The following is a 94,572-nucleotide window of genomic DNA, read 5'->3' on the forward strand; positions in this document are numbered from 1 at the left end:
ATCATTTTCATCGCGCTGGCTTTGATCCGGCGAATAAGGCGGCACGAGATTCCGGTTTTATGTCGGACGCGCTGGGTGCCTATGATAGTGATGGCGTTTCGCCAGATTATGCCCCGCGCGGGCGTGATGCCGACGAAGCCGATGCCATGATCGCGGCGGCGGCATTACGGTTTTTCGCGCCGCATGCCGCTTATTGGCAGAGGGTGGAACACGCCAAGCGCGAAGGCTGGATTTTTGGGGTGCCGGCAAAGTCTGGCTAGTGGGGGTGGCTGGCCTCATCTGGCACTAAAAATCTGCCCTCGGCCATCCTTACCGCCGCACCAGCTATGCTGACCTCGATTAGGGTTTCATTCTCAACGATTGTGGTGAGCATGATCTGGCTGGGGCGTCCCATCTTCATGCCCTGATGAATCAAAATTCTTTTCTGTCCATTCGGCAATAGCCCCTTTGCGTGAAGCAAACCCGATAATGCAACGGCGGCCGAACCTGTCGCGGGGTCTTCTGCAATGCCCTCGGATGGTGAGAAAGAGCGCACGTGGATAATGTTATCGTCATACGCGGCAAGACAAAATACGATCAGTGCCGCATCAATCATCTGGCCGCTGCCGATAGGCGTAAAACACGATGAATTAATGTCAATGGCATGAAGCGTATCAGTTGTTTTGACTTCGGCAAAAGCAAAGCGTGGTCCCGATGACCATAGATTATTAATGGGTGGGTTGACAAAATCCTGATCTGTCAGACCAGTTGCCTTTGCTATTTCGGCACGTGCAGGGGCGGTGCCAACAGCATAAGGCAAAACAGGTGCGATGGCTTTGGCGATTCTGGTATCGTTATCAAAACTACATATAATCGTGCCAGCTTCGCAGGTGAGATGAAAATCACGGCCATCATCAGGAACAAGGCCGCTATCAGCTAGCGCGGCAATGCTGCCGATTGTTGGATGACCTGCAAAGGGGAGTTCGCCATTGGGCATAAATATCCGCAGATGCGCTGTTGCATGATCGGATGTTGGTGCAAACAGAAACACGGTTTCCGACAGATTCATTTCGCGGGCGATTGCCTGCATATGGTGCGACGCTATATCTTCGCCATGCGTAAAAATAGCCAATGGATTGCCACCAAACGGCGTGTCGGTGAAAACGTCATAGATCAGATAAGCTGTTGTGTTTGGCATAGGCGATTTTGCACCTAATTAACAAAAATTGAAAATATATTCGGTCGTGTATCCTATCTGCCTCTAATGCCGCTATCTCAAAACTGTGTCAGATGAAAACCATTCACCACTGTCTTCAAACCGCATTGATATCTGCATGAATGTCTTTCTGTTGTCATGAATGCGGTCAAGTTCCGAGTCCAGAACCATTATGTATTTTATGCCTTTATATGTAGTGGCTTCAATTTTGTCCGGCTTGCCGTAGTTAAAATGCTTGTACCCTGTCAGATCAAATACATTTTCATTAGCCCAATAAATTGCATATCTGAGGTTGGCTTTGGGTAAGCGTGCAAGTTTGGCATGAACAGCTTCAAACCATGGATTCGTCGATGTAAACAGGATGGCATCATGTTTTTTATGATACTTTAGTACCGAGCCGCCACTTCCCCGAATTGTGCGCCAGTCATTCATGTTGATGGGCAAAAACGGCTTATCTATTTTGTCTCTTTTTTTATCACGTGTCTTTGTCGTCTTGTCTTTGGTTTGTGATAGAGTCTTGCCATTGACGATTTCATCGCATGTGCCCCAGACATATCCGATATGCGTATAACCTGTTCCAAATTCCATACGGCTGGCGATTTTGTTGGTGGTGAAGAAATAGCTGTAGATACGTTTGGCATCATAGGATTTGCCGTGCTTGTCTTTGGGGCGTTCCAGATATGTCCATTCGATGCGTTCATCATTGCGCTTGGTGATTTTGCCTTTGAGCTTTGCATAATAGCTCTGAAAGAAAATCTGGTCGCCGACAATGCGGTGTTTTTGCCATGGGGGAATCCAGCCTTTGGCAAATTTGGCAGAATAATTGGTGTTATTATTATATTTGTCAAAAGTGCAATCGAGTAGAAAATCCCTGTCGCCAACCTGTCCGGCGGTGGCGCTGGTGCTGGCAAGGGGCAGGACAATCAGGGGCAGGGCGATCAAAAGCGCCGTAATCGCGCGCCAGACTGTCAGATGCGTAATATGCGTGGGCATGACGCTTTGCAGGGCGGTTGTAAAATGAGTGCGCATGATACCTGTCCTCCACCTATCTTTAAGGATGAGAATAACAAGAAACATTTAAAGAAACGTTAATGTGGGCAAAGGCTGTTATTTGTTTGCCGATAGATGCGTCCTAGGGTTAACTTTGTTTTCCCCTTATTCTTTATGACGGAGACCCATCATGCCAGCCTTATTGCCCGATATTGATCCCGATGGATTGCTTGAATATTCAGTCGTGTTCACTGACCGTTCGTTAAATTCAATGTCTAGTAAATTTCAGGCTGTGATGCGGGATATTTCCGGTGCACTCAAGCGGGCCTATAACGCGCATTCGGTGATCGCCATTCCGGGTGGTGGCACCTATGGTATGGAAGCGATCGCGCGGCAATTTGCCGATGACCAGCATGTGATGATTATCCGCAATGGCTGGTTCAGTTTCCGCTGGAGTGAGATTCTGGAGAAAGGCAAAATTGCCAAAAGCAGCACGGTGCTGGTGGCGGCGCGGCAACAGGATGGCGATGGTGATAACCGCCAGACGCCCTTTGCGCCACATGCTATTGATGATGTCTGTGCACAGATCGCGCGTGAAAAACCGGCGGTGGTGTTTGCCCCGCATGTGGAAACATCTGCCGGCATGATCTTGCCGGATGATTATATCCGCGCCGTGTCCGATGCGGTACATGCGGTTGGTGGGTTATTCGTGCTTGATTGTGTGGCGTCAGGTGCCTTGTGGGTTGATATGCAAGCCTGTGGGGTCGATGTTTTGTTGAGCGCCCCGCAAAAGGGCTGGAGCGCATCACCTTGTAGCGGACTGGTCATGCTGTCGCAAACGGCACGCGAAAAAATCGAAGATACCAATGCTGCCAGCTATGTCTGCGATCTGAAGAAATGGCTAGGCATAATGGAAACCTATGAAAATGGTGGCCATGCCTATCATGCGACTATGCCAACCGACGCGCTGGCCACATTCCGCGATGCCTTGCTGGAAACCGAAGCCTATGGTTTTGAAAAAACCCGACAAGAGCAGATTGATCTTGGTGCGGCGATCCGCAGCCTGCTGGAAAGCCGGGGCTTTCGTTCGGTGGCTGCATCCGGATTTCAGGCGCCATCGGTTGTTGTCAGTTTCACCGATGATGACAATCTGAAAAATGGTAGCAAATTTGCCGCTTGTGGGGTGCAAATTGCCGCCGGTGTGCCATTGGAATGTGGCGAGGGGCCGGATTATAAAAGCTTCCGTATTGGGCTGTTCGGCCTCGATAAGCTACATAATTGCGAGCGCACAGTTGCCAATTTTGCCGCGGCACTCGATAAAATCGTCAGCTAGCCAGTTGTGCCATATAGGTCTTGCTGTACCAGTCAAACATCAAAATACAGGCGATGATGACGGTGGCAAAACCAGCATAATGCAGAATCCGTTTGGCGCGCTCTGACAAGTTGCTTTTGCTGACGAAAACCGAGGCAAGATAAAGTGCGCCCACAAGAAGCAGGAAGCCAATGCCGCCAACAAGAACGATATCAATTTTCATGTAACCCTCTGACTAAATTTGTCTGATTATGTCTAGCAAGGCTGAAGATGGGGCGCACGTGAAATCGGCCTGCTTGATTGATGTTTCACCCTTTATAGCCAGCGCATAAAGCCAGTTTGACATCACGCGACAGGGCTTTGATGGCATATTCACGCTGGCTGGCATGGCTTCGGTCTTGACAGGTTTCATGATAGACTAGCACAAAGGGGCCGCGTCCCTTGGTATATTTTGCCCCAAGTCCGGCACTATGTGCGGTAATGCGGGCATCCAGATCATTGGTGATGCCGGTATAGAGGCTATTATCGGCACATTTAAGAATATAGACGACCCATTGCATCGAAGGCTTCACCCGGTTGCGTGTTTAGGTATGATAGCTTTACGCGAAAAAGACCGATTAGGGTATGAATTTTCAAGGTATAAACTAATGCGTTTTTCTTATGATGTGGTGATTATCGGGGCTGGAGCCGCCGGATTGATGTGTGCGATTGCGGCAGGCAAGCGCGGCCGTCAGGTCGTTGTGCTGGACCACGCGCGCAAGATTGCCGAGAAAATCCGTATTTCGGGTGGTGGGCGGTGTAATTTCACCAATCGATATACCAGTCCAGATGCGTTTCTGTCGCATAACCCGCATTTCATGAAATCGGCGTTGCAGCAATATTCGCAACATGATTTTGTGGCGCTTGTCGAAAAGCATGGCATTGCCTATCACGAAAAGAAACTAGGTCAGCTATTCTGTGATGAATCGGCGCAGGATATTATCACTATGCTACTCGATGAATGTGCTGATGCAGGTGTTACGGTCACCAGCGAAACGCATATTGAGGCGGTTGCCAAGACACCGCAAGGCAGATACGAGATCGTGTCGGATCGGGGCACCTATGACGCAGAATCACTGGTGATTGCCAGCGGCGGCCTGTCGATTCCGAAAATTGGTGCCACCGGCTTTGGTTATGATATTGCGCGCCAGTTCGGGCTTGGGATCCGCCAGACAAGCGCGGGGCTGGTGCCTTTGACATTCGCCGCCGAGCTGTTAGCACGATGCAAGGACATATCAGGCTTATCGGTTGAGGCCGAAGTGCAATGTGGCAAGACACAATTTGCCGAAGGGCTGTTATTCACACATCGCGGCCTGAGTGGGCCATCGATTTTACAGATTTCATCCTATTGGGACGTCGGCCAGACGCTTTCGGTCAATCTGGCACCAGCTCATGATATGCGCAATGTGATGACTGACAAAAAGCGTAGCCATCCAAAACAGGATGCCCAGACGATCCTGTCCGAATTCATGCCCAAACGGCTGGCGAGCCTGTTTTGCGCGCTTCATGACAGTGCGGGAAGGCTGGCCGATATACCGGATAAAAAGCTGACAATATTGGGTATGGCTGTGAATGATTGGCAGGTTCTGCCAAATGGCACCGAAGGTTATCGGACTGCCGAGGTGACGCTGGGCGGTGTTGATACCGATGATCTGTCATCAAAAACCATGCAAGCGCGCCAGATTGACGGGCTGTATTTCATCGGCGAGGTTGTTGATGTGACAGGCCATCTTGGCGGCTATAATTTCCAATGGGCATGGTCATCAGGCTATGTGGCAGGACAATATGCCTAGCGACAATCAGGTGACCTGTTCGAAGTCACCATTTTTTTCATTATAAAAATACAGATCGCCTTCACCAATATCATTCCAAAGGCCATGCAGTGACAGCGTATCATTCTCGACAGCATGTTTGACAAAGGGAAAGCTCATAAGATTTTCCAGTGACACCAAAACACCTTCGCGTTCCAGTGCGGCAATTTGTTGCTCTTCGGTTTCCAGATGCTTAACGCGCTCAAAGCCAGGACGCAGGATATCCATCCAGCGCCCAACAAAGCTGGTGCTTTCTTCGAGTTGGGGTGCCTTGCCCGAACACATCTGGTGACAGCCATTGACGCCGCCGCATCCCGAATGACCCAGAACAATGATATGCGCAACCCCCAGGCTTGTGACCGCATATTCAACCGCCGCCGAGGTGCCATGATAATCGCCTGTTGGTGAATAGGGTGGCACCAGATTGGCAACATTGCGGTGAATGAAGAATTCGCCCGTATCAGAACCGAACATGGCAGTCACATGAACGCGGCTATCACAACATGAAATAACCATCGCGCGCGGATGCTGGCCTTCTTCAGCAAGATGTTTGTACCAAACCTTGTTTTCGACAAATTTGGTTGCTTTCCATCCCTGAAAACGCTGGATCAAATAGGCAGGTAGGGGGGCTGCATTCGTCATTTATCTATCCTGATCGTGTCTGAATTTAGTTCAAAACAATGCCACAATTTAGCGACTATACGCCTAAAAATCTAGATGGCTATATGGCTATCTATAAGTTAAATATCGATAGGTGATACTTGTAATGGTGCTTATTGATTAAAATCATCCGGATAGCGCTGGCCAAGCTCGTGAATGATGTTGTCGAGGAATTTCGCCGCTGCGACAGGCAGAACACGGCCTTTTAACTGGCCAATATGTAATATGCCAGCTGGCACATCGTCAATATCAAAGGGGCGCGCCACAATATCAGATTCCAGCTTTGTTTCATTCGAAGTGATGCCGGGCTCTAGGCTGATCGGAATCTGGAATGAAATGGCATGTTCATGCACAAGATAATTCTGCATAAATTCAAAACTATCGGATTCGATGATTGTATTCATCTTGATGTTGCGTTTCATCTGCCCGACATCAAGCAGTTGCCGCACGCCGCTTTTGGCCGTTGGCAAGATGGCAGGCACATCAATGCAATCGCGCAGACGAATAACGTCCTTTTTGGCAAGCGGATGTGATGCTGACATCAAACAATGCACGGTCTGACGGGCGGTGGCGATGACCTGAAAATCAGTGGTGCGCACGGGGGCAAAAACAAAAGCAAGGTCAGCATCAAGCGATAGCAGTGACGCCTCGGCAGCATCGCCATATTGGCGCAATAATTCAAAGGTAACAGCATTATGCTGGCCTCGATAATGCGCCACCAATTCAGGCAGGAAAAATCGCAGCACATCGGCACCGCCAGCAATCTTGACATGACCACGGCGGACGCCAGTTAAATCCGATATCTGGGATTGAACACGGGCTAGGTCGGCGATCTGGTTACGGACATGCTGGACAAATAATTCACCTGCCGTGTTCAGACGCACCCCGCTGGGCAGTCTTTCGAAAAGAGGTTGCCCAAGCTCATCTTCTACCTGCAGGATCCGGCGATTCAAGGCCGTTGAGGTGATGGCTAGTTTTTCAGCCGCTTTACGGATCGATTTTTCACGCGCGACAGCGTCTATAAAGCGCAAATTGGTCATATGCCGCATCGGGTTGGTCTCCTGCCTGCCTGTATCGTCAACTGATCGTGTATTAGACCCCGCTAAATAACATGGTGATGCAAAAAACGCATCACCATAATGCAAAATGAGCAGAATTTTTTTTCAGCATAGTTGGTTAGTAACTCACTTGCGTCTGTATGAAGGCGCTTATCGTGGGTGCATTCAAAACCGAATGTTCCAAGATGATTTACAGGAGGGGGCGTCGCGCCCAAGCAAAGCGACCGGCCCAAGGAAGGATTGAGTATGAAATATATTGTGGCAATTATTCAACCAAGTCGGCTCACGGCGGTGCATGAAGCATTGGTAGCTGTTGGTGTAGAAGGGCTGACGTCCAGTGAAGTTCAGGGATATGGACGGCAGAAAGGCAAAAGCGAAATTTATCGCGGTGCTGAATATACAGTTCATTTCCTGCCCAAGGTAAAGATCGAGCTCGCTGTCTCTGCTGAAATGGCAGACAAGGCGGTTGAAGCGATCAAGAGTGTCAGCGCTACAGGCAAGATCGGCGACGGCAAAATTTTCATTTTGAATCTTGAAGATGCAATGCGCATTCGCACCGGTGAAACCGGTGTTGATGCTCTGTAAGAAAAGGGAGTTTCTAATGCGTAATTACAATAAAATTCTAGGCGTAGCGGTTGCCACTGTTGCAGCTGTTGCCTTGCCGACGATGGCGTTTGCTCAGGAGTTACCTGAACATGGTGTCTATATCTTGAATTCGGTTCTGTTCTTGATGGCCGGTTTTCTGGTCATGTTCATGGCTTGTGGTTTTTGTATGTTGGAGGCAGGCCTTGTGCGTGCCAAAAACACAACAATGCAGTTGACTAAAAATATGGCGTTATTCTCGATTGCCGCCGTTGGATATTATTTGATGGGTTACAATTTGATGTATCCATTAGGTGACTGGTCAGTTGAAGGCTATTTCTCGGGTTTGTTCCCGGCTGTAGCGGTTATGGAAGCTGTTGGTATTACGGCTGAAGGCGCTGATGACATTAGCTATGCAACAACAGGTTCGGACTACTTCTTCCAGCTTATGTTCTGTGCGGCAACAGCCTCGATCGTTTCAGGTACAGTTGCTGAACGTGTCAAGCTGTGGCCTTTCCTTGTCTTTACGCTGATCCTGACTGCCTTTATCTATCCGCTACAGGCAAGCTGGAAATGGGGCGGTGGTTTCCTTGACGAAATGGGTTTCCTCGATTTTGCTGGCTCAACCGTCGTGCATTCAGTTGGTGGCTGGGCGGCGCTTGCCGGTGCCTTGGTAATCGGTGCGCGTACGGGTAAATATAAAGATGGCCGGGTGATCCCGATGCCAGGTGCAAATCTGCCGCTTGCGACATTGGGTACCTTTATCCTGTGGCTTGGCTGGTTTGGCTTTAATGGTGGATCGCAGCTGGCGATGGGTACTATTGGTGATGTTGCCGATGTATCGCGTATCTTTGCCAATACAAATGCGGCGGCTGCCGGTGGTTCGATTGCGGCTTTGATCCTGACCCAGGTTTTTTATAAGAAAGTTGATCTGACAATGGTTCTGAACGGTGCTTTGGCGGGTCTGGTTTCGATCACGGCTGAACCTTTGACACCAACTCTTGGTGTGGCGACGATGATCGGTGCTTTCGGTGGTGTGATCGTGGTCTTTGCGGTGCCATTCCTAGACAAGCTGAAGATTGACGATGTTGTCGGTGCGATCCCCGTGCATTTGATCGCTGGTATCTGGGGTACGCTTGCTGTGCCGCTGACAAATAGTGATGCCAACTTCGGAACGCAGATCACCAGTATCATCATTGTTGGTGTGTTCACATTCGTCGTGTCATATGTCGTGTGGATGGCACTAAAGATGGTGATGGGTGTTCGGGTTAGCGAAGAAGATGAAATCGCTGGTCTGGATAATGCCGAATTGGGTATGGAATCTTATCCTGAATTCACTCGATAGCCGATCTTGAATCGCTAAAAATGAATAATGCCGGCTTCATCAATGATGAGGCCGGTTTATTGTTTTGAACAGGATAATTGCTTGGATATATCCTTTACTTTTCACCTCTGATGACATTAGGTTTATGCACTGTTTGTCATTTTTCTGCGAAAATCAAACGCACCTTTAATGGGGTTGAGTCACCTTGAATATAACGACCGAAACGGACATGGGTTCAGTGTTGCTTGAAGCTGAAAAGGTGACCAAGAGATTTGGTGATTTTACAGCGAACGACCATGTTGATTTTACCATTCGTGCTGGTGAGATTCATGCCTTGCTGGGCGAAAATGGTGCTGGCAAATCTACCTTTGTGAAAATGATTTACGGGCTGATGCAGCCTGATGCCGGCCGTATCACATGGCGTGGCCAGCCGGTCACGATTAATGGCCCGCAACATGCCCGTGATATGGGTATTGGCATGGTGTTCCAGCATTTTTCGCTATTTGCCGCGCTGACCGTTGTCGAAAATATCCAGTTGGCCTTGCCTGCGGGTGAGCATAGTGATGATCTGGCCAACCGTGTGCGCCAGATTTCCCAAGAATATGGCATTAGCGTTGATCCCTATGCCCGAATCCATAATTTATCCGTTGGTGAGCAGCAACGTGTTGAAATTATGCGCTGTCTTTTACAAGATCCGTCCCTGCTGATTATGGATGAGCCAACATCGGTGCTGACGCCGCAAGAAACTGACCAGCTATTTACCGTGTTGCGGCGGTTTCGTGATAATGGCATGGCGGTTCTGTTCATTTCGCACAAGCTTGACGAGATCAAAGCATTGACATCGCGCGCAACGGTATTGCGGCGTGGGCAAAATGTTGGTTCGGTTGACACTAAGTCAAAATCCAGCCGCCAGCTTGCTGAAATGATGGTGGGTGCTAAAGTTCAGAATGTGACCCGCCAAAAAGCCAACCCAAAGGGGAAGGTCATTTTCACTGTCGAGGGGCTAAACCGTCCCAAACATAGCCCGTTTGCCACCACGCTTCGTGATGTTTCGATTGCTGCCAGAAGTGGAGAAATTCTGGGTATTGCGGGCATTGCCGGAAATGGACAGGATGAATTGATGGCGAGCTTGATGGGGGAATGGTGCCCGCGTGAACGCAATATCATCAAAATTGACGGCAAGGATGTCTCGCAGCTTGGCCCCGCCCAGCGTCGGCTTGCCGGTCTGGGCTTTGTACCCGAAGAACGTAATGGACATGCGGCGGTTACGGGTATGACATTATCGGAAAACACCTTGCTGACCGCGCATTCGCTGGATGGTGCCATTGACCGCAACATGATCGATTTCAGCTTTTTGCAACGTCGTGCCGCCCAGATCATCGGTTCTTTTGACGTGCGCACCCCAGAAGATGATCCAATGGCGTCATCGCTATCGGGTGGTAATTTGCAGAAATTTGTTGTTGGCCGTGAAATTATCAAGGCACCACAGGTTCTGATTGTGTCGCAACCGACCTGGGGCGTTGATGTTGGGGCGGCGATATTCATTCGCAAAGCGATGCTTGATCTGGCTGCCGCCGGTTCGGCGGTGATTATGCTATCGCAGGACCTGGAAGAAATTTTTGCCATTTCACACAAAATCAGCGTGCTTCATGACGGTATGCTATCGGCCGCCGTGGATGCAGGTGATATGACAGCCGAAGGCGTTGGTTTGCTGATGGGTGGTATGCAGGACACGGTCACAGACACGTCAAAGTCGAAATCGGTGTCAAAACGAGCCTCCCCGAAATTAGGACACCCGAAATCAAGCAAAAGGAGCGCGTCATGATTACGCTGACGCCTCGTAAGTCAATCTCTCTGGCTATGACATTGGGGATACCGGTGCTTGCGATTGCCATGACGCTGGTCATTGGTGCGGTTATTTTTGCGCTTCTGGGTTACAACCCGGGTGCAGCTTTATATCAATTTTTTGTCGCCCCCGTCTCGCGGCCTGATCAGATAGCCGATTTGTTTGTCAAAGCCTGCCCGCTGATTGTGATCGCATGTGGTCTGGTATTCTGTTACCGCGCCAATGTCTGGAATATCGGTGCCGAGGGGCAATTGATATTAGGGGCGGTGTTTTCCGGCTGGGTGGCGCTGACATATCCTGATTTACCAACCTATCTGATGATGCCTGCGATGGTTATAGCCGCCATGATTGGTGGGCTGTTATGGGCGATGATTCCGGCCTTGCTGAAGGTGCGCTTTAACACCAATGAAATTCTGGTGTCTTTGATGCTGACCTATGTCGGGGCGTTATTCATTGATTGGCTGGTGCGGGGGCCGTGGCGTGACCCGATGTCATTCGGATTTCCACTGACCAAAATGTATGAAGATGCGGCGCTGATTAGCCTTGTGAAGATTCCGGGTGTCGGCACACTTGGCCAGCTTCATTGGGGCGTGTTCGGGGCGTTGTTATTATCGGTGGCAGCATGGGTTGTGCTGTCGCGCACATTGGCCGGGTTTCAGGTCAAGGTTATGGGCGATGCCCCGCGTGCAGGCGTGTTTGCCGGTTTTAGTCCGGCGATGACAACCATTGCCGTGCTGGGGGTTTCGGGGGCAACAGCCGGACTGGCTGGTATGATTGAAGTGTCGGCAAATATAGGTCAGCTACAGCCGAATATTTCATTCGGTTACGGCTTTACCGCGATCATTGTGGCGTTTCTGGCGCGGCTTAATCCCTTAGCAGTTATTATTGCCGGACTAGTTGTGGCGCTTGCCGAACTTGGCGGCGATTCGGCACAGATAGCACTTGGCATGCCGAAAGTCGTGACTGGCGTGTTCAAGGGTATTCTGCTGTTCATGCTACTAGCTGGCGAGACGTTCAACCGGTTCCATGTGGCGGTAAGATGGCCAGCCCTATTAGGTGGGCAGGCTGATACGGCGAATAAGGAGGCATAATGGAACAGTTGATTCTGACTATATTGCTGACGTCGGTACCGCTTGTTTTTGCGGCTTCAGGCGAGTTGATTGCCGAACGAAGCGGGGTGCTAAATCTGGGTGTTGAAGGCATGATGCTGATGGGCGCGGTGTCGGCCTTTGCCGCAGTGATGGTTACGGGCAATGCCTATATGGGTATCATCGCTGGTGGTCTGGCTGGCGCGCTGACAGCTTTCATTTTTGCAATTTTTGTGCTTGGTCTGGCGACGAATCAGGTGGCAACAGGGCTGGCCTTAACGATTTTTGGCACTGGCCTGTCAGGTCTTGTCGGGGCGCCATTGGTCGGCAAGGCGATCGATGGTCTGCCGCAATTGCCGATTCCCGTTCTGGCCGATATTCCGGTGCTTGGCGTGTTATTGTTCCAGCATGATATCATGGCCTATTCTGCGGTGGTTATGGTTGCGCTGATTGCATGGTTTTTAAAGCATACGCGGGCAGGGCTGGTTTTGCGTGCTGTTGGTGATAATCATGACAGTGCACATGCGCTTGGTTATCCGGTATTATTTGTACGATTGATTGCCGTGCTGTTTGGCGGCATGATGGCAGGGTTAGGCGGCGCCTATCTACCGCTGGTGCTGACACCGCATTGGGCCGAAGGCATGACCGCGGGGCGTGGCTGGATTGCTCTGGCTCTGGTCGTGTTTGCATCCTGGTTGCCGTGGCGCGTCTTTTTAGGGGCGCTGATCTTTGGCGGTATCACCATTATGCAGTTAGCAGGACAGGCGCGTGGATGGACAACGCCGTCACAGATTTTGGCCATGTTGCCATATATCTCGACGATCGTTGTTCTGGTTTTGATTTCGCGGAATCGTGAATTTGCGCTGGCCAATTCGCCAGCATGTTTGGGGCGGATTTTCCACGTTGGAAAATAGGTATGGTTTACCCCCACTAAAGAGGAGAAAAAAATGAGAAAATTTTTAATGATATTGATGGCGGGTCTTGCCACCGCCGTAATGGGGAGCGCAGGTGCGTTTGCCGAGCCGGTAAAGGTTGGTTTTGTCTATCTGACCAATCCGGGTGACCATGGCTGGACCTATGCGCATGAAGTCGCGCGTCAGGAAGTCGAAGCGCATTTTGGTGACAAGGTCGAGACATCCTATGTCGAGAATGTGCCAGAAGGCCCCGATGCAACGCGCGTTGTTCGCGAATTAGCACGCCAGGGTAATAAGATCATTTTCACAACATCCTTTGGCTATATGGACCCCACGCTAAAGGTCGCCAAGGAATTTCCAGATGTGAAATTTGAGCATATTACCGGCTATAAGCGCAGTACGAATATGGCAACAGGGAATATCCGTTTCTATGAAGGCCGCTATGTTCAGGGTGTCGTGGCTGGCATGATGACGAAATCAAACCGTATTGGTTATATTGCATCATTCCCGATTCCCGAAGTTATTCAGGGTATCAACGCCTTTGCGGCGGGTCTGCGCGAAGTGAATCCGAATGCTGAAATGTCAATCATCTGGGTCAGCAGCTGGTACGATCCGGTTAAGGAAGCCGATGCCGCCAAGGTTCATATTGCCGAGGGTGCCGATATTCTGGCACAGCATACAGATAGCCCAGCCATGTTGCAGACAGCCGAAAAAGCCGGTGTATTCGGCTTTGGCCAGTCAAGCGATATGAAAGCCTTTGCGCCAAAAGCCCAGCTATTCAGCTCGGTTAATAACTGGACACCTTACTATATTAGTAAAATCGAACAGCTCATGGATGGTTCATGGTCAACTGGCGAAGGCCCTGATCACTGGGCAGGTAACACCTGGAAAGGTATGGCTGATGATTATCTGGTGCTGACACCGTTTGAAAATATGCCTGCCGATGTTGCTGCCAAAGCCCAAGGAGCAGCGGATAAGATCAAAGGTGGCATGAACATCTTTACTGGCCCATTGAAGGATAATGAAGGTAATACGGTCATTGGCGCGGGGGAAGCGCTTGATGATGGTGGCCTATGGGGCATGAACTATTATCTCGAAGGTGTGCTTGGTAAAATTCCAGGCTGATCATCTGATTCGCAAGTTAATAAGAAAGGCGTCATCGCTAGATGGCGCCTTTTTCAGTGAATATTGGAGTTTTTACAACTCTAAGACGCCATATTTAATGCGATTTCCACTCCTGCGTTAGCGATCTGCGAGGGAATGGTTAACGGCCTTATATATCGATTTTCTAATTCAGGAAGCGCGGCTTTCTGATGTAACGAATATCTTTATAGGAGTCGATATGACTAAAATTTTTATGGCTATTTTGGGCGTCGCTGTTTCTTTATCGGCTGGCGCACAAGCCCTGACGTTCAAATCAGGTGAGGTTCTGGGCCCTGATGGGAATATGTATGTCGGGGCAAGTCCCGAAAATCTGGAAAATATCATTGCCAATGCCAAAGATGACGACAAGCCAGCAGGCGTTGTTGGTAATAACGTCTTTGTTATCGTCGATGACACGGTCACCTTTGTGCCTACCAAGGATCTTGCGCCTTTGGGTAATGACGAGCGTCTTGAGCATATCGGGGATAAAGTTGTCGAGAATCTTTCCGGCGTCGAAGGTTTGACGATGGAAAGCGTGCAAGCGGTTAAAGAGCTTGGTGAGGAATCTGATGTTGACCTTGCGAAAGTCATTTCTGATGGTGGACTAGCCTCACTTGATCAAGCCACTCTGGACGATCTCAAGCAAGTCGCCAGTGAAACAGGCATCGATCTGGCGAATATTCAGGCGATCAGTGATAGCCTTGGCGGGCTGGATACACAGCAGCTTGCCGATATGAACGCCTATCTGGAAGAATCGCTGGAAGGTGAATTGCTTGACGATATCAATGCCGAGATTGCCGCGATTAGTGACATTGAAGGCGGCATGGACGCATTGATGAGGTTTAGCAGTTACGCAGATTGTGTAAATGGTGGCGGCGGAAGCGTCTGTGATCAAGTTCAAGCCAGACTCAATGAACTTGAGGGCGATGATCAAGACCCAGCTCCCCCAGCAGATGGAGTATCCGAAATAGGCGAAGAAGGCTAAGAAACCCAAGATTGTAATCATTATACAGGCCGATAGGCAGAGTCATAAAGCGCGGTGTCAGTGATGCCGCGCTTTTACTATATCCAACTTATTCACGCGCTGGATTACGTTTAAGACGCTATCTTTTGTTTAGAGTCCAAGCTCGTAAAAAACTTTGAATATGGCCATGCAATATCGCATAGTAACCTATGAGCGATATTACAAAACCAACGATTTTCGTGACACGACGCTGGCCGGCAGATGCCGAGGCGGCCTTGTCTAAATATTTCACCCCAACATTCAACAGTGAAGATGTGCCGCTGACGACACAGCAAATCGCTGATGGTTTTGCCAGCCATGACGCGCTGGCGCCAACCGTATCCGATACCATCACTGCCGAGATCATAGAGGCAGGCGCGGCAGGCAAAGGCAAATTTGTCGCCAATTATGGTGTTGGTGTTAATCATATTGATATCGAAGCGTGTAAGGCGGCATCGATTCCGGTCAGCAACACGCCAGGCGTGTTGACGGATGCTACTGCCGATATCACGATGACATTGATGTTAATGTTGGCGCGTCGTGCTGGTGAAGGCGAACGCGAATTGCGTGGTGGTAACTGGGCTGGCTGGCGTCCAACGCATCTGATGGGGCGGCAATTAAGTGGTAAAACGCTGGGTATTATTGGAATGGGACGTATCGGCAAGGCCGTAGCGCGTCGTTGTGCGCTGGGCTTTGGCATGAAAGTGGTATTTTATAACCGTTCAAAGGTCGATGATTGTGCTGATATCAATGCTGTGCAAATGGCGTCGGTTGTTGATGTGTGTGCGGCGGCTGATATTGTCAGCCTGCATTGCGCCGCCAGTCCTGATACGTTCGAAATCATGAATGCGGCCGCGTTTGATGCGATGCCATCTGATGCGGTTATTATCAATACGGCGCGTGGTGATGTGATCGATGAAAGTGCCCTTGTAAAGGCGTTGAATGCGGGATCTATCGGCGGTGCTGGCCTTGATGTGTTTCAGGGCGAGCCAAATATCAACCCTGATATTTTGACAGCGCCACATACAGTGTTACTGCCGCATCTGGGCTCGGCAACTTTGGAAACACGAACCGCTATGGGGCTGAAGGTCGTTGATAATCTACGCGCCTTCTTTGCATCAGAGCCGTTGGTTGATCCTGTCTGCTAAGATGTCTGCTAGTGGGACTGTTCATGGGCATGGGGCAGGGCATTTTCGTGATCTGCTGATTGCGGCGTTTCATGCCGGTATTGATGCGGGGCGCCCCGAACCTGTCACGCGTGATGCGGTTGCCAGGGTTTTGCAACAAGCGGGTGCGGGGGCACCAGCGCCTACGGCGATTATTGCGATTGGCAAAGCGGCCTGTGCTATGGCTGATGCCGCGCGTCAGGCTGGCTGTCTGGCGCCGGGTATTATTGTAACCAATGATGAAAATTATCAGGAGATAGAGGGGTTTGACGTGCATGTCAGTGCGCATCCGGTACCTGATATACGTGGGCTTCGTGCCAGCGATGCGGTCGAACAGCTGGCTGATTCACTGACCGCCGATGATCATTTGCTGTTGCTGATAAGCGGCGGGGGTTCGGCTTTGCTACCCGCACCAGCCCCAGGTATTTCGCTGGCTGATAAAATGGCGCTGAATGAAGCCTTGCTGGCAAGCGGCCTTGATATCCATGACATGAATGTAATCCGGCGGTTATTTTCACGCTTGAAAGGTGGTCGGCTGGCAGCAGTGGCGATGCCTGCCCGTATAAGCCAGTTTTTATTGTCGGATGTACCTGGTGACCGACTTGAGTCAATTGCCAGCGGTGTTGCCGCGCCCGAACCAACGTCGCTTGATGCGGCGATCGGACTGGTGCACGCGCATGGGCTAGATCGGTTGGCGTTTGTCCCCGCACATCTGGATGCGCTTCGCAGCGGCAAGGTTCAAGCACCGCTAGGGGCGGACAATCCGGTTTTTGACAATGTACAGACCGAAATTCTGGCCAGTAATACAATATGCCGTTTAGCTAGCCGTCGCTTGCTTGAAAAGGCAGGTGACATAGAGATTATCGATGCCCCCGACCTTGATGGCGATGCCAGCATTATGGGTGAACGGCTTGCCGCCTGTGTGAAGTCTGTCAGTAAACCCGGTCACTATGGAATCATTGTGGGCGGCGAAACAACGGTCACATTGACTGCTTCATCAGGTGTTGGGGGGCGAGCACAAGAAGTTGCCCTTACCACGGCTATCGCCCTTGCCGCAGAAAGGGCAGCCGCGCCATCAGAATGGGCGGTGCTTGTTGGCGGTACCGATGGCCGAGATGGCCCATGTGATGCGGCAGGTGCGCTTTTGACAAGCGATGACGCGCTGGACATTGCTAAAGCCAAAGCTGCCTTGGCAGCGCATGATTGCTATCCATTTCTGCAAGCATCGGGTCAGCTTGTAATGACTGGCGGCACCGGCACCAATCTAGGTGATCTGGCGATCATTCGCTTTACACGATAACTATTGCGCCCGATAAAGGGAGGCCGGATAGGAAAGCAAAAACCTATCCGGCCTCAGGCTTCAGGACGGTAATGGTATGACCCGCACTCCCCCAAGCGCAGGCCAGATACCGTGCCTGAGGGAAGCTATTCGGCAGCCTTTTCCTGGTCGCCTGAAAATTGGGCCTCTTCGGTCGAGTCATTAAGCGCAGTGGTTGCAGACTGGCCACCTTTAACAGCCACTGAAATCGCGTCAAACCAGCCAGCACCAACTTCGCGCTGATGGCGGGTGGCGGTATAGCCATTCACCTCGGCGTCGAATTCGGCATTCTGTAATTCACTATAGGCGGCCATGCCCCGGTCACGATAATCGCGTGCAAGTTCATACATGGCAAAATTCATGGAATGGAAACCAGCCAATGTGATGAACTGATATTTATAACCCATCGCGCCAATTTCACGCTGGAAGCGGGCAATGTCTTCAGGCGAAAGGTTTGCCGACCAGTTAAAGCTTGGCGAACAATTATAGGCCAGCATCTTGTTCGGGAATTTGGCATGGATGGCATCAGCAAAGCGGCGTGCCTGCTCGATGTTAGGTGTTGATGTTTCCATCCAAATCAGATCGGCATATTCGGCAAAGGCAAGGCCGCGCACCACACAACGCTCAAAAGCATCTTTCGGATCAAGACAGAAAAAGCCTTCTTCGGTGCGTTCGCCTGTCAGGAACTGATGATCGCGTTCATCAATATCCGAGGTGATCAGCTTGGCGCTTTCGGCGTCAGTCCGGGCGACAATCAAGGTTGGCACCCCTGCCGTATCAGCGGCCAGACGTGCCGCATTCAGATTGGCGATGTGCTGTTGTACGGGGATTAGAACCTTGCCGCCCATGTGACCGCATTTCTTTTCAGATGCGAGTTGATCCTCAAAATGCACGCCGGCCGCACCAGCTTCGATATAGCTTCGGGTCAGTTCAAACGCATTGAGCGCGCCACCGAAGCCGGCTTCGGCATCGGCAATGATCGGGGCAAACCAGTCAATATTGTCATCGTTATTTTCCAGCGTCTGAATTTGGTCAGCCCGCTGTAATGTGCGGTTGATCTTGCGCGCTAGCTCAGGGCCTGAATTGGCGGGATAGAGCGACTGGTCAGGATACATGGCACCAGCCGTATTCGAGTCAGCCGCGACCTGCCATCCGGACAGATAAATCGCTTTCAACCCAGCACGCACCATCTGCATCGCTTGGTTGCCGGATAGCGCGCCCAGTGAATGCACATAATCTTCACTATGTAGCAAATTCCATAGCTTGTTCGCGCCATTGCGTGCCAGCGTATGTTCAGGTTGCACCGAACCCGACAGTTTTTTCACATCCGCCAGACTGTAATCACGCTTGATGCCGTCAAAGCGGCCAGCGTCAGTTTTGGTATGCGTTTCAAATTCGGTGCGCGCGCTCATAATATATTCCTTTGACCTTTGTGCCACTTAACAAGCGGTCACTATATGTGGTTACGTGATCTTTATTGCTTAGCCTGTAGCCATATGATTTGCGAGGAAAAAAGTGCAAAATTGAAAAGTGTAAAATATTTACAATTTCAATTTACAAATTAACTTGTTACAATATTATCTTGGTCGATAGCGTATGGTAATGTGAGGGCAAAATATGCAGGAAAAAATTCTGGTTGGGCATAAGTTACGCCGCTTCCGGCAGTCCATTGGTTTGTCGCAAACTGCAATGTCCGAGGCGCTTGATATCAGCCCGTCATATCTTAACTTGCTGGAACATAACCAGCGGCCTTTGACGGTTACCTTGCTGCTCAAGCTTGGCAATAGTTTTGATATTGATCTGAAATCCTTTGCCGAGGATGACAGCCAGTCACTGATTGCCGATATGAGCGAAATATTTACCGATCCATTATTCACCGGTGAAGCGGTATCACGCCGTGAATTACAGGATCTGATTTCGGCAGCTCCGGGGGCGGCACGTTCGGTCATAAAGTTGTTTCATGCCTATCGCAAAGTACGGGACGAATTGCAATCTTCGGATCATGTTGCTGGGCGTGAAGCCAGATTAAGCAGTCCGATCGAATTGGTGCGCGATGTTCTGCAAAGCGAAAACAATTATTTTGCTAGCGTCGAGCAAGCCGCGACCGAAATGCTGGACACAGCAGGTTTGGGTGAATGGGCAAAAGGCAAACCATCACCCAATGCCATGTCATCGCATACAGACAGAATTTATGCCCAGCTTGTCGATTATGTTGAAAAAACCATGAAGCTTCGTGTCCGGATCATGCCCGCCGAAATTATGGGATCACAGTTGCGCCGCTATGATTTGCATCGCCGTGAAATCATGCTCAGCGAAGCCTTGCGTCGTCCTCAGCGCCAGTTCCATCTGCTGGTACAAATTGCGCTGCTGACCCAGCAGGATCTTTTTCAACAGATGTGTGATCAATATGAATTGCCGGAACCACAAAGCCAGTCTTTATTCCGGGTCACACTGGCTGGTTATTTTGCCGCCGCGGTGATGATGCCCTATAACCCGTTTCTGGAGTCAGCCAAATCACTACGTTATGACATCGACCTGCTAGGGCGACGCTTTGGATGTAGCTTTGAACAGGTATGCCATCGCCTGACCAGTCTGAACGCACCGGCGGCACGCGGGGTTCCCTTTTTCTTCATCCGCGTCGATGATGCAGGTAATATATCCAAGCGTCTTGCCGCTGGCGGTATGCAATTCGCCAAATTTGGCGGCACCTGTCCAAAATGGGCGGTGCATAAGGCCTTTCGTACACCCGAGCGGATGCTGTTTCAGCCTGTGGAATTGCCACAAGGGCAGAAATTTTTCACGATCGCGCGAACGGTGCCTAGCCTGTGGACACCACCACATGAATCAGCACCCGAATTTGCCATTGCGCTGGGATGCGAAATGCACCATGCGCGTGATCTTGTCTATGCTGATCATCTTGAAAGTGGAAAAAATCTGCGTCCTGAACCGATTGGCGTTGGTTGTGCAGTTTGTGAACGCATGGAATGCGGCCAACGTGCGCACCCTCCGATTGGCCATGATTTACAATTTGATGGGCATATGCGGCGTGTCGGCCTGTATGATATCGGCGTGAAATAAAATTACCTAGATCAGATTTTTCTGATTTTGTAATAATGTTACTGATGACGTTTTGCCTTGTTATGACGCAGGTGAAATGGTCTCGGTGGTTTTCAAATATCGTCAGGTCTGGTATCACAGTACTAAGATTTCATTTAAAGATGCAGGCCAAGGCATAGCCTGTATGATCATCTTGATTTGAAACAATAAAGCGAACATAGGCAGGTAATATGGTCAATAATCAGGACATGAGTGAACGCAAGGACGATGCTGTTGGTCGCATCGCGTCACTTTATGGCCTGACACCAAAGGTTGAGACGGCGATCAATCAGGCGGTTATGGATGATGAGAAGCGCCGTGCACGGACATTGATGGCACCTTTGCACCCGGCAGATCAGGCCGATCTGATCGAAAGATTGCCTTTGGAGGTGGCTGGCAAGCTGGTACGCATGCTGGGTGATGATCTGGATGCCGAAACGCTGGCGCATCTTGATGAGCAAACCCGCGACGAAATTGTCGATGTGATGGGGATGGCGGCACTGGCGCGCCAACTGCCCGATCTGCCCACAGATGATGCGCTGAATATTGTCGAAGAGCTTGAGCAGGACGAACGTGACGATGTGCTGGCGGCTTTACCTGCTGAAGACCGCATTCTGGTCGAAGAGGGGCTGTCATTCCCCGAAGATTCGGCAGGCCGCCTCATGCAACGTGAAGTGGTAACGGTGCCATCATTCTGGACGGTGGGGCAGACCATCGATTTTCTGCGTAATGAAGAACATGATGTGGGGGATTTCTATCTTATCTTTGTCATTGATCCAACCCGTCATGTATTGGGTGAGGTGCGGTTAAGCACATTATTATGTACCCAGCGTCCGCGCCGCATGTCGGAAATCATGGATGCTGATTTTCGGCTTATTCCGGTCACTATGGATCAGGAAGAAGTGGCGTCGTTATTCCGCCATTATGGCATGGTCAGCGCTGGCGTGGTTGATGAAGATAACCGTCTTGTCGGCATGGTCACGATTGATGATGTGATTGATGTGATTGACGAAGAAGCCGAAGAAGATTTGATGGCGCTGGCGGGTGTTGGCGAGGCCAGTCTGCGCTCTAGTTTGCGTGAAACCATGCAGGGGCGGACAGGCTGGCTGGCGATTAATCTGATCACTGCGGTCATTGCGTCGATGGTCATTGGCTTGTTTGATGCGACCATTGAACAGCTTGTTGCGCTTGCCGTATTAATGCCGATCGTGGCATCGATGGGGGGCAATGCAGGCACCCAAACTGTTACCGTTGCTGTGCGTGCGATTGCGCTTCGCCAGCTTGATAATCTGGCGGCATGGTCTTTTGTGCGGCGCGAACTACTGGTTTCGTTTCTTAATGGTATTATTTTTGCCAGTCTGGCGTCGGGCTTGTCCTATGTATGGTTTGGTAATGTGGATATTGCCATGGTCATGGCGGTAGCGATGTTTGCCAATTTGATTGTCGCTGGCTTAAGTGGCACGATTGTGCCGCTGGGCTTGTTGCGTTTGGGTGTTGATCCGGCAGTGGCCTCAAGTGTTTTTATAACCACAATCACGGATGTTGTTGGGTTTTTTGTTTTCCTTGGGCTTGCCGCGCTCTATCTTATTTAAGGCGCTATGCCGCTGGCTCGTTTGTGTGAGAAAGTACGTCCGTAATGCCTGTGCATTTGAAAAAATTATCGGTTGGTTCTGAATCATTCGAGGCGTTGCAGGAATGGCAGAATAGCCGGATAGCGGCGCAGATGCCGCTTATGCATGTAACCCGAAACCGGCCCCGCCGCGCTGACGAAATTCTGGACGGTGGCTCTATCTACTGGATCATCAAGGGTGTGATGTGCGCGCGCCAATCAATCATCGAACTGCGTGAGGTAACGCGCGCTGATGGCCGTCCGGCATGTGGCATTGTCCTTGCCCCCGGTCTGGTCAAGGTTGCGCCAACGCGGATGCGTATTTTTCAGGGCTGGCGCTATCTCGAGGCCAAGGACGCGCCACATGATGTGCTGGTGAGCGAGGAGGATGGCGAAGAAATGCCAACATCCATGGTCGCCGAACTACGCGAGCTTGGCTTGCTATAGGGCGCGAACTTGATTTGCAATAGGGATAGGCTAGAGCGCAGTGGCGCCCATCGTCAGTCTTCTTTTGAAAAGGTCACCGCAAACATCGGTTGACCATCAAATAGAAGCTCACGTTCGGCACCACGCATCAATTCAAAGCGCTGGGTTGAAATAGGCCCCGCCATACGAAACCCTTGAGATGCCAGTTTGCGCCGATGAAATTCAAGCGCTGCAGCTTCAAAAGTTTCGGCGATGATGGTGATACGTTCATCGTCTGACATGATATTACCCTATTCGTTTAAAAGTTGTTCGCAGTTGTGAATGTGCACAATGACCCGAATTTAACATGCTGGTCAAGGCCGCAAAAGATAGATCATGCAGATCGGCCAGATGTTTCAGGCTTATCAGTTTGCCTTGCGCCAATCTTCGGGCATATCGAATGTGCCTGCCCACATGCCGCGGCCAGCATCGCGTGCTTGTGCCTGAACCGCGATATAATCCTTGGCATAACGTTCATAGGCGACAGCCATGCCTTCTTCGACAAGCGTTCGGCCAAGGTCTTTCTGATTGGCAAAACATTGCATGACCAGCCGCCCATAACGATCGGTGTCGCGGAGTCTGCATTGCAGATGCGCGGCGGTTTTTACCAATGCGCGCAAGCGGTCACGCGCGGTTTCGCCGCAGGGCCATTTTATGCCGGAATCGTGATAGCAGATTTGTTTGATTTCGGGGGCATCAATGCCAAATATACGAATGCGTAACGCACCACTGCGCAAAGAGTCACCATCGCTGACACGCGTCACAATTACCGTGCCACTAATGTCAAAGGGGTCATCGGCAGCCATGCTGCTATCTGTGACTGATAATCCGGCACCGCAGAACAAAAGTACATATACACAAAGGCCGGATAATCTGCTTAGCATGGTAAATCTGTTCATTACGCTAAGCTAATGTCATTTACCATTATGCGCCAATGATTTTGAGGCATATGATACTTTATGCTATTTATGCAGGGTTAGCCCAGTACTCGTATTAAGTCTGATAAAGAGTAACATCATAGTCAGATGTGAACACCGCCTTGCTCGCAGCTTAATTGATGTAGAGCCTTGTTATATAGATTCTAATTAATATAAGGATTATCTTTCATGGGGTCGTCATCGGTAAATCCGTCTTCGTCAGTTGTTATCCATTCGGCTTCCGGATTCAGGCTGGTGGCAACGCCGCTTGATGAGTCAGGTATGGCCACATAAGGCCCCTGTGCGGCGGCGGGAACCGATGACCGGCTCCGCATACGTACCAGAACGAACAGTGCCAGCAGGAATTGTGACGCGGCAATCGCTGGCATAAAGCTGATGGTGCCTAGATATTCAATAAACATGGCGGCAATAGGCGCCCCAATAACCGCACCAGCGCCATTAATCATAATCAGGCCAGACGCCATCGCCACCATTTGTCGCGGGGTCAGATAGTCATTGGCATGCGCAATACAAAGCGAATAAAGCGGGAAATTCGTGCCACCAAAAATCAACATACATATCAATAACAGAGCCAGATCATTAGCATCAAGCAAGGTGGCAATCAACACACTCAGACCTGATACTATAGCCACGCCAAGAATGACAATACGACGGTCAAAACGATCCGAAAGCCGGCCAACCGGATATTGCAAAACCAAAGTCCCCAATGTGACCGCTGCCATGAAATAGCCAACTTCGGTGTTGGTCATGCCGATGCTACGGCCATAGATAGGCCCCATACCAAAGATCATGGCAGTGGCGGCACCGGTTAATGCCATGCCAACCACCGCCAATGGTGAAATCTGATATAGGCGGCGAAAGCCCAGCCGTTCGGGCGTATCAAATTCGGGCGCCTTGCCAACCGTAATCAAGATAGGCACAACCGCCATCGAGACCATGACCGACGCCAGCAAAAACAAACCGTAGCCGCCATCCTTGCCAAATGAAATCATCACCTGGCCAAGGCTCATGCCGCCCATATTGATGATCATATAGATCGATAATAGCTGGCCGCGAGTTTCATTCGTCGCTTTGTCATTGAGCCAGCTTTCGCAGACAATATACATACCGGCAAAGCTGAAACCGGTAAGGACGCGCATAACCGCCCATAAAACCGGATCAACAAAAGCGGCATGAATCAGAATCGCCGATGACGCAATGGCTGACATGGCACCAAACACGCGCACATGACCCACATTACCCAGTATCCGCGGCACCAGAATTGAGCCGATAAAGATACCGACATAATAGCCCGCCATGACAAAGCCGGTGGCAATATTGCTGAACGCCGCCTCGCTTGCCCGCGTTCCCAACAGCACGACCTGAAGCCCGTTACCTGCCATAATCAGAAGCAGGCCGAAAAACAAAGTCCATGACGCGGCGATAGATCGGAACATGGCAGATCTTTCACTTGGGTTGCGACGGTACCACTTTAGATTTCACCTAAATTGACGCACGTCAAATACAAATTATTACGAAGAAAACCAATCCCGCAAGCGAGGCAGATTTAGCCTTTCTCTTACGTCCGTAAAATGCCTTAAGTCTGTTCTGATTTCGTTGTTCATATGTCGATTTAGAGACAAAAATACAAAAACAAAAAATAGTTTCAACAAATTGCACATTATAGCCATGTTTGGGTGCACGCAGGCGTTAAAGACGTGTCATGATCGCGCGCACCGATGCCCGCATCTCGTCAAGTTTGATCATCAGCTGATTGATATCAGGGGTATCTAACCAGCTTGACAGAAATTGCCCCAAAGCAGGGGGAAGGTCGTCATTCACCGTCTGGGCGGATTGTATCGACAGCCGTAGCGCATGTTGCGCATTGCCCATCACCATATGCGCATCAGCCAGCGTATGGGCATCATTATTATCGATCTGGCCTGTGGTCACCAGACTGGCCAGAATATCAGCAGGTGCTTGCCCACTATCGGTAAAATGGTTGCCATAGATCAGCCGCAGACCTTGGATCAGCAAATCGAGATCACCAAGACCGCCAGCCTGCAAACGCAACTGCCATTTTGAGGCGTCTTTCCGGCTAGCTTCCATGCGCTTTTGCATATCGGCAATGCTGGACATGACAGCATCATGATCATGTGCCTGATTGATTGCATCGCAGATAATCTTCATGGCGGGAGCCGATAGCGCCTTGTCGCCAGCCACAAACCGCGCCTTGGTCAATGCCAGCTTTTCCCAAAGCCATATATCGGTGTCGATATAATGTGACAAACGGACAAGCGGGGTTGCGATGGCACCTGCCGAGCCTTCTGGGCGCAGCCGTAAATCAATTTCATATAGTGCCCCTTCGGCACTTTGTGTTGTCATCCAGCTTACAAAGGTCTGGGTCAGGCGAATATAATAGCTGGCGGCGTCAAGGCTACGACTGCCATCGGATTTGGCCGCAATTGGCGCGTCATAGACGAATAAAATATCTAGATCCGATGTCGCTGTAAGCTGGCTGATACCCAAACGGCCAAGGGCAATGATTCCGCATAGGCCCGGAATTTTGCCATGCCGACGTTCCATATCAGCGCGCGCAAGTTCCAGCACAATCTGGATGGTTGCTTCGGCAATCGCGCTAAGCGACCGTTCGAGTGCTGATCGGTCACTGCTCAGGCTGATGGCTTGCAATTCGGCACGAAAGCGCAATTCACGCGTATGACGTTTTATGTTATCAAGCGCGTCTTCGACATCCTGTCCGGTAATGATCGTACGCATATGATCGGCAATGCTATGAGCATCGGGCAGGGGATCAAAAAATTCTTTATATAACAGCAACTCAAACAGCATTGGATTGCGTTTCAAAATCTGTGTCAGGCGCGGCGATAGCACAATAATATCGCATAACAGCCGCGCCAGATGCCGGTTGTAATCCAGAAGCGAGAAAATCTGTACGCTGGATGGTAGGCCTTCGATAAAATAGGCAAGCGCGGCAAAGGCGCTGTCAGGCTGTGTGCCTTTAGCCAGCTGGCGCAATAATTCGGGCATCAGACGGCCAAGCAGCATCCGCGACCGTTCACCACGTGTTGCCGGAATGCGCCCAGCAATCCAGCCGGATAAGGCGGCGGCGACATCGTTGGGACGTTGAAAACCGATCGAACCAAGCCAGTTAATCAGCTGGTCCTGATCTTCCAGAAAGATATCAATCGTTTTGGTGTCATCACTATCGGCATCCTCCTTGGTATTTTCAGTGGGGTTGGATGTGTCATTCAGACCTGCGTTGAGAATGTCATCAAGTAGATCATGTGCGGTCATATCGCTGACCTCGGCTAGAATGGCCGTCAGCCCGTCGCATAGGCTGTTTGTATCTTCATGCCCCAGAAAGCGGGCAAAATTGCTCAGGCTTTCATCATCACGCGGCAAGCTATGCGTTTGCTGATCGGCGATCATCTGCAACCTGTGTTCGGTACGGCGAAGCAAGCCATATAAGACCACCAAGCTGTCTGCCTGCGCCGCTGTGATCCAGTCTTTTTTGGCCAGCATCTGCAAAGCATCGGCAGTTCGATGTTGCCGGATTTCGGGATCGCGGCCACCAAAGACGAGTTGCAGGACATGGGTAAAGAACTCTATCGTGCGAATGCCGCCATGACCTGTTTTCAGATTAAAGCCTGTCCATGTGGCACTGTCTGCGGGCCGGCGCAACATCGTGCGCATATCATCCATGACTGTATAATCCAGCGAACGGCGCCATATGAACGGCTGGATTTCGCCCAGAAAATTCTGTCCTGCCACCATATCACCAGCGATAGGGCGGGCACGGATAAAGGCGGCGCGTTCCCAGGTGCGCGCGATTGATTCATAATAACCAAGCGCCGCGGCGATCTGGATGCTGACGGCGGTTGCCCCCGGATCAGGGCGCAAGCGTAAATCAACACGCCAGCCAATACCATCGACAGTGGCGGCCGATAGTAATTTTACCAGTGCCCGGGTTTGGGCAACATAAAATGACTGTGCCTTGCTGGGATCTTCTAATGGATTTTGATCCGGATCATGCAGGATAATCAGATCAATATCGGATGAATAATTGAGTTCTTCAGCCCCCAGCTTGCCAACTGCAAAAATGATCCATCCACATCCTGCAAGATTGTCTTGCGGCGGCTTTGCCAGCCCGCGCTCAGCTGCCTGACGCATTAGAAAATGCGCTGTTTCCCTGACAGCACATATGGCGGCATTGCTAAGCCATGCAAATTGCGCATCCATTGGTGTCTGCCCAACAATGTCACCCAGCGCGGCGGCGAATGAGACGCGGCCACGAAACTGGCGGATAGCCTGCATGGCTTTGGCATCATCTTTGATATTCCGCATGTCGCGCTGGAATCGATCATGTGCGATGTCGATAATTTCTGCTGAGTCCCCTCGCAGGATAGCGCCAATATCATCCGCAAAGCGGCGCGCCAGTAACAGAAGATGCGGCGCATGGGTGAATATACTGGCCAGCGCAGATGCCGAAACAGCCGCATGGCTGTCTGCATCACCAGCATCAGCAACATGGGCAAGATAGGGCGCAAATTCGGCAGCCACTGACGATATAAGTTCTGCCTTGTCGGGATTGGCAATCGGGATGCCCCGACATATACGGTCAAAATGTCTATGTGCGTCTGTCATAAAAGCATGATAAGCGCAAAAGCATTCAGACCCAACGGATTACCGCATCAAAAAGTGAAGAATTTACTGGCTTAAAATAGCACCGCCTCGGGTGATCCGCCGAGTTGCCACATAGAGGCGATAGGTCAAAGCCACCGATGCCACCATAAGCCCGATCAGCAAACATCCCCATATAGCAACCGGATCAAAATCAAACGCATAGGCGCCAACAGCACCAATGCCGACACCAATAAACCAGAAACAGGCAATCGCGATATAGGCAGGTACTCTGGTATCGTTAAGCCCGCGAAGCGCCGATATGGTGATCGCCTGTGTGCCATCCCCGCATTGGAATAATGCGGTGATAATCATCATCGGAATGGCAAAAGTGGCAACCGCCGCCGTCATGGGGTCATCATCGGCCAGAAATAGATCAATCAGGAATTCGGACTGCGCAAACAGATAGATCATGATCAGGCTTGTCAGCCCCAGCCCGACCCACACAGCAGACCAGCTTGCACGGCTGATATTATGGCGGTCATTGGCACCGGCAAAATGTCCGACACGGATTGTGCTGGCCTGGCCAATGGCAAGTGGCACCATAAAGGCAACCGCCGCAATCTGGTTGGCAATAGCCGAAGCTGCCAGCGGCACCGGCCCGTACAGCCCGATGATAAAGACCACGGCGATAAACATGCCGGTTTCGGCAACGATTGTGCAGCCAATCGGAATGCCAATAACAAAGATGCGGCGGGTGATGTCCCAATCCATAATCCACAGGCGTTGAAATGGCTTTGACGATTTATAGGGTTCGGTCATGCCGATATAGATCAGCAGGCCGATACAGATCAGCAAATAGACAATCGTTGTCGAAAGCGCGATGCCGCCAAGCCCCATTGGCGGAATAGGCCCATAACCATGAACGCAGATATGATTGCCCAGAATATTCGCCAGCAAGCCGCCGATTGTGGCGATTACCTGTGGCATTGGCTTTTTATGCGAGCTCACAAATTGTCGAAGCACAAAAAACAGAAACATGAAGGGCAGGCCGATTGCTGACCAGAATAGAAAATCTTTGGCATGTGCCGAGATCACAGGATCCTGTCCTAGCCAGACCAGAACAACATCGCCAACCATGACAAAGGGCATCGCGATCAAGGCCAGCATGACCGCTATGACCATGCCTTGGCGAAAGGCACGTCGTACAAGCCGTGGATCATTCCCGCCCAGCCCCTGTGCCACGATCGGGCCAGTGGCTAGGGTGATGCCTAGCCCCATGAAATAGAAAGGTTGGTAAAAGCGCGCTGCCAATGATCCCGAGGCCAGATCATGACTGCTGATTTGTCCCATTGCGATGACATCGGCGGTGGCAATGCCGATAGAGGCAAGCTGACCAATCACCAAAGGCAATGACAGCGCGATGGTTTGCCAATAATGGGCGCGCCAGCTCAATTGCTTTGGAGATGAAGATGATGACATTCAGGAACCTTGGCTATATATATGCCGGATAATTCAGTGCCCGGAATATGGGTCAATCGGGATCGATTGCCACAAACTGAAATATAGCTGAAAATCATGGCAAATAATATGCTAATGTTATGTTATGCGTTGGGCAGGCTATATTCTGCCTCTAAATTGAGAAGATAGATGAGTATGAAATCTGGAAGTGATAATTCCGGCAAAAAGGGGCCTTCGGGCCGAAGCTACCGCAATGCAACTGGCCTGACCCGCCAGCCTAAAAAAATGCGTGGCCGTAAAGTGTCATCGCAAAGATGGCTGACACGCCAGCTGAACGATCCCTATGTTGCCGAAGCCAAGTCGCGTGGCTACCGGTCGCGTGCCGCGATCAAGCTGGAACAGATTGACGACCGCTATCAGCTGCTCAAGCCTGGCATGGCGATCATTGACCTTGGCTGTGCACCCGGGGGCTGGCTTCAGGTGGCCTCAATCCGTACGAAACTGGGTATCAGCAAGGCCAAGCTTGTTGGTGTTGATCTGCTGGATACCGAACATATCGTTGATGCCGATATATTTGTGGGTGATATGACCGATGATGCGATGATGACGCAGATGCAGGAAGCCGTTGGCGGGGCAGCTGACGGGGTGATGAGCGATATGGCTGCCGATACCACTGGCCATCGGGCAACTGACCATCTGCGCACTACGGCTTTGCTGGAAACGGCATTGGATTTTGCACTGGATGTTCTGCGAAAGGACGGTTTTTTTCTGGCCAAATGTTTTCGCGGTGGTGCCGAACGGTCGGTGCTTGACCTGATGCGGCAGAATTTCAAAACCGTGCGCCATGTCAAACCCACCGCCAGCCGTTCGGAGTCGGTTGAGAGCTATGTGCTGGCGACAGGCTTTCATGGCAACGGGCTGGCAGACATATTAGATAAAGAAACAGAAAGCGTGCCAGATAACGTGCCAGATAACGTGCCAGACAACCTATCGTAATAAATGATGCAAAATCTGGACATTCAGGTTTCCCAATAAGACATTTTAAAATCTGCATATCCAGTTTCTGCTGTTTTTAGGGCTATCAATTCATGGTGTGTTTGGCTATAGTGCGTCGCCACCGGATAGACGGAAGGCACCTCATGAAAATTCGCGAAGCTCTCACTTTTGACGACGTTCTTTTACAACCAGCACATTCGGCTGTGTTGCCTGCTGAGGTTGGGCTTGTTACCCGCCTGACCAAGCAGATCACCCTCAATATTCCGCTGATTTCGGCGGCTATGGATACAGTGACCGAACATCGCTTGGCGATCGCCATGGCGCAGGCAGGCGGGCTTGGTGTTGTGCATAAGAACTTCACCATCGAAGAACAGGCGGCCGAAATCGCCAAGGTCAAGAAGTTCGAAGCAGGCATGGTTGTCAATCCGCTGACGATTACACCCGAGCAGACATTAGGCGATGCGCTGGACATGATGCGCACGCATAGTATCAGCGGTATTCCGGTTGTGGAAAAAACCGGCACTACGCCGCAAAAGCTGGTTGGCATCCTGACCAACCGTGATGTGCGCTTTGCCTCTGATCTTGAGCAGAAGGTGGCAGATCTGATGACGCGCGAAGTGGTGACTGTGCGTGATGGGGCAGCGCCAGATGAAGCGCGCCGACTGTTGCATGAACATCGTATCGAAAAGCTTCTTGTCGTTAACAGTGACGGTGCCTGTATCGGCCTTATCACGGTCAAGGATATGGAAAAGGCGCAAAACCACCCGTTGGCCTCAAAGGATCAAAGCGGGCGTTTGCTGGTTGCCGGTGCCACTGGCGCGGGTGTAGATGGCATAGCGCGCGCCGAAGCGTTGATGGATGCGGGCGCCGATGTGATTATCGTTGATACGGCGCATGGTCATTCCCAGGGCGTTCTGGAAACCGTGACCAAGGTGCGCAAACTGGCCAATCATGTTCAGGTTATCGGCGGCAATGTGGCCACTGCAGATGGTGCCAAGGCACTAATGGATGCAGGTGCTGATGCGGTTAAGATTGGCATTGGCCCCGGGTCGATATGTACAACGCGGATGGTCGCAGGTGTCGGTGTGCCGCAACTGACAGCGATCATGGAAGCATCCGAGGCCTGTCACGCGAATGATGTGCCAGTGATTGCCGATGGCGGTATTAAATATTCAGGTGATCTGGCCAAGGCGATTGCAGCGGGCGGCGATGTCGCGATGATCGGTTCGCTTCTGGCAGGTACTGATGAAACCCCGGGCGAAGTCTATCTGCATCAGGGGCGGTCGTATAAATCCTATCGCGGCATGGGCTCAACTGGCGCGATGGCGCGCGGATCGGCAGATCGCTATTTTCAGGCCGAAATAACCCAGCCTTTGAAGCTGGTGCCAGAAGGTATCGAGGGGCAGGTACCCTATAAAGGCGCGGTTGAAAATGTGCTGCACCAATTGTTGGGTGGATTACGCGCGGCGATGGGTTATACAGGCAATGCAAACATTGCTGATTTACAGGCGAATGCAAACTTTCTGCGGATCACCGGAGCCGGACTGGCAGAGTCGCATGTCCATGATGTGACCATCACCCGTGAAGCGCCAAATTACCGGCCGGGTATGTAACGCATCAGACGTGGTTCACCATTTTCGGCTTTGTTTATGTGACGTTCGCCTATTTGAGATTTTAAGAGGATTACCATGACGCCAGCCGCGCGTATTGCCGCCGTTATTGAAATATTACAGGACATGCCCGATGGTCAGCTTGCCGGACAGGGCTTGCGTGCGGGCATGCAACGTCGGCGCTATGCTGGCTCGGGGGATCGCGCCGCCATTTCTACATTATTCTGGCAGGTCCAGCGCGCCAGAGCACGTATTGACTGGCATCTGGATGCTATTGCCGCTGACATATCGCCGCGTAATCAGGTGATTGCGGCATTGGTCATGATTGATCAACAGCATGAAAATCTTGCACATCTTTTCACTGATACGATCACGCATGCCCCGCCAGCCTTGAATGATAATGAACAGGCCATGGCCGCCAATTTGGCAGAGCGGACACTTGATGATGCCAAAATGCCCGTTGATGTGGCACTTGAATGGCCAGAATTTCTGCTGGAAGATGCCCGCACAGCTATCAGCCGGGTCATCGATGATAAACAAAGCGTCGAGGCCGAGCTTGCCGCATTGCTTGACGAGGCACCAACCGATTTACGGATCAATCCGATCAAGCTGGATGATCGCCGTTTACTGCGTGACCGTTTGGCAGGGCGTGGCATCAAATGCTATGCGACCAGCCTGTCACCTTGGGGAGTCAGACTGGCCAAACGCACCCGTACCGACGAATTGCAGGAATGGAAAAAAGGCCAGTTCGATATTCAGGATGAAGGCTCGCAAATTGCCGCCTTGCTGTGCGATGCCCGGCCAGGAATGCAGGTGGCTGATGTCTGCGCTGGTGCTGGTGGTAAATCGCTGGTCATGGCCGCGCGTATGCAGAATAAGGGGCGGGTTCTGGCCATTGATAGCAGTGCCGAACGGCTGGAACGAAGCGGCGAACGTTTGCGGCGTGCAGGCATCCATAATGTTGAACGTAAAGCGGTTGATGATAAATGGGGTACGCGAAAATGGCGTGCCAAATTTGATCGCGTGGTGATCGATGCACCTTGTTCTGGATCTGGCACTTGGCGACGGCAGGTTGATGCCAGATGGCGGCTGACCCCCGACATTCTGGCGCGTTATCAGGCAACCCAGCAAGGCTTGCTGGAAAAAGCACGCGCGATGGTGTTGCCGGGTGGGCGTATTATCTATATCACCTGTTCATTGCTGGCTAGCGAATGCGAAGCGCAGATTGCGGCGTTTATGGCTGATGCGCCCGAGCTTGAAATGGCTGATATTGGCGATATCTGGGATGATACGATTGGGCGTTTGAACGGGGGCGCCTGTCCGCAGACCGCCACATTGAATGCCAGTGGCATGTTGCGGCTTTTGCCGCGCCGCGATAATACAGACGGATTTTTTATCGCAATCATTCAGGCGCGGCTAAGATGATTGGGAGCCGCGATAATACAGACGGTTTCTTTATCGCAATCATTCAGGCGCGGCTAAGATGATTGGGAGCCGCGATAATACAGACGGTTTCTTTATCGCAATCATTCAGGCGCGGTTGCGGTGATCAAACGCACCAACTAGGCAGCACTAAGCAAGATATAAAGGGCATAGCATGGCAGATACAATCCTGATTATCGATTTCGGATCGCAGGTAACACAACTTATCGCACGGCGGCTTCGTGAGGCTGGTGTCTATACTGAAATTCTGCCATGCACGACGGATCCTGAAAATATCAAAAACGCCGCACCGAATGGAATTATTCTGTCAGGTGGCCCCAATTCGGTGGCCATGGCCGATACGCCGCGCGCGCCGCAGATTGTCTTTGATATGCAGATCCCCGTGCTGGGCATCTGTTATGGTCAGCAGACAATGTGTCAACAGCTGGGCGGGCGTGTCGAACCCGGCACCAGCCGTGAATTTGGCCGCGCCGAGCTTGACGTGACCGAAGAGTGCGCCCTGTTTGACGGGCTTTGGGCACAAGGCACCGCGCATACGGTCTGGATGAGTCATGGCGATCATGTCGCTGCCTTGCCAGACGGGTTTCGCGTGGTGGGTAAATCCGATGGTGCGCCTTTTGCCGCGGTGGCTGATGAAAGCCGACATTATTACGGCGTCCAGTTTCATCCCGAAGTTGTGCATACCAAGGATGGTGACAAGCTGCTGAGCCGTTTTGCGCTGGATATCTGTGGTTGTTCGGGAAGCTGGTCGATGGCGGCCTATCGGGCGCGTGCGATCGATGCGATCCGCAAGCAAGTTGGTGACGCCAAGGTGATTTGCGGCCTGTCAGGCGGGGTTGATTCCTCGGTTACGGCGGTGCTGATCCATGAGGCGATTGGCGATCAGCTGACCTGTGTATTTGTCGATCATGGCTTGTTGCGCAAAGGCGAGGCCGAAGAAGTGGTGCGCCTGTTTGGCGGGCATTATAATATTCCCTTGATCCACCGTGATGTGTCGGAGATGTTTCTGGAGCGCTTATCAGGCGTGTCCGACCCTGAGCAAAAGCGCAAGATCATCGGCGGTAGCTTTATCGAAGTGTTTGACGAAGAAGCCCAGAAGATCGACGGTGCCCGTTTTCTGGCACAAGGCACATTATATCCCGATGTGATCGAGAGCATATCGGCCGCAGGTGGCTCGGATGTGACAATCAAGTCGCATCATAATGTTGGCGGTCTGCCCGATGATATGAAGCTGGATCTGGTTGAGCCATTGCGCGAATTGTTCAAGGATGAGGTGCGCAATCTGGGGCGCGAGCTGGGCTTGCCCGAAGTGCTGGTATCACGGCATCCATTTCCGGGGCCGGGGCTGGCCATTCGTATTCCGGGCGATATCACGCCGGAAAAGCTGGCTATTCTGCGCGAGGCCGATGCGGTCTATCTTGATGAAATCCGCAAGGCTGGCCTGTATGACGACATCTGGCAGGCCTTTGCCGTTCTGCTGCCGGTCAAAACCGTTGGCGTGATGGGCGATGCGCGGTCGTATGAATATGTCTGTGCGTTGCGGGCGGTGACCTCTAGCGATGGCATGACCGCCGAAAGCTATGGGTTCAGCCACGAATTTCTGGCGCGTACCGCCACCCGCATCATCAATGCGGTCAAAGGCGTCAACCGCGTTGTCTATGACGTGACATCCAAACCACCTGGAACTATTGAGTGGGAATGACGCACGATATAAAAACAGTTTATTTTCAATAACTTATTAATAAACTGGATTTTCCAAGTTGCTTCCAATTATAATAAAAACAACAAGTTAGAGTGGTGGGTTTCCAAGAAAGTTTCCAACTAACGGAACAATTGAATACAACTGTCTTTTGAGACGGAAATCCTTGTTCCTATTGGGTTTGAAGTCCTTTCTTTTGTTACTAACTACTTGGAAACTGGTTGGAAACTATGGAACGGAAAAAACACGCAAAACCACGCAAGGGATTCAAGACAGAGGATTCTTCTGCGTATCTAGACCAACACCCAATCTTGGGTGACAAGGGGATGATTTACATCACACCCTATTCAAATGGTAAGTGGTATTTCCGAACATGGATTTCAGAGGAAGGTAAGTATCTTCGCAAGAGTCTACGCACTACCGACAAACGCGATGCAATCCGTCTTGCAGAACAAGAATATCTCAATGTTTATGCGACCATCCAAAAAGGTCATAAAGTATTTGGTTTGAAGTGGAGTGAACTTTGTGAAGAGTTCATCAATCACAAACAACAAGATGTAGAGGTAGGACGCATCAAAGAGTCTCGTCTTAACACCATCAAGACGCAGATTAACCGGTGGATTATTCCCTACCTAACTCCAACAAAGAAGATTTCTGAACTGGATGTGGAGTCATTCCGTGACTATTACTACTACAGGAAACAGAAGACCAATAACCAAGTGTTAGATGTGACACTTCGCAACGAACATACGACAATCAATGCAATCTCTAGGTTTGGTTATCGTAAGGGTTATATCCCTTTTCCAGATTTCAACTTTGACCCAATCAAGATAATTGAACCCCCAAGAAGAGACACCTTCACCGTTGAAGAGTATCAAATCTTTTACAAAAAGATGCGTGATTGGGTAGATAACGCACAGGACAAACAAGAAGAATATATGCGTCCTTTGATAAGAGACTTCATTCTTCTCAAGTCAAATACCTGTATGCGTTTTGGTGAGATAAACCAACTTAAATGGAAGATGGTGAAGACCAAGAGAATAAACGGTCAAAACCTTGTTTGGATAGAGTTACCAGCAGATATTTGTAAAAACAAAAAATCACGAGAGTTCTGGAGTCGTGGTGGTCAATACATTGACCGTTTGAAGAAGTATGCATCACATCAAGACAAAGACTCATATGTCTTTTCACACCCCAAGTTTGATAGACCACTTGCAAGGGCAACCTATTACAAATACTGGAAGAATCTTCTTGAGTTCAGTGGTTTTAACAAACTAGAAAAAGAACTCACTTACTATTCCCTTAGACACTTTGGTATCACTGCAAGACTTCTTGCAAAAGTTCCTATCTACGATGTTGCAAAAATGGCAGGAACGAATGTGCAGTTCATTGAACAGCACTACGAACACCTTGAGATGGATAAGTTGGTTCAGAACGCATTGAAGGGTTTCAAGGTGGATGAGAATGGATTTGTTCTTGGTGAATAACCACCTAATATTGGTTGCAAATTAGAACACTCATTGGGGTTTCAGATGACTAAATAGTTTCAGATAACTATGGAGTCATTAAATGAAAAATCTAAAAAAATCACAGTTACACAATCAAAAGATGTTTCCTGTCTTTTGTGAGAATATCCTTACTAACGGATGCGGCACCTTTGAAGACCTTGCAAAGGCACTGGATAAAGCAGGGATAAAAAACTATTACGGCAAACCTTACACCGTAAACAATCTCTATCAGTTGAAACATCAGTGGAATAAAGTTTCTAAGGATGAAGATTTTCGGCAGGAATACATTGAAGAATTTCTTCCAGATAAACCGTCCATCTATTCTAATGATTCAGAACCAGATGATGTTTTATCAGAAGTTCGGACGGATGCAGAACAGTTCAAATTCATAGAAGAACATCGCAAGGGTGAGAACTTCTCTGAAAAGAAGAAAAGAGAGACCCAAGACAAGTTTCTAGAAAAGTTATCCAAACGAGAAGAATTTGAACCTATTGTTAGAGTGTTCCTAAGAAATTCCTAAAATCGTGTCTAAGTAACTATGTCGGATATGAAAAAGGGGAAAAAGAAATGACTAATAAAACCTCTTTATTATGGAATTTCTTGAGACCATTGATACTAGATGGAACATTAAAACCTTTATGGTTACCAGATGACTTTTACACTTCGGAAGGTGAGTCACCGTGAGGTGACGAACTTGAACCGTAGGTTCAACCTAATAACTTTTTGCAGATGATGACTGACGATTGATTTCTCCATTTGTAATGACTTTAGAGACAGGGATAGGGAAACCTATCCCTTTTTCTTTCACACCCCCTCAGAACCCCTAGAAACTCGTCTGAGTGCGTATTTGGAACGCATAAATACTTCTACCAACACCAGTAGGAGTAAATGATGAAGAAATATGAATACCAACGCAGTATTAGATTTACCGAACCTGTCAGAGAGTCTCTGGAAGAGATTTGTGACGCATATCGTATCAATGAATCTGATTACATCCGTATCTCAGTTCAGAGATGCCTGATGAATGATTTAGAAAACATAGGACTATCACCAAAGTTCCCTATTTTGGGGTTTTGATATGTCAAACTTAGTAGAACAAACCAGACAGTATCTAAACGAGACACCAGACGATTTAGAGACAGAATTCCTTAATGAAGTGGTTTCGTTAAGAACTGGTGCAATCGTTGTAGGGTTAGGGAAGGTCAAACAGTATGCAAACAAGATTGACCAAGAGGTTGCAAAACTAAAACGAGATGCATCTGACCTTAGAAAGAGTTCACCAGAAGATGCACCGTCACACATCGCAGATGCATTAGATGCGATGGGTAAGTTGTTTTATCTGCAAAGGAAGATGCAGATGTATTCTGCACTGACTGCTGCTGCAACAGGTTTAGGGGTAGATAAGTCAAATAAGATACTAAAGAAACTGGAGAGGAAACGATGAAACACCCAATGACAGGTGGTCTTGCATCAATCCTCTACAACGATGAACAAAAAAGGTTAGAAAAACAGAGACGCAGAGAAACCTTAGACCGTCAAAATGATGAAGTTATGAAACGCACTGCGACACGATACGACCCTATTCCAGATATGAAGGATGCATATGCCAGAGTAAGGGAGAGGGGAAATGCTTAAGATTATCCAGACGAATACAAGGACTTTATCCGTAGAACTAGTGGAAGATGTGTCTAGGTGCGTAACATTTACGCATGGTGCGTATAAATATATGCGAGATAACTCCTGTCTTGCGACAAGTTATGTGATTTCTTGGTCATGGATAGGGGGAAGTGACGGAAGATTTCACCAACGACTCCATTGAAATCGTCATTTCCCCAATTTGCGTAAAAAACTTCAAAAGATGTTTTTTAATATGATTGTGTTGGGTTCAAAACCAGTTATCTATCGTCTTGTCAATGCAATCTAATCTATCCTACAGTAATAGGATTGTTGTTTTTTTTTATACACATCAATTTGAGATTAGAGATTTTTTTACCCAAATCATTAACGGTCTAGTGAATACCTCTGCTGTCGTGACTTCTGAGTTCCAAACCAATTTAATGCTTGAAACTTTTGAGATATTTTTTCTAGTTAAATATTTGAAATACATCGATGAAGAAATTGTTTCGGTCGTTTCAGTTCCATTAACTAGAAATTTATATGTAACGGTGTCTGTGTTTCTAATAGGAATGGAAATATTCTCGATATCTATTGGGTTGGTAAAGTTAATCAAAAAAATCTGATTTTCAGAGAGAGTCTGACTGTGTGTCAGTTTCGCAAATAGATTGTTTGAGAAAAGAAATGGACTTTTAGTTTCTATCTTTTTGAAATAATTATCGAAACCAGCACGGGCAATGTTTTGATATTTAGAATTTTTAAACCTTAACCCGATTTCATAGTGACTTCCAGAAGAGGTGAAAACTGAGAGAATCTGAGGTGGTTTATTAATAGAAATTGTCTTGCTTGAACAAAATGAACCACCAGAAAATTTTTCTTTTTGAACATTTGAGTGCATTCCAGTAATCCATAGTGGGGCAAAATGTCCTGACTTAGAATTTGCAAATAAATCCACATGCTCATTCGATTCACCATGGGAACTAGTGCCTGCAGTGAGACAATGGTTATAAATTAAGAGTTCAGTATCCTCGGGTAATAATGTCTCCAAATCCAATGCAGAACTTTCATTGAATTCAAGTTGATAAGAGTTGTCATCTAAAGCAATTTCATTAGATGCCCACACACTTGAGTTGAATAAAACTATAAGGATAATAAATGTCTGCAAAAATCTCATAAATTACATTGTTTCTTATTAAAGAGTTTTGGTCAACGATAACGGTAGACAGACGCAACACCTATACCCAACTTCTTTGCAATCTCACTAGGTTTCATACCTTGATTGGTCAACTCAACAATCTCTGCTGAATGATTCTTTGCAGTAGGAACACGACCCTTGAACTTACCTTCTGCCTTTGCCTTTGCAATACCTACCTTCTGTCTTTCAAGAAGGATTTCTCTTTCAAATTGGTAAATAGAACCGAGTAGGTTGTGGATACAGTCCAACAAACGCATCTACTTTTATTGGTATTCGTTCCTTCAACTTGCAGAACAAGACCCAACCAGAAAAGTTAACTGGAAACTTTACGAAGGATGGGGTGGTGCAGATGTTGTTCTGAATACCAAGTTTGATACATGGTGGAACACGCACTGGAAGGACTTGTTTGGTATCCCTAAAGAGGGAGATAAACCTAAGTTCCCTCTATCTACAAAAAAACCAAAGGAACAAGGACTCCGACTTGCACTCTTAATTTATGAGAGACGAGGGTTGGGGGATATGTGGACTATTGCGAAGAATATCGCACGATATGAGAGAAGGACACGCAAGAGAGGTCTGACTGTAATTCCATTTGGTGATGCGTTTTATAGTGAGTGGAAACGCAAAGACCCAATCACTAGAAGTGTCATCAAACGAAATGCACAATCCAGAACTGCGAGATATATGCATCGTGCAGAAGAATTATTGGATGGTGTTTGTGAAGGAGTTTTTCCATGAACCCCCCCCCCTGAGACTGACAACAATTTTCTAATCTATAAATGTAAAAGAGACACCTCAAGAAATGTAAGATGTCCTGTATGATAGACAGAACTAAAATTGGTAAGTATGTAAGAGTATGAAACTATTAGATTTTTACCTGTTTGTTTCCAAATAGTTTCCAAGTAATTAAGATATCAAATAAAATCAATGACATACAAACATAAAACAATAGAGTGGGAATGAGTGAATGTATGTCTCGGTGACTGGGCTTAAACCAAAAGGGTTCATGGGCTGGATACGTTTCTGGGTCTTGACAATTCCCGCATCCAGACACGCCCAGAACGCCGAAGGTGTGTTGCTTTGCGCTTTCACGTCACGCCATCATGTCCAGCACACGCTGACTGTCTGGCAGTCAAAAGACCATATGCTGGCTTATAGATCATCACCAAACCATGTAAGAGCCATGCAACATTTCTCAAAGATTGGTAGCGGCAAAGTATATGGTTACGAAACCAATGCCATGCCAGATTGGGATGAGGCTTTGGCGGCATGGGATCAACACGGGCAAGAGCATTAAGGTTTGTCACAAAGCAATGTGGCCTGTTTCCATATTGTAGGCAGATTGTTTAAAAGTGCCTTTCTTCAGATGGTTAACGCCCTTAGGTTAGCCGCATGGATATTATTCGTAGCAAAGATTTCACCGGCACGCAGGCGTGGGACGCGCTGGATATTGCCAGCATGAATGGCATCACCACGCGCCTGCATTGGACCGATCAGCCCTATAAATGGCATGTGAATGACGGGGCTGAGGTATTCGCCGTTCTGGATGGCATGGTGCGCATGTTCTACCGTGAAAATGGCGTGGAGACGTCAGTTGATCTGGCGGCGGGTGACATTTTTTATGCCTCGGTTGGCACCGCCCATTATGCACATCCGCAAGGCGAGGCACGGATACTGGTGATCGAAGCCGAAGGCAGCGTCTAGTCGCATGGTATCATTATCGCCCCTGATGATGGCACCGATGCCGATTGCCCCGCACGCATTTATGGCCTTTGCAGCTGTGGCGGTTGGGGCGGAGCAGATGTTCACCCGCAAAGGCACAAAGCGCCATCGCTGGCTTGGCTATGCCTGGTGCGGCATGCTGTTTTTTGTCGCTGTATCTGGCTTCTTTATTCATACGATTAAACTATGGAGTCTGTTCAGCCCGATACATTTTTTATCGGTGCTGACGATTGTGGCATTGACGCGCGCCATATGGTGTGCGCGTACAGGCCGTATCCACCAGCATCAACGTATCATGGCTAGTTTGTTCTGGCTGGCGCTGGTAGTGACCGGGCTATTTACCTTTTTGCCCGGACGGATTATGTTTGCTGTTGTCAGCGGGGCATAGCGGATAGCAATCCGCAATCTGGCTGATATTAAATACAATTCAATAGTATAACTATAATCATTTTTTGATAAAAAGGTGATGGAGGATATATGATTTCAGAAAAAGCGGAAAAATATCTAAAGCAATTTGCATTGCTACTTGGCATTGTGAGCGCCATTGCGGTCATATTCGACTGGTATCCCTATACGATGTTTATTGCCTTTCCCTTCTGCCTGATCTGGATTTATTGCGCATGGCTTCATACCGAACCACAATTGAAATGGATCAATATCATTTTTGCGCTTCTCTATGCCTATGGCATTATCCGCTATTATTGGTTCTAGCCACGGCTTTTGCTTGCCAGCAAATCAAAGGCGTGCAGTATGACAGGGTATAATAAGGATTTATCCATGCCAGCATCCTTCATTACTGGATTTGCGCTTGGCTTTTCGCTGATACTGGCGATTGGGGCGCAAAATGCCTTTGTTCTGCGTCAGGGTCTGATGGGCAGGCATGTGTTTGCCGTCGCCTTATTCTGTGCGCTATCGGATGCTGTGTTGATTGTCGCGGGCATAGGCGGCCTGTCATTGCTTATTGCGGATTTCATGACCGCTTATACTGACTGGATGTTTGGCGGCGCGGCGGTCTGGCTGGCGCTTTATGGGTGATGCGTTTGCGGGATGTGGTACGAGGCGGCGGCGGACTCGAAGCTGGTACGGTTAAAAGCCTTGATGTTGTTTCAACATTGGGGATGGCGGCGATGCTGACTTTTGCCAACCCGCATGTCTATCTTGATACGGTGATATTGGTCGGCACGGTATCATTGCAATTTGATGGTGCCGACAAGCTGTTATTTGGTGCTGGAGCTGCCAGTGCCAGTTTTGTTTTCTTTTTCGGGCTTGCCTATGGTGCCAGCTATTTTGCCAGCCATATGCAGCGACCAGGCGCTTGGCGTGTGCTTGATACGGTAATTGCGGTCATTATGTTTATGCTGGCGCTGGCTATGGCGCGCGCGGGCAACTGGATATAAGCTATAGTCACCGCGTCAAAACGAATATTAGGGGCTAGACGGTATCGTCCAGATCTTCTTCCAAAATGCTGATCTGAACATGATAGCATGTCTCGCCATCTTCATTATCTTGAAACACAACGCCAATAAATTCGTCTTCCAGCATCAGATCGGCTGAGTCTTCTTTGTTTTCGCGGCGGGCAATAGACAATTTATTATTGCCAAAGCGCTGGCGTAAATAGCGTTGAACTTTTGCTGTATCACTTGCATTCATGGCGTCTGCCTTCTCATCAATCTGCTTGGTGTCGGATCATCTAAAGCTAATCGGATCCAGACGATTAAATGCCTAACCTATCATGTCACAACTGGCAAGCCACAACTGGCAAATATGCTGTGCTGTAAAAGGCGCACTTAGCCATGCAAGGCTATCTGTCCTGTTTCATGAGACCATGAAGGGCAGGTGGTGACATCATGCGACTGACAGGATGTGCAACGCATACGCCCACCCAGTTCGGGCACTGGAAACAGTGGGCCTAGGCGGTTGATAAGCGGTGTCGGGTCAATATCGGCGCTATGACTGCATCGGTTGCACCAGCATAGAATATACTGATTTTGTGTATCCAGATCAGCCAGTGTCATGGGATTCACAGGCTCGTTTTTGGCAATGAGGTGGCGTTTGAATTTGCCCATCTTGAATCTCCTATCCTGCACAGCCAGCGCTGCCATCATCATATATGTTCATGTTTTGTTCTATTTATGTTTAGCCTATTTCATGACGCTTAACAAGGGGCAAATATGCCATATGGTCATTATGTGAAATCGGAAGTGGAGGCGGGGTCTGCGGCGCTGGCTAGCCTGATATCAGCCGGGGCAATTTATCAAAGTGATTGATCACGTCTTGCACCATTGTCGCCTTACATAAAACACGCTTGTTGTCGCGCAGGATAAATTGCGGGCGTTCCTTGTGATGACGTTGCTGTTTTTCAATCACATAGACTGGCGTTTCATGCGTATGGCGGAAGATCGAAAAGGCGGCAGATCCTGTCAGATGATCCAGCGCATAGTCACGCCATTCACCAGCGGCAACGCGGGCGCTATAGGCCGCAAGGATGAGTCCAAGCTCGCTTCGGGTGAAATAAAGCGGGCGGCGGGATTTTTTTGGATTGGAAACTTGAGACACGTACCTCTATACCTATTTTTGTGGTGGCTGTTTTGAAGCATTACGGTTATGTTGAGGCAGGTTTTTGCCAAGGTCAATAAAGCATTGGCATTTTTTAACATTGATATGACCATTATGACGGGCGATGGTGTCGTAACTATTCCGGCAAAAGGTTATATCTAGGCTGGTTATCACCTCAAGATCGTGGCACATAGATGGTCGGATGATAACCATATTATTCAAGGACGAAGTTTGGGTTCATGGCTGACATTTTTGACGAAATTGATGAAGAGCTAAAGAAAGATCGCGCCGAATTGCTGTGGGCGCGATATGGCAAATATGTGATTGGTGCTTGTCTGGTGGTTGTTTTGGCCGTTGGTGGGCATCAGGGGTATGGCATTTATTCTACCAAGCAGATTGAAAAGGCGGCTGATTTATATCACACATCTCTAAAGGCGGATGACGTGATTTCATCGCTGAATAACAATGTCGATGAATTGACTGATGGCTACCAGATGCTGGCACGCTTTCAGATCGCCGCTGCCGAGGCCAGAGCTGGTGATCATGCGGCTGCACAAGCCAGCTATAGCGCCCTTGCCGAAGACAAGAATATCGATCCGCTTTACCAGCAATTTGCCCAGCTATTATCCGTCATGAACGCGCCAGCTGATAGCAGTGTCCAGAGTCTGCAGGATCGTCTTGCCCCCCTCATCAGTGCGGCAGGCACTTGGCAGGGGCTGGCGCTTGAGCAAAGTGCAGGTCTTGATCTGCAGACTGGCAAGGTTGATGCGGCCAAGACCAAGCTGGAACAAATTGTCAAATTAACCGAAATTCCGCAGTCGTTACGTCAACGCGCCCAGCGGATGCTTGATATTCTCAACGCCTGATCATTGATCATATCTGATAGCCTCTAGGAGCCTTGAATGAAGATGCGCCTTACTATGCCCCAAGCTATGTTTCGTAACGGAAACAATCGAGCTGTATCGGTTATGGCTGGCATGGCGCTATTGGCTTTGTCAGCCTGTTCGCCGCCTGAAGCTATATTGCCAGGTGACCGTATTGCGGTGTTTGCAGGTGTTGACGCGATCAGCGTTGATGCCGCGGCTTTTGATGAGGGTTCGAATTTGCCCGCACCGGTTGGGCTGGCATCGGCGACACATTCTGGCGGTTCGGCTGCGCATGCGGGGGGGCATCTGGATATTGATCTGCCGCTGAAAAAAATATGGTCAGTATCGATTGGCGGTGCTGGCAGTCAGCTTGTTGATCTGGCGCAACCAGTGATTGATGGCGGCAGGGTATTTGCGGTTACGCCGCTAGGCCAGGTCACGGCGATTGACGTGCAAACAGGGACGTCGATCTGGTCAGTATCGATCGAAAGTTTTGCTGATGATCCGTTACCGGGTATTGGCGGCGGTGTTATGGTCAGTGGCGATCAGCTATTTGCACATGCTGGCGGGCATAAGTTGGCGGCTTTGTCGGTCGAAGATGGCACCAGCCTATGGTCAATTGATCTGACCTTGCCGATCCGCGGTGGACCAACCGCGATTGACGACCAGGCTTTGGTTATTACCGATATTGACGGTAATGTGATGGTGTTCAGCATGGAAGACGGTTCATCGCTGTGGGATCGTGCTGGCTTGCCATCAAGCACAATCATTTATGGGGCGCCATCGCCGGCCTATTATGATGGCGAACTTGCGCTGGCGGGTGCGGGTGGCGAATTATCGTTACTTGATGCTACCGATGGTGAAATTATCTGGACCGAGTCATTGGCGGCCTTCAACCCGCGGACTCCTTTGCAGGGCATTGGTGATATTCGTGCCAATCCGGCGATTGATGGCGGACTTGTGTTTGCGATCAGTCAGTCTGGCCGTATGGCGGCGCTAAATGCACGTTCGGGTTTCATGCTCTGGGATCTGCCAATTTCGGGTGTTGAAATGCCATGGGTTGCAGGTGATACGGTTTTTGTGGTCTCGCTTGAAGGCCGCGTTTATGCCCTCCGCCGCGAAGATGGCATGGTGCGCTGGATCGCCGAACTGCCGGATGCTTTACCCGCTGGTGCTATGGCATCTGAAAATCTGACCCGTTATGTCGGGCCGGTTGTTGCCAATGAACAGGTACTGGTGATTTCGAAATCTGGTACCCTACATATGCTCAATGCCGAAACAGGTATTGAAACCAGCAGTCTTAACGTCGGTAGCGATATCGTTACACCGCCGCAGATTGCTGGTGGACGACTTTTTGTGCTGTCTAATAATGGTCAGCTCTCAGCCTTCGATTAATATACGGGCACTTTATCATGGTTACTTTTGCGATTGTTGGTCGCCCGAACGTTGGCAAATCAACATTATTCAACCGTCTGATTGGGCGGCAACATGCGATCGTCGATGATCAACCCGGGGTTACGCGTGATCGCCGCGAAGGTGATGGCAGGCTGGCGGGTCTGCGGTTTCGTATCATTGATACAGCCGGGCTTGAAGAAGCCAGCGATGGCAGTCTTGAAGACCGGATGCGCTATCAGACCGAACTGGCAATTGTCGGGGCAGATGTCACATTGCTGGTTGTTGATGCCCGTGTAGGAATCACGCCAGTTGATAAATTCTTTGCTGGCGAAATCCGTAAATCGGGCGCGCATGTCATTCTGGTCTGTAATAAATGCGAGGGCAAGATTGGCGCTAGCGGCGTGGCCGAAAGCTGGACCCTTGGGCTTGGTGAGCCGGTGGCCATTTCGGCGGCGCATGGCGAAGGTCTGGTTGATCTGCATGACGCGATGCTGGAAGCGGCAGATAAACAAGGGCTGGCAGGTGTGTTGACAGGCGATGATATTCTGACCACGCATGAAGATGATGACGACTTACCTGATAATGATGCCGAAGCACCGCTTGATGCCGATGGTAACCCTGTCGATGTATGGCAGGATGAAGCGGGCAAACAGCCGATGCGGATTGCCATTGTCGGGCGGCCGAATATGGGCAAATCGACCTTGATCAATAGTCTGCTTGATGAAGACCGGTTGCTGGTCGGGCCCGAAGCCGGCATTACCCGTGATGCGATTGAATTGCCATTTGAATGGCAGGGGCGCCCCTATAAGCTGGTTGATACAGCTGGTATGCGTCGCCGTGCCCGGGTTGTCGATAAGGTTGAAAAGCTGATGGTCGATGATGCTTTGCGGGCGATTCAATATGCGCATTTATGCGTGTTGTTGATTGATGCGACCGAAGAATTGCACAAACAGGATCTGTCGATCGCCCGCCTGATTGCTAATGAAGGCCGTGCCATTGTCATTGGTGCCAATAAATGGGATGCCGTGCGTAACAAGCAGGAATCAGCGATGCAGATTTCGGATCGTCTGAAGACCTCTATGTCGCAGCTAAAGGGCGTGCCTGTCGTACAAATGTCGGGTTTGCATAAAAAGGGACTTGGCAATCTGCTGAAAGCTGCCGATGACATGTATGCGGTATGGAATACGCGCGTTTCAACAGGGCGGCTTAATCGCTGGCTGGAAATCATGCTTGAAGCGCATCCACCGCCATTGGTCGAAGGCCGCCGTCTGCGTATCCGCTATATAACCCAGATCAAGACACGGCCCCCGACATTTGCGCTATTTGTCAGCCGTCCGGCGGATCTGCCGGATTCCTATCTGCGCTATCTATCGACCGGTTTACGCAACGATTTCGGTCTGCGCGGGATTCCGATCCGCATGGTCATGCGCAAGCGGGAAAACCCATTCGCCTAGCGCGGATTTCGTTTTTCAGCCGTATATTGCCTAGCTGTGATGATCCAGCATATCTGCCAGCATCGCGCCTAATGCGCCCAGCATCCGGGCAACCCGTTCCGCACCATCGGCCTTTAGCGTCATGTGGTTATGCGCCGGATTGGCTGGCATGGGCGCTGTTGTCATATAAAGCGCACGGTTGATCTCGATCTGTACCGACTGTCGCGGTGTATTGATCCGTCCATAGGCACAAGTGATATGTCCGCCAGCATAAGGCTTGTTCCAGGCCACGCTGAAACCGTGATCGGTAATAAATCTGCTGATCTTGTGGCCAAGTGCGGCGTCTATGGTCGTGCCAAGGCAATCACCCAGCACAAAATCGGCAAGTGGTCGGCCAAGCCGGTCGGTCTGCGGCATCGAATGAATATCAAGCAGAAGATAATGCCCATGCTGCGCCAGGGCGTTATCCAGTGTTGCCGCCAGCATCTGGTGATAGGGCGCATGTACCATCTCCAGCCTTTGCCGCGCTTCGTCAATCGATAAAGGCGCATTATGGATCGGCATGCGCGCCGCATTCAGCCGTGGTAACAACCCATAACCCGCCTTGACCTGACGCGATGGGGTGGCCGCATCAATGCTATTGGCGAACATGATTTTATCCAGCGCATCGGCGGGCCGGTTCACATCCAGAAACGCGCGCCCGACATGGTTGGTGATCGCGGTGATATTATGCGCCAACATGCCTTCGATCAGCCAGTCAACGGCGTAATCTTCCAAATCGCGCAACGCCGCCAGATCAAGTGCGCTTGTCGCAACAAAGTCTGCCGGATATAGCCGCCCCGCATGCGGACAGGACACAACCAACGCTCTTGTATGGGTTTCGGTGTCATAGGCGGGGGCATCATAGGCGGGAGCGTCGTAGGCGGGCGTGGCACCTTTTTCAATCGGGAATGATCCGGCATTACGCCGGCTAACGGCGGCAAAATTGGCGTCATCGGTGCGGCATGAGCTGGCCGTGGGTGAGTGCGAAAAATCAAATGCCACTTCATTGCTATTGTTTGCCTCGGGGCCATTGGCGGCACCAGCGCCATTTTTCATGCCCTCATTAACAATGTCCGGCATTGCGTCTGGCATTGCGTCCAGCATGGCAGAGGCAGGCGTTTTTACCTGCGCTTCGGGTAATGCGGTTATGTCGGAAGATGTAGAAAGCGCGTCCATCGGATAAAAAATACCATCTCGCTGTCGCACGTCAATTCAAATTCTGCAAAATTGCTAATATGAGGGAGATAACCGATAGATCTGGCCTATTAGCCCCATCTGATCCCTTGTCTTGCTGGGGCAGGGGGGGGCAGAAAGCAAAGCGCCCCATCACGCATGAAAAAGCACCCGATCCGGCCAAAAGTGCTTGCCATATGGCCGCGCTTGGGGCAGATATAGGCGCATGGCGTGCCTGCGAATGATGATGGTGCGTTTATGCGGGCGTTGGCCAGTACCAGCCATCCGCGATATGTGAAAATGGGGGTGTAGCTCAGCGGGAGAGCACTTCGTTGACATCGAAGGGGTCACAGGTTCAATCCCTGTCACTCCCACCATTTCACTTATATTTGATCCTCTGAAAATTCCAAAAGCATAGTGCCCGTTAACTGACCGTTGACATTAACTTTAAATTTATATTTGTCCTTTAAGCTGTCCTGATCGATAAGAAACGCTCAGGCTCTAGATGACAAAGACGGAAAATACGGTTCTACGCGACGGTATCAAAGCGATAATGCTGGCCGTTTTTGTGATGTCACTTCAGGCCATCGCTATGAAATCCTTTGCCGAAGAGATGCCTATTTGGCAACTCACAGTATTGCGTTCATTGCTGGTAATTCCGGTACTTATTGTTGCCTGCATTCGCTTTGCAGCCTTCATTGATCTGCGTTCTGATTTTATTTTTTGGGGGGTGATCCGTGCGTTCTGTATGGTCTTGATGAATTTCACCTATTACGCATCGCTTCCGCTTTTGACGGTTTCGGCGGCGGCAACCGCCTATTACATATCGCCAATCATCACACTGATTATGTCAGTTTTTATTGTTGGCGAGCGCGTTAATATCATCGGTGTGATGGCCATGTTCCTGGCCTTTTTTGGTACCATTCTTATCATTGATATTTCGGACGCCAATTTCAATTTTCTGATTCTGTTGCCGATGTTATCCGCACTTGCTTATAGCTGTGCATCGATCATCACACGGACAAAATGCACAAATGCGCCGCCTTTATTTATGTCATTACTTGTGCATATAGCGTTTCTGGGGTCGGGTGTTGTGGCAAGTATGATTGTCGGGCGTTATTCGGATGCGATATGGGCATATACGGATTACTTTTTTGTGGCCTCTCCTTGGGTGCCCATATCGGGTAAAATGTGGCTTGTCATGGTCATGTTGGCAGCGTTCAACCTCACGACACATATGGGATTTGCAATGGCCTATAGACAAGCGCCCGCATCAATGATTGCGATCTGGGAATATACCTATCTACCCATAGTCACAGTCATGGCCTTTATTATGTTTGGAGAACTACCCGAAATATCGACCGTACTTGGTATGGTCGCCATCATTTTATCTGGCTTTTTGAGCTTGAACAGTGTCGCCTTGGCAAGGCGCTGGCGGCGGTGCTGAATATGATCCCACCATCCCCCACCATTACTCTTTTCAAAATGCCGAATGGTGCTAGTCTGTTCTGGTAATAAGACAGGGTTATCATGGTGGGTGTCGATGCAGTTTCATCTTAATGGGTATCATGCGGGTGATCCCGATATTGCCGATCCGGAGGCACGCTTTGATAACGCACCGCCCAGTCCATCCATGCCTTTCGAGGTCGATGTTCTGATTGTCGGGTGTGGGCCGGCAGGGCTGACACTGGCCGCCCAGCTTGCCGCCTTTCCCGAAATCAATACGCGGATCATCGATGCCAAACCCGGGCGCCTGACCATGGGCCAGGCCGATGGCATTGCCTGCCGCACGATGGAAATGTTTGCCGCCTTCGGCTTTGCCGAACGCGTGATGCGCGAGGCCTATTGGGTCAATGAGGTGGCCTTCTGGGAGCCAGCCGCTATATCGGATCCGGTCATTTCGGATCAGCCCACCCCGATCACGCGTAGCCGTATCATTCAGGATACCGAAGACGGGCTGTCCGAATTTCCGCATGTGATTTTGAATCAGGCGCGGGTGCATGATTTCTTTCTGGATGTCATGGCCAAATCACCTGCCGCGATCACCCCGGACTATGCGCGGGTGTTTCGTGATCTGACTATTGATAATGATGCTGATAACACGCATCCGGTTACGGTCACGATGACCCGCACCGACGCCGCGCATGAAGGTGAGGTTGAAACGCTGCGCGCCCGCTATGTGGTCGGGTGTGATGGCGCGCGCAGTCAGGTGCGCCGCGCGCTTGGCCACCGCCTCGAAGGGGATTCGGCAAACAAGGCCTGGGGCGTGATGGATGTGCTGGCGGTTACCGACTTTCCCGATATCAGGCGCAAGGCGATCATCCATTCGGCCGAGGCCGGCAATCTGCTGATTATCCCGCGTGAAGGCGGCTATCTGGTGCGCATCTATATCGAGCTAGAGGCGCTGGGCACCGAAGAGCGTGTCAAAAACCGCAATATCACCGCCGATCATCTGGTGGCGGCGGCGCAGAATGTGTTTCATCCCTATCAGTTTGATGTCAGACAGATCGCATGGTGGTCGGTCTATGAGATTGGCCAGCGCCTTTGCGCCAAATTTGACGATGTGCCAACAGACGATATGCTAACAGACGATATGCCCGCCCGCACGCCGCATGTTTTTATCGCGGGTGATGCCTGTCATACGCATAGCCCGAAAGCCGGACAGGGCATGAATGTATCGATGGGCGACAGCTTTAATCTGGGCTGGAAGCTGGCGGCGGTTTTGCGCGGGCAGGCGTCGCCGCAACTTCTGCATAGCTATTCGGCCGAACGGCAGGCGGTGGCCAGCGAGCTGATCGATTTTGACCGCGAGCTTGCCACCATGTTCAGCACCCGCCCCGAAGACCGCGCCAGCCAGCCGCCCAATGCCGCCGAAACCACCCCCGAAACCGTCCCCGAAACAGAAGTCGATCCGGCGGTCTTGCAAGCCTATTTCATCAAGCATGCGCGTTATACAGCGGGCACCCTGTTCCGCTATCACCCGTCATCTATTACGGCCACGCCCGATCATCAGCATCTGGCAACGGGTTTTGAAATCGGCATGCGCTTTCATTCGGCACCGGTGATCCGGCTTGCTGATGCGCTGTCGATGCAGCTTGGCCATGTGATACAGGCCGCTGGCCGCTGGCATCTATTTGCCTTTGCCGGAGCGGCAGATGATGGGCGCGATGATGGCACCAGTGGCGGGACTAAAGGTGGGACAATCGCGGCTTTATGCAGATTTCTGGCCGATGATCCGGCCGCGCCACTGCGCGCCTATACGCCGGCAGGTGCCGATATCGATGCGGTGCTGGATGTGCGGGCGATTTTTCAGCAGCCGCATGGTGCCTTGGCGGCTGAACAGATGCACCCTTTGCTATTGCCGGTAAAAGGCACGCTGGGTCTGCGCGATTATGAAAAGATTTTCGCGGTCGATCACAAAGTGGGTGCTGATATCTATGATATGCGCGGGATCAACCGTGATAGCGGCTGTATGGTGCTGGTGCGCCCCGATCAGCATGTCGCGCATATCCTGCCGCTTGACGCGCATGATGCGCTTGGCCGCTTTTTCGCGGGGTTCATGATCGCCCAATAATATATGGGGGTGATGGGGTGTAATCTGCGCTTTGATGCAAATATTAATTGTAACGATATTTTTGATAGTTAACCCATATCAAAGGAGCGTTTGATGCGTCACCTAACTTTACCTGCTTTCATTATGGGCAGTGCCGTATTGCTGGCAGGCTGTATGGAACCCGGGCCTATTCGCGGCACCATTCACAGTAACAGCTATAAATTGCGCCTTGGCATGACGATTGAAGAGGTTGAGTCACTTATGGCACCTGCCAATTATGTGCGGTTTAATCCTAAGAACGCACTTATCGTCTGCCGCACATATATTTATGATGAAGAATATGACGTTAAGTTTGTGCATGTGAAATTTGAAAATGATCTGGTTGTCGGCGCATCCGATGGCCATAGAAAGGTCTGTAATCTGACACATGACCAGTAATGGCTTTCAAAAATACCAGTCGGCACTTTGCATTGTGCTGGCTGTTTGATTTGGGATGAAAGTCATATAAGGCCACGCCATACCAGCAGGGTTTAACCGTTTCGTAAACAATCTGTCACCTATTTGTATTATTGCGCAGTGATAAACATCCATCATACATTTTTGGAGATTATTATGCGCAAGACCAATTTGCTTTATACCGTGCCTTTGTCGGCGATCTTCTGTGCTGCGTCATTGATGTCAGCGTCTGCTCTTGAGCTTACCGAAATAGGTAGCTTTAAAATTGGCGATGGCGAAGGCTATGCCGAAATGATCCGCTATCACGCGCCCAGCAAACAGGTCATGGTTACCGCATCGGAAACAGGCACGATCGAGCGTATTTCGATTGCTAATCCGCAGGCACCTGTAAAACAGGCACCGCTTGATCTTGCTGGTGGAGATGTAACAGCCGTTGCCGTCCATGGCGATATGATTGCCGCTTCGATTAAGGCCGATGCGGCCGATGATGCGGGCATGATTAAGTTGTTCGACAGCACAGGTGCTGAACTTGCCACATTTGCAACAGGCGCTTTGCCGGATAATGTCGGTTTCAGCCCGGATGGCCGTTATATTCTAACCGCGAATGAAGGCGAGCCATCAGATGACTATACCGTCGATCCCGAAGGCAGCTTTACGCTTGTTGATCTGGCTGGCGGCGTTGCCAATGCCAAGGTGACACAGATTTTTTTGGCCGGTATCGAGGTGCCAGCTGGTGCCCGCATCGTCAAGCCAGGCAGCAGCTTTGCCGCCGATGCAGAGCCTGAATATCTGACATTCTCAGCCGATGGCAAGATGGCCTATGTCACCTTGCAGGAAAATAACGCGCTTGCCGTTATCGATATTGCGGCGGCAAAGGTGGCCTCGGTTATCGGCCTTGGCGTCAAGAATGTGTCACGTACGGCGCATGATATGTCAAACAAGGATGGCGGCATTAATATGCAACGCTGGCCAGTCATGATGATGTATCAGCCCGATGCCATTGTATCCTATCAGGTCAATGGCGCGACCTATCTGGTTACCGCGAATGAAGGCGATGCCAAGGACTATGATGGTTTTTCCGAAGAAACCCGCGTTGCCAAGCTAAAGTTGGACGGCACCATGTTCCCGAATGCCACCACATTGCAGATGCCGGAAAATCTTGGCCGTCTGAAAACCACCACGACCATGGGTGATACCGATGGTGATGGCGATACGGACATCATCTATTCATATGGTGGGCGGTCATTTTCTATCTGGAATACGGATGGCACCTTGATGTTTGACAGTGGCAACGCTTTTGAAACGGTGATCGCCAGCCGCTCGCCTGACGTGTTCAACGCGAATGGTGGTGCCGCAGAATTTGATGATCGTTCGGATGATAAAGGCCCCGAGCCCGAAGCCCTGACCATTGGCGAGATTGATGGCCGCATCTATGCCTTTATCGGTATGGAGCGTAATAATGCGATCTTCACCTATGATATCACCTTGCCGTCTGATCCGCATATGGTGGATTACATGATGCCAGCAGCGCGTCATAATTCGCCCGAAGGTCTTGATTTTATCGCCGCCGCCGACAGCCCGACAGGCACACCATTGCTGGTTACGGCCTATGAGATGACCGGCACCATTGCGATCTACGAAATCAGCAAGTAAAGCCAGCATAAATAGCTGTAGGTAACATCAGCAAAAATAGCTGTTCACTATCCTGACAATGAAAGGCGGTGCCCATGGGTGCCGCCTTTTTGTTTGGACAGGTTGGGGTAGTCTAACCCCACCCCCTACAAAAACGTCACCACCTCATCCAAATCGGGGCGGGTGCGTTCCATCGGGTCTTTGACTTTTTCGCCGATATAGATAAATCCGGCGATCCGGTCATGTCCGGCAACGCCGCCCAGCCGTGCCAGCATCGCGTTATTATAGGCGTACCATTCGGTCAGCCATTGCGCGGCATAGCCCATCGATTGCGCCGCATAGAGCAAGGTCGTACAGACCGCCCCCGCCGACAGTGCCATTTCCCATTCGACAATTTTCGGATGCTCAACCGGCGATGACAGCACCGCGATCACCGTATGCGCGCGTTGCAGGCGGTTTGTTTCAATTTCGATGAATTTATCTTCGGCATCGGGATTTTCGCGCATGAATTCGGCCAGAATAACCTCTTCATCAAGTGTCTTGCGCACATCGCCTTGCAAAACCACCAGCTTCCACGGTTTCAGCGCGCCATGATCGGGTACGCGTAATCCGGCGGTCAAGATCGCGTCCAGATCGGCGCGGCTCACCTGGCCTGGTGCCATAGTCTTGGCGGTTACCGAACGACGGCTGGTCAGGAACGTAACGACTGGATTATTGCTGGAATTATCGGCGGTATTATCGGCTGGGACGGTGCTGCTCATCGGTAAATCCTCTTATCTTACAGATGCGGGCTACGCTACCTGAGCTATGTAAATAGTTCAATCACTGCCCGCCACATATCGCATCATATAACGCACCACAATAGCGCACCATACCCCTGTCAAATGGCAATAGCGACGGTTAAAGCTGTTTTAGCCCGCATCAAAAGGCCGCGCGATCAAGCCTAGCCTTTATCTGTCCTCTGCATTATGTTGCACAGATAGCAAAAGGAATATTTGGCATGGATTTGATAGACAATCCGGTCGCGGCCACCACTGCGGGCGCATCGAAAAACACATTGATCGATCCGTTCGGACGCACGGTCGATTATATCCGCCTGTCGGTTACCGACCGGTGCGATTTCCGCTGTGTCTATTGCATGGCCGAAGAAATGACCTTTCTGCCCAAGGCCGATTTGCTGACGCTGGAAGAGCTGGAAATTGTCTGCCGCCGCTTTATGGCGATGGGCACACGCAAAATCCGCCTGACCGGAGGCGAGCCGCTGGTGCGCCGCAACATCATGCATCTGATCCGTAATCTGGGTGCCTCGGTCAAGGATGGTACGCTGGATGAACTGACCATCACCACCAATGGCAGCCAGCTTGTCAAAATGGCCGATGATCTGGCGGCGGCGGGGGTGCGGCGGCTGAATATTTCGCTTGATACATTGAATCCCGATTTGTTTACCACAATCACCCGCTGGGGCAAACTGGCCACCGTACTTGACGGGCTGGCGGCGGCGCGTGCGGCCGGATTGGATATAAAGATCAATGCTGTTGCCTTGAAAGGCGTCAATGAAGACGAGCTTGGCGATATGGTCGCCTGGTGCGGTGATCAGGGCTTTGACATGACCATTATCGAAGTCATGCCGATGGGCGATATCGGCAATGAAAACCGGATCGATCAGTATCTGCCTTTGTCGCTGGTGCGCACGACGCTTGCCAAACGCTTTACCTTGACCGATAGCGATTTTCAAACGCCGGGACCTGCGCGCTATGTCACCGTTGCCGAAACCGGACGCAAGCTTGGCTTTATCACCCCGTTGACGCATAATTTCTGTGAATCCTGTAACCGCGTGCGGGTGACCTGCACCGGTCAGCTTTATATGTGTCTGGGACAGGATGACAATGCCGATCTTGCCACCGCCTTGCGCCAGCATGGCGAAGCGGGGCTTGATGCGGCGATTATTGAGGCGATTGGCCGCAAGCCCAAAGGTCATGATTTCATTATCAGCCGCCGCGAAACCGCCACCGTCGGTCGGCATATGAATGTGACAGGTGGCTAGATGAACTCAGCGCAAATAGAACCAGCAGGTCGGGCAGACCAAACAGACCGGGCAGACCAAACAGACCGGGCAGACCAAACAGACCGGGCCTCGCAACACGAAACACTGCTTGATACCGGACGCCATGGCATCGTATTCGGGCTGGCGGGCTGGTCGGGGGCAGGCAAGACAACTTTGGTCGAAAAGCTGATCGCGCATCTGGTGGCGCTGGGGCTGAATGTGGCAACGATCAAGCATGCGCATCATCATTTTGACGCTGATACGCCTGGCAAGGACAGCTACCGCCATCGTGCTGCCGGTGCGCGTCAGGTGCTGGTGTCATCGGCCAACCGTGCGGCCTTGTTCAGCGAACATGACGAAGCTGATGAGCCGGGGCTGGACGTTCTGCTATCACGGCTTGATCCGGCTGATATTGTCATTGTCGAAGGGTTTAAGGCCTTTGCGATCCGCAAGATCGAGATTTACCGCGCCGAAGTGGAAAAGCCGCTTTTGCATCCGCATGATCCGCATATTCTGGCGGTGGCCAGCGATGCACCGCTGGCCGATTGTCCGCTTCCCTGTTTTGATCTTGATGATATTGCCGCGATTGCCGCCTTCATCGGCGATCAGGCACAGACCATAAAGACCTGACCGATGCATCCCGAAACGACGCCACTTGATAGTGCCCGGGCTGATCTGCTGAATGCGATCACCCCGCGTTCGGCTCATGAAAATGTGCCCTTGCATGCCTCAATAGGGCGGTTTGCGGCGTCGGATATCATCAGCACGGTCAATCTGCCAGCAACGGCGAATGCGGCGGTTGATGGCTATGCTATTGACGCCGAAACCTTGGCCGCTAATCCCGATCATCTATTCCCCATTGCCGGACAGGCGCGCGCGGGACATCCGTTTACGGGCACGATTGCCAAAGATGAAGCGGTGGAAATCTATACCGGTGCGGTGATGCCCGATGGTGTCAACGCCGTTGCCATGCACGAAGATTGCACCCGCCACGATAATCATGTGCGGTTTGATAAAATGCTACAAATAGGGGCGAATAACCGGCCTGTTGGTGAAAATCTGGCAGTGGGCGAGATAATCCTCTCTGCTGGCACGCGGATCCATGCGCCTATGATTGGACAGCTGGCGGCGGCAGGTCATAAGACGGTTGATGTGCAGAACAAATTAACAGCAACAATGCTGTCAACAGGTGATGAAATCATCGATGTCATGGCGGCTGATAATGGCACCGGCTTTGGCCAGATTTATGATGCCAACCGCCCGATGTTGATGGCGGCATTAGCTGGCGAGGCGCTGAATTTGCATGATGGCGGCATTGTTGCCGATGACCGCGATGCCTTGGCCAATGCCTATCAGGCGGCGTTGGTGCATAGTGATATTGTCATTTCGTCTGGCGGGGCTTCGGATGGCATCGAAGATCATACGCAGGCGGCGATGAAAATGGTGGGTGCCGAATGCGCTTTATGGCGATTGGCAATGAAGCCCGGTCGCCCGATGGCAGTTGGTCGTGTTGAAGATAAGTTTATTTTCTGCCTGCCCGGCAATCCGGTCGCGGCATTCGTCTGTGCCAAGCTTTTGATCATGCCGCTTCTTGATAAATTGGCAGGCGGAATTGCGCGCACCCCGTTGCGCGTGACAGTGCCTGCGGGCTTTAGCCATAAAAAGAAACCGGGCCGTGCCGAATATCTTCGTGCAACGCTTCAAGGTTCAGGAAAAGACCAGCAAATTCAGATTCATGGACGGCGTGGTGCAGGTGTTATATCATCTTTGACAGGGGCTGATGGGCTGGTTGAAATCCCGCTTGATAATGCAGGTGTCGAGGTCGGTATGCCATTGGCTTTTTTACCATTTGTCGAACGGGGTCTGTGATTATGGATGCGGACAAGAATGTGCGGATCACCGAAGCTGATTTTGATATTGCTGGTGAACATGATGCACTCAAGGCGCGTGCGGTGGGGGCCATTGTAACCTTTACTGGCACCGTGCGCGGTGATGATGATGATGGCACGCATGTGACCGCTTTGACGCTGGAACATTTTCCGGGCATGACCGAAGCCGAAATTTCCAGCATCATTGACACCGCCAAGGCACGCTGGTCATTGTCGGCGGTCACCGTCATTCATCGTATTGGTCGGTTACTGCCAGAGGATAATATCGTTTTTGTTGGTGTCGCGGCGGCGCATCGTGAAGCCGCCTTTGCCGGAGCCAGTTTCATCATGGATTATCTGAAAACCAAGGCACCTTTCTGGAAAAAAGCCGAAGATGCATCGGGTGAAAGCTGGGTCGCGGCACGGGCATCGGATGATGCGGCGGCTGACCGCTGGGACGATGCCGACTAGCTGTTTGGATATGGGTCTGATCGCCCGAAAATAAATGTGGCTAGAAAGGAATGCTGAATGTCTGTTTTATATGTAACTGGCGCGGGCGTTAGCGTGGATAGTGGTATTCCCACCTTTCGCGGCGAAGACGGGTTCTGGACAATCGGCAGTCATAATTACACCCCACAGGAAATGGCCACCCGTGCCATGTATATGAATGACCCGGGTCAATTTCTGCTGTGGTATTATCGGCGTTTTGCCAGTTACCGTAATGTCGCGCCAAATATGGTGCATGGCTGGCTGGCTGATAAACAGCTTATCACCCAGAATATTGACGGGCTGGATGGTAAAGCTGGCAATGCGGATTACATCTCGATTCATGGGCGGCTTGATAAGGTCACCTTACTACATGAACAGTCATTTAGCGGTGGCGGCGATATCGCGCTGATTGATGCCCCATGGGAACCTGTTGCGGCACTTGATCAGGATGATGACGAACGCCTGACAAACGCCCTGCTTGAACAGTTCAAAATCAGCACCCGCACGCAGATACCGGAATTGGGCGTGTCGTTGAAACCCTATGTGTTGCTATTTGACGAATTTTATACTGATCTATACCGGATGAGTGAAGCCGAACATTGGATGGACACGGCTTCCGCCATGGTGTTCATCGGCACGTCTTTTAGTGTTAATATCACTGCCATTGCCCTGCGCATGGGGCTGGCACGCCGGATACCTATTGATATAGTCGATCCGTCACCTGTCGATCTTGGCGTACCGGATATCACCTATCACGCGATGACCGCCGCCGACTATATTGCCAGTCAGACTTCTGGTAATTAAGCAAGCCTGAATCTGCCTAGGACGCCCGTCGTAAATGAATCAGGCGGCCGTCAATATCTTCCTTGGTCAGATAGCGAATGCGTGTATCGGCAACCAGTTCGATCTCATATTTTGCTAAATGCGGGATAAAGCTGGCATCCCAGTCACGCGCTGCCCAGCCCGCATTATTTACCGTCAGCACAACAGGTGCCCCCGGTTTGACGGCGCCCATAATATGATGCAGATGTTCAATATGCGGTGGGCCAAAACCGAACACACCAACGCAGATTGCCGCATCATACGGGTCGTCAATGCCGTAATCATCGGTCATATCAAGCGTGAACAGGTTGTGATAGACGCCATGCTTTGCAGCCACAGCGCGCATTTCCGCCGACAGATCGGCACCATCAATATGGCTATAGCCGCGTGCGGCCAGCAAAACCCCAACCAGCCCGGTTCCGCACCCGATGTCCAGAATGCGCGCCTGTCTATCAGGAACAATATCGACAAATCCGGCTACGGCATCCTGCGGCGCGGCATAGCCATGATCGGTAACGGTTTCCTTGTCATAGTTCTTGGCCCATGCGGCATACATATCCATCAAAGCGCTGGTGCTGGGGTTTGAATAGGCAATGTTGATATGGTCATTATCGACCTTCAGGTCAGATGCTTTTGGATCCTGTTTGTCGTCAGCCATGTAACCCCATCCTAAACCAGACTCAAAACGGCATTTCGTCGCCTTTGTAATTTTCAAAAACGCCGGTTGTTGCCAGTGACAAGGCATCAAAGCGCGCCAGCAGGCCGGATGCGCTTTCTTCTGGCGAAATGCTGGCTTCCCTACCGCCCATATCGGTACGCACCCAACCCGGATGAAAAGCCCCAACGGCGATCCCGTCAGGTTCCAATTCAACCGCCATTGAACGTGCCAGATTGGTCGCCGCCGCCTTCGATGCCCGATAGATGGGCGCGTTGCTATGCGATTGGCGGTTACTGCCCATAATCGATGAAATGACAGCGATTTTCCCGGGCTTTTCCTTTTTGACATGCGGCAGAAAGGCGCGCGCCGTAAAAAACACACCGGCGACATTGGTCATCAGCACATTTTCAATGGCGACATGATCGTGCTTGGGGTCAAGCATCCCCCCATAGCTGTTCAGAACACCGGCATTACATACCAGAATGTCAATCGCGCGGGTCATGCCGGCAGCGATCTGGTTCATATCATTTTCTGCGCAGACATCCAGACCAAGCACGGTAATATCACTATTCTGCTTGGCGGTGGCGATCAGATCGGTCGCCTGCATCGCATCGCGGCAACAGGCGATCACCTTGTCGCCACGCGCGGCGGCTTGCCTTGTCATTTCCAGCCCGATGCCGCGATTGGCACCGGTAATCATGATTGTTTGTGACATCAGTCTGACTCTTCCTCGCCGATGATGGCCGGATCAAAGGGGTTGCGGCTGAACACTTCGCGCAGCATGGGTTCAAAATGGCTAAGCGGTAATGTGTCATAATCCGGATCAAACGACATCTGATCCCACAGCTGGCAAAAACGGTCACAGCTATCAAACCATTTATGTCCGGCAAAAATATCGCGTGCGTTCTTGTCAACACCTTCGGCTTCGCCATGGTAATAAAGCTGGAAAATGCCATGATGTTCGATCACCCATGTCACTTCGGCGCGCACATAGGGGCGGATGATCGCGGCGGCAAGCTGTGAATGATTCATCGGCGCCAGATCATCACCCAGATCATGGATCAGCGCGGCAATAATCATCTCGCTATCGGCACCATCGCGTTCGGCGCGGGTGGCCGATTGCAGTGAATGTTGCAATCGGTCAATTTGATAGCCAGCCAATGTTGACTTTAGGCCTTGCAAGGCACCTAGCAGGCGATCCGGCAAAGCCTCGACAAATTCATCCTCCAGCTTGCCCAGCAGGGCATAGTCGGCGGCGGTGCCTTCATCCATTCGGCGGAAATTGACGGTTTCCATGCGCTTGTCCTCGCTTTGCACAGTTGGCAAGCCAAACTGTGGTTAGTTCGTGCGTTATTGTGAAGGGGTGCGCGACCCCGGTCAATATGGCACGCGTGAAAAATCACCTAAGTTTCGGTATGATTTTTTAGATGCCCGTGGCAATATTAGGCCTGTGTCCAAAAACGATGCAATGGACAGAGCGTAATGCCCGCACATACGTTGACAGAATTGCTGAATATAGATCATCCGGTCTTGCAAGCGCCTATGGCCGGGGGCATAACAACATCCGGCTTTGTCGCTGATGTGTCTAATTTTGGCATGCTGGGGTCTATGGCCAGCGGTTATCTCTCTCTAGAGCAGGTTGATAGTTTCATTGGTCATGTTCAGGCACAAACCACCGCGCCATTTTCGGTCAATATATTTGTCGATTATGATGATTACGGGCAGGACAGATTCGCCAAGCCGCAAGAGATAATCCAGATTGAAACAGGCCTTGGACTTGAAGAAGATCACAGCTTCACAATCCCGCCACCCCCTTCGATGCGCGACCTGATCACGCTTCTGATTGACCGTAAAGTACCGGTTGTGAGCACAACTTTCGGGCTTTTGAAAGACGATGATGTCGCCGCGCTCAAACAGGCTGGCATAGTCCTGATGACAACGGTTAACGCGGTTGATGAGATTGATATTGCCTTGCAAACACAGGATTCCGATATTCTGATTTTTCAAAATGCGCATGCTGGCGGGCATAAGGGCGGGTTCTCTAATGGCGGCCATAGCGACGTGACTGTCTTTTCTGCGGCGATGCGCCGCCACCCCGATAAGCCTTTTATTATGGCAGGGGGTATCGTGACGCGGGATCAGATCGAACAGGCGCTGAAAATGGGGTTTGCAGGCGTTCAGATTGGTACGGGGTTTCTGGCTACAAAGCAAAGTGCCGCGTCGCAAGCCTATAAACAATCCATCCTCGACGCTACAGATCAAGAAGACACTATGTTCACCACAAGCATCACCGGCAAAAGCGCGAGAGGGCTGAAAAATACCCTAGCCCAGCTAGCCTTGATACATAATATGGGTTTTCCGCATCTGCATTATGCGACCGCATCCTTGCGGAAATATGCCAAGGCGATTGACAACCCTGACTATCAGTCGCTTTGGGCTGGCACGGGGGTCACAAGCATTAACGGAATACCTGACTTGCATGACTATATGCAATCACTGGTAAAATGATCTGTTCTGCGCCGCATCTAGTTGTAAAGACCGTGGCCTGTTACCTGATAGCATCGCCAGCCGAGAAAATCGGCAGATATAGCGCGACCACCATGATGCCGATCATCGCGCCGACGAAAACGATCATAAGCGGTTCGATGATCGTCGAAAGACCATCGACAACGGTGGTGAATTCTTCTTCGTAATATTTGGCAATCGAGGTCAGCATTTCGTCCATATTACCAGTGCGTTCGCCCACTGCCATCAATTGCGACAGGGCAATCGGAAACACAGCTTCATTACCGAACAATTGTGACAGCGGCGCACCGGTGGTGATTTTCTGCTTGATACGGGTCATGGCATCCAGAAACTGGATGTTTTGCGACACCGTGCTCGATACTTCCAAAGTATCGATTACCGACACACCAGCGGCCAATAGATTGGCCATAAGCAATGACATGCGGGCAACCGTTGCCTTGACAATGATATCACCGACAATAGGCAGGCGCAGGGCGATGATGCTTTTCAATTTGCGATATTTGCGGACAAAGCGGTTCAGCAGCTTGTTGACCACCACAATGGCGGTAAAGGTACCGAAAACACGGGCCAGATTACTACCATCCTGAATCCAGTTACTGGCATTGACAATCGCTTGCGTGGGGCCGGGTAATTCGGCGCCTAGCCCTTCATACATATCCTGGAACGTCGGCACGACATTGGTCAGCATGAAATATGAGATAGATATCGTGATGACCACAAGCGTTACCGGATAGAACAAAGCCGATTTGATGCCGGCCTTGATCGCCTGTTGCTTTTCCAGCATTTCGACAAGCCGGTCCAGGAATGTATCAAGCTTACCCGAAATTTCGCCAGCTTCGACCATATTCAGATAGACCGCATCAAAATGCCGCTTATGGTGGCGGAATGATTGCGACAGTGACGCACCATTATTCAGCTTGGTGATCATGTCGGTTGATACACGTTTCATATTGGCATTGCTGGATTGTCCGGCGACCAGAATCATCGCTTCGACAATCGGCAGGCCAGCGCGCATCATGGTTGCGATCTTCTTGGTGAAAATCATAATTTCTTTGGCTGGAATCGAACCGAATGGGCCCCAGGTGATATCGATATTTACGGATGATTTTTTCTTTGGTTTGACCTCTTTCAGTTCAATTTCGCGCATGCCATCGCTGCGCAGTTTTTGCCGCACCTGCATGGCGTTTTCGCCTTCGATTTCGCCTTTGGTCTTTTTGCCACGCTGATTGGCCTTGTAGGTAAATTTTTTCACTAAAGCACCAGAATCCGCGTATATTCGGCGATACTGAACACGCCCTCTTTGACAAAGCCACGGGCGATTTCCTGCATCGTCTGAAATCCGTCAACTTTGGCCGCGGCCAGCAATTCGGGCGCAAGGGCCTCTTTGAGAATGGCTTCTTCAAGTTCGGGATTTATCCGCAGGACTTCATAAATACCGCGCCGTCCCTTGTAACCGCTGCCGTCACATTCATCGCATCCGGCGCCAATCTGCGGTTGCCAGCCTTCGGTGTCTTCATCTTTGAAGCCGATTTTGCGTAATGAGGCAATTGTGGCTTTCGGGTCATTAATCAGACAATGTTTGCAATTCGGGCGGCCAAGGCGCTGTGCCACAATCAGGCTGGTTGCGGCGGCGATCATGAAGGGCGGCACGCCCATATTCATCAGGCGGGTGATCGTGGAAATGGCATCATTCGTATGTAAAGTCGATAACAGCAAATGGCCGGTCAAAGCGGCTTTTACCGCGATTTCGACGGTTTCGGTATCGCGTATCTCACCAACCAGAATGACTTCGGGATCCTGTCGCAGAAAGGCGCGCAAAATGGCATTGAATGACAAGCCTATTTTTTCGTTTGCCTGTGTCTGCCCGACGCCTTCTAGGTAATATTCAACCGGATCTTCGGCGGTCATGATATTCAGGTCGGGATCGTTAATATGTTGCAGACAGCCATAAAGTGTTGTGGTTTTACCCGATCCGGTCGGACCGGTCACCAGCACCATGCCCTGCGGGGCGGTGATGGCATCGACAATCTTGTCATAATTTTCACTAGTCAGGCCGATCCGGCTCAAGGATAAGGACGGATCACCTTTCAGAATCCGCATAACAATGCGTTCGCCATTCTTGCCTGGCAGCACATTGAAACGAAAATCTATATCCTCTCCTAAATAGGAAATTGTAATGCCCCCATCCTGGGGCAGACGTTTTTCCGAAATATCGCAATCGGCCATAATCTTGAAGCGCGTTATGACGCCCAGAAAATTGCGAAACAGATAGTCTGAATATTCTTCACGGATGACGAGTCTGCCATCAATGCGAAAGCGGACACGGGCAATATCGCGGAATGGCTCGATATGAATATCACTGGTGCCGGTATCAAGCGCGCTATGCAGAATATGATCACAAAATTCGGGCACTAGCTCATCATTATCCAGCGCAAATTTTGACCTGCGGGGTTTGCCGCTGCTGATTGAATGTTGTGGTTTCTTTTGCGCGCTATCCAGCACTGATTTTATACGCTCATGGGTGCGTAGCGCTTCAAAATTTGACAGGCTGATAAGTTGAAATTCAATATTGAAATTGGAAATGGATTTGAGCTGGCCTGCCAAAGTGGCGGTTGTCGGATCGATAATACCAACACGTAAAAACCGGTTTTCGACCTGAAAGGGGATCGCATAATGCTTGTCAATAAAGCTGACCGGAATCAAGGCGAGTGCCCGCACATCAACTTGCCGTGGTTCTAGCTGGCACCGGCGTAGCGCATAGGCACGCGATAACACCTTATGGACTAACTCTTCATCGGTGCCGCCAGACCGTATTAATGTCTCCAGCAATGCAGATGGGATGCCATTTGAACTGGAATGCGCTTGGGATAGTTTTTGCGGATCGACAAAATTTGACGATTGCATGACGCGCAAAACCTTGTCGGCGACTTCATTGCTAAAAATAGCCATTATGCGCCTGCCTAACTGCCATTCGTATCTGCTTGAATGTCATCGATATTATCGACTGGAATCTCAGCATCTGGAAGCGGGCCAAAGTCGAGTTGAGGGGCTTCAGGCGTGGGGGCAAGGGTGCCAGGCGTGATTTCTGGAACAGGTATCGGGCCTGTTGATGCTGGCTTGGCTGTGAAGGGGCGTTCGGGAACGTAATCAATTGGTAATAAATTAATATCCCCGTTTTCGGCGACCAGCATAACGCCCTGTGGGGTGATTTTTGTCAGATTAACATTGCCATTGCCAAGCATGTCACCTTCGCGAAGCGTCAGAAGCTGGCGGGCTGATTGGTTAAGATCGAACAAATTATCGTCATTGATCACCGTTTCCACCGCATAAGGTGCCACCCGGATCATCGCTGTTGACGAAAATGTATTTAGCGGCTCTACACCCGGATATTCCAGCACCGCATAGCAATCCTTCACAAGACCATTGGTTTTGGCCATCATTAATTCACAATAGCGCTCGGCATGAACAACATTGCGGGTTGGGCCTATATCCAGAATGATGCCGTCTTCTTCATCATCTTCCCGCATGATGAAATGGGCACCAAGAAAGGCATATGAAGTGGATTTCAGATCAATCGCTGTCTGGCGTGCCAGATTATAATCTTCAAAAATACCAATCCGTGCATAGGCCATCAAAGGCTTGTTACCAGCCAGAATTTCTTCATTACTATCGGCAAAGATTTGAGCTTTGGTTTCTTTGCGCGATACGGCCAGCCCGACAACGCGGTAATCCCGGGCGACAAGTGCCAGTTCGGATTGTTCGCCCAGCAATTCGGCGCCGGTTGGCTGGTTTTTTGACAGACCCCCAATAGGTGATGGCAAGGGCACCCCGCCGGTTGCCTGATCAGCAACACGATCCAGTCCACGCGCAAATGGATCATCGATATCCAGAACTTCAGGCGCTTCTAATGAGGTGGTGTTATCAGTACCTGCAAAGACAGGTACAACATGGAATACCGACAAAAGCACGATGATTTTGAATACTATAGGTTTCATTTATACTGCCAGTTACCTTATGTAAATTTCAATTATCTAATATATGGTTCGGTTAATATTTCAGCGAAACAAGATAATATATTTGGGACTAGATGCTGGATGGCACCATCAAACGCAGATTGATGGCAACGATCCGGTTATTCGGTTTGGCCATGATGCTTTCATCGCGAACATGAACCAGCTCCTGATCACGCACAAAGCGGTTACGCAGACGCAGATAGGTCAGAAAATCACCTTTCATTTCAACGCTTAACGTCTGGCCAATGAGACCCGAAACGGCGATATCTTCCTGCGTAAATTGTAAATTGCCGTCATTGACTGACATACCAGCCGCTTTCAAATCCTCAATAAAATTTCTAATGACTTCATTGGCGGTTTGGCTATCGACAAACTTTCTGATCATGTCATTGATCTGCGCTTCTTTTTCGGCTTTCCGCTGATTGGCGGCGGCGATTTGCGGCTGAGCTTGTGAAATAACCGCTTCAAACTGCCTGATCTGTCCGATGACATCGCGATTTATGCGCGTTTGAGGTAGCAAAAAGCTGGTATTAAGCAAGAAAGGGCCAATCAGTGAGACAACAATCATAAAGCCCCACAGAATGGTTCCAGCTATCGCATTGCCGTTGAGCTCGCGAAGATAGCGCGCCCGTGAAAAGCGCGTTTTTGCCAATGCCTTGCGTCGCTGATTGCGCAATTTTTCTTCTCGTGCACGTTGGGCCGCCTGTTTCTTGTCTTCACGATTGGCATTCGACGCTTTGGCTTTTTGCTGTGCCCGTTCCTTAGCTTTGCTGACTTTGGCTGATACGACAGGAGGCATCGTTGCCAGTTCTGCTCCTAATCCCAGATTCGGCGGCATAGTGGCTAACGCCGCGTCAGCGGCGTCTGATGATGGTAGTCCAGAGGATGCGCCAGCACGGGCTTGGGGCATCTGAAATGATGATCCTGTTCCGGTTTGATCGATGTGGTGCGGGGACAGGGATGGATTGGGTTGGGCGATGGTGGCTTGGGGAAGATCGAGCGCTGATACTGTGCCAGCAAGCATTGAAGCAGGCGCTTGGTTGGCCAGATTTGGTTTGGCTGCAACAGGGTTGGACATCGCGCCGCCTGCCAGTTCAGAGCTGGCATTTTCAGGAGCAAAGGGATTGTTCAGCGGGTGCGGTGGGTTGGCCATAGGCACGGCATTCGCTGATTGCTGAAGCTGTTGTAACAAGGCATAGGCTTCGGCTGATAATTCAGTGTTTACAGGTGTTTCAGATCGACCAAGCAGTTTTTTAAAATCTATCATGCTTTATCGCTCCTGCTGCAAAGTGCCGGTTAGTTCAAAATCATAGAATGTGCTTTCCTCACGCGGCGATGGCCTGGTGCTTGGGTTGGCTACTAATCCGCTATTGGTAAGTTCGGTCATAAAGGTGAAAATCGCCGCCTCGCTGATGGCTGATCCGGAAATTGTCAGATTGTTATTGTCTTCCAGCCTATAAGATGACAATTCCAGCCCTTCGGGTAATAAGTCGGGCAAGGTGTCCATGATGACGAGCTTGCCACGTGGCATACCGATTTCGGACACTGCCATCAGTTCGGTTTCACGAATGCCAACTGTCTCTTCGGCGCTGGTAAGTTGTTGTTGTGCCAATGCAGCCGACATTTTGATATCTTCGATGCCGCGGCTTTCGGATTTGCTTTCCAGAAATCCGGGCAAAACCATCCCAAAAGTCCAGCCAAACATAATCATGGCAACCACGACCCATGCTTTCAGCAAACTTCGCGATACGACACCCATCTGGCGGTTGCGCCGTAATGTGTCGGCATGGGGAAGCATCGATAGCTGGATCAGGCCACGATCTGGTTCACCAAAGGTGCCAAGTCGCCGCAAACCCAAGCCAAAGGCTGATCCAAAGCCAGACACATTGCCTACTTTTGATAAAAGCTGGGTTACAGGTTGCGATAATTGTGCCCGTTCGGTTGGATCCCACAATGTGATAGGGGCGAGGGTGAATCCCCGATCAAGCAAGGTCATCAGATTACGGGCACGAAGCGCATCAACGGCGACATGAATCACTGAAAAGGGCGGAAAATCCTGTTCTTCCTGCAGAAACAGAATAGCTTGTTTTAATGTATTACCAGTCCGGGCCCCAACTTCATCCCAGAATTCACCAGTTGGGTCTTCAATATCTTCTACCTCGGTCAAAAGCACATGATCGAATTCACTGATCTCCAGCTTGACGGTGTGAAATTTGCTGGGTTGGAACGCGATCACTTCGATGCGGTTCTGGGTAATATGCAAAATAGCCTGACTTTGGCGCTTTTCCTCGCGTGATAGCGAAGCGTAAAGGAAATTGGTCAGGGCCACTGGTTCCAGATCAATATGAACAGGATTCAGATGCGCCGCCAACAATATATCAGACCAGGGGCGTAAGCTGGTCGTTTCGGCAAATCCAACAACAACCCGCGTCAAATCATCATTTTCCGAGCTGATCAGCGTATGATAGGAAACAAACGGGTCTTCAAGCTTGCCTATGTCGGGCTCGGCATCTTGCCAAAAACTGATATCTTTGGCTTCCTTGGCAAGCTCGGCAGGTGTCATGAATGGCAAGTTGATTTGCCGTAAAGTCACAATCCCGCTGGGAATGATAATGCCGGCATCTTGCGCCGCGAACATGTCGCGCTCATGCATGGTACGAAGCGTATCGACAACCATATCCTGACTTCGTGATAGATTATGCATGTCCAATTGGCGAGGCAAACCGGCACTTGCCAGATTATCAATGTTTATGACATTGGAATTTAATCTTACTTCGGCTACCGTGACTGCCTTGGGATGTAATTTGATCGCAACGACTTCGTCGGAGCCTTTGCCGATTGGGCGGAAGAAGCTAGCAAATTTTGTTAATGCAGTTGCCATCAGAAAACACTCGATAAATGTTAATGTTTTGTTAATCTTTGTCAGTCAGTTTTAAACGCGTTTACCATTCGGGATCGTAAAAAATATCTAGGGATAAATAATGGACGTACTCACTTTCATTTCGGATCAAACCATGTACCTGCTTTCGGTGGTCTTGCCTGATGCCAACCCGAAACAGATACGCTTGCTTCTGCTAAGCATTGTTGGGCTTGTTATTGTGCTTGTGATGTTTGCGATCATGTGGTCACTGTTTAACGAGAAACCAGCACTGCAGAAAGACCTAGCACTCAAAGATGAAACGCCGCCAAAGGCGAAAAAAACAGCCAAAGCTAAACCAGCTAAGGCGGCTAAATCAGCATCCAAGACGGAAAAGGCGGCACCAAAGAAAGCGGGTGCCAAAAAAGCGGGTACCCAGAAGGCAGTTGCCAAGAAAGCGGTAGCAAAAAATGCCGCTGTTGATGTCCCGAGCGATGATGACATAGAAGCAGATATTTCCGCGCCCGAGGCCACGGCTGGCGGCTTTAGCTTTTTTAAGCGTGAGTCAAGCGGTGCCAAGGTTGACGCTGAGTTAATCTCGATCGAGCAGGAAATGCTGGCTATCCGGCAATTATATATGGATGAACGCATTACAAAAGACGTCTATGTTGTCGAAACGCGCCGGCTGTATGAAAAAGCCAGCGCATTACGTTCGGGTTAACAATATCTATCATCACCATTTCTAATCTGCTTTCCTGCGGTTACGTGTACGAAAAGCCGAGTGCGGTTGCTTATCTGCGCTTGGGTCGATAACGGTTGGTGCCATAAAGATAATGGTCTCTGACATATTGTTGTTGATGCCATCATTGCCACCAATTATAGGGGAAATAGCACCTAATGCCCCTGTTGTGCCTGGTACACCGGCTGTAGTGGCTGTCTCGGAATTACGCGTCAGACCTGCCAGAACGACCACATCACCTGGCGCCGACCAGAATTTAGTCGTGATTGTATCGGTTGTTTCATCGGTTTCATTGGTCACCGAACTAAGCGCTGCGGCAAAGCGCGTATCTTCAAGCTCGACTTCAAGTTGAACGGTTTTGTTAATGCGGTTGATTTTCACTTCGCTGATGCGGAGCTGGAAGGGTGCCAGAAATTCATCGATCACTGTATTGGTCAAAACGGTTCCATTATCACCGGCTGATTGTTCAATACGTGATACGCGCGCCTTTTGTACCCGCGAAATTTCGGCCGTTTCACCATCAGCGACCAGAATTGTCGGGCTAGATACAACCCGTGCCAAATTGTTTGTTTCCAGAAAATTGAAGAAATTGGTCAGTTCCCGATTGGGCGATGTCAGGTTCAAGTTAAAGCTATTCCTTGCTTCGGCAATACCAGTACCGAAACCGTAAAGTAGTGCCTCACTAACATCATTACCACCTCCAGATGGAAGGACTCTGAACGCACTGTTAATTTGTCGGCTAAAGTCTTTTGCAACCGTAATCATGAAAATTTCGATAAGCACCTGCAAATTAGGCACATCAAACTGCTCAACCAGCTTGACCAACAGATCATTATCGCGGCGCGTGCCGGTGATAATCATGCCGGTATTATCGGCAAGCATGGTTGGTTTTTTTGGCGCTGGATCGCCATCAGGGCAGGCCTGATCAATGTCAATCATGCTTGATGGTGCGGTTGTGGTACCACCTGCTGCCGAAGCAGTCGTTATTGCAACTGTCGAACTTGACGCTGCCGTATTTGTGCTTGTGCTGTTGTCAGCATCGCGGGTCATCGCAAAAAAGTCATCAATGCGTTTGATAATGCCTGCATTGCCCGTGATGGGAGCGTTATAGATGTTGATTTTTTCGACAAAAACCTCTCGGCTAGGCACGATACATGGATTTTCAATCAGCATATTCTGCTTGCTGGCAAGCGCCAGTAACGCGCCATTGCTGCCATGCTGGATATTATGTTTTTCAGGTGTCAGTAAATCATTTGTGCGGCGATCAAACTGCATCATTGTTTTGCGGATTTTGCGTGCTTCTTCGGTAAGATCGGCAAGTGCAAGGCTGGCAATTTCCCCAGCTGGTGCGCGTGAGATCGTCTCAACACCGCGAATAAAGCTTTCATCATCAGCCCCAAGTAAAATCTGGCTGAGGCCGATCATCTGCCGCAGTCGTTCCTGATCCTGATTGGCTCTTTCCAGTGTTCTTTTATCGAATAATTGCTTGTTATAGCCTTCGATGCTTGTGCGGATCGTCGCCAAACGGTCGGTCAGTTCGGTGTCGGTATAGATTTGCGCCACTTCGATATCGGTATCATAAATAATGGCCAGATCATTCTGCTGCATCAAGGCGTCCAGAATGGCCAGAACACTGGCTTCGATAGCGATTGTAACAGTCTGGTCTGAGTTCAAGACAGCATCAGACATCGTGGCCTGAAGGTTAATGCTTTGCATGAGAAAGTTCAGCGCATCGGCAATCGGCATCTGTCGTGCCGAGAATGATATGACCGGGTTATTGAGCTGGTTTCTGATGCTAGCTGTTTTACTTGCAAAGGTGCCATTTTCACCGCCGACAAATACTATATCTGACGGAATGGATAAATAACCGTCACGGTCAGCAGTCAGATTTCTGCCAAATACGGGCATGGGGTCGGAAAGACCCGCCACGGTTGTTTTCATCAAAGCTTCAACTTCTGTCTTAACAACCCTAATGTCGTCAAACAGTCTTTTTTCAAGTTTCAGCCCGCGGCCTACCAGATCGGCGCCGCGTTTTTCCATACGCTCGGCCAGAATGGTTTTTTTCTCCATGTCACTCAGGGCTCCGTTATCTTGGATCATCAGATCCCCATCAGACGTGGCTACCGTGTTTTCATCATCGTCTTGATCTTCTACAGAATCCTGTAACCGCCCATAAACATGTTTTACAAAAGCACTGTTACCAAGGCTTGAAGGCGCATGTTGCACTTGCAAAAGCAATCGACGGGGTAGCGTTTCCGCAACCGGAAAATTTTCATCATCGATACCTTTGATTGGTGCAATCAGCGATTCCTTGACCAGGTCTTTGCTTGACTCAATTGACACATCGGCTGGCAGACGCTCGGGCGTGTCACAGGACATCAACAATAATACGCCAAGAACCCCGATCGTTGATTTGCAAAAAGTGGTGCCCATATGAATGGACTTGCTTGTAGTCTTAAATGAAAACGGCATGTGACGGCGATACTCCAATAGTATATCGAAGTTCGCTAAATTAATTACATTAAGAATATAGACCAAAGGATAAAAACACCGCCCAGAAAAATTCCGAACGGAAGACGGGTTAAAATGGATGCTTTGCCGGTCAGTATCATGAACAAACCACATAGGGCGGCACTGGCTGCGGCCAGAACCAGAATTGACAAAGCGCCTTGCCATCCAACCCATGCGCCAATCGCGCCCAACATCCAGAAATCGCCTTCACCGAAGCCATTGCGACCGCGTACCAACCGGTATAGCAGATTAATAGATAATGGTGTTACGGCGCCAACAGCACAGCCCCATAAAGCTTGAATAGGTGTTAAATGCCAGCTTATCGGGGATGCAAAACCCATGTTTGGGAATACCGAACCGATCACCGCAAAGATCATGCCTATGATAGCTAGAATGCTCAATAAAGTGGGATGCAGAATCATCGCTTCGGCATCGGTAAGCATCGAGATACCAATGAAAATAGCCGCAATTGAAAATCCAATGGCGGTCATAGCAGGCATTGTCAGCGTATAGATCACGATCAATCCGGCAAATGCCAGTTCGACCAGAACATAACGATAGGGCAGCTTGATCGTGCCGCAATGGCACATGCCGCGCTTGCGAAGCCAGCCTATGAAAGGCAGATTTTCAAGGATGTGAAGGGGACGTTTGCAGGTACGACAGCGCGAGGGCTGATAGATAATATCTTCCTTCCGAACCAGGCGCATGGCCGCCGCATTGGCAAATGATCCAAGGCACCCGCCAAGACAAAAGACACACAATATCATCATCACTGACATATCTGACATCTGCGTAATGATCGGTATTGTGAACCAGCCACTCATGGGGCAAGCGTCAGCTCTTTAAGCTTTTCGATAGCGCTTAGGCTACCTTTGGCGGCGGCGCGTTCAAACCAATTTTGCGCCATCCCAAAGGCATATGGCGATCTTCGACCAAGATGGTAATGCCCCAACATTTCCATAGCATCGACGACACCGCCCTCGGCTGCGCATGTGATTTCGGACAGGACGCTTCGAATAACCTCGCCATCTTCGATCTGGTTCAGCGCCGATATCAGACAAGCACGCGGTTCTTCGCTACGCATCGCTTCGGCCAGAAAGGTGCCGGCTTTGGATGTATCAAAGCCCGGATTATTTTCATCGGCATACAGCAAGGCCAGTTCAAAATTAGGTTCCATCGATTGCCGCGCGAGAGCGCGTTCCAGCCATTTGCGCGCTTTGACATAATTTTGCGCGACACCGGTGCCGCCACGATACATGACGCCGGTCAATTCCGACGCTTGTGCATGGCCATTACGCGCCGCGTTCAGCGCCCATCCGAAAGCCAGCTGATCATAATTTTCTGGATCGTTATCCACATGTGTCAGCAGATAAGTGGCAATGGCAAACATGGCATCGGTGTCACGTTTGTGCGCTGCCTTTAGCTGGGCATGTATTTCGGCTGGTGCCGTTTCGGGTAACATATGCGCCTCGGACGCCTCAGCCTCGGGCACCGTTATTTTCATGGCTATAGAAAAAGTGAATAGAGCTAATATAGCGGCACAGATAAGTGCCTTTGTGTCTTTGAATATTAGAAACATCGAATAAACCACCGCGTCAGTTTTTGACCTATCCCAACGTCAACAAGTTATGTGAGCAACATGGAATCATCACCCAATCCGATATACGGTATATTAATGAATACGGTAAATACCCGTAAAGTATCTGACTTTCACATGCATGCAGATCAGAAGATACAGGTTCGCGAAGCTGGTGAAATAGCGCCTATCGATTTTGTGGCGACCAATGAAATGCTTGAAGACCTGCTTCGCGGCGAGCTTGGTGACGAGGCTTTTGCTAAATTTGAAAAGACCGGTGACGTTGATTTTGCCATTCAATATCAAGGCCAGCGTTTCCGGGCTAACGGCTATAAAATGCTGCAAGGCTATGCCATGGTACTGCGCGTCATCATTACCGATGTGCCGCATATTGACCAGCTAGGTTTGCCGCCTGCGGTGCATGATGTATTGACCAAGAAGTCGGGCCTTGTCCTGGTTACCGGCCAGACGGGATCGGGCAAATCGACCTCGCTTGCTGCCATGGTTGACAAGATCAATCGGGAACGAAATGAAAACATAATCACTATAGAAGACCCGGTTGAATTTGTGCATCACAGCAAAAAGTCAATCATAACCCAGCGTGAGGTCGGGCGTGATACCGTGTCTTTCGGCACCGCGATCAAGGGCGCATTGCGCCAAGACCCCGATATTATCCTGATGGGTGAATTGCGTGATTACGAGACCGTTTCAATGGCGATGACGGCCGCGGAAACGGGGCATCTGGTGTTTGGTACACTGCATACAAATGGCGCACCAGAGACCATAAACCGTATCATTGATATCTTTCCTGCCGAGGAACAATCACAGGCACGGTCACAATTATCACAATCATTGCGGCTGGTTGTGACCCAGCAATTAGTCAAGCGCAAGGGAGGCGGGCGTATAGGCGCTTATGAGGTGATGGTATGTATCCCTGCCATAGCCAATCTGATTCGCGAACAGAAAGTCGTTCAAATTCAGACAATTATGCAAACTGGACATCAATATGGCATGGTTACGATGGATAAATATATCGAAATGCTCGAAGCCAAGGACATGCTCGAATGAGGCGATATTTGTGGGCTGGTCTTCCAGTGGCAATTATTAAATAAGAAAATTCTAAATAATTTGTTTCAAATATTAATTCTAATAAAACGACCTCAGATAGCTTGCAGATTTCCGCAGGTAATTCAGTTGGCAATCATGCCAATTTTCTAATTTTGAAATGAGGAACAAATTATGACTTTGAAGAAAACCGAAGGCTTCTCGCTTATCGAACTTCTTGTTGTGGTGGCGATTATTGGCGTCCTGGCTGCGGTCGGTGTCGTCGGTTATCAGCAATATATCGACAATACGAAAAAGGACGTTACTAAGACAAACGCGCAAACATTCTCACGCTGGATTACGTCAACTCAGCTTGCGCGTTCAGGTGGCCTGACCGTGGCACCTCCTGACTGTGATACCAACCCTACTTCTTCCGCTGTTAAAAATCTCAAGTTTTGTTTTGACGAAACCATGACCTCAACAGGTGGGCCGCTGGATAACTTTAAAAATCCATATAATAGCGCGGCTGATGCCATTATATTGGCCTACACAAAAACCGCGCTTGCTGCCAATGCCGCTTGTACATTTGCGCCTGTATCAGGTGCTAAATTTGACGGTACGGCATCTGGCACAGCGGCACTGACCTCAGTCACATCTCAGGGCGTCATTGTGGTGGTTCATACAGGTACTATTGACGATCTATCAACCACTGCTCATCCTATTGAAGTTGGCTATTGCGATGCGACTGGCAAATATCAGCTTTCCGCGCCTGACCTTCGTTTCTAGGTACCACACACGCACCGTCCGGCATCTCCGGGCGGTGTTTATTCATTGATACATAATGAGGCGAAAATGGCTTTTGATATCCGTATAAATGGCGACATTGCCATGCTGACCTTGTCAGGCGATGTTGACTTGCAAACAACGTCGGACATGAAAAATGATATTGTCGATATTATCGGTATAAACCAATTGGATATTGATGCCGCCGATGTCACCTATATTGATTCAAGCGGTATTGCCGTTTTGCTTCTGGCACGCCAGCATTGTCTGCAAAATAATATCACCATCAATTTTATGACGGCCAGTTCGGCAATTTATCGCGTGTTACAAATGGCCAAGCTGGAAACGATTTTGCCAATTGCAAAGGTCATTGATCATGCTGAAGACACCGGGGCTTTAGGCATTGGCGGGGAAGGTGTTTTTTCTGCCTCATCTGTGCAGGATAGCTCTGTATCACAAGATTTAGCCGACGATGATGATCCGATGATGCAGGCCTTGCTACAGGAGTCAGGCACCAGCACAGACGATAGCGCCATTAGCGACGATCAAGCACTGGCATCGATCGAATCGGGGACGCCGGAAACGGCAAATACGCCCTTTGGTGAGGCGGTTTCCGATGAAGCGCTGGCCAGCGCCTTGCTTGCCGATCTTGAAGGTCACGAAGGCGACCTAAACACCAATGCAAAACCTGCCGCCGATATGTCGGCTGACCAGCCCAATCCGGTTGGACAAGGCAACGCCCCGGACATGAGTTCACTTAAACCTGGCGATTTTAGCTGAAACCAAGATGGCTGTTCCCGCATCATCTATGACGTCAGTTATTGACGGCAATATCACCTTGATGAACGGTATGGTTCAGCGATATGCCGAGACGGGTGATTATCTTGAAGGCTTGCGGTGGGCGATTCCACATATCCTTGATAATCTATCGGCTGAGGCTATTTCCCTGTTTCTGCATCGCCCAGATGAATCGGTGCTTGAATGTGTGATTTGTGATGGGCCTGTCAATGTCACTGGTTTGAAAGTGCCGCAGGGGCTTGGTCTGGTTGGCCGCGTCTTTCATGAAGGCAAATCCGATCTTGTACCAGATGCCACCATTGATGACAGGCATTTTACCAAGGTTGACAAGCAAAGCGGCTTTAAAACCTTATCCACCGCCACGGTGCCTGTGCGTTTTGGCGCAAAGTCCTATGGCGTGATTCAGGCGATAAACCGTCGTCACAATCACCATATTCAGCATTTCCGACAAAGCGATTTGTCCTTATTGGAATCGCTGGCAGGGGCGTTGGCTTTGGCAATTTCGAATTTTCGTCTGGCTGAGCAGGTCACCAAAGATGCTTTGTTGCGCCGCGATCTAGGGCAAGCTCAAGAGGCACAGGCACTTTTGATGCCAGAACCCGAACAAGGCGGATATGCAGCTGGCCAGACATTAACCTCACGCCAGCTATCGGGTGATTTTTTTGACTATTTTATGGTTGGAAACCGTCTTGCATTTTGTCAGGGTGACGTAGCAGGTAAAGGCATTGCATCATCTTTGCTGATGGCACGTTGCATCGCATTGTTCAGATATCTTGCCCGCCAGAATTTCAGTGTCGAAACAATCGTCATCGCCATGAATGACGAATTTATTAATCAACCATCAGGCCAATTCATTACCTTTGTCATGGGCTGGCTTGATTGCACGACGCATGAACTAAACATGATGAATTGTGGGCACACGCCTGTTGTGTGGGTTAAGCCAGACGGCACGATCATCACAATAGACGCCCAGGTGGCACCATTGGGGGTTATTTCGTTTACAGATCAAGACTTGCACCCGGCGCAAATCACATTGGATTGCGGCTATCTGTATCTGGCAACTGACGGCATCACCGAAGCCCGCAATCGGGGCTTGGAACTGGGCATGTCTCGCTTTGTCACGCTTGTGAAAAATCTCAAAGGACGTGACGTTAGCGCCAAATTGAATGGCGTAATGCAGCTATTTGCAAAAGGCAATCTGGTGACGCATGATGACGCAACTTTGCTGGTCATTTCGTCAGGTGCATATGATGGCTAGCCAACAAAACCCAAAACTTCGCTTTGCTGCTATTGCGGCTAATCTTGCCCCTGCGCGCAATGCTGTTCGGCACTATATGGCGCGCAATGGCTGGCAGGATATGGAGATGGATGTAAGTATTGCGCTTGGCGAAGTGTTGCAGAACATTGTGCGACACGGTTTCACCGCGCATGACAAATCTGGCCATTTCGTTCTGTATCTAAAGGCTACCGATCTAAGGCTGTATATCGAAGTGGTTGATAATGCCTTGCCGTCTGATCCGGCGACATGGACATCAGCAGGCAAGCCTTTGCATGAAGGTGGGCATGGTTTGCGCTTGATAAAATCGATTGCGCATAAGGTTGATTTCATTCCTTTGAAAACAGGCAATAAGGTATGCCTGTATTTCTGGAAACGGTGAGGGCGGTATGGCTGATGTGCCGGTGACACGCACCTATTGCAAAGAATGCCGTTTTTGGGATGTGATGCATGATCGCATCACCACCAAGGCACCAGAAGGTCGCTGTCGCCGCCATGCCCCGCATCCCGAAGCACCGCTGGAAAGCTCAACTGTGATTTTTGACCGTGGTACGGTCTGGCCAGCCACATTTGATGATGATTGGTGCGGCGAAGGTCAGCATTTTGACAATGTCGATATTTTTGATGATGTCACATGACAGGCCAGTCTGGCTGATAATGCCTCAAGTGCCTTGGCCAGCGCGCTTTGTAATCCATGCACCCCATTGAGCGATGATGCCCCGTCAAGCGATGCTGTTTTGAGCAGCACATCATGTAACATTATATCACCATCCTGATTGCGTATGACAAACCCCATTTCAACAGTGGCATGCACATCAGGCGTGAAAGCGAATAGCCGCATATCAATGTCCATCGTATAATCTGGATCTTGCATGGTTACATTTGTGCCAAACCGGATGTCGTGGCTGGCACTGTCCAGCGTCTCGCTGATCGTGCGTTTTAATAACAGGGCCGGTGCACTATGCCAATAATGCCCGCGCCTTTCCTGTAACTGGATCGGGTCTGTGTCACTGATAATCACCAAAGCACGACTTGACTGAATGCCGCGCATATCCAGCTTGGTAAGCTGGATCGTCGCTTCGGTGCCATAGTGGATCGGCGGGATTGACGTTTCTATATTGTAATGCGTGTCGGCCATGCGGGGGGCAGGGGATGTGCACCCTCCTATGATGGTCAGCAGTACTACAATGGCGCCAAAGCGAATGGCAGAATGAATCATGAGATGGCTCCCGGCTTAAGTGATGACAATATCATTGCGACCCCATAATCAGCAGACTTGGATTGTCACGGATGCGCGCGGTCATTTCTTCAAGATTGAGCGATACATTTTCCATGCGCAGCAAAAACGACTCAACACGGTCTGAACTGGCCAGCGATATATCCTGAATGACTTTGCTGGTGTGTGAACTGGTCGAAACGATCTCATTCATCGTCGCTACAGTTTCGCTTATATCGTCAAGCACGCTAGTGATGTGCGTTGCATTCTGGTTGTCGGTGATATTTTCAATGTTGCGCACCGCGCGATTGGCGATTTCCAGCGTTGATTGCAACGCGGCACTTGCCTGTTCGAAATGCGCCAAGGCGGCGTTGATCCGTGCCATATTCATATCTGATACGATGCGGTTGGTTCGCTGCGAGATGCCTAAGGTGACTTGTGACGTGCGCTCCATATTATCAAGCGTACGGGTAATGGATGCGCTGTTACTGGCGCTGGCGACATTGGCAATGTTCTGACTTGCTTGTTGCATATTGGTCATGATCTCGGGCGCCTGTTGTGAAATTTGTGATGTCAGCCCTGTCATGCCTTTAAGCGCTTCTCTGCCTTCGCTATCCAGAATATCGCGGACTGTATCAAGCAAGGGTGCCAGACTCGATTGTGCGATCATGGTCAGCTTATCAGCAGTGCGGCTAATTTCCGCCATCACATTAACCGCGTCCATTGATGCTATTTCCGATCCGACAGGCAAACGTTCCCCTGAACCCGCTTTGATCTGAATGGCATTGGCTGACAGCAAGGATATGGCGGATATTTCGGCAACACTATCTTGAGGGATATGCCATCCGGATGTGATGTCGAGATTAATGCGAAACCGCATTCCCTTATCGCTGGATATCGGCTCAATCGAGTCAACCGACCCAACCGTATAGCCTTCATAAACCACGACAGCACCGCTACGAAGCCCGGCGACATTCGAAAAAAACGCGTGATAGCGGTCATACAGACCCAGCTGCCCGCGGACAATCACAAAAATCGTCACAATCAGGAAGGCACCGCCAAGCACAAAAATTCCGGCCATAAGATCAGCTTGTTTCAAACGCATGGAATATTCCTCTGTTCATCAGGCTTCACCAAGAAGCCGTTTCAGATGTGTTTCCTGACTAATGACTTCATCATCGGCAACACGGTTTATGAGATTCTGAATACGCTGATTAGCGCTGGATTTTATGTCGTCAACAGACCCTGAAAAAATGATATAGCCGCGATCAAGCACGACAATGCGGTCGGCAATTTTAAAGGCACTTTCCAATTCATGCGTCACCACCACAACACTCATCGCAAGATTGTCCCGTAGTTTGATGATCAAGTCGTCAAGTGAAGCCGAGATCACCGGGTCCAGACCTGCCGAAGGTTCATCCATGAACACAATACGCGGATCAAGCGCGATGGCGCGCGCAACAGCAGCGCGTTTGAGCATGCCGCCTGAAAGTGCCGATGGTAACAATGCTTCCTTGCCAAGCAAGCCAACGAAATCAAGCTTCATTCGCACAATGATTTCGATCATATCAGAGGTTAGATTGGTGTTCTCGATAAGCGGTAATGCCACATTATCACCAACACTCAGTGACGATAAAAGCGCGCCAGTCTGAAAGGCAACGCCGATATCTTTAAGCAGATGCAGACGGTCATATTCACCAACGTCATAAAGCGGCTGGCCAAATAACTTAACCGCACCCTGCATGGGGGTTTTAAGTCCGATAAGATGTCGCAAAAAGGTTGATTTGCCGGATCCGGAGCCACCCATAATCACCACAATTTCATGCTTGTCGATATGCATGTTGCAATCATGAATGACGGCCTGTCCGGCATATCCGCCATACAGATTTGTTACAGTGAGGGGTAGCGGCATGGTAAATTCCTATAAAATCAGCGCAAACATGGCGTCGGCAGCAATAATCGCTGCGATACATGACACGACTGACGATGTTGTGGCCGCGCCCAGGCGGTCAGCGCCGCCAGAAACCCGAAGCCCTTTGCAGATACCAATCAGTGCAATCAGCACGGCAAAGATGATCGCTTTGCCAAACCCATGTATCAGGTCGGTAATCGTCACAACTGCCAGAATATCAGCCCAATAGGCGGCTGGGGCGATGCCAAGCACCGCATCAATATAAAGGCTGGCTGTCCAGAATGCGCTGACATTGGCTATCGCGACGAGGATCGGCAGGGCAAAAAGCAGAGCCACCAAAGCGGGTGCGACGACAAAGCGTATAGGTGATATGCCCATGACCTTTAGCGCATCAAGTTCGCCATTCAACTGCATTGATCCGACCCGGCTTGTCAGTTGCGATCCTGATCGTCCGGCAACGATGATGCCGGTGATAAGTGGCGCAAATTCCCGTGGAATTGACAAAGCCAAACCGAACGTAACCTGGCTTTCAGCACCAAAGATGCGAAGCGAATGCACCCCTTGAATTGACAGCATTATGCCGATGGTTGCCGCCATCAGGATAACGACAGGCAAAGCGTCGATACCGCTTGATCTGATATCGCTTACCACATGCCGTAAGCGCACGGGTTGACCGCGCCGAAATCCGGAACATAAAAGCAGTATGGCGGTGGCGAAAATCTGCGATATGAAACCTGAAAAAGCGACAAAATTCAAAACCGGCATACCAATGCGGGTAAGACGGTGATTGATCTTTTCGATAGCGCTCACGAGCCAAAAACCCCAAATAATTTTAATTTATAAATTAGGGTTAATTAATTAATAGGCAGGAGCGAAATCTGCATGACCATGATTTTTTTCTGCTTTCGTGGCAAATGTCGTTGTTCTTGTTGTCTATGTTTAGTTTTTGTCATAACCTTGATATATTATTTTAAGTACAACGAAATTTTACATTTTGGTTTTATCAGAAACATTTCTGGTGGTTGCCAGTTGTTTGGTTGTTTCGGCGCATAACCATCAAAGTTAATGTCGTTTTGGGGGATAAATAGTGACTGACCAGACTTCACAGGTTGGCAAAGCCGTATTTGTTGGCAACATTAAAGGTGGTGTTGGCAAAAGTACGATTGCTGTTTATTTGACAGATTATTTGCGCCAACGTTTTGCTGAACGCTCCATTATGATGATTGATACTGATCCACAGGGGTCGGCTTTTGAAATGCTGGAACCGCACAGTAATGGGTCTGACATCAAATTCCTGCCGGTCGGTGATCGCTATGATGGCGTTAATGTGACCACCCTTGATGGCATTTTGCGTCGCATGCTGGCTGAAGATAACTCATTGACCATCGTCGATACCGGGGCTGGCAAAATGGGTGATATCTGGCAAATGGCGATGCTGTGCAACACAATGATTGTGCCAACATCAATGTCATGGACCGATTTACGTCCGACAATTGACTTCATCAAGGAAATTGACGAGCGCAAAGCCGATTTTGGTCGTATAACACCGCATGTTATTGTCATTCCTAACCGTACATCACCAAGCCAACGCAATTTCAATGTGCTTTCGGAAGCCTTGCAGGAAGTGAATGCCATTATGGCACCGCCTATTTCGGACTTATCTGCCGCCCGGTCAAGAAGTGCTAGTTTTGGTGGCATCAAAGCTGTTGAGGGTTCACGGTTTCATACTGAAATCGAACGGCTTGGTGAATTTATTGTTGATTATGTTGTCAGCGGCGAGCTGGATCGCATTTATCAGCAATAGTTGTCGCCAGCATGCGCCTTTGTGCCATCATTAGGATTGGCGCTGGCACAGGTGGAGATAATAGGCAACTGGACGGGCTTTGAAAATTCCAATAGATTGGTTCTGTCGCACTCCGCGACAATTTTGGAGCATTTTCAGTGCTGGCATATTTCAATTCTTTGCGAAAGCGACCTGACGTTCTACTGATGGTATTTGCCGCGGCGATGCCCATCTCGTTTTTGTCCTGGTCTTTGCTTCTCAATAATTTCACTATCGAGGTAGCGTCTTTTACCGGGCGGGAAATCGGAATTCTGCAATCTCTTCGCGAAGTGCCGGGCTTTCTGTCATTTTTGGTTGTCTATATTCTTTTGGTGATTGCCGAACAAAGGCTGGCGTTTCTTTCATTGATAATATTGGGGGGTGGGGTGGCCATCACTGGCTACTTCCCAACGGCAATCGGGCTATATATCACCACCATCATCTCCTCTATTGGCTTTCATTATTACGAAACCTGTAATCAGTCACTTGCCTTGCAATGGCTGGATAAAAAGACCGCACCGGCTGTTCTGGGGCGTATTTATGGAATTGGTGCCACCGCACAGGTGCTGACCTTGGGGTCAATTTTCATTGTCTATTTTATTGTCAGTGGTCAGGTCTCATGGTCTTTCCTAGCTGACTCGACTGGCCTCGTCACATCGAATGACACCTATAATATGATCTATGTGGCCACAGGAATGATAACAGCCATTATGGCGCTTGCGGCCTGGATCATCTTTCCGCACTTTACTGAAAAGGTACGCCAGACACGCAAGATTGTCCTAAGACAGCGTTACTGGTTATATTACGGTCTGACCTTTCTGGCTGGTGCGCGTCGCCAGATTTTTCTGGTTTTTGCCAGCTTCCTTATGGTCGAAAAATTTGAATATTCCTTAATTCAGGTGACCGCGCTATTCCTGCTGAACGCGATCTTCAACATCTGGTTTGCGCCTATCGTTGGCCGTTTGATTGGCCGTATTGGCGAGCGCGCAGCTCTGGTGTTTGAATATGTGGGGCTGGTTTGTGTATTTGTTGCCTATGCCTTTGTCGAGAACGGCACCATCGCTGCGGGCCTATATGTGGTCGATCATATGTTTTTTGCTTTTGCCATTGCCATCAAAACCTATTTTCAGAAAATTGGCGATCCAGCGGATATGGCCAGCACCGCCAGCGTTGCCTTTACCATTAATCATATTGCCGCGGTTGTGGTGCCGGTCAGTTTTGGCTTCTTGTGGCTGACCATGCCCGAAGCGGTATTTTTGGCGGGGGCTGGCATGGCCGCATTATCGCTAATTCTATCGCTGAATGTGCCGCGGCATCCGGATGCGGGTAATGAGGTTGTTTATGGTCCCCGTGGACAGGCTTTATCGCCGGCCTCACAACCTGCTGAATGATATCAGGGCTGAATGATATCAGGGCTGAATGATATCAGGGCTGAATGATATCAGGCCGCAGGAAATTTGATCCGCGCTCAGACGCTTAGTTCGCGTGCCACCCATTTATGGAAATGATAGGTTGATTCGTCCATAACCGCAGAAAATTTGCCACCATCATAGGCAGGTGCCTTGCGCCCTTTTTGCATGCCTTCGACAACCGATATGTCTTCGGCAAAGACAGTTTGCCACATGCGAGTATTAGTGGCGCGCATCTCGGCATAGTCATCGCTCAGGGCTAGGGGATCAGTATAGTAAAGCTCGATCTGTTCATGGGTGTGGCCTGTACCATCAGGGGTCAGCAAAATATTGAAATAATGATCCTTATGAACCCCAAGCAAGACATTCGGAAATAAGGCCACATATTCGGCGCCTGTATCCCATTTGCTTGACAGCTTGTCGAATGTTGGGAAGCGCGCGCCTGTATCAGACACCTGCGGGGCGTAGACCGTTGTGCCTTGTCCGGCATAATTATCATGATCAAGGATATTATAATGGTCTTCCAGCCGTGAATAGCTGTTCAGAGCAGGGTGAATGAAGGGTAGATGATAGGCTTCGCAATAATTTTCGACAGCCAGCTTCCAGTTGCATGCCAGATCAAAGCTGAGAGATGAATCAGCGCCGCCATGATATAGCGGCTGGTTAAATTCGTGCCAGCGGTCAATCAAAGCGGCCATCTGTGTGGTGAATGCAGGCGCATCTCCACCGACATTGACAAAAACAATATCATTCCAGACATGCGAACGCACTTTGTTGAGGGGGTAATCGCAATGTTGCACACTGTCCAGCGTATCAACATTCGGGCCGCCAATATGCGGGGTTTTGCGCAGGTTACCATCAAGGTCATAGCTCCACGCATGATAAGGACAGGTGATTGGGCCTCGCAGCTGCTGGGGCGCATCAACCAGAATCATGCCGCGATGTCTGCATACATTCTGGAACACATTGATATCCCCATTCTGAGTGCGTACCATAATCATCGGAATGTCCAGAAAGCTTAGCGGCTTGACCATGCCGGGACTGGCAACATCTTTGCCAAAGCCGATAGCGGCCCAGTTATTACGGAAAAGGGTGTCTTGTTCATGCTGATATATCTGTTCGTCTATATAGCATGCGTTAGGCAGACCGTTGGCGCGCTCGATAGGAGCACTAACATTACTAAGATCAAGCATTAGAACCTCCACTTCTGTGTCACTTCGGCAAGCCGAATGGAATTTAGACAATATACTTGTGTCAAACGCCAAGATGCGATTGTCTGTTCCGACTACGGCGTTACAAGTCGCTTTTAAGTAAATTACCTGTCATGACCTCTGCCGTGACGGAACAAGTGAGATCATATGACCAACTCCGCTTTTACATTTGACCCGCAAACCATTCACACGGCTTTGGATGAACGCTTTTATCGTGTTGTGAAGCCAGCGACGTTTCCCGATCATATCATCCGTTACCGCAATCAGGATGCCGCAAGTTCAATTGGGCTTGCGGATCTGTCTGATACGGCATGGTGCGATCATTTCGGGCGGTTTGTGCCATTTGAGGGCAGTTTTCAAGCGCCTTTGGCATTGTGCTATCATGGTCATCAATTTGGTCATTATAACCCCGAGCTAGGGGATGGGCGCGGGTTTCTGTTTGCCCAGGCCCGCGCCGCCGATGGCCGCCTTCTGGATATGGGGACAAAAGGTTCTGGCACAACGCCTTTTTCGCGCTCTGCCGATGGCCGTCTGACGTTGAAAGGTGCCGTGCGTGAAATTCTGGCCACGGAAATGCTACAGGCGCTTGGCGTCACAACGTCAAAGACCTTGTCGGTTATTGAAACTGGTGAAGCGCTGACACGTCATGACGAACCATCACCAACACGATCGGCTGTTATGGTGCGACTGTCGCATAGCCATATTCGCATTGGCAGCTTTCAGCGGCTTTCCTTCATGGATGATGCCGATGGCATAGAAACCCTCACACGGCATGTCGTCCGGCATTATTATGCTGATGATCCAGCACTTGATCCGGCGGCTGATTTTGATCAACTTGTGCCATTATTTCTGGAAAAGGTCGCCACATCCATCGCCACCACCGCAGGGCAGTGGCTGGCGGCTGGCTTTGTGCATGGCGTCTTGAATACGGATAATTTCAATATAACTGGCGAAAGTTTTGATTACGGACCATGGCGGTTTTTGCCGCATTTTGACCCCGGACTTGTCGCTGCCTATTTTGATGAGACGGGTCGCTATGCCTATGGGCGTCAGGCAGATGCGGCTTTATGGGCGGTATGCCGCTTGGCCGATTGCTTTGTCCGGTTTGTCGCCAAGGATGTGATCGAGGATCGTCTGCGTGGCTTTTTTGCCGATATGGAAGCCAGTCTGGCGCGCCAGCTGCAATGGCGGCTTGGCGTGACCCTCGATGACCAGACCCAGGCACCGACTCTATGCCGGCATCTTTTCACCGCCGCCAAAGCCAGCAAATTGGGCTTTGACCAGATTTTTCATGATCTATATGGCGGTTCTGATCGGGTTGGTAGCTATGCTACCGATGACTGGAAGCCGGTGTTGGATACCTTGGCGGCGTCAACACCAATTCATGTTATGGCGCATCCGCATTTTGCCCGCGCCGATGCGGTATCGATGACGATTGACGAGGTCGAGGCGATCTGGGCACCCATAGCCGAGGCTGATGACTGGTCAGCATTGACGCGCAAGCTCGACGATATCAAAAGTCTGCGGGCTGCCCTTGCGGGGGCAGACACCAGCACCTGATCAGGCTCAGGCCAGCGAGGCCTGCATCCCGCGATTCATCACCTCGCGCAGAATGAAGCTGCTTTCCATCCGCAGAACATGCGGCAAGGCGGATAGATATTCAGAATGAATCCGGCCAAAATCGGCAACGTCGCGGGCGGATACGCGCAAGATATAATCATTTTCCCCGGCGATCAGAAAACAGGCCAGCACCTGCGGGATTTTGGCCACTTCGGCTTCGAATTCGGCCATCATATCGGCTGATTGTCCATGCAGGGTGATCTGCATAAGCACCAGCACATCATGCCCCAGCTTCGCGGCGTCCAGCGCCGCATGATAGCCTGCAATGACGCCTGATTTTTCCAATTGTGATACCCGCCGCAAACAGGCCGACGGCGACAGGCCCACATCGGCTGCCAGCTCGACATTCGAAATACGTGCGTTATTTTGCAACGCGCCAAGAATCGTAAGATCAATTTTATCCATGTGGCACCCAAGATCCGCATTTATGATGAACGATGAATTTAAAAACAGAACTTTGTTGCGTGTTTTCTATAAAACTACGAATTTTCTATATCACTATAATAATACACCACAATAAAAAGCAAGGAAATGCCGTAGGTTTTTGAATATTATGTCTATATAGACATTAACAAATCTTGGCACGGCCAAGGGGTATGAGGAGCTTGTCATGCTTGTAGGTGTTCCAAAGGAAATAAAGACTAGGGAATTTCGCGTTGGCCTGGTGCCATCATCGGTTGCCGAGCTTGTCGGTCGCGGTCATAAGGTGCTAGTTGAAACCAATGCGGGGGCGGGTATTGGCGCGGGCGACGATGCCTATCGTGCTGTCGGAGCCGAGATCGCCGCCACTGCCGCCGACGTATTCGCCAAGGCCGAGATGATCGTCAAGGTCAAAGAGCCGCAGCCTTCCGAATGGGTACAGCTATCATCCGATCAGATTCTGTTTACCTATCTGCATCTGGCGGCTGATGCGCCACAGGCCTACGGGCTGGTTGATTCTGGCTGTACGGCGATTGCCTATGAAACGATCACCGATGATCAGGGCGGTTTGCCGCTTCTGGCGCCGATGAGCGAGGTTGCTGGCCGTCTGGCGGTGGTCGAAGGCGCGTCCCATCTCAAAGCCAATGCGGGTGGACGCGGCATTCTGATTTCGGGCGTCCCGGGTACGGCACCTGCCGAGGTGGTTATCATTGGCGGCGGTGTTGTTGGCGTGAATGCGGCGAAGATGGCTGTTGGCCTTGGTGCCCGCGTGACCGTATTTGACCGGTCGGTGCCACGTCTGCGCTATCTGTCGGATATTTTCGGCAATGCGATCAGCACCCGCTATTCCAGCAATGCGGTTCTGGCCGAAGCGGTCAAACAGGCTGACATGGTCATTGGCGCGGTATTGATTCCGGGTGCGAGTGCGCCCCAGCTGATCACCCGTGCCCAGCTATCTGGCATGAAGCCGGGCGCGGTGCTGGTTGATGTGGCTATCGATCAGGGTGGCTGTTTTGAAACGTCAAAGCCAACCACGCATGATGACCCGACTTATATCATTGATGATATTGTGCATTATTGTGTTGCCAATATGCCGGGTTCGGTGCCGCGCACCTCGTCCGAGGCGCTGAATAACGCGACCTTGCCGCATGTGCTGGCGCTGGCTGACAAGGGCGTTGCCGCGCTTGATGATGATCCGCATCTGATGAATGGTCTGAATGTGCGTAATGGCGAGATTGTCTATCAGGCGGTGCTTGATGCGCTGGGGTCACGCTCGGCGGCGTAAGCTGGATTGGCGGATAGGCGCGGCGCAGTTGAATTAGGCACGGCTGGTTTGGGTGCGGCTGAGCGATGGCGAGTTGAAATATTATGATTCCTCCTGGAAATGGGGACGGCTTAGCGGCTGTCCCCCTTTTTTTGGCCAGAACCCCGAAAAAGGGGTTGACCCGCACGCCGCATTAGAAGATAACCGCCCTGTTCTGGTGATGCACCGGACATCCCAAAGGTCTCGCCTGACATGGGCGAATGTGGGGCCATAGCTCAGCTGGGAGAGCGCGTGCTTTGCAAGCATGAGGTCGTCGGTTCGATCCCGTCTGGCTCCACCACCCCTTTTTCGTTACATAGCTTGAATTAGCGGCGTTTTTGGCAGGGGATTTTGACGCCTGAAAATCAGGGTGTTTCCACTTTTGCAATTTTTGCGCTTAGATATGGGCATCTATAAACCCACAAAGCAAAAGAGCCGCCCGGAGGCAGCTCTTAGATTTGTGCAGGAAACCCACTTGTTAACCATAGGCTCCTCAATCACCAGAGTGTTATTGCAATCAATTATTAATGGCCGCCATTAATAATTGATGTCAACGATATTCAATCATATGTCGCATGGTGATGACTGATGAGACGTTTAGGCCTTGATTTAGGAACAAATTCAATCGGCTGGTGCTTGCTTGATCTTGGTGATGATGGCGAGCCTGTATCTATCTTCAGAACAGGCGCCCGCATATTCAGCGATGGCCGAGACCCCAAAAGTCTGGGGTCATTAAAAGCCACAAGACGCGAAGCGCGTTTGACGCGGCGCAGACGTGACCGTTTTATCCAGCGCCAGAAAAATCTGATCAACGCGCTGGTAAAATACGGCTTAATGCCTGCCGATGAAATCCAGCGTCAGGCTCTTGCATATAAAGACCCATATCCCATTCGCAAGAAAGCCCTTGATGAAGCTATTGATCCGTATGAAATGGGACGGGCTATTTTTCACATAAATCAGCGCCGCGGCTTTAAAAGCAACCGCAAATCGGCTGACAATGAGGCTGGCGTCGTTAAGCAATCGATTGCTGATCTAGAAATGAAACTGGGCGAGGCAGGTGCGCGCACAATTGGTGAATTTCTGGCCGACCGGCAAGCAACTAATGATACGGTTCGGGCGCGGCGTTTGAGTGGCACCAATGCGCTTTATGAGTTTTATCCTGACAGATATATGCTGGAACAGGAATTTGACACATTGTGGGCAAAACAGGCGGCATTTAACCCCAGCCTTTATATTGAAGCGGCCAGAGAACGGCTAAAGGAGATTGTGTTTTTCCAGCGTAAACTTAAACCGCAAGAAGTCGGACGATGCATTTTCCTGTCAGACGAAGACCGCATTTCCAAAGCCCTGCCATCATTCCAGCGTTTTCGCATATATCAGGAACTGTCCAATCTGGCATGGATAGATCATGATGGCGTTGCCCATAGAATCACCGCTTCGCTGGCACTTCGTGATCACTTATTTGATGAACTTGAGCATAAGAAAAAGCTGACCTTCAAGGCGATGCGCGCCATCCTCCGTAAACAGGGTGTGGTGGATTATCCCGTAGGTTTCAATCTGGAATCGGATAACAGAGATCACCTTATCGGTAATCTGACAAGCTGTATCATGCGCGATGCAAAAAAGATGATAGGTAGCGCGTGGGATAGGCTTGATGAAGAAGAGCAGGATAGCTTCATCCTGATGCTACAGGATGATCAAAAGGGCGATGACGAGGTTAGATCAATACTCACCCAGCAATATGGTCTGTCAGACGATGTTGCCGAAGACTGCCTTGATGTTCGATTACCCGATGGCCACGGATCACTGTCAAAGAAAGCTATCGACCGGATTTTGCCAGTCCTTCGTGATCAGGGATTGATATATTATGATGCGGTCAAAGAAGCTGGCCTTGGTGAGGCGAATCTATATGATCCTTACGCAGCTCTTAGCGACAAACTTGATTATTATGGCAAGGCTCTGGCTGGCCATGTCATGGGCGCTTCGGGTAAATTTGAGGACAGTGACGAAAAACGTTATGGTACGATCAGCAACCCGACAGTGCATATCGCGCTGAATCAGGTGCGGGCGGTGGTCAATGAACTTATCCGACTGCATGGTAAGCCGGATGAGGTTGTGATTGAGATAGGCCGTGATTTGCCAATGGGCGCGGACGGCAAGCGTGAACTGGAAAGATTCCAGAAAGAGGGGCGGGCAAAAAACGAACGCGCCAGAGACGAACTCAAAAAACTTGGTCATATAGATAGTCGCGAAAGCCGGCAAAAATTTCAGCTATGGGAGCAGTTGGCAAAAGAACCAGTCGATCGTTGTTGTCCCTTCACAGGCAAAATGATGTCGATTTCGGATTTATTCAGTGACAAGGTTGAGATTGAACATTTGCTTCCATTCTCGCTCACGCTTGATGACAGCATGGCGAATAAAACAGTCTGTTTTCGGCAGGCAAATCGGGATAAGGGCAATCGTGCGCCGTTTGATGCCTTTGGAAACTCGCCAGCTGGTTATGACTGGCAGGAAATATTAGGAAGATCACAGAACCTTCCTTATGCCAAGCGGTGGCGATTCCTGCCTGATGCCATGAAACGATTTGAGGCAGATGGCGGTTTTCTTGAAAGACAGCTTAACGACACCCGCTATATCAGCCGCTATACCACCGAATATATCTCTACCATCATCCCAAAGAATAAAATCTGGGTGGTGACAGGGCGGCTCACGTCTCTATTACGGGGTTTCTGGGGGCTCAATAGTATTCTACGTGGCCACAATACAGATGACGGCACGCCTGCCAAGAAAAGCCGAGATGATCACAGGCATCACGCCATTGACGCAATCGTTGTAGGCATGACATCGCGGGGGTTGCTCCAGAAAGTCTCAAAAGCGGCAAGGCGGTCAGAAGATCTGGATTTAACGCGCCTGTTTGAAGGCCGCATCGACCCGTGGGATGGTTTCAGGGATGAAGTGAAAAAACACATCGACGCCATCATCGTATCGCACAGGCCGCGTAAGAAATCGCAAGGCGCACTTCATAATGATACCGCATATGGTATAGTTGAACATGCCGAAAACGGTGCCAGCACCGTGGTGCACAGGGTGCCGATTACATCTCTTGGCAAGCAAAGTGATATTGAGAAAGTCAGAGACCCGCTAATAAAGTCAGCATTGCTGAATGAAACGGCAGGGCTATCAGGAAAATCCTTTGAAAATGCTGTGCAGAAATGGTGTGCGGATAATAGTATAAAATCTTTGCGTATCGTCGAAACTGTATCAATCATCCCCATAACAGACAAAGAGGGTGTTGCCTACAAAGGCTATAAGGGTGATGGCAATGCCTATATGGATATTTATCAAGACCCGACAAGCAGCAAATGGAAAGGCGAAATCGTTTCGCGATTTGACGCTAATCAGAAGGGATTTATACCATCTTGGCAATCGCAATTCCCGACAGCCAGATTGATTATGCGGTTGCGTATTAATGATCTGCTGAAATTGCAGGATGGTGAGATTGAGGAGATTTATCGTGTTCAAAGGCTCTCAGGTTCAAAAATATTAATGGCACCGCATACTGAGGCGAATGTGGATGCACGGGATAGAGACAAAAACGATACTTTTAAACTCACATCCAAATCACCGGGTAAATTACAATCGGCTTCGGCGCGAAAAGTCCATATCAGCCCGACCGGGCTAATCAGGGAAGGTTAGAAAACTGCGCGGTAGAGTGATCGAAATTAGTGGTCAGCCGCGTCATATTAGCGTGCGCAGGGGTGCCATTATCGTTTCGGACAATGAAACGGAATTGGGGCAGATCGATCTTGATGGTGTTTTGTCCGTGATTGTTACATCGCGGGGTGCAACCGTCACAACCCCCATGATTACCGAAGCGGCGGCAAGAAATATTCCGATAATCATCTGTAATGACCGTTTTCAGCCGGTTTCGCTATCATTGCCTCTTGTTCAACATAGTGATCAGACACGACGCTTTGAAACGCAGGCACTTGCCAAAAAAGGAATAAAAAACAGAATCTGGCAAAAAATAATCAAAGGCAAAGTCAAAAATCAGGCTACTTTGCTTGTACTTTATCAATCCGCCAGTGTTGAGCGCTTAAACCGTCTTCACACACTGATTAAATCAGGTGATCCCCAGAATATTGAGGCACAGGCCGCCCAAGTCTATTGGCCAGCCTTGTTTGGCAGAGATTTCAGACGCGACAGACACAAAGGCGATGTTAATGCCCTTTTGAATTATGGCTATGCTATCATCAGAAGTGCTATGGTAAGCGCCGTTCTTTCCGCAGGGCTTCATCCAACCTTCGGGATGTTTCATAAGAACAAAAATAATCCGCTTTGTCTGGTCGATGACCTTATGGAACCTTATCGTCCTCTTGTCGATCAACTCGTAAAAAGACTGGTTGAGCGCGGGCATTCAAATGTAACAACTGAGGTAAAACGGTGTCTGGCATCTATTGTAACAAGTGATCAGGCTGTTGTGGGGGCTACATCACCATTATTTCAGCATATGAGCCAGTTAAGCTACTCGCTATGGGAAAATCTTGATGGACAGAAGACAACCATGCCAATGCCGCAATTGATACCCGAACTGGAAATTGAGGCAATGGTTTCCGAATGCTGAGTGGGTATCGACTTTTGTGGATTATGACTCTATTCGACTTGCCGGTGGTAACCAAAGCTGAGCGTAAAAGGGCGACTGTTTTCCGTAACAAACTGCTCGATTTGGGTTTCGAAATGGTGCAATATTCTGTTTATATGAAGCATGTAGCTGGTAAAGAACAGGCCGAAGCGATACAGGTAAAGATCAAAGACGCTGTGCCGGAATATGGAAATGTTAAACTTTTACTTATCACGGACAGGCAATTTGGAAATATCCTCCACCTTGGAAGACATTCCAAACGCCCTATTAACGCCGATCAACTGGCACTTTTCTGATATAAAACAAAAACTTGCAAAAACCTTAGTATAGCACTCTGGTGATTGAGAGCCTAGAGCAACGTCTTCGGTCTCGTCGAACCTTTCGTAGGAAGTATAGCACTCTGGTGATTGAGAGCCTAGAGCAACGCTATAAGTCAACACAACAAATCGATGTTGAGTATAGCACTCTGGTGATTGAGAGCC

General features: G+C 50.1%; 92 protein-coding genes and 2 tRNA genes (1 of these 94 running past the window's edge). 58 read left to right on the forward strand and 36 right to left on the reverse strand.

Annotation, left to right across the window (positions count from 1 at the left end):
* A protein-coding gene (locus tag SAR116_RS12565; RefSeq protein WP_013047324.1) for a hypothetical protein crosses the window boundary here: on the forward strand, window positions 1-260 show its final stretch. Its footprint begins 670 nt before the window's first position; only the last 260 of its 930 coding nucleotides appear in the window; its start codon lies beyond the left edge, outside the window; its stop codon occupies window positions 258-260.
* On the opposite strand, the gene SAR116_RS12570 is transcribed toward SAR116_RS12565, so the two are convergent.
* Both SAR116_RS12570 and SAR116_RS12575 read right to left on the reverse strand, forming a co-directional pair.
* A complete protein-coding gene (locus tag SAR116_RS12570) occupies window positions 257-1,177 on the reverse strand; it encodes a PhzF family protein (RefSeq protein ID WP_013047325.1) in 921 nt (306 codons plus the stop codon). The genes SAR116_RS12565 and SAR116_RS12570 overlap by 4 nt on opposite strands.
* 72 nt (window positions 1,178-1,249) lie before the next feature.
* A complete protein-coding gene (locus SAR116_RS12575) occupies window positions 1,250-2,224 on the reverse strand; it encodes a hypothetical protein (protein ID WP_013047326.1) in 975 nt (324 codons plus the stop codon).
* 151 nt (window positions 2,225-2,375) lie between these two features.
* Between SAR116_RS12575 and SAR116_RS12580 the strand changes: the two genes are divergently transcribed.
* Window positions 2,376-3,518: an aminotransferase class V-fold PLP-dependent enzyme gene (locus SAR116_RS12580; RefSeq protein ID WP_013047327.1), complete on the forward strand. Its 1,143-nt coding sequence runs from the start codon at window positions 2,376-2,378 to the stop codon at window positions 3,516-3,518.
* On the opposite strand, the gene SAR116_RS12585 is transcribed toward SAR116_RS12580, so the two are convergent.
* Window positions 3,511-3,720: a hypothetical protein gene (locus tag SAR116_RS12585; RefSeq protein ID WP_013047328.1), complete on the reverse strand. Its 210-nt coding sequence runs from the start codon at window positions 3,718-3,720 to the stop codon at window positions 3,511-3,513. The genes SAR116_RS12580 and SAR116_RS12585 overlap by 8 nt on opposite strands.
* 85 nt (window positions 3,721-3,805) lie before the next feature.
* Entirely contained in the window at window positions 3,806-4,057 is a 252-nt protein-coding gene (locus SAR116_RS12590) for a GIY-YIG nuclease family protein (protein WP_013047329.1), read from the reverse strand.
* 87 nt (window positions 4,058-4,144) lie between these two features.
* Here SAR116_RS12590 and SAR116_RS12595 point away from each other — a divergent pair, with 87 nt between their 5' ends.
* Complete coding sequence (locus tag SAR116_RS12595) at window positions 4,145-5,329, forward strand: BaiN/RdsA family NAD(P)/FAD-dependent oxidoreductase (RefSeq protein ID WP_013047330.1); 1,185 nt, start codon at window positions 4,145-4,147, stop codon at window positions 5,327-5,329.
* Window positions 5,330-5,335: 6 nt separating this feature from the next.
* Here the strand turns inward: SAR116_RS12595 and SAR116_RS12600 are convergent, their stop codons facing one another.
* On the reverse strand, window positions 5,336-5,989 hold the full coding sequence (locus tag SAR116_RS12600) for a carbonic anhydrase (RefSeq protein WP_013047331.1): 654 nt from the start codon (window positions 5,987-5,989) through the stop codon (window positions 5,336-5,338).
* A 131-nt stretch (window positions 5,990-6,120) separates the two neighbouring features.
* The gene (locus tag SAR116_RS12605) at window positions 6,121-7,056 is read right to left on the reverse strand and encodes a LysR family transcriptional regulator (protein ID WP_013047332.1); all 936 of its coding nucleotides are present in this window, start codon (window positions 7,054-7,056) and stop codon (window positions 6,121-6,123) included.
* Window positions 7,057-7,311: 255 nt separating this feature from the next.
* Between SAR116_RS12605 and SAR116_RS12610 the strand changes: the two genes are divergently transcribed.
* The 9 genes from SAR116_RS12610 (at window position 7,312) to SAR116_RS12650 (ending at window position 17,431) form a co-directional block, all read left to right on the forward strand.
* A complete protein-coding gene (locus SAR116_RS12610) occupies window positions 7,312-7,650 on the forward strand; it encodes a P-II family nitrogen regulator (protein WP_013047333.1) in 339 nt (112 codons plus the stop codon).
* A 16-nt stretch (window positions 7,651-7,666) separates the two neighbouring features.
* Window positions 7,667-8,992: an ammonium transporter AmtB gene (locus tag SAR116_RS12615; RefSeq protein ID WP_013047334.1), complete on the forward strand. Its 1,326-nt coding sequence runs from the start codon at window positions 7,667-7,669 to the stop codon at window positions 8,990-8,992.
* A 184-nt stretch (window positions 8,993-9,176) separates the two neighbouring features.
* Window positions 9,177-10,796, forward strand: coding sequence for an ABC transporter ATP-binding protein (locus tag SAR116_RS12620; protein ID WP_013047335.1), 1,620 nt, complete (start codon window positions 9,177-9,179; stop codon window positions 10,794-10,796).
* Window positions 10,793-11,908 (forward strand): ABC transporter permease, encoded by a 1,116-nt coding sequence (locus SAR116_RS12625; protein ID WP_013047336.1) that lies wholly within the window; start codon window positions 10,793-10,795, stop codon window positions 11,906-11,908. Before SAR116_RS12620 ends, SAR116_RS12625 begins: the two co-directional genes overlap by 4 nt.
* On the forward strand, window positions 11,908-12,819 hold the full coding sequence (locus tag SAR116_RS12630; protein WP_013047337.1) for an ABC transporter permease: 912 nt from the start codon (window positions 11,908-11,910) through the stop codon (window positions 12,817-12,819). Before SAR116_RS12625 ends, SAR116_RS12630 begins: the two co-directional genes overlap by 1 nt.
* Window positions 12,820-12,852: 33 nt before the next feature.
* Window positions 12,853-13,944, forward strand: coding sequence for a BMP family ABC transporter substrate-binding protein (locus tag SAR116_RS12635; protein ID WP_013047338.1), 1,092 nt, complete (start codon window positions 12,853-12,855; stop codon window positions 13,942-13,944).
* A gap of 217 nt (window positions 13,945-14,161) precedes the next feature.
* Window positions 14,162-14,947 (forward strand): hypothetical protein, encoded by a 786-nt coding sequence (locus tag SAR116_RS12640; protein ID WP_013047339.1) that lies wholly within the window; start codon window positions 14,162-14,164, stop codon window positions 14,945-14,947.
* A gap of 197 nt (window positions 14,948-15,144) precedes the next feature.
* A complete protein-coding gene (locus SAR116_RS12645) occupies window positions 15,145-16,113 on the forward strand; it encodes a 2-hydroxyacid dehydrogenase (RefSeq protein ID WP_041861520.1) in 969 nt (322 codons plus the stop codon).
* Window position 16,114: 1 nt separating this feature from the next.
* Window positions 16,115-17,431 (forward strand): glycerate kinase type-2 family protein, encoded by a 1,317-nt coding sequence (locus SAR116_RS12650; protein WP_013047341.1) that lies wholly within the window; start codon window positions 16,115-16,117, stop codon window positions 17,429-17,431.
* 125 nt (window positions 17,432-17,556) lie between these two features.
* On the opposite strand, the gene aceA is transcribed toward SAR116_RS12650, so the two are convergent.
* Window positions 17,557-18,861: an isocitrate lyase gene (gene aceA / locus SAR116_RS12655; protein WP_013047342.1), complete on the reverse strand. Its 1,305-nt coding sequence runs from the start codon at window positions 18,859-18,861 to the stop codon at window positions 17,557-17,559.
* 205 nt (window positions 18,862-19,066) lie between these two features.
* On the opposite strand from aceA, the gene SAR116_RS12660 reads away from it, so the two are divergent.
* The 3 genes from SAR116_RS12660 (at window position 19,067) to SAR116_RS12670 (ending at window position 22,601) form a co-directional block, all read left to right on the forward strand.
* On the forward strand, window positions 19,067-20,527 hold the full coding sequence (locus tag SAR116_RS12660) for a helix-turn-helix domain-containing protein (protein ID WP_013047343.1): 1,461 nt from the start codon (window positions 19,067-19,069) through the stop codon (window positions 20,525-20,527).
* A gap of 209 nt (window positions 20,528-20,736) precedes the next feature.
* Window positions 20,737-22,137 carry a magnesium transporter gene (mgtE, locus tag SAR116_RS12665; RefSeq protein WP_013047344.1) on the forward strand — a complete coding sequence of 467 codons (1,401 nt, stop codon included), beginning with the start codon at window positions 20,737-20,739 and terminating at the stop codon, window positions 22,135-22,137.
* Window positions 22,138-22,181: 44 nt separating this feature from the next.
* Window positions 22,182-22,601, forward strand: a complete 420-nt coding sequence (locus SAR116_RS12670) for a DUF1489 family protein (protein ID WP_013047345.1) — start codon at window positions 22,182-22,184, stop codon at window positions 22,599-22,601.
* 53 nt (window positions 22,602-22,654) lie between these two features.
* Here SAR116_RS12670 and SAR116_RS12675 read toward each other — a convergent pair whose 3' ends face one another.
* From SAR116_RS12675 to SAR116_RS12695, 5 genes are all read right to left on the reverse strand, one after another.
* Window positions 22,655-22,861: a hypothetical protein gene (locus tag SAR116_RS12675; RefSeq protein ID WP_013047346.1), complete on the reverse strand. Its 207-nt coding sequence runs from the start codon at window positions 22,859-22,861 to the stop codon at window positions 22,655-22,657.
* 123 nt (window positions 22,862-22,984) lie between these two features.
* Window positions 22,985-23,518: a thermonuclease family protein gene (locus tag SAR116_RS12680; protein ID WP_013047347.1), complete on the reverse strand. Its 534-nt coding sequence runs from the start codon at window positions 23,516-23,518 to the stop codon at window positions 22,985-22,987.
* Between the two features lie 182 nt (window positions 23,519-23,700).
* Window positions 23,701-24,993, reverse strand: coding sequence for an MFS transporter (locus SAR116_RS12685; protein WP_013047348.1), 1,293 nt, complete (start codon window positions 24,991-24,993; stop codon window positions 23,701-23,703).
* Window positions 24,994-25,246: 253 nt separating this feature from the next.
* Window positions 25,247-28,201 carry a bifunctional [glutamine synthetase] adenylyltransferase/[glutamine synthetase]-adenylyl-L-tyrosine phosphorylase gene (locus SAR116_RS12690; RefSeq protein ID WP_013047349.1) on the reverse strand — a complete coding sequence of 985 codons (2,955 nt, stop codon included), beginning with the start codon at window positions 28,199-28,201 and terminating at the stop codon, window positions 25,247-25,249.
* A gap of 63 nt (window positions 28,202-28,264) precedes the next feature.
* Window positions 28,265-29,659 (reverse strand): MATE family efflux transporter, encoded by a 1,395-nt coding sequence (locus tag SAR116_RS12695; RefSeq protein ID WP_013047350.1) that lies wholly within the window; start codon window positions 29,657-29,659, stop codon window positions 28,265-28,267.
* 168 nt (window positions 29,660-29,827) lie between these two features.
* On the opposite strand from SAR116_RS12695, the gene SAR116_RS12700 reads away from it, so the two are divergent.
* The 8 genes from SAR116_RS12700 (at window position 29,828) to SAR116_RS12740 (ending at window position 38,529) form a co-directional block, all read left to right on the forward strand.
* A complete protein-coding gene (locus SAR116_RS12700; RefSeq protein WP_013047351.1) occupies window positions 29,828-30,634 on the forward strand; it encodes an RlmE family RNA methyltransferase in 807 nt (268 codons plus the stop codon).
* A gap of 143 nt (window positions 30,635-30,777) precedes the next feature.
* Window positions 30,778-32,247 (forward strand): IMP dehydrogenase, encoded by a 1,470-nt coding sequence (guaB, locus tag SAR116_RS12705; protein ID WP_041860960.1) that lies wholly within the window; start codon window positions 30,778-30,780, stop codon window positions 32,245-32,247.
* Between the two features lie 75 nt (window positions 32,248-32,322).
* On the forward strand, window positions 32,323-33,669 hold the full coding sequence (locus tag SAR116_RS12710; RefSeq protein ID WP_013047353.1) for an RsmB/NOP family class I SAM-dependent RNA methyltransferase: 1,347 nt from the start codon (window positions 32,323-32,325) through the stop codon (window positions 33,667-33,669).
* A gap of 172 nt (window positions 33,670-33,841) precedes the next feature.
* A complete protein-coding gene (gene guaA, locus SAR116_RS12715) occupies window positions 33,842-35,389 on the forward strand; it encodes a glutamine-hydrolyzing GMP synthase (RefSeq protein ID WP_013047354.1) in 1,548 nt (515 codons plus the stop codon).
* A gap of 227 nt (window positions 35,390-35,616) precedes the next feature.
* A complete protein-coding gene (locus SAR116_RS12720; RefSeq protein WP_041860961.1) occupies window positions 35,617-36,873 on the forward strand; it encodes a tyrosine-type recombinase/integrase in 1,257 nt (418 codons plus the stop codon).
* Between the two features lie 82 nt (window positions 36,874-36,955).
* The gene (locus SAR116_RS12725; protein ID WP_013047356.1) at window positions 36,956-37,414 is read left to right on the forward strand and encodes a hypothetical protein; all 459 of its coding nucleotides are present in this window, start codon (window positions 36,956-36,958) and stop codon (window positions 37,412-37,414) included.
* Between the two features lie 558 nt (window positions 37,415-37,972).
* Complete coding sequence (locus SAR116_RS12735) at window positions 37,973-38,338, forward strand: hypothetical protein (RefSeq protein WP_041860963.1); 366 nt, start codon at window positions 37,973-37,975, stop codon at window positions 38,336-38,338.
* Window positions 38,335-38,529: a hypothetical protein gene (locus SAR116_RS12740; RefSeq protein ID WP_041860964.1), complete on the forward strand. Its 195-nt coding sequence runs from the start codon at window positions 38,335-38,337 to the stop codon at window positions 38,527-38,529. The genes SAR116_RS12735 and SAR116_RS12740 overlap by 4 nt, the downstream gene beginning before the upstream one ends.
* A gap of 331 nt (window positions 38,530-38,860) precedes the next feature.
* On the opposite strand, the gene SAR116_RS12745 is transcribed toward SAR116_RS12740, so the two are convergent.
* Both SAR116_RS12745 and SAR116_RS12750 read right to left on the reverse strand, forming a co-directional pair.
* Window positions 38,861-39,673 carry a hypothetical protein gene (locus SAR116_RS12745; RefSeq protein WP_148212312.1) on the reverse strand — a complete coding sequence of 271 codons (813 nt, stop codon included), beginning with the start codon at window positions 39,671-39,673 and terminating at the stop codon, window positions 38,861-38,863.
* Window positions 39,674-39,714: 41 nt separating this feature from the next.
* Window positions 39,715-39,960, reverse strand: a complete 246-nt coding sequence (locus SAR116_RS12750; RefSeq protein WP_083775313.1) for a helix-turn-helix domain-containing protein — start codon at window positions 39,958-39,960, stop codon at window positions 39,715-39,717.
* Window positions 39,961-40,670: 710 nt separating this feature from the next.
* Between SAR116_RS12750 and SAR116_RS12760 the strand changes: the two genes are divergently transcribed.
* The 6 genes from SAR116_RS12760 (at window position 40,671) to SAR116_RS13925 (ending at window position 42,822) form a co-directional block, all read left to right on the forward strand.
* Window positions 40,671-41,000 carry a hypothetical protein gene (locus SAR116_RS12760; RefSeq protein WP_013047358.1) on the forward strand — a complete coding sequence of 110 codons (330 nt, stop codon included), beginning with the start codon at window positions 40,671-40,673 and terminating at the stop codon, window positions 40,998-41,000.
* 95 nt (window positions 41,001-41,095) lie between these two features.
* Complete coding sequence (locus tag SAR116_RS12765; protein WP_013047359.1) at window positions 41,096-41,407, forward strand: cupin domain-containing protein; 312 nt, start codon at window positions 41,096-41,098, stop codon at window positions 41,405-41,407.
* A gap of 4 nt (window positions 41,408-41,411) precedes the next feature.
* The gene (locus tag SAR116_RS12770) at window positions 41,412-41,813 is read left to right on the forward strand and encodes a DUF2306 domain-containing protein (RefSeq protein WP_041860966.1); all 402 of its coding nucleotides are present in this window, start codon (window positions 41,412-41,414) and stop codon (window positions 41,811-41,813) included.
* A gap of 89 nt (window positions 41,814-41,902) precedes the next feature.
* Window positions 41,903-42,136: a hypothetical protein gene (locus SAR116_RS12775; protein WP_013047361.1), complete on the forward strand. Its 234-nt coding sequence runs from the start codon at window positions 41,903-41,905 to the stop codon at window positions 42,134-42,136.
* A gap of 66 nt (window positions 42,137-42,202) precedes the next feature.
* Window positions 42,203-42,460: a LysE/ArgO family amino acid transporter gene (locus tag SAR116_RS13920; protein ID WP_013047362.1), complete on the forward strand. Its 258-nt coding sequence runs from the start codon at window positions 42,203-42,205 to the stop codon at window positions 42,458-42,460.
* A complete protein-coding gene (locus tag SAR116_RS13925; protein WP_013047363.1) occupies window positions 42,460-42,822 on the forward strand; it encodes a LysE/ArgO family amino acid transporter in 363 nt (120 codons plus the stop codon). Before SAR116_RS13920 ends, SAR116_RS13925 begins: the two co-directional genes overlap by 1 nt.
* A gap of 34 nt (window positions 42,823-42,856) precedes the next feature.
* Here the strand turns inward: SAR116_RS13925 and SAR116_RS12790 are convergent, their stop codons facing one another.
* The 3 genes from SAR116_RS12790 to SAR116_RS12800 form a co-directional block, all read right to left on the reverse strand.
* Entirely contained in the window at window positions 42,857-43,075 is a 219-nt protein-coding gene (locus tag SAR116_RS12790) for a DUF3126 family protein (RefSeq protein WP_013047364.1), read from the reverse strand.
* A 137-nt stretch (window positions 43,076-43,212) separates the two neighbouring features.
* The gene (locus tag SAR116_RS12795) at window positions 43,213-43,491 is read right to left on the reverse strand and encodes a hypothetical protein (protein WP_148212313.1); all 279 of its coding nucleotides are present in this window, start codon (window positions 43,489-43,491) and stop codon (window positions 43,213-43,215) included.
* Window positions 43,492-43,651: 160 nt separating this feature from the next.
* A complete protein-coding gene (locus SAR116_RS12800) occupies window positions 43,652-43,981 on the reverse strand; it encodes a DUF2794 domain-containing protein (protein WP_013047366.1) in 330 nt (109 codons plus the stop codon).
* A 239-nt stretch (window positions 43,982-44,220) separates the two neighbouring features.
* Between SAR116_RS12800 and SAR116_RS12805 the strand changes: the two genes are divergently transcribed.
* From SAR116_RS12805 to der, 3 genes are read left to right on the forward strand one after another with little or no spacing between them, the layout of a single operon-like run.
* Window positions 44,221-44,847: a tetratricopeptide repeat protein gene (locus SAR116_RS12805; RefSeq protein WP_013047368.1), complete on the forward strand. Its 627-nt coding sequence runs from the start codon at window positions 44,221-44,223 to the stop codon at window positions 44,845-44,847.
* 36 nt (window positions 44,848-44,883) lie between these two features.
* Complete coding sequence (locus SAR116_RS12810) at window positions 44,884-46,242, forward strand: BamB-related PQQ repeat family beta-propellar protein (RefSeq protein WP_013047369.1); 1,359 nt, start codon at window positions 44,884-44,886, stop codon at window positions 46,240-46,242.
* Window positions 46,243-46,259: 17 nt separating this feature from the next.
* Complete coding sequence (gene der, locus SAR116_RS12815; RefSeq protein WP_013047370.1) at window positions 46,260-47,696, forward strand: ribosome biogenesis GTPase Der; 1,437 nt, start codon at window positions 46,260-46,262, stop codon at window positions 47,694-47,696.
* 30 nt (window positions 47,697-47,726) lie between these two features.
* Here the strand turns inward: der and SAR116_RS13405 are convergent, their stop codons facing one another.
* Window positions 47,727-48,893 (reverse strand): N-formylglutamate amidohydrolase, encoded by a 1,167-nt coding sequence (locus SAR116_RS13405; RefSeq protein WP_013047371.1) that lies wholly within the window; start codon window positions 48,891-48,893, stop codon window positions 47,727-47,729.
* A 299-nt stretch (window positions 48,894-49,192) separates the two neighbouring features.
* Here SAR116_RS13405 and SAR116_RS12830 point away from each other — a divergent pair.
* From SAR116_RS12830 to SAR116_RS12850, 5 genes are all read left to right on the forward strand, one after another.
* Window positions 49,193-49,267 (forward strand) — tRNA-Val (locus SAR116_RS12830).
* A gap of 128 nt (window positions 49,268-49,395) precedes the next feature.
* On the forward strand, window positions 49,396-50,337 hold the full coding sequence (locus tag SAR116_RS12835) for a DMT family transporter (protein ID WP_013047372.1): 942 nt from the start codon (window positions 49,396-49,398) through the stop codon (window positions 50,335-50,337).
* A gap of 96 nt (window positions 50,338-50,433) precedes the next feature.
* Entirely contained in the window at window positions 50,434-52,464 is a 2,031-nt protein-coding gene (locus SAR116_RS12840; RefSeq protein ID WP_013047373.1) for an FAD-binding monooxygenase, read from the forward strand.
* A gap of 93 nt (window positions 52,465-52,557) precedes the next feature.
* Window positions 52,558-52,881 (forward strand): hypothetical protein, encoded by a 324-nt coding sequence (locus SAR116_RS12845; protein ID WP_013047374.1) that lies wholly within the window; start codon window positions 52,558-52,560, stop codon window positions 52,879-52,881.
* A 174-nt stretch (window positions 52,882-53,055) separates the two neighbouring features.
* A complete protein-coding gene (locus SAR116_RS12850) occupies window positions 53,056-54,552 on the forward strand; it encodes a choice-of-anchor I family protein (protein WP_013047375.1) in 1,497 nt (498 codons plus the stop codon).
* A gap of 125 nt (window positions 54,553-54,677) precedes the next feature.
* On the opposite strand, the gene SAR116_RS12855 is transcribed toward SAR116_RS12850, so the two are convergent.
* Entirely contained in the window at window positions 54,678-55,292 is a 615-nt protein-coding gene (locus SAR116_RS12855) for a nitroreductase family protein (RefSeq protein ID WP_013047376.1), read from the reverse strand.
* A 239-nt stretch (window positions 55,293-55,531) separates the two neighbouring features.
* On the opposite strand from SAR116_RS12855, the gene moaA reads away from it, so the two are divergent.
* From moaA to SAR116_RS12880, 5 genes are read left to right on the forward strand one after another with little or no spacing between them, the layout of a single operon-like run.
* Entirely contained in the window at window positions 55,532-56,575 is a 1,044-nt protein-coding gene (gene moaA, locus SAR116_RS12860; protein ID WP_013047377.1) for a GTP 3',8-cyclase MoaA, read from the forward strand.
* Window positions 56,576-57,205 (forward strand): molybdopterin-guanine dinucleotide biosynthesis protein B, encoded by a 630-nt coding sequence (gene mobB / locus SAR116_RS12865; RefSeq protein WP_013047378.1) that lies wholly within the window; start codon window positions 56,576-56,578, stop codon window positions 57,203-57,205.
* Between the two features lie 3 nt (window positions 57,206-57,208).
* Entirely contained in the window at window positions 57,209-58,444 is a 1,236-nt protein-coding gene (locus SAR116_RS12870) for a molybdopterin molybdotransferase MoeA (protein WP_013047379.1), read from the forward strand.
* 2 nt (window positions 58,445-58,446) lie between these two features.
* Window positions 58,447-58,914: a molybdopterin synthase catalytic subunit MoaE gene (gene moaE, locus SAR116_RS12875; RefSeq protein WP_013047380.1), complete on the forward strand. Its 468-nt coding sequence runs from the start codon at window positions 58,447-58,449 to the stop codon at window positions 58,912-58,914.
* Window positions 58,915-58,971: 57 nt separating this feature from the next.
* Window positions 58,972-59,736 (forward strand): SIR2 family NAD-dependent protein deacylase, encoded by a 765-nt coding sequence (locus tag SAR116_RS12880; protein WP_013047381.1) that lies wholly within the window; start codon window positions 58,972-58,974, stop codon window positions 59,734-59,736.
* 16 nt (window positions 59,737-59,752) lie between these two features.
* Here the strand turns inward: SAR116_RS12880 and SAR116_RS13410 are convergent, their stop codons facing one another.
* Genes SAR116_RS13410 through SAR116_RS12895 form a run of 3 tightly spaced genes read right to left on the reverse strand, consistent with a single transcriptional unit; the run spans window position 59,753 to window position 61,708 of the window.
* Window positions 59,753-60,412 (reverse strand): class I SAM-dependent DNA methyltransferase, encoded by a 660-nt coding sequence (locus SAR116_RS13410; protein ID WP_013047382.1) that lies wholly within the window; start codon window positions 60,410-60,412, stop codon window positions 59,753-59,755.
* A gap of 22 nt (window positions 60,413-60,434) precedes the next feature.
* Entirely contained in the window at window positions 60,435-61,127 is a 693-nt protein-coding gene (locus SAR116_RS12890; RefSeq protein WP_013047383.1) for an SDR family oxidoreductase, read from the reverse strand.
* Window positions 61,127-61,708, reverse strand: coding sequence for an HD domain-containing protein (locus SAR116_RS12895; RefSeq protein ID WP_013047384.1), 582 nt, complete (start codon window positions 61,706-61,708; stop codon window positions 61,127-61,129). The genes SAR116_RS12890 and SAR116_RS12895 overlap by 1 nt, the downstream gene beginning before the upstream one ends.
* 186 nt (window positions 61,709-61,894) lie before the next feature.
* On the opposite strand from SAR116_RS12895, the gene SAR116_RS12900 reads away from it, so the two are divergent.
* Complete coding sequence (locus SAR116_RS12900; RefSeq protein ID WP_013047385.1) at window positions 61,895-62,920, forward strand: NAD(P)H-dependent flavin oxidoreductase; 1,026 nt, start codon at window positions 61,895-61,897, stop codon at window positions 62,918-62,920.
* A gap of 40 nt (window positions 62,921-62,960) precedes the next feature.
* Here the strand turns inward: SAR116_RS12900 and SAR116_RS12905 are convergent, their stop codons facing one another.
* The 5 genes from SAR116_RS12905 to SAR116_RS12925 all read right to left on the reverse strand — a co-directional run bounded on the left by SAR116_RS12905 (window position 62,961) and on the right by SAR116_RS12925 (window position 69,832).
* Entirely contained in the window at window positions 62,961-64,190 is a 1,230-nt protein-coding gene (locus SAR116_RS12905) for a type II secretion system F family protein (RefSeq protein ID WP_013047386.1), read from the reverse strand.
* Window positions 64,190-65,887 (reverse strand): GspE/PulE family protein, encoded by a 1,698-nt coding sequence (locus SAR116_RS12910; RefSeq protein WP_013047387.1) that lies wholly within the window; start codon window positions 65,885-65,887, stop codon window positions 64,190-64,192. Before SAR116_RS12910 ends, SAR116_RS12905 begins: the two co-directional genes overlap by 1 nt.
* Before the next feature lie 11 nt (window positions 65,888-65,898).
* Entirely contained in the window at window positions 65,899-66,933 is a 1,035-nt protein-coding gene (locus tag SAR116_RS12915) for a hypothetical protein (protein WP_013047388.1), read from the reverse strand.
* Between the two features lie 88 nt (window positions 66,934-67,021).
* Entirely contained in the window at window positions 67,022-68,218 is a 1,197-nt protein-coding gene (locus SAR116_RS12920) for an ABC transporter-like protein (protein WP_013047389.1), read from the reverse strand.
* Between the two features lie 3 nt (window positions 68,219-68,221).
* Window positions 68,222-69,832, reverse strand: a complete 1,611-nt coding sequence (locus SAR116_RS12925) for a PilN domain-containing protein (RefSeq protein WP_013047390.1) — start codon at window positions 69,830-69,832, stop codon at window positions 68,222-68,224.
* Between the two features lie 100 nt (window positions 69,833-69,932).
* Here SAR116_RS12925 and SAR116_RS12930 point away from each other — a divergent pair, with 100 nt between their 5' ends.
* Window positions 69,933-70,529 (forward strand): hypothetical protein, encoded by a 597-nt coding sequence (locus SAR116_RS12930; protein WP_013047391.1) that lies wholly within the window; start codon window positions 69,933-69,935, stop codon window positions 70,527-70,529.
* A gap of 21 nt (window positions 70,530-70,550) precedes the next feature.
* Here SAR116_RS12930 and SAR116_RS12935 read toward each other — a convergent pair whose 3' ends face one another.
* The 3 genes from SAR116_RS12935 to SAR116_RS12945 are packed head-to-tail and all read right to left on the reverse strand — an operon-like array spanning window position 70,551 to window position 74,637.
* On the reverse strand, window positions 70,551-73,019 hold the full coding sequence (locus SAR116_RS12935; RefSeq protein ID WP_013047392.1) for a type II secretion system protein GspD: 2,469 nt from the start codon (window positions 73,017-73,019) through the stop codon (window positions 70,551-70,553).
* Between the two features lie 44 nt (window positions 73,020-73,063).
* The gene (locus SAR116_RS12940) at window positions 73,064-73,882 is read right to left on the reverse strand and encodes a prepilin peptidase (protein ID WP_013047393.1); all 819 of its coding nucleotides are present in this window, start codon (window positions 73,880-73,882) and stop codon (window positions 73,064-73,066) included.
* On the reverse strand, window positions 73,879-74,637 hold the full coding sequence (locus tag SAR116_RS12945; RefSeq protein ID WP_013047394.1) for a tetratricopeptide repeat protein: 759 nt from the start codon (window positions 74,635-74,637) through the stop codon (window positions 73,879-73,881). The genes SAR116_RS12940 and SAR116_RS12945 overlap by 4 nt, the downstream gene beginning before the upstream one ends.
* 60 nt (window positions 74,638-74,697) lie before the next feature.
* Between SAR116_RS12945 and SAR116_RS12950 the strand changes: the two genes are divergently transcribed.
* The 6 genes from SAR116_RS12950 to SAR116_RS12975 all read left to right on the forward strand — a co-directional run bounded on the left by SAR116_RS12950 (window position 74,698) and on the right by SAR116_RS12975 (window position 79,173).
* On the forward strand, window positions 74,698-75,702 hold the full coding sequence (locus SAR116_RS12950; protein ID WP_013047395.1) for a type IV pilus twitching motility protein PilT: 1,005 nt from the start codon (window positions 74,698-74,700) through the stop codon (window positions 75,700-75,702).
* A gap of 171 nt (window positions 75,703-75,873) precedes the next feature.
* A complete protein-coding gene (locus tag SAR116_RS13895; protein WP_013047396.1) occupies window positions 75,874-76,464 on the forward strand; it encodes a type II secretion system protein in 591 nt (196 codons plus the stop codon).
* 66 nt (window positions 76,465-76,530) lie between these two features.
* Window positions 76,531-77,241: an STAS domain-containing protein gene (locus tag SAR116_RS12960; protein ID WP_013047397.1), complete on the forward strand. Its 711-nt coding sequence runs from the start codon at window positions 76,531-76,533 to the stop codon at window positions 77,239-77,241.
* Window positions 77,242-77,248: 7 nt separating this feature from the next.
* Window positions 77,249-78,517 (forward strand): PP2C family protein-serine/threonine phosphatase, encoded by a 1,269-nt coding sequence (locus tag SAR116_RS12965; RefSeq protein ID WP_013047398.1) that lies wholly within the window; start codon window positions 77,249-77,251, stop codon window positions 78,515-78,517.
* Window positions 78,468-78,917, forward strand: a complete 450-nt coding sequence (locus SAR116_RS12970) for an ATP-binding protein (RefSeq protein WP_083775320.1) — start codon at window positions 78,468-78,470, stop codon at window positions 78,915-78,917. Before SAR116_RS12965 ends, SAR116_RS12970 begins: the two co-directional genes overlap by 50 nt.
* Window positions 78,918-78,924: 7 nt before the next feature.
* Entirely contained in the window at window positions 78,925-79,173 is a 249-nt protein-coding gene (locus tag SAR116_RS12975; RefSeq protein ID WP_013047400.1) for a hypothetical protein, read from the forward strand.
* Here the strand turns inward: SAR116_RS12975 and SAR116_RS12980 are convergent.
* From SAR116_RS12980 to SAR116_RS12995, 4 genes are read right to left on the reverse strand one after another with little or no spacing between them, the layout of a single operon-like run.
* Window positions 79,131-79,754: an ABC-type transport auxiliary lipoprotein family protein gene (locus tag SAR116_RS12980; RefSeq protein WP_013047401.1), complete on the reverse strand. Its 624-nt coding sequence runs from the start codon at window positions 79,752-79,754 to the stop codon at window positions 79,131-79,133. The genes SAR116_RS12975 and SAR116_RS12980 overlap by 43 nt on opposite strands.
* Before the next feature lie 31 nt (window positions 79,755-79,785).
* Complete coding sequence (locus SAR116_RS12985; protein ID WP_013047402.1) at window positions 79,786-80,856, reverse strand: MlaD family protein; 1,071 nt, start codon at window positions 80,854-80,856, stop codon at window positions 79,786-79,788.
* Window positions 80,857-80,874: 18 nt separating this feature from the next.
* Window positions 80,875-81,663, reverse strand: coding sequence for an ABC transporter ATP-binding protein (locus tag SAR116_RS12990; RefSeq protein WP_013047403.1), 789 nt, complete (start codon window positions 81,661-81,663; stop codon window positions 80,875-80,877).
* Window positions 81,664-81,672: 9 nt separating this feature from the next.
* The gene (locus SAR116_RS12995; protein ID WP_013047404.1) at window positions 81,673-82,473 is read right to left on the reverse strand and encodes an MlaE family ABC transporter permease; all 801 of its coding nucleotides are present in this window, start codon (window positions 82,471-82,473) and stop codon (window positions 81,673-81,675) included.
* Window positions 82,474-82,750: 277 nt separating this feature from the next.
* Between SAR116_RS12995 and SAR116_RS13000 the strand changes: the two genes are divergently transcribed.
* Window positions 82,751-83,467 (forward strand): ParA family protein, encoded by a 717-nt coding sequence (locus SAR116_RS13000; RefSeq protein ID WP_013047405.1) that lies wholly within the window; start codon window positions 82,751-82,753, stop codon window positions 83,465-83,467.
* Between the two features lie 137 nt (window positions 83,468-83,604).
* Window positions 83,605-84,876: an MFS transporter gene (locus SAR116_RS13005; RefSeq protein ID WP_013047407.1), complete on the forward strand. Its 1,272-nt coding sequence runs from the start codon at window positions 83,605-83,607 to the stop codon at window positions 84,874-84,876.
* Between the two features lie 77 nt (window positions 84,877-84,953).
* Here the strand turns inward: SAR116_RS13005 and SAR116_RS13010 are convergent, their stop codons facing one another.
* Window positions 84,954-86,087: an aromatic ring-hydroxylating oxygenase subunit alpha gene (locus tag SAR116_RS13010; protein ID WP_013047408.1), complete on the reverse strand. Its 1,134-nt coding sequence runs from the start codon at window positions 86,085-86,087 to the stop codon at window positions 84,954-84,956.
* A gap of 165 nt (window positions 86,088-86,252) precedes the next feature.
* Here SAR116_RS13010 and SAR116_RS13015 point away from each other — a divergent pair, with 165 nt between their 5' ends.
* Window positions 86,253-87,665, forward strand: a complete 1,413-nt coding sequence (locus SAR116_RS13015) for a protein adenylyltransferase SelO family protein (RefSeq protein WP_013047409.1) — start codon at window positions 86,253-86,255, stop codon at window positions 87,663-87,665.
* 6 nt (window positions 87,666-87,671) lie between these two features.
* Here the strand turns inward: SAR116_RS13015 and SAR116_RS13020 are convergent, their stop codons facing one another.
* Window positions 87,672-88,130, reverse strand: a complete 459-nt coding sequence (locus tag SAR116_RS13020; protein WP_013047410.1) for an Lrp/AsnC family transcriptional regulator — start codon at window positions 88,128-88,130, stop codon at window positions 87,672-87,674.
* Window positions 88,131-88,335: 205 nt separating this feature from the next.
* Here SAR116_RS13020 and ald point away from each other — a divergent pair, with 205 nt between their 5' ends.
* The 5 genes from ald (at window position 88,336) to cas2 (ending at window position 94,386) form a co-directional block, all read left to right on the forward strand.
* The gene (gene ald / locus SAR116_RS13025; RefSeq protein ID WP_013047411.1) at window positions 88,336-89,430 is read left to right on the forward strand and encodes an alanine dehydrogenase; all 1,095 of its coding nucleotides are present in this window, start codon (window positions 88,336-88,338) and stop codon (window positions 89,428-89,430) included.
* Window positions 89,431-89,673: 243 nt separating this feature from the next.
* Window positions 89,674-89,749, forward strand: a tRNA-Ala gene (locus tag SAR116_RS13030).
* A gap of 287 nt (window positions 89,750-90,036) precedes the next feature.
* Entirely contained in the window at window positions 90,037-93,144 is a 3,108-nt protein-coding gene (gene cas9 / locus SAR116_RS13035; protein ID WP_013047413.1) for a type II CRISPR RNA-guided endonuclease Cas9, read from the forward strand.
* A 16-nt stretch (window positions 93,145-93,160) separates the two neighbouring features.
* Window positions 93,161-94,072 (forward strand): type II CRISPR-associated endonuclease Cas1, encoded by a 912-nt coding sequence (cas1, locus tag SAR116_RS13040; RefSeq protein WP_013047414.1) that lies wholly within the window; start codon window positions 93,161-93,163, stop codon window positions 94,070-94,072.
* 23 nt (window positions 94,073-94,095) lie between these two features.
* Entirely contained in the window at window positions 94,096-94,386 is a 291-nt protein-coding gene (cas2, locus tag SAR116_RS13045; protein ID WP_238531158.1) for a CRISPR-associated endonuclease Cas2, read from the forward strand.
* Window positions 94,387-94,572 lie beyond the last annotated feature (186 nt).

Origin of the sequence: Candidatus Puniceispirillum marinum IMCC1322 (assembly GCF_000024465.1) — a bacterium.
Taxonomy (GTDB): domain Bacteria; phylum Pseudomonadota; class Alphaproteobacteria; order Puniceispirillales; family Puniceispirillaceae; genus Puniceispirillum; species Puniceispirillum marinum.

Coding starts and splice junctions, on each gene's coding strand:
- SAR116_RS12570 (WP_013047325.1), bottom strand. CDS start 1,177: ATGCCAAACACAACAGCTTATCTGATCTATGACGTTTTCACCGACACG.
- SAR116_RS12575 (WP_013047326.1), bottom strand. CDS start 2,224: ATGCGCACTCATTTTACAACCGCCCTGCAAAGCGTCATGCCCACGCAT.
- SAR116_RS12580 (WP_013047327.1), top strand. CDS start 2,376: ATGCCAGCCTTATTGCCCGATATTGATCCCGATGGATTGCTTGAATAT.
- SAR116_RS12585 (WP_013047328.1), bottom strand. CDS start 3,720: ATGAAAATTGATATCGTTCTTGTTGGCGGCATTGGCTTCCTGCTTCTT.
- SAR116_RS12590 (WP_013047329.1), bottom strand. CDS start 4,057: ATGCAATGGGTCGTCTATATTCTTAAATGTGCCGATAATAGCCTCTAT.
- SAR116_RS12595 (WP_013047330.1), top strand. CDS start 4,145: ATGCGTTTTTCTTATGATGTGGTGATTATCGGGGCTGGAGCCGCCGGA.
- SAR116_RS12600 (WP_013047331.1), bottom strand. CDS start 5,989: ATGACGAATGCAGCCCCCCTACCTGCCTATTTGATCCAGCGTTTTCAG.
- SAR116_RS12605 (WP_013047332.1), bottom strand. CDS start 7,056: ATGCGGCATATGACCAATTTGCGCTTTATAGACGCTGTCGCGCGTGAA.
- SAR116_RS12610 (WP_013047333.1), top strand. CDS start 7,312: ATGAAATATATTGTGGCAATTATTCAACCAAGTCGGCTCACGGCGGTG.
- SAR116_RS12615 (WP_013047334.1), top strand. CDS start 7,667: ATGCGTAATTACAATAAAATTCTAGGCGTAGCGGTTGCCACTGTTGCA.
- SAR116_RS12625 (WP_013047336.1), top strand. CDS start 10,793: ATGATTACGCTGACGCCTCGTAAGTCAATCTCTCTGGCTATGACATTG.
- SAR116_RS12630 (WP_013047337.1), top strand. CDS start 11,908: ATGGAACAGTTGATTCTGACTATATTGCTGACGTCGGTACCGCTTGTT.
- SAR116_RS12635 (WP_013047338.1), top strand. CDS start 12,853: ATGAGAAAATTTTTAATGATATTGATGGCGGGTCTTGCCACCGCCGTA.
- SAR116_RS12640 (WP_013047339.1), top strand. CDS start 14,162: ATGACTAAAATTTTTATGGCTATTTTGGGCGTCGCTGTTTCTTTATCG.
- SAR116_RS12650 (WP_013047341.1), top strand. CDS start 16,115: ATGTCTGCTAGTGGGACTGTTCATGGGCATGGGGCAGGGCATTTTCGT.
- aceA (WP_013047342.1), bottom strand. CDS start 18,861: ATGAGCGCGCGCACCGAATTTGAAACGCATACCAAAACTGACGCTGGC.
- SAR116_RS12660 (WP_013047343.1), top strand. CDS start 19,067: ATGCAGGAAAAAATTCTGGTTGGGCATAAGTTACGCCGCTTCCGGCAG.
- mgtE (WP_013047344.1), top strand. CDS start 20,737: ATGGTCAATAATCAGGACATGAGTGAACGCAAGGACGATGCTGTTGGT.
- SAR116_RS12670 (WP_013047345.1), top strand. CDS start 22,182: ATGCCTGTGCATTTGAAAAAATTATCGGTTGGTTCTGAATCATTCGAG.
- SAR116_RS12675 (WP_013047346.1), bottom strand. CDS start 22,861: ATGTCAGACGATGAACGTATCACCATCATCGCCGAAACTTTTGAAGCT.
- SAR116_RS12680 (WP_013047347.1), bottom strand. CDS start 23,518: ATGAACAGATTTACCATGCTAAGCAGATTATCCGGCCTTTGTGTATAT.
- SAR116_RS12685 (WP_013047348.1), bottom strand. CDS start 24,993: ATGTTCCGATCTATCGCCGCGTCATGGACTTTGTTTTTCGGCCTGCTT.
- SAR116_RS12690 (WP_013047349.1), bottom strand. CDS start 28,201: ATGACAGACGCACATAGACATTTTGACCGTATATGTCGGGGCATCCCG.
- SAR116_RS12695 (WP_013047350.1), bottom strand. CDS start 29,659: ATGTCATCATCTTCATCTCCAAAGCAATTGAGCTGGCGCGCCCATTAT.
- SAR116_RS12700 (WP_013047351.1), top strand. CDS start 29,828: ATGAGTATGAAATCTGGAAGTGATAATTCCGGCAAAAAGGGGCCTTCG.
- guaB (WP_041860960.1), top strand. CDS start 30,778: ATGAAAATTCGCGAAGCTCTCACTTTTGACGACGTTCTTTTACAACCA.
- SAR116_RS12710 (WP_013047353.1), top strand. CDS start 32,323: ATGACGCCAGCCGCGCGTATTGCCGCCGTTATTGAAATATTACAGGAC.
- guaA (WP_013047354.1), top strand. CDS start 33,842: ATGGCAGATACAATCCTGATTATCGATTTCGGATCGCAGGTAACACAA.
- SAR116_RS12720 (WP_041860961.1), top strand. CDS start 35,617: ATGGAACGGAAAAAACACGCAAAACCACGCAAGGGATTCAAGACAGAG.
- SAR116_RS12725 (WP_013047356.1), top strand. CDS start 36,956: ATGAAAAATCTAAAAAAATCACAGTTACACAATCAAAAGATGTTTCCT.
- SAR116_RS12735 (WP_041860963.1), top strand. CDS start 37,973: ATGTCAAACTTAGTAGAACAAACCAGACAGTATCTAAACGAGACACCA.
- SAR116_RS12740 (WP_041860964.1), top strand. CDS start 38,335: ATGAAACACCCAATGACAGGTGGTCTTGCATCAATCCTCTACAACGAT.
- SAR116_RS12750 (WP_083775313.1), bottom strand. CDS start 39,960: ATGCGTTTGTTGGACTGTATCCACAACCTACTCGGTTCTATTTACCAA.
- SAR116_RS12760 (WP_013047358.1), top strand. CDS start 40,671: ATGTATGTCTCGGTGACTGGGCTTAAACCAAAAGGGTTCATGGGCTGG.
- SAR116_RS12765 (WP_013047359.1), top strand. CDS start 41,096: ATGGATATTATTCGTAGCAAAGATTTCACCGGCACGCAGGCGTGGGAC.
- SAR116_RS12770 (WP_041860966.1), top strand. CDS start 41,412: ATGGTATCATTATCGCCCCTGATGATGGCACCGATGCCGATTGCCCCG.
- SAR116_RS12775 (WP_013047361.1), top strand. CDS start 41,903: ATGATTTCAGAAAAAGCGGAAAAATATCTAAAGCAATTTGCATTGCTA.
- SAR116_RS13920 (WP_013047362.1), top strand. CDS start 42,203: ATGCCAGCATCCTTCATTACTGGATTTGCGCTTGGCTTTTCGCTGATA.
- SAR116_RS13925 (WP_013047363.1), top strand. CDS start 42,460: ATGCGTTTGCGGGATGTGGTACGAGGCGGCGGCGGACTCGAAGCTGGT.
- SAR116_RS12790 (WP_013047364.1), bottom strand. CDS start 43,075: ATGAATGCAAGTGATACAGCAAAAGTTCAACGCTATTTACGCCAGCGC.
- SAR116_RS12795 (WP_148212313.1), bottom strand. CDS start 43,491: ATGGGCAAATTCAAACGCCACCTCATTGCCAAAAACGAGCCTGTGAAT.
- SAR116_RS12805 (WP_013047368.1), top strand. CDS start 44,221: ATGGCTGACATTTTTGACGAAATTGATGAAGAGCTAAAGAAAGATCGC.
- SAR116_RS12810 (WP_013047369.1), top strand. CDS start 44,884: ATGAAGATGCGCCTTACTATGCCCCAAGCTATGTTTCGTAACGGAAAC.
- der (WP_013047370.1), top strand. CDS start 46,260: ATGGTTACTTTTGCGATTGTTGGTCGCCCGAACGTTGGCAAATCAACA.
- SAR116_RS13405 (WP_013047371.1), bottom strand. CDS start 48,893: ATGGACGCGCTTTCTACATCTTCCGACATAACCGCATTACCCGAAGCG.
- SAR116_RS12835 (WP_013047372.1), top strand. CDS start 49,396: ATGACAAAGACGGAAAATACGGTTCTACGCGACGGTATCAAAGCGATA.
- SAR116_RS12840 (WP_013047373.1), top strand. CDS start 50,434: ATGCAGTTTCATCTTAATGGGTATCATGCGGGTGATCCCGATATTGCC.
- SAR116_RS12845 (WP_013047374.1), top strand. CDS start 52,558: ATGCGTCACCTAACTTTACCTGCTTTCATTATGGGCAGTGCCGTATTG.
- SAR116_RS12850 (WP_013047375.1), top strand. CDS start 53,056: ATGCGCAAGACCAATTTGCTTTATACCGTGCCTTTGTCGGCGATCTTC.
- SAR116_RS12855 (WP_013047376.1), bottom strand. CDS start 55,292: ATGAGCAGCACCGTCCCAGCCGATAATACCGCCGATAATTCCAGCAAT.
- moaA (WP_013047377.1), top strand. CDS start 55,532: ATGGATTTGATAGACAATCCGGTCGCGGCCACCACTGCGGGCGCATCG.
- mobB (WP_013047378.1), top strand. CDS start 56,576: ATGAACTCAGCGCAAATAGAACCAGCAGGTCGGGCAGACCAAACAGAC.
- SAR116_RS12870 (WP_013047379.1), top strand. CDS start 57,209: ATGCATCCCGAAACGACGCCACTTGATAGTGCCCGGGCTGATCTGCTG.
- moaE (WP_013047380.1), top strand. CDS start 58,447: ATGGATGCGGACAAGAATGTGCGGATCACCGAAGCTGATTTTGATATT.
- SAR116_RS12880 (WP_013047381.1), top strand. CDS start 58,972: ATGTCTGTTTTATATGTAACTGGCGCGGGCGTTAGCGTGGATAGTGGT.
- SAR116_RS13410 (WP_013047382.1), bottom strand. CDS start 60,412: ATGGCTGACGACAAACAGGATCCAAAAGCATCTGACCTGAAGGTCGAT.
- SAR116_RS12890 (WP_013047383.1), bottom strand. CDS start 61,127: ATGTCACAAACAATCATGATTACCGGTGCCAATCGCGGCATCGGGCTG.
- SAR116_RS12895 (WP_013047384.1), bottom strand. CDS start 61,708: ATGGAAACCGTCAATTTCCGCCGAATGGATGAAGGCACCGCCGCCGAC.
- SAR116_RS12900 (WP_013047385.1), top strand. CDS start 61,895: ATGCCCGCACATACGTTGACAGAATTGCTGAATATAGATCATCCGGTC.
- SAR116_RS12910 (WP_013047387.1), bottom strand. CDS start 65,887: ATGGCTATTTTTAGCAATGAAGTCGCCGACAAGGTTTTGCGCGTCATG.
- SAR116_RS12915 (WP_013047388.1), bottom strand. CDS start 66,933: ATGAAACCTATAGTATTCAAAATCATCGTGCTTTTGTCGGTATTCCAT.
- SAR116_RS12920 (WP_013047389.1), bottom strand. CDS start 68,218: ATGATAGATTTTAAAAAACTGCTTGGTCGATCTGAAACACCTGTAAAC.
- SAR116_RS12925 (WP_013047390.1), bottom strand. CDS start 69,832: ATGGCAACTGCATTAACAAAATTTGCTAGCTTCTTCCGCCCAATCGGC.
- SAR116_RS12930 (WP_013047391.1), top strand. CDS start 69,933: ATGGACGTACTCACTTTCATTTCGGATCAAACCATGTACCTGCTTTCG.
- SAR116_RS12935 (WP_013047392.1), bottom strand. CDS start 73,019: ATGCCGTTTTCATTTAAGACTACAAGCAAGTCCATTCATATGGGCACC.
- SAR116_RS12940 (WP_013047393.1), bottom strand. CDS start 73,882: ATGAGTGGCTGGTTCACAATACCGATCATTACGCAGATGTCAGATATG.
- SAR116_RS12945 (WP_013047394.1), bottom strand. CDS start 74,637: ATGTTTCTAATATTCAAAGACACAAAGGCACTTATCTGTGCCGCTATA.
- SAR116_RS12950 (WP_013047395.1), top strand. CDS start 74,698: ATGGAATCATCACCCAATCCGATATACGGTATATTAATGAATACGGTA.
- SAR116_RS13895 (WP_013047396.1), top strand. CDS start 75,874: ATGACTTTGAAGAAAACCGAAGGCTTCTCGCTTATCGAACTTCTTGTT.
- SAR116_RS12960 (WP_013047397.1), top strand. CDS start 76,531: ATGGCTTTTGATATCCGTATAAATGGCGACATTGCCATGCTGACCTTG.
- SAR116_RS12965 (WP_013047398.1), top strand. CDS start 77,249: ATGGCTGTTCCCGCATCATCTATGACGTCAGTTATTGACGGCAATATC.
- SAR116_RS12970 (WP_083775320.1), top strand. CDS start 78,468: ATGATGACGCAACTTTGCTGGTCATTTCGTCAGGTGCATATGATGGCT.
- SAR116_RS12975 (WP_013047400.1), top strand. CDS start 78,925: ATGGCTGATGTGCCGGTGACACGCACCTATTGCAAAGAATGCCGTTTT.
- SAR116_RS12980 (WP_013047401.1), bottom strand. CDS start 79,754: ATGATTCATTCTGCCATTCGCTTTGGCGCCATTGTAGTACTGCTGACC.
- SAR116_RS12985 (WP_013047402.1), bottom strand. CDS start 80,856: ATGCGTTTGAAACAAGCTGATCTTATGGCCGGAATTTTTGTGCTTGGC.
- SAR116_RS12990 (WP_013047403.1), bottom strand. CDS start 81,663: ATGCCGCTACCCCTCACTGTAACAAATCTGTATGGCGGATATGCCGGA.
- SAR116_RS13010 (WP_013047408.1), bottom strand. CDS start 86,087: ATGCTTGATCTTAGTAATGTTAGTGCTCCTATCGAGCGCGCCAACGGT.
- SAR116_RS13015 (WP_013047409.1), top strand. CDS start 86,253: ATGACCAACTCCGCTTTTACATTTGACCCGCAAACCATTCACACGGCT.
- SAR116_RS13020 (WP_013047410.1), bottom strand. CDS start 88,130: ATGGATAAAATTGATCTTACGATTCTTGGCGCGTTGCAAAATAACGCA.
- ald (WP_013047411.1), top strand. CDS start 88,336: ATGCTTGTAGGTGTTCCAAAGGAAATAAAGACTAGGGAATTTCGCGTT.
- cas9 (WP_013047413.1), top strand. CDS start 90,037: ATGAGACGTTTAGGCCTTGATTTAGGAACAAATTCAATCGGCTGGTGC.
- cas2 (WP_238531158.1), top strand. CDS start 94,096: ATGACTCTATTCGACTTGCCGGTGGTAACCAAAGCTGAGCGTAAAAGG.